This is a genomic window from Micromonospora sp. NPDC047793 (assembly GCF_040642635.1).
In the GTDB taxonomy this organism is placed as follows: domain Bacteria; phylum Actinomycetota; class Actinomycetes; order Mycobacteriales; family Micromonosporaceae; genus Micromonospora.
Map to the genome: position 1 here is coordinate 1 of NZ_JBEYSG010000009.1, position 115,343 is coordinate 115,343.

At 71.4% G+C, this 115,343-nt stretch carries 91 protein-coding genes and 1 riboswitch; of the genes, 46 read left to right on the forward strand and 45 right to left on the reverse strand.

The window, feature by feature from the left end:
* A partial coding sequence (locus ABZ738_RS18955) for an endo-1,4-beta-xylanase (protein ID WP_357214789.1) occupies positions 1-1,318 on the reverse strand: 1,318 nt, incomplete at its 3' end.
* Between the two features lie 453 nt (positions 1,319-1,771).
* On the opposite strand from ABZ738_RS18955, the gene ABZ738_RS18960 reads away from it, so the two are divergent.
* Positions 1,772-3,346: a mucoidy inhibitor MuiA family protein gene (locus ABZ738_RS18960; RefSeq protein ID WP_357214792.1), complete on the forward strand. Its 1,575-nt coding sequence runs from the start codon at positions 1,772-1,774 to the stop codon at positions 3,344-3,346.
* A gap of 57 nt (positions 3,347-3,403) precedes the next feature.
* On the opposite strand, the gene crcB is transcribed toward ABZ738_RS18960, so the two are convergent.
* The 3 genes from crcB to ABZ738_RS18975 form a co-directional block, all read right to left on the reverse strand.
* Positions 3,404-3,778, reverse strand: a complete 375-nt coding sequence (gene crcB / locus ABZ738_RS18965; protein WP_357214796.1) for a fluoride efflux transporter CrcB — start codon at positions 3,776-3,778, stop codon at positions 3,404-3,406.
* A complete protein-coding gene (locus tag ABZ738_RS18970) occupies positions 3,775-4,290 on the reverse strand; it encodes a CrcB family protein (RefSeq protein WP_357214799.1) in 516 nt (171 codons plus the stop codon). The genes crcB and ABZ738_RS18970 overlap by 4 nt, the downstream gene beginning before the upstream one ends.
* Before the next feature lie 227 nt (positions 4,291-4,517).
* Positions 4,518-5,339, reverse strand: a complete 822-nt coding sequence (locus ABZ738_RS18975; RefSeq protein WP_357214802.1) for a MaoC/PaaZ C-terminal domain-containing protein — start codon at positions 5,337-5,339, stop codon at positions 4,518-4,520.
* A 274-nt stretch (positions 5,340-5,613) separates the two neighbouring features.
* Here ABZ738_RS18975 and ABZ738_RS18980 point away from each other — a divergent pair, with 274 nt between their 5' ends.
* The 8 genes from ABZ738_RS18980 (at position 5,614) to ABZ738_RS19015 (ending at position 15,597) form a co-directional block, all read left to right on the forward strand.
* The gene (locus tag ABZ738_RS18980) at positions 5,614-6,570 is read left to right on the forward strand and encodes an ABC transporter substrate-binding protein (protein ID WP_131054823.1); all 957 of its coding nucleotides are present in this window, start codon (positions 5,614-5,616) and stop codon (positions 6,568-6,570) included.
* Between the two features lie 17 nt (positions 6,571-6,587).
* On the forward strand, positions 6,588-7,412 hold the full coding sequence (locus ABZ738_RS18985) for an ABC transporter ATP-binding protein (protein WP_236145888.1): 825 nt from the start codon (positions 6,588-6,590) through the stop codon (positions 7,410-7,412).
* Positions 7,409-8,239 carry an ABC transporter permease gene (locus ABZ738_RS18990; protein WP_131054825.1) on the forward strand — a complete coding sequence of 277 codons (831 nt, stop codon included), beginning with the start codon at positions 7,409-7,411 and terminating at the stop codon, positions 8,237-8,239. The genes ABZ738_RS18985 and ABZ738_RS18990 overlap by 4 nt, the downstream gene beginning before the upstream one ends.
* A gap of 73 nt (positions 8,240-8,312) precedes the next feature.
* Positions 8,313-10,322: a hydantoinase/oxoprolinase family protein gene (locus ABZ738_RS18995; RefSeq protein ID WP_131054826.1), complete on the forward strand. Its 2,010-nt coding sequence runs from the start codon at positions 8,313-8,315 to the stop codon at positions 10,320-10,322.
* Positions 10,323-10,326: 4 nt separating this feature from the next.
* A complete protein-coding gene (locus tag ABZ738_RS19000; RefSeq protein WP_357214807.1) occupies positions 10,327-11,877 on the forward strand; it encodes a class I adenylate-forming enzyme family protein in 1,551 nt (516 codons plus the stop codon).
* Complete coding sequence (gene purB, locus ABZ738_RS19005) at positions 11,877-13,235, forward strand: adenylosuccinate lyase (RefSeq protein WP_357214810.1); 1,359 nt, start codon at positions 11,877-11,879, stop codon at positions 13,233-13,235. Before ABZ738_RS19000 ends, purB begins: the two co-directional genes overlap by 1 nt.
* Positions 13,232-13,981: an enoyl-CoA hydratase/isomerase family protein gene (locus ABZ738_RS19010; protein WP_357214813.1), complete on the forward strand. Its 750-nt coding sequence runs from the start codon at positions 13,232-13,234 to the stop codon at positions 13,979-13,981. Before purB ends, ABZ738_RS19010 begins: the two co-directional genes overlap by 4 nt.
* On the forward strand, positions 13,978-15,597 hold the full coding sequence (locus ABZ738_RS19015; RefSeq protein ID WP_357214816.1) for a thiamine pyrophosphate-binding protein: 1,620 nt from the start codon (positions 13,978-13,980) through the stop codon (positions 15,595-15,597). The genes ABZ738_RS19010 and ABZ738_RS19015 overlap by 4 nt, the downstream gene beginning before the upstream one ends.
* Before the next feature lie 5 nt (positions 15,598-15,602).
* Here ABZ738_RS19015 and ABZ738_RS19020 read toward each other — a convergent pair whose 3' ends face one another.
* Positions 15,603-16,427 carry an IclR family transcriptional regulator gene (locus ABZ738_RS19020; RefSeq protein WP_236145837.1) on the reverse strand — a complete coding sequence of 275 codons (825 nt, stop codon included), beginning with the start codon at positions 16,425-16,427 and terminating at the stop codon, positions 15,603-15,605.
* A gap of 168 nt (positions 16,428-16,595) precedes the next feature.
* Between ABZ738_RS19020 and ABZ738_RS19025 the strand changes: the two genes are divergently transcribed.
* Genes ABZ738_RS19025 through ABZ738_RS19080 form a run of 12 tightly spaced genes read left to right on the forward strand, consistent with a single transcriptional unit; the run spans position 16,596 to position 26,794 of the window.
* On the forward strand, positions 16,596-18,614 hold the full coding sequence (locus ABZ738_RS19025) for a hydantoinase B/oxoprolinase family protein (protein ID WP_131054368.1): 2,019 nt from the start codon (positions 16,596-16,598) through the stop codon (positions 18,612-18,614).
* A complete protein-coding gene (locus ABZ738_RS19030; protein WP_131054367.1) occupies positions 18,611-19,591 on the forward strand; it encodes a tRNA U-34 5-methylaminomethyl-2-thiouridine biosynthesis protein in 981 nt (326 codons plus the stop codon). The genes ABZ738_RS19025 and ABZ738_RS19030 overlap by 4 nt, the downstream gene beginning before the upstream one ends.
* Positions 19,584-20,423, forward strand: coding sequence for a 2-amino-5-chlorophenol 1,6-dioxygenase subunit alpha (locus ABZ738_RS19035; protein WP_357214820.1), 840 nt, complete (start codon positions 19,584-19,586; stop codon positions 20,421-20,423). The genes ABZ738_RS19030 and ABZ738_RS19035 overlap by 8 nt, the downstream gene beginning before the upstream one ends.
* A gap of 10 nt (positions 20,424-20,433) precedes the next feature.
* Positions 20,434-20,724: a BMC domain-containing protein gene (locus tag ABZ738_RS19040; protein WP_117230022.1), complete on the forward strand. Its 291-nt coding sequence runs from the start codon at positions 20,434-20,436 to the stop codon at positions 20,722-20,724.
* A gap of 22 nt (positions 20,725-20,746) precedes the next feature.
* Complete coding sequence (locus tag ABZ738_RS19045; RefSeq protein WP_176093608.1) at positions 20,747-21,073, forward strand: BMC domain-containing protein; 327 nt, start codon at positions 20,747-20,749, stop codon at positions 21,071-21,073.
* On the forward strand, positions 21,073-21,348 hold the full coding sequence (locus ABZ738_RS19050) for a EutN/CcmL family microcompartment protein (protein ID WP_131053137.1): 276 nt from the start codon (positions 21,073-21,075) through the stop codon (positions 21,346-21,348). The genes ABZ738_RS19045 and ABZ738_RS19050 overlap by 1 nt, the downstream gene beginning before the upstream one ends.
* Before the next feature lie 18 nt (positions 21,349-21,366).
* Positions 21,367-22,878: a 2-hydroxymuconic semialdehyde dehydrogenase gene (locus ABZ738_RS19055; RefSeq protein WP_176093607.1), complete on the forward strand. Its 1,512-nt coding sequence runs from the start codon at positions 21,367-21,369 to the stop codon at positions 22,876-22,878.
* A complete protein-coding gene (locus ABZ738_RS19060; protein ID WP_357214826.1) occupies positions 22,875-23,669 on the forward strand; it encodes a fumarylacetoacetate hydrolase family protein in 795 nt (264 codons plus the stop codon). Before ABZ738_RS19055 ends, ABZ738_RS19060 begins: the two co-directional genes overlap by 4 nt.
* Positions 23,666-24,598 carry an acetaldehyde dehydrogenase (acetylating) gene (locus tag ABZ738_RS19065; RefSeq protein ID WP_357214829.1) on the forward strand — a complete coding sequence of 311 codons (933 nt, stop codon included), beginning with the start codon at positions 23,666-23,668 and terminating at the stop codon, positions 24,596-24,598. Before ABZ738_RS19060 ends, ABZ738_RS19065 begins: the two co-directional genes overlap by 4 nt.
* Complete coding sequence (gene dmpG / locus ABZ738_RS19070) at positions 24,595-25,632, forward strand: 4-hydroxy-2-oxovalerate aldolase (protein ID WP_131053141.1); 1,038 nt, start codon at positions 24,595-24,597, stop codon at positions 25,630-25,632. Before ABZ738_RS19065 ends, dmpG begins: the two co-directional genes overlap by 4 nt.
* Entirely contained in the window at positions 25,629-26,360 is a 732-nt protein-coding gene (locus ABZ738_RS19075; RefSeq protein WP_131053142.1) for a fumarylacetoacetate hydrolase family protein, read from the forward strand. Before dmpG ends, ABZ738_RS19075 begins: the two co-directional genes overlap by 4 nt.
* Positions 26,357-26,794, forward strand: a complete 438-nt coding sequence (locus ABZ738_RS19080; RefSeq protein WP_236145723.1) for a RidA family protein — start codon at positions 26,357-26,359, stop codon at positions 26,792-26,794. The genes ABZ738_RS19075 and ABZ738_RS19080 overlap by 4 nt, the downstream gene beginning before the upstream one ends.
* A gap of 72 nt (positions 26,795-26,866) precedes the next feature.
* Here the strand turns inward: ABZ738_RS19080 and ABZ738_RS19085 are convergent, their stop codons facing one another.
* Positions 26,867-27,757: an NmrA/HSCARG family protein gene (locus ABZ738_RS19085; RefSeq protein ID WP_131053143.1), complete on the reverse strand. Its 891-nt coding sequence runs from the start codon at positions 27,755-27,757 to the stop codon at positions 26,867-26,869.
* A gap of 87 nt (positions 27,758-27,844) precedes the next feature.
* Here ABZ738_RS19085 and ABZ738_RS19090 point away from each other — a divergent pair, with 87 nt between their 5' ends.
* On the forward strand, positions 27,845-28,381 hold the full coding sequence (locus ABZ738_RS19090) for a TetR/AcrR family transcriptional regulator (RefSeq protein ID WP_131053144.1): 537 nt from the start codon (positions 27,845-27,847) through the stop codon (positions 28,379-28,381).
* Between the two features lie 7 nt (positions 28,382-28,388).
* On the opposite strand, the gene ABZ738_RS19095 is transcribed toward ABZ738_RS19090, so the two are convergent.
* Entirely contained in the window at positions 28,389-28,868 is a 480-nt protein-coding gene (locus ABZ738_RS19095; protein ID WP_357214835.1) for a sigma-70 family RNA polymerase sigma factor, read from the reverse strand.
* A 119-nt stretch (positions 28,869-28,987) separates the two neighbouring features.
* Positions 28,988-31,735, reverse strand: a complete 2,748-nt coding sequence (locus tag ABZ738_RS19100) for an AAA family ATPase (RefSeq protein ID WP_357214838.1) — start codon at positions 31,733-31,735, stop codon at positions 28,988-28,990.
* An 86-nt stretch (positions 31,736-31,821) separates the two neighbouring features.
* On the opposite strand from ABZ738_RS19100, the gene ABZ738_RS19105 reads away from it, so the two are divergent.
* Entirely contained in the window at positions 31,822-34,686 is a 2,865-nt protein-coding gene (locus ABZ738_RS19105; RefSeq protein ID WP_131053147.1) for a BTAD domain-containing putative transcriptional regulator, read from the forward strand.
* 93 nt (positions 34,687-34,779) lie between these two features.
* Here ABZ738_RS19105 and ABZ738_RS19110 read toward each other — a convergent pair whose 3' ends face one another.
* A complete protein-coding gene (locus tag ABZ738_RS19110; RefSeq protein ID WP_131053148.1) occupies positions 34,780-35,118 on the reverse strand; it encodes a hypothetical protein in 339 nt (112 codons plus the stop codon).
* A gap of 423 nt (positions 35,119-35,541) precedes the next feature.
* On the opposite strand from ABZ738_RS19110, the gene ABZ738_RS19115 reads away from it, so the two are divergent.
* Both ABZ738_RS19115 and ABZ738_RS19120 read left to right on the forward strand, forming a co-directional pair.
* A complete protein-coding gene (locus tag ABZ738_RS19115) occupies positions 35,542-36,243 on the forward strand; it encodes an alpha/beta hydrolase (protein WP_131053149.1) in 702 nt (233 codons plus the stop codon).
* 62 nt (positions 36,244-36,305) lie between these two features.
* Positions 36,306-37,142, forward strand: a complete 837-nt coding sequence (locus ABZ738_RS19120) for an alpha/beta hydrolase (protein WP_131053150.1) — start codon at positions 36,306-36,308, stop codon at positions 37,140-37,142.
* A 104-nt stretch (positions 37,143-37,246) separates the two neighbouring features.
* Here the strand turns inward: ABZ738_RS19120 and ABZ738_RS19125 are convergent, their stop codons facing one another.
* The 6 genes from ABZ738_RS19125 to ABZ738_RS19150 all read right to left on the reverse strand — a co-directional run bounded on the left by ABZ738_RS19125 (position 37,247) and on the right by ABZ738_RS19150 (position 50,930).
* Entirely contained in the window at positions 37,247-39,082 is a 1,836-nt protein-coding gene (locus ABZ738_RS19125; RefSeq protein WP_131050898.1) for a hypothetical protein, read from the reverse strand.
* The gene (locus tag ABZ738_RS19130; protein ID WP_131050896.1) at positions 39,075-43,550 is read right to left on the reverse strand and encodes a DUF6603 domain-containing protein; all 4,476 of its coding nucleotides are present in this window, start codon (positions 43,548-43,550) and stop codon (positions 39,075-39,077) included. The genes ABZ738_RS19125 and ABZ738_RS19130 overlap by 8 nt, the downstream gene beginning before the upstream one ends.
* 2 nt (positions 43,551-43,552) lie before the next feature.
* Positions 43,553-44,827, reverse strand: a complete 1,275-nt coding sequence (locus tag ABZ738_RS19135) for an MBL fold metallo-hydrolase (RefSeq protein WP_357214845.1) — start codon at positions 44,825-44,827, stop codon at positions 43,553-43,555.
* Positions 44,828-44,860: 33 nt separating this feature from the next.
* Positions 44,861-47,104, reverse strand: coding sequence for a LamG domain-containing protein (locus ABZ738_RS19140; RefSeq protein ID WP_357214848.1), 2,244 nt, complete (start codon positions 47,102-47,104; stop codon positions 44,861-44,863).
* Entirely contained in the window at positions 47,101-47,286 is a 186-nt protein-coding gene (locus ABZ738_RS19145) for a hypothetical protein (RefSeq protein ID WP_131050892.1), read from the reverse strand. Before ABZ738_RS19145 ends, ABZ738_RS19140 begins: the two co-directional genes overlap by 4 nt.
* Before the next feature lie 65 nt (positions 47,287-47,351).
* Positions 47,352-50,930, reverse strand: a complete 3,579-nt coding sequence (locus ABZ738_RS19150; RefSeq protein ID WP_357214852.1) for a hypothetical protein — start codon at positions 50,928-50,930, stop codon at positions 47,352-47,354.
* A gap of 492 nt (positions 50,931-51,422) precedes the next feature.
* A riboswitch (SAM riboswitch) is annotated at positions 51,423-51,540 on the forward strand.
* Between the two features lie 52 nt (positions 51,541-51,592).
* Here ABZ738_RS19150 and ABZ738_RS19155 point away from each other — a divergent pair.
* The gene (locus ABZ738_RS19155; RefSeq protein WP_357215230.1) at positions 51,593-52,822 is read left to right on the forward strand and encodes an aminotransferase class V-fold PLP-dependent enzyme; all 1,230 of its coding nucleotides are present in this window, start codon (positions 51,593-51,595) and stop codon (positions 52,820-52,822) included.
* 4 nt (positions 52,823-52,826) lie between these two features.
* Here the strand turns inward: ABZ738_RS19155 and ABZ738_RS19160 are convergent, their stop codons facing one another.
* The 5 genes from ABZ738_RS19160 to ABZ738_RS19180 are packed head-to-tail and all read right to left on the reverse strand — an operon-like array spanning position 52,827 to position 58,410.
* The gene (locus ABZ738_RS19160) at positions 52,827-54,677 is read right to left on the reverse strand and encodes a GMC oxidoreductase (RefSeq protein ID WP_357214855.1); all 1,851 of its coding nucleotides are present in this window, start codon (positions 54,675-54,677) and stop codon (positions 52,827-52,829) included.
* Positions 54,674-55,750, reverse strand: coding sequence for a hypothetical protein (locus ABZ738_RS19165; RefSeq protein WP_357214858.1), 1,077 nt, complete (start codon positions 55,748-55,750; stop codon positions 54,674-54,676). The genes ABZ738_RS19160 and ABZ738_RS19165 overlap by 4 nt, the downstream gene beginning before the upstream one ends.
* A 16-nt stretch (positions 55,751-55,766) precedes the next feature.
* Positions 55,767-56,576 (reverse strand): ABC-2 family transporter protein, encoded by an 810-nt coding sequence (locus ABZ738_RS19170; protein ID WP_357214861.1) that lies wholly within the window; start codon positions 56,574-56,576, stop codon positions 55,767-55,769.
* Entirely contained in the window at positions 56,573-57,397 is an 825-nt protein-coding gene (locus ABZ738_RS19175) for an ABC-2 family transporter protein (protein ID WP_357214864.1), read from the reverse strand. The genes ABZ738_RS19170 and ABZ738_RS19175 overlap by 4 nt, the downstream gene beginning before the upstream one ends.
* Entirely contained in the window at positions 57,394-58,410 is a 1,017-nt protein-coding gene (locus ABZ738_RS19180; RefSeq protein ID WP_131050885.1) for an ATP-binding cassette domain-containing protein, read from the reverse strand. Before ABZ738_RS19180 ends, ABZ738_RS19175 begins: the two co-directional genes overlap by 4 nt.
* A gap of 173 nt (positions 58,411-58,583) precedes the next feature.
* Between ABZ738_RS19180 and ABZ738_RS19185 the strand changes: the two genes are divergently transcribed.
* Positions 58,584-59,477, forward strand: a complete 894-nt coding sequence (locus ABZ738_RS19185) for an aminoglycoside phosphotransferase family protein (protein ID WP_357214868.1) — start codon at positions 58,584-58,586, stop codon at positions 59,475-59,477.
* Here ABZ738_RS19185 and ABZ738_RS19190 read toward each other — a convergent pair.
* Both ABZ738_RS19190 and ABZ738_RS19195 read right to left on the reverse strand, forming a co-directional pair.
* Entirely contained in the window at positions 59,466-60,773 is a 1,308-nt protein-coding gene (locus ABZ738_RS19190) for an FAD-dependent oxidoreductase (protein ID WP_357214871.1), read from the reverse strand. The two genes, ABZ738_RS19185 and ABZ738_RS19190, sit on opposite strands and share 12 nt — an antisense overlap.
* 40 nt (positions 60,774-60,813) lie before the next feature.
* Positions 60,814-62,484, reverse strand: coding sequence for a thiamine pyrophosphate-binding protein (locus ABZ738_RS19195; RefSeq protein WP_357214874.1), 1,671 nt, complete (start codon positions 62,482-62,484; stop codon positions 60,814-60,816).
* A 134-nt stretch (positions 62,485-62,618) separates the two neighbouring features.
* On the opposite strand from ABZ738_RS19195, the gene ABZ738_RS19200 reads away from it, so the two are divergent.
* On the forward strand, positions 62,619-64,121 hold the full coding sequence (locus ABZ738_RS19200) for an AMP-binding protein (protein WP_161594866.1): 1,503 nt from the start codon (positions 62,619-62,621) through the stop codon (positions 64,119-64,121).
* On the opposite strand, the gene ABZ738_RS19205 is transcribed toward ABZ738_RS19200, so the two are convergent.
* The gene (locus ABZ738_RS19205; protein ID WP_131050880.1) at positions 64,074-64,973 is read right to left on the reverse strand and encodes a PHP domain-containing protein; all 900 of its coding nucleotides are present in this window, start codon (positions 64,971-64,973) and stop codon (positions 64,074-64,076) included. The genes ABZ738_RS19200 and ABZ738_RS19205 overlap by 48 nt on opposite strands.
* Positions 64,963-65,907 (reverse strand): NAD-dependent epimerase/dehydratase family protein, encoded by a 945-nt coding sequence (locus ABZ738_RS19210; RefSeq protein ID WP_357214878.1) that lies wholly within the window; start codon positions 65,905-65,907, stop codon positions 64,963-64,965. The genes ABZ738_RS19205 and ABZ738_RS19210 overlap by 11 nt, the downstream gene beginning before the upstream one ends.
* 119 nt (positions 65,908-66,026) lie before the next feature.
* Between ABZ738_RS19210 and ABZ738_RS19215 the strand changes: the two genes are divergently transcribed.
* Positions 66,027-67,448, forward strand: a complete 1,422-nt coding sequence (locus ABZ738_RS19215) for a sulfatase-like hydrolase/transferase (protein WP_131050878.1) — start codon at positions 66,027-66,029, stop codon at positions 67,446-67,448.
* Positions 67,449-67,479: 31 nt separating this feature from the next.
* Here ABZ738_RS19215 and ABZ738_RS19220 read toward each other — a convergent pair whose 3' ends face one another.
* Positions 67,480-69,111, reverse strand: coding sequence for a radical SAM protein (locus tag ABZ738_RS19220; RefSeq protein WP_357214882.1), 1,632 nt, complete (start codon positions 69,109-69,111; stop codon positions 67,480-67,482).
* Positions 69,112-69,172: 61 nt separating this feature from the next.
* Positions 69,173-69,928 carry a phytanoyl-CoA dioxygenase family protein gene (locus ABZ738_RS19225; RefSeq protein ID WP_161594865.1) on the reverse strand — a complete coding sequence of 252 codons (756 nt, stop codon included), beginning with the start codon at positions 69,926-69,928 and terminating at the stop codon, positions 69,173-69,175.
* Positions 69,929-70,140: 212 nt separating this feature from the next.
* Here ABZ738_RS19225 and ABZ738_RS19230 point away from each other — a divergent pair, with 212 nt between their 5' ends.
* Complete coding sequence (locus ABZ738_RS19230) at positions 70,141-71,334, forward strand: DUF455 family protein (RefSeq protein ID WP_357214886.1); 1,194 nt, start codon at positions 70,141-70,143, stop codon at positions 71,332-71,334.
* Here ABZ738_RS19230 and ABZ738_RS19235 read toward each other — a convergent pair.
* From ABZ738_RS19235 to ABZ738_RS19250, 4 genes are read right to left on the reverse strand one after another with little or no spacing between them, the layout of a single operon-like run.
* Positions 71,279-72,145, reverse strand: coding sequence for an HAD family hydrolase (locus ABZ738_RS19235; RefSeq protein ID WP_131050874.1), 867 nt, complete (start codon positions 72,143-72,145; stop codon positions 71,279-71,281). The genes ABZ738_RS19230 and ABZ738_RS19235 overlap by 56 nt on opposite strands.
* A gap of 49 nt (positions 72,146-72,194) precedes the next feature.
* The gene (locus tag ABZ738_RS19240) at positions 72,195-72,992 is read right to left on the reverse strand and encodes an energy-coupling factor transporter transmembrane component T (protein WP_131050873.1); all 798 of its coding nucleotides are present in this window, start codon (positions 72,990-72,992) and stop codon (positions 72,195-72,197) included.
* Positions 72,989-74,671, reverse strand: a complete 1,683-nt coding sequence (locus tag ABZ738_RS19245) for an energy-coupling factor transporter ATPase (RefSeq protein ID WP_131050872.1) — start codon at positions 74,669-74,671, stop codon at positions 72,989-72,991. The genes ABZ738_RS19240 and ABZ738_RS19245 overlap by 4 nt, the downstream gene beginning before the upstream one ends.
* Before the next feature lie 7 nt (positions 74,672-74,678).
* Positions 74,679-75,413, reverse strand: coding sequence for a QueT transporter family protein (locus ABZ738_RS19250; RefSeq protein ID WP_357214891.1), 735 nt, complete (start codon positions 75,411-75,413; stop codon positions 74,679-74,681).
* Between the two features lie 182 nt (positions 75,414-75,595).
* Here ABZ738_RS19250 and ABZ738_RS19255 point away from each other — a divergent pair, with 182 nt between their 5' ends.
* Complete coding sequence (locus ABZ738_RS19255; RefSeq protein WP_201272240.1) at positions 75,596-76,768, forward strand: sulfatase; 1,173 nt, start codon at positions 75,596-75,598, stop codon at positions 76,766-76,768.
* A 65-nt stretch (positions 76,769-76,833) separates the two neighbouring features.
* Here the strand turns inward: ABZ738_RS19255 and ABZ738_RS19260 are convergent, their stop codons facing one another.
* Positions 76,834-77,586, reverse strand: coding sequence for a methyltransferase domain-containing protein (locus ABZ738_RS19260; RefSeq protein ID WP_357214895.1), 753 nt, complete (start codon positions 77,584-77,586; stop codon positions 76,834-76,836).
* Positions 77,587-77,932: 346 nt separating this feature from the next.
* On the opposite strand from ABZ738_RS19260, the gene ABZ738_RS19265 reads away from it, so the two are divergent.
* The 7 genes from ABZ738_RS19265 (at position 77,933) to ABZ738_RS19295 (ending at position 86,026) form a co-directional block, all read left to right on the forward strand.
* Positions 77,933-78,388 (forward strand): rubrerythrin, encoded by a 456-nt coding sequence (locus ABZ738_RS19265; RefSeq protein ID WP_131050869.1) that lies wholly within the window; start codon positions 77,933-77,935, stop codon positions 78,386-78,388.
* Positions 78,385-80,421 (forward strand): methyltransferase domain-containing protein, encoded by a 2,037-nt coding sequence (locus ABZ738_RS19270; protein ID WP_217705989.1) that lies wholly within the window; start codon positions 78,385-78,387, stop codon positions 80,419-80,421. Before ABZ738_RS19265 ends, ABZ738_RS19270 begins: the two co-directional genes overlap by 4 nt.
* Complete coding sequence (locus ABZ738_RS19275) at positions 80,415-81,764, forward strand: sulfotransferase (RefSeq protein WP_131050868.1); 1,350 nt, start codon at positions 80,415-80,417, stop codon at positions 81,762-81,764. Before ABZ738_RS19270 ends, ABZ738_RS19275 begins: the two co-directional genes overlap by 7 nt.
* Positions 81,739-82,713, forward strand: coding sequence for an arginine deiminase family protein (locus ABZ738_RS19280; protein WP_131050867.1), 975 nt, complete (start codon positions 81,739-81,741; stop codon positions 82,711-82,713). The genes ABZ738_RS19275 and ABZ738_RS19280 overlap by 26 nt, the downstream gene beginning before the upstream one ends.
* 28 nt (positions 82,714-82,741) lie before the next feature.
* Positions 82,742-83,212 carry a DUF6027 family protein gene (locus ABZ738_RS19285; RefSeq protein WP_131050866.1) on the forward strand — a complete coding sequence of 157 codons (471 nt, stop codon included), beginning with the start codon at positions 82,742-82,744 and terminating at the stop codon, positions 83,210-83,212.
* Between the two features lie 64 nt (positions 83,213-83,276).
* The gene (locus ABZ738_RS19290) at positions 83,277-84,959 is read left to right on the forward strand and encodes a radical SAM protein (protein ID WP_131050865.1); all 1,683 of its coding nucleotides are present in this window, start codon (positions 83,277-83,279) and stop codon (positions 84,957-84,959) included.
* Positions 84,956-86,026, forward strand: a complete 1,071-nt coding sequence (locus ABZ738_RS19295; protein WP_131050864.1) for a sulfotransferase — start codon at positions 84,956-84,958, stop codon at positions 86,024-86,026. Before ABZ738_RS19290 ends, ABZ738_RS19295 begins: the two co-directional genes overlap by 4 nt.
* A 38-nt stretch (positions 86,027-86,064) precedes the next feature.
* Here the strand turns inward: ABZ738_RS19295 and ABZ738_RS19300 are convergent, their stop codons facing one another.
* From ABZ738_RS19300 to ABZ738_RS19315, 4 genes are all read right to left on the reverse strand, one after another.
* The gene (locus ABZ738_RS19300) at positions 86,065-87,168 is read right to left on the reverse strand and encodes a hypothetical protein (protein ID WP_357214903.1); all 1,104 of its coding nucleotides are present in this window, start codon (positions 87,166-87,168) and stop codon (positions 86,065-86,067) included.
* On the reverse strand, positions 87,165-88,250 hold the full coding sequence (locus ABZ738_RS19305) for an Ldh family oxidoreductase (protein ID WP_357214906.1): 1,086 nt from the start codon (positions 88,248-88,250) through the stop codon (positions 87,165-87,167). Before ABZ738_RS19305 ends, ABZ738_RS19300 begins: the two co-directional genes overlap by 4 nt.
* 114 nt (positions 88,251-88,364) lie before the next feature.
* Entirely contained in the window at positions 88,365-90,038 is a 1,674-nt protein-coding gene (lysS, locus tag ABZ738_RS19310) for a lysine--tRNA ligase (protein WP_357214910.1), read from the reverse strand.
* 120 nt (positions 90,039-90,158) lie between these two features.
* Positions 90,159-91,586 (reverse strand): condensation domain-containing protein, encoded by a 1,428-nt coding sequence (locus ABZ738_RS19315; protein ID WP_131050860.1) that lies wholly within the window; start codon positions 91,584-91,586, stop codon positions 90,159-90,161.
* A gap of 200 nt (positions 91,587-91,786) precedes the next feature.
* On the opposite strand from ABZ738_RS19315, the gene ABZ738_RS19320 reads away from it, so the two are divergent.
* A complete protein-coding gene (locus ABZ738_RS19320) occupies positions 91,787-92,053 on the forward strand; it encodes an acyl carrier protein (RefSeq protein WP_131050859.1) in 267 nt (88 codons plus the stop codon).
* On the opposite strand, the gene ABZ738_RS19325 is transcribed toward ABZ738_RS19320, so the two are convergent.
* Positions 92,032-93,852, reverse strand: a complete 1,821-nt coding sequence (locus tag ABZ738_RS19325; protein ID WP_357214915.1) for an ABC transporter ATP-binding protein — start codon at positions 93,850-93,852, stop codon at positions 92,032-92,034. The genes ABZ738_RS19320 and ABZ738_RS19325 overlap by 22 nt on opposite strands.
* Positions 93,849-95,723: an ATP-binding cassette domain-containing protein gene (locus ABZ738_RS19330; protein WP_357214918.1), complete on the reverse strand. Its 1,875-nt coding sequence runs from the start codon at positions 95,721-95,723 to the stop codon at positions 93,849-93,851. Before ABZ738_RS19330 ends, ABZ738_RS19325 begins: the two co-directional genes overlap by 4 nt.
* Before the next feature lie 169 nt (positions 95,724-95,892).
* Here ABZ738_RS19330 and ABZ738_RS19335 point away from each other — a divergent pair, with 169 nt between their 5' ends.
* From ABZ738_RS19335 to coaD, 3 genes are all read left to right on the forward strand, one after another.
* Positions 95,893-96,735, forward strand: a complete 843-nt coding sequence (locus tag ABZ738_RS19335) for an ATP-grasp domain-containing protein (RefSeq protein ID WP_357215233.1) — start codon at positions 95,893-95,895, stop codon at positions 96,733-96,735.
* 118 nt (positions 96,736-96,853) lie between these two features.
* The gene (locus tag ABZ738_RS19340; RefSeq protein ID WP_357214921.1) at positions 96,854-97,387 is read left to right on the forward strand and encodes a DUF6817 domain-containing protein; all 534 of its coding nucleotides are present in this window, start codon (positions 96,854-96,856) and stop codon (positions 97,385-97,387) included.
* Entirely contained in the window at positions 97,384-97,842 is a 459-nt protein-coding gene (gene coaD, locus ABZ738_RS19345; protein WP_357214924.1) for a pantetheine-phosphate adenylyltransferase, read from the forward strand. Before ABZ738_RS19340 ends, coaD begins: the two co-directional genes overlap by 4 nt.
* Here the strand turns inward: coaD and ABZ738_RS19350 are convergent.
* From ABZ738_RS19350 to ABZ738_RS19360, 3 genes are read right to left on the reverse strand one after another with little or no spacing between them, the layout of a single operon-like run.
* Positions 97,820-98,506, reverse strand: a complete 687-nt coding sequence (locus ABZ738_RS19350) for a GPP34 family phosphoprotein (protein WP_357214926.1) — start codon at positions 98,504-98,506, stop codon at positions 97,820-97,822. The two genes, coaD and ABZ738_RS19350, sit on opposite strands and share 23 nt — an antisense overlap.
* Positions 98,503-99,222 (reverse strand): ABC transporter permease, encoded by a 720-nt coding sequence (locus ABZ738_RS19355; protein WP_131050856.1) that lies wholly within the window; start codon positions 99,220-99,222, stop codon positions 98,503-98,505. The genes ABZ738_RS19350 and ABZ738_RS19355 overlap by 4 nt, the downstream gene beginning before the upstream one ends.
* A gap of 25 nt (positions 99,223-99,247) precedes the next feature.
* Entirely contained in the window at positions 99,248-100,129 is an 882-nt protein-coding gene (locus ABZ738_RS19360; protein ID WP_131050855.1) for an ABC transporter ATP-binding protein, read from the reverse strand.
* A 107-nt stretch (positions 100,130-100,236) separates the two neighbouring features.
* Here ABZ738_RS19360 and ABZ738_RS19365 point away from each other — a divergent pair, with 107 nt between their 5' ends.
* The 3 genes from ABZ738_RS19365 (at position 100,237) to ABZ738_RS19375 (ending at position 103,697) form a co-directional block, all read left to right on the forward strand.
* Positions 100,237-101,385 (forward strand): histidine kinase, encoded by a 1,149-nt coding sequence (locus ABZ738_RS19365; protein ID WP_357214930.1) that lies wholly within the window; start codon positions 100,237-100,239, stop codon positions 101,383-101,385.
* Positions 101,382-101,984 (forward strand): response regulator transcription factor, encoded by a 603-nt coding sequence (locus ABZ738_RS19370; RefSeq protein WP_131050853.1) that lies wholly within the window; start codon positions 101,382-101,384, stop codon positions 101,982-101,984. Before ABZ738_RS19365 ends, ABZ738_RS19370 begins: the two co-directional genes overlap by 4 nt.
* 216 nt (positions 101,985-102,200) lie before the next feature.
* A complete protein-coding gene (locus tag ABZ738_RS19375; RefSeq protein WP_357214934.1) occupies positions 102,201-103,697 on the forward strand; it encodes an alpha/beta hydrolase in 1,497 nt (498 codons plus the stop codon).
* Positions 103,698-103,966: 269 nt separating this feature from the next.
* On the opposite strand, the gene ABZ738_RS19380 is transcribed toward ABZ738_RS19375, so the two are convergent.
* From ABZ738_RS19380 to ABZ738_RS19390, 3 genes are all read right to left on the reverse strand, one after another.
* On the reverse strand, positions 103,967-105,208 hold the full coding sequence (locus tag ABZ738_RS19380) for a hypothetical protein (protein ID WP_357214937.1): 1,242 nt from the start codon (positions 105,206-105,208) through the stop codon (positions 103,967-103,969).
* Positions 105,205-105,558 (reverse strand): PadR family transcriptional regulator, encoded by a 354-nt coding sequence (locus ABZ738_RS19385; RefSeq protein WP_357214940.1) that lies wholly within the window; start codon positions 105,556-105,558, stop codon positions 105,205-105,207. The genes ABZ738_RS19380 and ABZ738_RS19385 overlap by 4 nt, the downstream gene beginning before the upstream one ends.
* Positions 105,559-105,718: 160 nt before the next feature.
* A complete protein-coding gene (locus tag ABZ738_RS19390) occupies positions 105,719-106,921 on the reverse strand; it encodes a helix-turn-helix domain-containing protein (protein ID WP_357214943.1) in 1,203 nt (400 codons plus the stop codon).
* Between the two features lie 428 nt (positions 106,922-107,349).
* Here ABZ738_RS19390 and ABZ738_RS19395 point away from each other — a divergent pair, with 428 nt between their 5' ends.
* Positions 107,350-107,916, forward strand: coding sequence for an XRE family transcriptional regulator (locus ABZ738_RS19395; RefSeq protein WP_357214946.1), 567 nt, complete (start codon positions 107,350-107,352; stop codon positions 107,914-107,916).
* Between the two features lie 133 nt (positions 107,917-108,049).
* Here the strand turns inward: ABZ738_RS19395 and ABZ738_RS19400 are convergent, their stop codons facing one another.
* Both ABZ738_RS19400 and ABZ738_RS19405 read right to left on the reverse strand, forming a co-directional pair.
* Positions 108,050-108,481 (reverse strand): hypothetical protein, encoded by a 432-nt coding sequence (locus tag ABZ738_RS19400; RefSeq protein ID WP_357214949.1) that lies wholly within the window; start codon positions 108,479-108,481, stop codon positions 108,050-108,052.
* A 159-nt stretch (positions 108,482-108,640) separates the two neighbouring features.
* A complete protein-coding gene (locus ABZ738_RS19405) occupies positions 108,641-115,111 on the reverse strand; it encodes a hypothetical protein (RefSeq protein WP_357214952.1) in 6,471 nt (2,156 codons plus the stop codon).
* Between the last annotated feature and the right edge of the window lie 232 nt (positions 115,112-115,343).

Genomic DNA, 115,343 nt, shown 5'->3' on the forward strand with positions numbered 1-115,343 from the left:
TCTGGCTGTGGCAGGCGTAGATCTGGACGGCGGCGCTGTTGCCGGTGCCGGCGGCGTCGAGGCACATGTCGCCGTAGACGCGGAGTTGCTTGGTGGAGCTGTCGTACGTCCATGCCTGGTTCGTCTGCTTGTTGCAGTCGTAGAGCTGGACCCGGGTGCCGTTGTCTCGCGAGGAGTTGGGCACGTCGACGCACCGGCCGGACTGCGAACCCACGATCTCGCTGGCGGAGCCGGACGGAGGGTTGGTGGGCCCCGGCGTGGTGGGCGTGGGGGTGGTTCCGGGACCGGCGCTGTTCAGCGCGTCCAGGGTGGCCGTGTACGCGGCCTTCTTGTTGCCGCTGCCGTCGAAGAGCAGCGGGGTGCCGCCGGAGCGCCACGAGTCGGTGTCCCGGATGCCCCACACCGTGATGCCGGTGCAGCGGGCGACCGCGAGACAGTCGTTGACCACACTGCGGTAGGTGTTGGCCTGCGTGGTGCCGGAGCCCTCGATGTCCAGCTCGGTGATCTGCACCTCGACGCCGAGCGCCGCGAAGCTGGACAGCGTGGTGCGGTAGTTGCTGTTGTACGCCGACTGGGCGTTGAAGTGCGACTGGAACCCGACGCAGTCGATCGGTACGCCCCGGTTCTTGAAGTCCTGGACCATCCGGTAGACGGCCTGGGTCTTGGCCCAGTTCCAGTTGTCGGTGTTGTAGTCGTTGTAGCAGAGCTTCGCGCCCGGGTCCGCCGTCCGGGCGGCGCGGAAGGCCGCCTCGATCCAGTCGTTTCCGGTGCGCTGCAGGTTGGAGTCGCGGCGGGCGCCGCTGTCGCCGTCGGCGAACGCCTCGTTCACCACGTCCCAGGAGTGGATCTTGCCCCGGTAGTAGGTCGCGACGCGCGTGACGTGGTTGAGCATGGCGTTACGCAACTGGGTGCCGGACATGTTCTGCATCCAGCCGGGCTGCTGCGAGTGCCAGGCCAGCGTGTGGCCACGCACCTTCCAGCCCCGATTGAGAGCGTGGTTGACGATCCGGTCCGCGTTGGTGAACGTGAAGTTGCCCTGCTGCGGCTCGGTCGCGTCGATCTTCATCTCGTTCTCGGGCGTGACGCTGTTGAACTCGCGGTTCAGGATCGTCGTGTACGCGCCGTCGCTGAGCTTGTTCGCCGCCACCGCCGCACCGAAGTACCGGCCGGACTGGTTCGCCGCCGCCGCGAGGGTGGTCTCGGCGGCGTGAGCGAGTGTGGGCAGCAGCGATGCGACGAAGACGGCGACCAGCGCGGCGGCTCCGGGAACGTAGAGCGCTCTGAGTCGACGCCTGGAGGGACGGGTCCGGGAGATCATGCTGATCCTCCACTGATGGGATGGGACGTATCTGTCACTGATCGGGTGCGCTCAGGTGGCGACCCGCAATGCGGTGTCCGCCGACCGGACCAGGGCTCACGCCCGGCATCCGCGCGGAGGTGAGTCGTCTCTGGCCGGCTGGCCGGCAGGTGAAGGGTGGCGGTGGTCGAGCCCGTCGCCCGCCGGGACGTGGTCGCGGGTGGTGGACTCGGATGTGGACGTGTCACCCGGTTGCTCGGGCCTGGTGACGGTGTGGGACACCTCCAGGGGCAGGAAGATCAATGTTAGCGATCTCATCGATCGATGCCTATCAGGCTGGCAGAATGTTCCAGGGTTTTCAACCGGTAGTTTCGGAAACATGGCGGAAGTGTTTCGGTGGCCGCTCGTCGTCGCCCCGACGCGGGCCACCAGTGCCGGAAGGAACGGTCGTAGCTGTCGACTACCCTCGCCGCCGTGGACACTGCGGAGATCGATGCCCCCGTCGTCGACGTCACCGTCTATCCCGACCGGGCCCGGGTCACCCGACGCGGCTGTCTCCGGTTGGCGGCCGGTCAGCACCGCGTACGCGTCGCGCCGCTGCCGCTCGGCCTGCGGCGGGACTCGGTCCGGGTCGGCGGTCGGGGTGCCGCCACCGTGCTCGGCGTGGACGTGAGCACGTGGCGGCAGGCCCGCAGCACCGACGCGCAGGTCGTCGCCCTGGAGCAGCGTCGTCGCGAGGTGACCGACGAGCTGGCCGAGCTCGACGACGCGGACGCCGTCGAGGAGCAGCGCGGGGAGTTCCTCACCCGGTTGGCCGAGCGGGCCGGTGGCACGTACGCCCGCGCGCTGGCCGTCGGCGACGCCGCGCCCGGCGACGTCGCCGCCTTCACCGATTCGGTGGTCGCTCAGCTCGCCGACTCGCGTGCCCGTCGGCGTGGGCTGACCCGTCGACGGACCGAGCTGAGGGAGGAACTGGCCGCGGTCGGGCGGGATCTCGACGCCGCGCAGGGGAAGCGGCAGCCGGATCGGCTGGCCGCCGAGGTGATCGTGGCGGTCGAGGCCGACGACACCGACGTCGAGCTGGAGTTGACCTACCTGGTGGAGGGTGCCCGGTGGCAACCCTCCTACGACCTGCGGCTGGTCGACGAGACCATGACCGTCACCTGGTTCGGGATGGTCAGCCAGAGCACCGGAGAGGACTGGCCGGAGTGCGACCTCCGCCTCTCCACCGCCCGACCGGCGGCGACGACGGGCGTACCCGAGTTGTCGCCCTGGTATCTCGACCGGTTCCGGCCGCCGCCGCGCGTGGCGCCGCCGGTCATGGCGGCCGGGATGCCGGCGTTCGGCGCGGCACCGGCCGCCAGCCTGGCGCGGGCCGCGCCACCGGTCCCGCAGGAGCTGCGGGAGAGCGTCGCCGAGGTCGAGCAGGGGGTCAGCGCGGCCACCTACCGGCCGGCCCGGCCGGTGGCGGTGCCCGCCGACGGCAGCGTCCACCGGGCCGTCATCGCCGTGCTGGAGCTACCGGCCCGGCTGGACCACGTCACCGCACCGGTCCGGGCCGCCGAGGCCCACCTGCGGGCCACGGTCCGTAACACCTCGGAGCACGCGCTGCTCGCGGGCCCGGCCTCGGTGTTCCACGATGCCGACTTCGTCGCCTCCACCCGGCTGCCGATGTGGGCGCCGGGTGAGGAGACCGAGGTGGCGCTCGGGGTGGACGACCGGATGCGGGTGGAGCGGAAGCTGCACCGACGCGCCGAGACCAAGGCCACGCTCGGGTCGACCCGGCGGCGCGAGGTGGAGTACCGCATCACCGTCGACAACCACACGTCCCGTCCGGCGACCGTCGAGGTGCGTGACCAGCTCCCGGTCTCGCGTGACGAGGCGGTGGTGGTACGCGAGACGACCGTGGTGCCGCCGCCGGTCGAGCGGACGGAGTTGGGTGAGGTGACCTGGCGGCTGTCGCTCGCGCCGGGCGAGAGCGGCGAGATCGCGTTGGGCTTCCGGGTGGACCTGGCCAAGGGGGTCGAGCTGACCGGCTGGCGGGAGTAGCAGCCGACCGGACCCGATCGTGGCGACATCCTCCGAGCGGTGCACGGGCCGTCGCACTCAGCTGAGGAGCGCGATGGCGAGGTGGCTGCTGAGGGAGAGAGCAGCCAGCCCGGCCAGGACGCTACCGAGGGCGTTGGCGACCGCCAGCAGCGTCGCGCCGTTCTCCGTCAGGCGGATCGTCTCGACGGAGAACGTCGAGTAGGTGCTCAGCGTCGCGCACAGGCCGGTCCCGATCAGGTGCTGCAGGGCAGCCGGCACGGTGGTCGCGGTGCTGAACCCGGCGAGGAGACCGAGGGCGACGCAGGCGAGCAGGTTGACGGTGAAGGTGCCCCACGGGAAGGCGGTGCCCAGCCGGGCCTGGACGGTGCGGTCGATCAGGTAGCGCAGGGGCGCGCCGACGAGGGCGCCGAGGATGACCATGAGCCAGTTCATCCGGCGGCTCCGTCCCGGGTGGGGCGGGTGGCGAGGAACAGTCGGGTGAGCGTCGCCGCGCCCCACCCGGCGGCCAGCGCCGCCACGAGGGTGCCGCCGAGGTAGAACAGTGCCGTGCCCGCCCGACCGCCACCGATCAGGTGCTGGCCGTCGAGGGCGTAGGTGGAGAACGTGGTGTAGCCGCCGAGGACGCCCGTGCCGAGGAAGGGCCGGACCAGTGGGTGCGCGGTGCTCCGTTCGGTGATCAGGACCAGGAGCGCACCCATCAGGGCGCAGCCGGTGATGTTGATCCAGAACGTCGTCCACGGGAACGCCGCGGGCGCGGTCGGGAACAGCACGACGGCACCGTAGCGGGCACAGGCGCCGAGGACGCCGCCGGCCGCGATCGCGGCGAGGATCTCGATCTGTCGCGGCACCCGACCGGGTGGCCCCGGTGGGACGACGATGTCGGGATCGACCGGTTCGCGCAGCGGGCTGCGGGCGGCTGGGTCGCGGTGTTCGTCACGCGGCACGTGCACGGGCTCCTACCTGGGCGGTCTCCACACCCGGTGCGGGCGTGCGCGAGGATCATCAGGTAGGGACCGTCGGTGACCGGGTGCGGCACGGTTCGGGTACGGCGGGCCCCACCGCCGTGCCGCCACCTCGAAAGGTGGCTGCCCGTCCAGGCTACCGCTCGGCACCGCCGGGAGGGGCTCCCCGTCCGTGGCGCGGACTCAGGCGTGCGGACGTCGCCTCGTGGTCATCCGTGCAGGTCCAGCGTGCCCTGGTCGAGGACCGGACGACCTCGGCCGTCGACGGCCTGGAAGAGTGCGCCACCCGGGCGGCGCCACACCAGCACGGTGAGGGTGTCGCCGGGGAAGAGTGGTGCGGTGAACCGGGCGCTGAGCCGTCGTACCCGGTCGTGGGCGTCGTCGGCGATCGTGCGCAGCAGGGTCCGGGTGGCGAAGCCGAACGTGCACAGGCCGTGCAGGACGGGGCCGGGTAGGCCGGCGGCGACGGCTACCGCCGGATCGGAGTGCAGTGGGTTGCGGTCGCCGTTGAGGCGGTAGAGCAGCGCCTGGTCAGGGCGGGTGTGGTGGGCAGTGGTGTGGTCGGGGTGCTCCGCCGGTCGCTGCCAGTGGGTGCGTGGTGCGCGTGGGCCGTCGAAGCCGCCCGCCCCGATGACGAACATGCTGCGCTCGACGGTGGCCAGGTGGACGCCGTCGGTGCCGTGGATCTCGGATCGGTGGTGGAGCAGAGCGCCGCTGGTCTGGTCGTTCACGCCGGTGACGGCGGCGGTGATGCGGGCCCGGCCGGCGGGTGGCAACGGTCGGTGCAGGGTCAGGGTCTCCCCGGCGTGCCGGACGACGGCCGGTTCGCCGAGGTACGGCGGGTCGGCGGCGAGCAGGGTGGCGAAGCTCGGGAGTACGGCGTGCGGGTGCCCGGCGGTGTTCTCCGTGGTGTAACGGAGTTCGTCGGCTCCGGCGCCGACACCGAGGGCGTAGAGGAGCGTGTCGGTCACGGTCCAGGCCCGCTCGATCGTCGTCGGCGTGTCCCCGCTGCGGGAGATGAGCCGATCCACGGCCGAGCTATCGACACTTTGCGTGACGGTCGCCTTGTCCGGCTCGCCCGCCCGAGATTTCGGACTCGTCGCACCAAGTGGGTTGTTCAGGTACTTCATGGTCGCTATCTCCTCCGTGTGCTGATGAGCGCGACGGGGCGTTCGGCGGTCTCTGGCTACTGTCTGTGGTGAGAGGCTTTCACTTGCGCCTCTTGACGTTGTCGAGCGCCTCACAGTAGCGTCCCATATTAAGAAACCAAGACCACAATATGAGCCGCTGAAGTCTGGGGTAGCCATGAGAATGCGCGTAACGGCTGCGGCCGCCGCCCTGCTGATGACCGTCGCCATGGCGGCGTGTTCCGAGAACCAGTCCTCCGGCGAGTCCGACGGCGACAGCGGCCCCAACCCCGCCGTCAACTTCGGCGTCGGCGTCGACCCGGCGTACTCGCCGATCTACCTCGCCGACCAGGAGAACCTCTTCAACCAGGCCGGGCTCGACGTGACCGTCACCCAGTACCAGGAGGGGACCGGCGGGCTCGACGCGATCCTGGCCAAGCAGGGCCAGGTCACCGCCAGCACCGAATCCAGCCTGCTCAACCGCGCGACCCGGGGCGACATCAAGGGACTCGCGGTCTTCTCGCAGTCGCCCAGCTTCATCAAGCTCGTCGCCCGCTCCGGCATCACCGACGTCGCCGGCATCAAGAAGTACGGCGTCGTGCCGGGCACCGTGAACGAGTACGCCACCAACAAGGTCCTCGACAGCCGCAACATCGCCCGTGACACCGTCGAGTTCGTCAACGCCTCACCCGCCGAGATGCCGGCGCTGCTGCAACGCGGCGACGTCGACGGCTACATCATGTGGGAGCCGTGGCCCTCGCGGGGCGTCGCCAACGGCGGCACCGTGCTGCTGACGAGCGGCGAGATCGGATACGTCTACAACCTCGTGATCGGCGTCGACGGCGCCTGGTACGAGGGCAACAAGGAGACGGCCAAGAAGGTCGTCGACACCATCGCCCAGGCCTGCGAGCAGCTCACCGCCGACCCGGCCAAGGCCGGCACCGTCACCGAGACCGCGATCAAGGTGCCCGCCGCCGAGGCCCAGTCCCTCCTCGAAGGCGTGCAGTGCCAGGTCCGTGACTTCACCGACGAGGACATCCAGCGCTACAACGAGATCGCCCAGTTCCAGCAGGACAGCAACATCGTCAGCCAGAAGGCCGACCCGGCGACCGTCATGATCAGGGGGGTGGCGTGAACCGTACGGGCTCCCCGGTGTCCGTGAGCGACGTCGACATCCGGTTCGGCGACTTCGTTGCGGTCCGCCAGGCGAACCTGGACATCGCCGCAGGGGAGTTCGTCTGCCTGCTCGGCCCCAGCGGCTGCGGCAAGTCGACACTGCTCAACGCGATCGCCGGCTTCGTCACACCCGTCGGTGGGGAGGTGACCTGCGCGGGCGCGCGGGTCACCGGCCCCGACGTCTCCCGGGGCGTGGTGTTCCAGAGCGCCGAAGCGCTCTTCCCGTGGCTGACGGTCCGACAGAACGTCGAGTTCGGCCCGCGCATGCGCGGGGTCGGCAAGGCCCAGCGGGCCGCCGACGTCGACCGCTACCTGGCGATGGTCGGGCTCAGCCACAGCGCCGACCGGTTCCCCGGCCAACTCTCCGGCGGCATGCGCCAACGCGCACAACTGGCCCGGGTGCTGGCCAACGAACCGTCGGTCGTGCTGATGGACGAACCCTTCGGCGCCCTGGACGCCCAGACCCGCCTGGTCATGCAGGTCGAACTCGACCGGATCTGGCGTGAGACCGGCGCCACCATCGTGTTCGTCACGCACGACATCGGCGAGGCGATCCTGCTCGGCGACCGGATCGTCACCATGACCGCCGGACCCTCGGCGGCCATCAAGACCGTCTACCCGTGCGACCTGCCCCGGCCCCGCGACCTGACCGACCCGGCCAGCGCCGCACTCTTCCGCGAACTCCGCGAGGACATCGGCGCCGAGGTGGCCCGCACCCTGCAGGCCCAGGGCCTCGACGACGGACACGACGGTCGACAGCGCCCGACAACCGACGGCGCCGACAGGAAGGCACGACGATGAGCGTGGACCTCCGCGCGGTGCCGGAGAAGACCAGCCGGGACACGGCCGGCCCGGCCCGCCGCCGCACCAGCCGACCCAGGCTGACCCGGATCGGCCTGTCGGCCCTGTCGGTGCTGCTCGGCGTCGTCATCTGGGACCTGGTCAGCCGCAACTACACCGCCTTCTTCCTGCCCTCGCCGCTGCTCACCTGGCGCGGTGCGGTCGAACTCATCCAGGACGGCACGCTGGCCAGCTCGATCAGCGCCTCGTCGACCCGGATCCTCACCGGCTGGGCGCTCGGTGTCGTCATCGGCGTACCGGTCGGGCTCCTGATGGGCTGCGTACCGTGGCTGCGGCTGATGTTGGACCCGTACATCCAGTTCTTCCGGTTCGTCCCGCCGATCGCCTTCGTCACCCTGGCGATCATCTGGCTCGGGCCGGGAGAGGCGTCGAAGATCGCGCTGATCTTCTACACCACCGTCTTCATCGTCGCGCTCAACACGCTGGCCGGCGTCCTGTCCGTCGACGAACTACGCCTGCGCGCCGCCCGCGCGCTCGGCGCCAACGCGGCACGCACCCTGGCCTCGGTGGTGCTGCCGTCGACCGTGCCGCACGTCGTGACCGGCGCCCGGCTGGCCATGGGCAACTCCTTCCTGACGATCGTCTCCGCCGAGATCGTCGCGGCACAGAGCGGCCTCGGATCGCTCATCTGGACCGCCCGCAACTACGCCAAGACCGAATGGGTCTTCGTCGGCATCATCACCCTGGGCCTGCTCGGCTACCTCTTCGACTGGATCCTGCGGACCGTCACCAGCAAGACCCTGCGCCGCTACGGCGTCACCTTCTGACCCGCCCGCCTCCGACGGCGCGCCGCTGCCGGCCGCCGGCCCCCGCGCGCCCACCACTATCGAAAGGCTCGCCATGCTGTGCATCGGCGTCGACATCGGTGGCACCTTCACCGACGTCATCGTGTACGAGCCGGCCACCGCCCGGCTCGCCGAGGCCAAGACCCTGTCCACGCCCGACGACCCGGCCGCGGCCATCTTCGAGGGCCTGGCCAAGCTCGGCGTACGCCTCGACGAGGTCGACCGCTTCGTCCACGGCACCACCCGGGTCACCAACGCACTGCTGGAAGGCTCCGGCGAGCCGGTCAGCGTGGTCGCCACCGAGGGCTTCCGCGACGTCCTGGAGATGGGGCTCGGGCACCGACCGCAGCTCTACAGCGTCAAGGAGGCGGGACGCCCCCCGCTGACCCCCCGTCGACTGCGGCACGTCCTGCCCGAGCGCATCGGCGCCGACGGCAGCGTCGTGCGGCCGCTGGACACCGCCGCCCTCGACAGCGTGCTGGACCGGGTGGCCGCCGCCGGGCCGAAGGCCGTGGCCGTCTGCCTGCTGCACTCCTACCGCAACCCGGCGCACGAGCGGGCCGCCGCCGCCCGTCTCGCCGAACGCTATCCCGACCTGGTCTGCACCATCTCCTCCGACGTGGTGCCGGAACAGGGCGAGTACGAGCGCTTCGCCACCACCGTGCTCAACGCCAGCGTCCGCTCCACCGTCTCCGACTACCTGCGCGGACTCGGCGACACCCTCGCCGAGGGCGGCTACGCCCACCCACTGTCGATCATGACCAGCAGCGGCGGGGTGGTGTCCACCGAGGAGGCCGGCCGGCTGCCGATCAACCTGGCCCTGTCCGGCCCGGCCGGCGGCGTCGCCGCCAGCGTCCACGTCGCCGGCCTGGCCGGCTACCCGAACGTGATCACCTGCGACATCGGCGGCACCAGCACCGACGTCTGCCTGATCAAGAACGGCACCCCGTTGATGACCAACGACGGGACGATCGCCGGCTACCCGAACCGCACCTTCCAGGTCGAGATCAACACCATCGGTGCCGGTGGCGGCTCGATCGCCTGGCGCGACCTCGGCGGCGAACTCCGCATCGGCCCCCGCAGCGCCGGCTCCACCCCCGGCCCCGCCGCCTACGGCCGGGGCGGCACCGAGCCGACGACCACCGACGCCCACCTGCTCGTCGGCCACCTCGACGCCGAGGAGAGCCTCGGCGGCGAGGTACGCCTCGACGTCGCCGCCGCCCGCACGGCCATGCACCGCCTGGCCACCGAGTTCGGCCTCGACGACCTGGAACTGGCACACGGCATCCTCACCATCGCCACCGCCAAGATGACCAGCGCGATCAAGGAGATCTCGGTCGCCTGCGGCCACGACCCCCGGGACTTCGTGCTGATGCCCTTCGGCGGCGCCGGCCCCATGCACGCCACCGTGCTCGCCGACGACCTGGGCATCCGCCGGGTCCTCGTGCCACCGGTGCCGGGCAACTTCTCCGCCCTCGGCTTCGTCACCGCCCAGGCCCGGCACGACTACGTCCGCACCGTGCTGGTGGCGGCCGACGAGAGCGGACTGCACGCCGTACGCGCCGTGGTGGCCGAACTGCGCGACACCGCACGGGCCCAGCTCAAGGCCGAGGACGGCGTCGAACCCGACCAGGTCACCTTCGGTCTGTCGGTGGGGATGCGGTTCCGGGGCCAGTCCTTCGACCTCGCCGTCCCCGTCGAGGACGTCCCGGCCACCGTCGAGGACCTGGTCGCGGCCTTCCACGCCGCCTACGCCGACCGGTACGCCTACGCCCGCTCCGGCCACCCGGTCGAGATCGTCAACTGCCGACTCACCGCCTACGGCCCTCGCCCCGACGTACGGTTCGCGCCCCCGTCCGGCACCACCCCCCAGCCCGAGCCGACCCGCGTCTACGGCGCACACGGCTGGGTCGACGCCACCGTCCACCGCCGCACCGACCTGGCCCCCGGCCGCACGGTGTCCGGTCCGGCCGTCATCCGGGAGAACGGCAGCACGACCGTGGTCGGCGCCGGGTGGACCGCGACCGTCGACGACCACGGAAACCTGCTGCTCGTCAAGGAGTGATCCGGTGATCCACGCCCTCGACGCCACCGTCCTGGAGCACGCCGCCCAGCATCCGGACCGCCCCCTGTACGCCTTCGACCTGGACCGAACGGTGTCGGCGGGGGAGTTCGCCGACCTCGCCGGCCGACGGGCGGCCACCCTGGCCGCGCTCGACGTCGGCCGGGGCGACCGGATCGCCGTGTGGGCCGAGAACAGCCTCGACTGGCTGGTCCTGCTGGCCGCCGCGGCGTGGCGGGGCGCCGCCCTGGTGACCCTGCATCCGGGGCTGAGCACCCCGGAGCTGACCACGGCACTGGCCCGCAGCCGTCCCCGCCGACTCTTCGTCGCCCGTCGCCTCCGCGACCGCGACGGCGCCGCCACCGCCGCGCAGGCGCTCGCCGTACTGCCCGGGTCCGCCCGCCCGTACGGCTGGCACGTCCTCGGCGACAACCTGGCCGGGATCGGCGACGGCACAGTGCCCGCTCCCGCCGGACACCCGGACGCCACCCTGAACATCCAGTTCACCTCCGGCTCGACCGGCCCGCCGAAGATGGTCGCGCTCAGCGCCCGCAACCTGATCGCCAACGCGCGGTGGACCGCCGACGCCGCCGGACTCGGCGCCACCGACCGGATCGCCTCACCGCTGCCCCTGGCCCACGCGGCCGGGCTCAGCAGCGGCGCCGTGCTAGCCCTGGTCACCGGGGCGCTGTGGGTGTCGGTGAGCCGCTTCCGCACCGAACCGGTGCTCACCCAGATCGCCCGGCACCGGTGCACCGTGCTCCAGGCCGTCCCGACGATGGCCACGATGCTCGCCGACACCGTGGAGGCCGCACCGGACCGCTTCGACCTGTCGTCGCTGCGGGTCGGCTTCCTCGGCGGCGCGCCCTGCGCACCGGCGCTGCTCGCCCGCACCCGCCGGGTACTCGGCCTGGACCGTATCGCCGTGATCTACGGGCAGACCGAGGCCGGCCCGACGATCAGCGTCGACCCCGGCGACGCGAGCTGCGGCAGCCCCGGCGACACCGTCGGACGGATCGTCGCGGACCTGGACGCCGTCGTCGTCACTCCCGGCACCCGCACCGAACTGCCCCCCGGCCACGCCGGTGAGCTGCTGGTCCGTGGCGAGTCGGTGACCGCCGGGTACGTCGACGACCCGACCGCCACCCAGGCCGCGATCACCTCGGACGGCTGGCTGCGTACCGGTGACCTGGGCGCGCTCGACACCGACCGGATCCTCACCCTCACCGGCCGGGTCAAGGAACTGATCATCCGAGGCGGCGAGAACATCAGCCCGGCCGAGGTGGAGGCGGCCCTGCTCGACGACGCGGCCGTGGCGCAGGTGTGCGTACTCGGCCTGCCGTCAGTGCGCTGGGGCGAAGAGGTCGCCGCCCTCGTCGTCGCCGCCCCGGGCACCACGCCCGACCCCGACCGGCTCGCCGGGGCGGCCGCCGCCCGACTGGCCCGACACAAGGTGCCGACGCTGATCCGTACCGTGCCGGACCTGCCGTTACTGCCGTCCGGCAAGGTCGACCGGCGCGCCGCGCTCGGCCTGCTCACCGGTGAGGAGCAACGCTGATGCAGCTCGGCTCGTGTTTCCTGGACTCGTTGACCGTCACCAGCTTCTTCGGCAACGCCGAGATGCGTGGCGTCTTCAACGACCGCCAGCTCATGCAGTCCTGGCTCGACGTCGAAGCGGCCCTGGCCCGTGCCCAGGCCGGCCTCGGCGTCATCCCGTCGGCCGCTGCCCAGGCGATCACCGACGCGGCCCGGCTCGACCGGCTGGACACCGCGGTGCTCGCCGCCGACGCCGCCGACACCGTGCACCCGCTCGTGCCGCTGGTCCGGGCGCTGACCGCCGCCTGCCAGGGCGACGCCGGACGCTACGTCCACCTCGGCGCCACCACCCAGGACGTGATGGACACCGGGTTCGTGTTGCGCGCCCGGGCCGGCCTGGACATCGTCTCCCGCCAGGTCGACGAACTGGTCCGCATCCTGCGCCGGCTTGCCCTGCGACACCGCACCACCCTGATGGCCGCCCGCACCCACGGCCAGCAGGCGCTGCCGACCACGTTCGGCCTGCGCTGCGCGGTGTGGCAGAGCGAACTGCAACGGCACCGCACCCGCCTGGTCCAGATGCGCGAACGCCTGCTGGTGACCAGCATGGGTGGCGCCGCCGGCACGATGGCCGGCTACGGCCCGCAGGCGTTCGCTCTGGAACGGGCCGTGGCCGACGAACTCGGCCTCGGCGTCGCCGACACCCCGTGGCACGCCACCTCGGACCGCTTCGCCGAGTGCCTGATGGTCCTCGGACTGGTCGCCTCCAGCGCCGAGAAACTGGCCCGCGAGATCTATTTCCTCGGCCGCACCGAGGTCGGCGAGGCCCACGAACCGCAGCGCGCCAACCAGGTCGGCAGCAGCACCATGCCGCACAAACGCAACCCGATCCGCTGCGAGGCGGTGATCGCCGCGGCCGGCACGCTGCGCGCCCAGGTGCCGCTGGCGATGCAGACCATGGTGGCGCAGGACGACCGCGACATGGGCGTCGGCATGACGCTGTGGAAACTGCTGCCGGAGTGCTTCATCCTCATCGGCGGTGCCCTGGACCGGCTGGTCGAGGTCTTCGGTGACCTCGGCGTCGATCCGGACCGGATGCGCGCCAACCTCGATCTCACCGGTGGGCTGGTGCTCTCCGAGGCGATCATGCTCCGCCTCGCCGAACCGCTCGGCCGGGAGCAGGCCCACCACCTGGTGATGCGGATCGTCCGGGACAGCCTGGAGCAGAACCGACCGTTCGTCGAGGTGCTGCGCGCCGACCCGCAGGTGGCCGCCGCCCTGCCCGGCCCGGAACTGGCCGGGCTGCTCGACCCGCTGTCGTACGTCGGCCACGCCGCCGCGCTCGTCGACCGCGCCCTCCTGACCTCGGAGTCACCATGACCACTGATCAGTCCGTCCTGCTGCACCGCTCCGGCCGGTTGGCCCGGGTGACCCTGCACCGACCGCGGCGGCGCAACAGCTTCGACCTCGACATGCTCGGCCGCTTCGAGGACGTGCTGCACGAACTCGGACGCGACCGCACGGTGGAGGTGGTGGTGCTCACCGGCGAGGGCACGGCGTTCTGCGCCGGGACCGACCTGCGTGAGCTGGCCGACCTCGATCCCGAGACCACCATGCACGTCCAGCGGCGCACCGCCGACCTGGTCGAACGCTGGTACCGGCTGGACCAGACCACGGTCGCCGCCTTCAACGGGCCGGCCATCGGCTCGGGCGCCGTCATCGGGCTCGCCAGCGACCTGCGGGTGGCTGCGGACAGCGCGTTCTTCACCTTCCCCGAGGTGACCTACGGCATCCCGCTGACCTGGAGCGGCATGGCGATCCTCGCCGACCTCGTCGGCGCCGACCTGGCCAAGCGGTGGCTGCTGCTCGGCGAGCGGGTGGAACCTGCGGAACTGCTCGACCTGCGCCTGGTCACCCGGGTGGTCGCCGCCGCCGACCTGCCCGCCGCCGTGGACGCGATCACCGACCGGCTGCTGTCCACCTCCGTGGTCGGCCGCACGATGACCAAACGTGCCGCCCGGCTGGCCGGTCCCCGCTTCGACGCGGCGGCCAACGACTCCTTCCTCGGCGCGCTGAGCGTGGCGTTGCGCCCGCCCGGCGGCTACCTCGACGGGGACGCGCGGTGAGGGTGTTCGAGGCGATCGCCGACGCCGTCGTGGCGCACGGCGTCGACACCGTCTTCGGTCTGCTCGGCGACGCCAACATGTATCTGGTCGCCGACCTGGTCGAGCGGCACGGCGTCCGGTTCGTCGCGGCCCGCAACGAGAACGCCGCGGTGATGATGGCCGACGGGTACGCCCGCACCACCGGCCGCTTCGGCGTCGCCACCGTCACCCAGGGGCCGGGACTGGCGGTCGCCGGGGCGGCGCTGACCATCGCGCGGCAGGCTCGAACCCCGCTGGTCCTGATCGCCGGCGACACTCCGCCCGGCGACCCGCTGCACGTGCAGCACTTCGACCAGCAGCCGTACGCGCTGGCCACGGCGGGCACGTTCGTCCCGGTGCACACCGCCGGCACCGCGATGCGCGACGTCGGGCTGGCGTTCCGGGCCGCCCGCGAGCTGACCGGCCCGGTGGTGCTGAACGTGCCGATCGACCTGGCCGACGCGCAGGTCCCGCAGCACCCGCCGGTCCCGGCGCCGATGGTGCCCCGCGCGCCACGACCACTCGCACCGGACCCCGCCGACGTCGACGCGCTCGCTCACCGGCTCCGCACGGCGCACCGCCCGGTGCTGCTCGCCGGCCGGGGCGCCGAACCGGCGGCGGCCGCGATCCGGGACCTCGCCGACCGCAGCGGAGCCCTGCTCGCCACCACGCTGATGGCCGCCGGTCTGTTCCGTGGGCACCCGTACGACCTCGGGGTGGCCGGCGGGCTGTCCCGGCCGCTGACCCGGCGGACCCTGGCCGGGGCGGACCTCGTGGTCACGTTCGGGGCCGGGCTCAACCGGTGGACCGCCGACCACGGTGCGCTCTTCCCGGACGCGGTGCTGGTCGCGGTGGACGTCGACCCGGCCGCGATCGGCGCCCGCTGGCCGGTGTCGGCCGGGGTGCTGGGCGACGCGGGGGAGACGGCGGAGGCGGTATCGGCGGTGCTGACACCGGTGCACCGACCGCGTTGGCGCAGCACGGACCTGGCCGCCGACCTGGCGGCCGCCGATCCGTTCGCGGGCCTGGACATCGAGTCCCGGCCGGGCCGGATCGATCCCCGGGCGTTCATCCGGATCTGCGCCGAACGCCTGCCGCGTGAGCGGACCACGGTGGTGGGCGTCGGTCACTTCGGCGGTTGGCCCAACCTGCTGCTGGACTCGGCCGCGACCGACCGGTCCTTCCTCGCGCCGTGGGAGTTCGGCAGCATCGGCGTCGGACTGCCGTTCGCGGTGGGCGCCGCCGTGGGCCGTCCCGAGCGGCCGGTGGTCGCCTTCGAGGGCGACGGCAGCCTGCTCACCGGTCTCGGTGAGCTGGACACCCTGGCCCGGGTCGGCGCACCGGTGCTGCTGGTGCTCCTCGACGACGCCGCGTACGGCGCGGAGGTCCGCAAACTCGCCCCGCGCGGGGTCGACCCGCAGCTGGCCCGCTTCCCCGAGCGGGACCTCGCCGCCGTGGCCCGCGCGCTCGGGGTGCCGGCGTGGACGGTCACCGACGAGGCGGGTGCCCGGGCGGCCTTCGACGAGGTGCTGCCGTTGGCCGGACCGGCCCTGCTCCACGTGCGGGTCCGCCCCGACGTCGTGCAGGAGAAGTTTTGACCGGGTCAGTCGCCCCACACGTCGCCGAAGCCGTACCCGAGTTGCCGGGACAGCTCGTCGGCGGTGCGGCGGGCCGCCGCGGCCAGCTGCGTCACCCGGGCCTCGTCGAGGCGGAAGATCGGGCCGGAGACGCTGATCGCGCCGGTGACCCGGCCGTGGCGGTCGCGCACCGGCGCGGCCACGACCCGCAGTCCCTCCTCGCTCTCCTGGTCGTTGAGCGCCCAGCCCTGCTCGCGGACGGTCGCCATCCGGGACACGAACGTCTCCAGGTCGGTGATCGTGTTCGCGGTCAGCGCGGTGAAGGGTGCGTCGGCCAGCGTCGCGCGCAGCGCGGCGTCGTCCTGGTCGATCAGCAGCGCCTTGCCGGCGGCGCTGCACCACAGCGGGATACGCCGGCCCAGCCGGGAGACGAGCTGCAGGTTGCGGGTGCCCTGCACGACGTGGATGGAGATCGCGTCGAGGTCCTCCAGGACCGACAGGTTGACGCTCTCGCCCTCCTCCTCGGCCAGCCGGTGCACCAGGGGACGGGCGAGGGTGTGCAGGTCCAGGCCGGCGAGGTAGCGCGCGCCGAGTTCGAAGACGGTGACCCCGAGCCGGTAGTTGCCGTTGTCCTCGTTGCGGTGCAGGAAACCGGCGTCGGCCAGCGCCCGGAACAGCCGGCTGGCGGTCGACTTGTGTAGGCCGAGCTCGCGGCTGACGTCGCTGACCTTGCGTTCGGCGTCGTTGCCACGGAAGGCGAGCAGCACGCTGAGGGCGCGGTCGAGTGCCTGTGTGCCGGACTCGCGGGGCGTCGGCGCGTCGTCCGGGCTGGTCTCAGTGGCGTACGACATCTTGCTTCCCACCTTCTCGGTTGCTAGGTTTCATAATATAACCCTAGGACCACAATATGGTCCAGCGCGTTATGGTCCACCCGAAGAGATGGCCCACCCACGGTGGCCCATCCCAGATGGTCCGTTCTCCCACCACCGGGATCGAGCCGGAACCAGTGAGGCATCCGCATGACTGTGAACCCGATCGACCTGGAAGTCGTCACCGAAGGTCTCATCTCGATCGTCCGGGAGATGCGACAAACGATCTTCCGTACCGCGCACTCGCCGGTGATCGCCGACGCGCAGGACTTCTCCTGCGCACTGTTCGACCCCGAGGGACAGATGGTCGCCCAGGGCCGGGACATGCCCGGCCACGTCATCGCCATGCCGGCCTCGGTCGCCGAGATCTTCGCCGACTTCGCCGACGAGATGCGCCCCGGTGACCTCTACATCGTCAACGACCCCTATCGCGGTGGCAGCCACCTCAACGACGTCACCCTGATCAGCCCGGTCTTCGTCGACGACCAGCTCTTCCTCTTCCCGTGCGTCCGCATGCACTGGGCCGACATCGGCGGCATGACCCCGGGCAGCGTCTCCGGCCAGGCCACCGAGATCCTCCAGGAGGGGCTGCGGATCCCCCCGATCAAGCTCATCGAGCAGGGGCGACCCAACCGGGCCGCGTTCGACATCGTCTTCGCCAACGTCCGGATGGCCGAGGAACGCCGGGGCGACCTGGAATCCAGCATCGCCGCCTGCCACACCGCCGAACGGCGCCTGCGCGAACTCGTCGCCCGGCACGGCACCGACCTGATCCTCGAATCCGTCGCCGCCAACATGGACCGCACCGAGCACCGCCTGCGCACCATGATCCAGGCGCTGCCCGACGGCACCTACCGCTACGAGGACTACCTCGACCTCTACACCGACGGACACTACGACGCCGCCATCGTGCGCTGCGCGCTCACCATCGACGGCGACGAGATCGAGGCCGACTTCCGCGGCTCGTCGACCCAGGTCGCCGCCGTGGTCAACTCCTCGCGGGCGATGACCGTCGCCGGTGTCTTCATCGCCGTCAAGTCCGCCCTGGACCCCGGCGGCCTGGTCAACCACGGCGCCTTCCGGCCCCTGCGGGTGCACACCGAACCCGGCACCGTCGTGCACGTCAGCTACCCGGCCCCGGCAAACGCCCACAGCGAGGTCCGCAAACGCGTCATCTCGGCCGTGATGGCCGCACTGAGCCAGGTGGCACCCGACCTCATCGCCGCCGACCAGTTCGGCACCACCTTCCAGAACCTCATCGGTGGCGTCGACGAACACACCGGCCGGCCCTACCTCTACTACGACTACCCGGCCGGCGGCAACGGCGGATTCCTCGAATCCGACGGGCCCAGCGCCATGAACCCCGTCGACCTCGGCGACATCTCCACCATCCAGTCCGTCGAACGACTGGAGACCGAGATCCCGATCCTCGTCGAGGCCTGCGAACTGCGCACCGGCTCCAGCGGCGACGGCGCACGCCGAGGCGGACTCGGCAGCCGCCGCGAGACCCGCCTGCTGGCCAGCGGCGGCGCGTACTCGGTGCAGACCGACCGCACCACCGTCCCGCCCTACGGCCTGCGGCACGGCGGCCCCGGCGCGCCCACCGTGACCCACATCCGGCGGGGCGACGGCGAACGCGTCGACTTCGCCACCCCCGGCAAGGTCGCCGGCTTCCCGATGCGCACCGGAGACCTGCTGGTCATGGAGTCCGCCGGCGGCGGAGGCTGGGGCGACCCGCTGGACCGGCTGCCCGAGCACGTCGCCGACGACGTCACCCAGGAGTACCTGACCGCAGCCGAAGCACGACAGCGCTACGGCGTCGAACTCGACGCCGACGGCCGGGTCGACCCCACCGCGACCGCCGCCACCCGGGAACGGCTCCGCGACCAGCGACGCTGGCTGCGGACCACCGTCACCACCCAGCCGGCCTACACCGGCCAGCGCGGCCAGCGACGCCTGGCCTACGTCGCCCCCGACAGCGGCCTGGCCGAGGACACCCTCGTCGAGGTCCACGGCGGACATCCCGCGCCGCTGCGGGCCTGGATCCGACACGACACCGCACTGGCCGCCGACGAACTCGCCCTCGACGACGACGGGCTGCAGATCCTCGGCACCGCCCCACACGACCGCTCCCACGTGCGGGTACTACGCGGGGAAGGACGCTCATGAGCAAGGTCTTCCGGGTGCCGGTCACACCGGCCCGTGGCGGTGCCACCACCGCCCCACGCACCCCGTCACCGACCACCACGGCACGACGGTGCGGCATCGTCGCCGGCTGCCTCAGCCCGCACCCGCCCCACCTGATCTACGCCGAGAACCCGCCACAGAACGAACCACGCTCCACCGGCGGCTGGGAGACGCTGCGCTGGGCGTACGAGCGCCTGCGCACACGGATCCGCGAGGTCCACAAACCCGACGTACTCATCGTGCACGCCCCGCACTGGATCACCATGGTCGGTCACCACGTCAACTGCGTGCCCAACCCGCGCGGCACCTCCGTCGAACCGATCTTCCCGCACCTGTTCCGCTACCACTACGACTTCCGCACCGACGTCGAACTCGGCGAGGCCATCGCCGAGGAGGCCAACGGACTCGGCCTGGTCACCCGCACCCTGCACGACCCCCGCGTCCGCGTCGACTACGCCACCATCGGCGCCCTGCACCTCGCGAACCCGGCCTGGGACATCCCCGTGGTCTCCCTCTCGGCCAACAACAACCCGTACTTCTACTCGGACGCCTCCCTGGAGGAGATGGAGGTCCTCGGCGAAGCCACCCGACGGGCCGTCGAAGCCACCGGCCGCCGCGCGGTCCTGCTCGCCTCCAACTCGTTGTCGCACCTGCACTGGCACGAGGAACCGGAGCTGCCCGAGGACATGGAACGGGAACACCCCTACAACAACCACCAGTACCGGTGGGACATGAAACTGCTCGAAGCGATCCGGCGCGGACCGACCGCACCGCTGCGCGAACTCATCCCCGAACACATCGAGGCCACCGCCAGCGAGACCAAGGCCGGCAGCCTCACCTGGATGCTCGCCGCGATGGGCTGGCCCAAGGTCGCCGGCGACGTACTCGGCTACGGCACGATCATCGGCACCGGCAACGCGGTCGTCGAGTGGGTGCCCGAGGGGAACCACCATGGCTGACCGGACCGGAATCGTCGCCGGCGCACTGCTGCCCGGCATGCCGCACCTGCTCGCCGGACACGCCGCACCGAGCTGGTCGGCACTGGCCGACGCCGCCCGCGACGTGGGCGCCCGGCTACGCCGACTCGAACCCGACGTGGTGCTGCTGCTCTCCACCCAGTGGTTCACCGTCCTGGGCCACCAGTTCCAGTGCGACCCCAACCCGCGCGGCCAGCACGTCGACGAGAACTGGTACGCCTACGACTACGGCCTGCTCGACTACGACCTCCGCTTCGACGTCGACTTCACGGAACGCTGGGCCGCCCGGGTCCAGTCCGACGGACTCCAGGCCCGACGGACCCGCTACGACGGATTCCCGATCGACACCGGCACCATCGTCACCTCCGCACTGCTCGACCCCGAGCGGAAGCTGCGGTGGGCGCAGGTCTCCTGCAACCTCTACGCCGACGCCGACACCCTTGCCGCCGTCGGACGCGCCGGCGCCACCGCCGCCCGTGACGCCGGACTGCGCGCCGCTGTCGTCGTGGTGACCGGGATGTCCTCCGGGCTCATCCAGGAGTGGATCGAACCCGACCAGGACCGCATCGGCGCACCCGCCCACGAGCAGTGGAACACCCGGATCCTCGACCTGCTCACCGCCGGCAAGATCGACGAAGCCCTCACCGTCCGCGAGGAGTTCGCCCGGCAGGCCCAGGCCGACAGCCAGTTCCGGGCCCTGGCCTTCGCCGCCGGCGCCGGGGCGAGCACCGGCCCGGCACACCTGCACTCCTACGGCCCCATCTGGGGCACCGGCGGCGCCGTCCTGTCCTGGAACCTGCCAGACCACCACTAGAGGAGAGAGCATGCGGAACACAGCCGTGGGCTTCGTCGAAGCCGAAGGCTTCACCCCCATCTTCGACGCCGTCGACGCGATGGTGAAGGCCACCGAGGTCGAGGTCACCAAGGTCGTCCGGCTCGGCGGCGGCATCATCGCCGTCGCCGTCCGCGGTGACCTCGCCACCGTCGAGGAGGCCGTCGACATCGGCGAGGAGACCGCCCGGGCCAAGAGCCGCTCGGTGCGCTCGATCGTCTTCGCCAGCCCCTGCGACGCCGTCAGCGCGCTGGCGGCCGACCCCCAACTCGTCGGCAACTGACAGCCGGTAAGGAGACCCAGACATGTCCTCCGACATCGCCATCGGCATCGTCGAGACCCGCGGCGTCGTCGCCCTCTCCGCGGGCATCGAAGCCATGATCAAGACCGCCGACGTCCGCTGCGTCGGCGTCGAACGAGTCACCAGCGGCTACCTCGCCGTCGCCGTACGCGGCACCCTCGCCGCCGTGCGGCAGGCGGTCGCCGCCGGCGAGGCCGCCATCCGCGCCCACGGCGACCTGCGCAGCTCGCAGGTCTACCCCAAACCGCACCCGACCACGGCGGCGCTGCTCGACAACCCCGAGACGGCCCGGATCCGCGAGGTCATGGCCAGCCTGCGCGGGGAAGCCTGATGGTGCTCGGCGAGGTCGTCGGCAAGGTGTGGGCGGACCGCATCCTGCCCTCGCTGCAGGGCCGACGCCTCGTCCTGGTCCGGGTCCGGCCCGACGGCTCCGAGCTGGTCGCCGTCGACCCGCTCAACGTCGGCGTCGGCACCACCGTGCTGGTCGTCACCGACGAGGCAGCCGCCTCGGTGACCGGCGAGTCCACCGTCGACGCCGCCGTGGTCGCCCTGGTGGCCGATCCCGGCACCGCCGAAGCCCCCGACCCCGCGCCCACCACGTCCTGACCGAAAGGCACGCCTGTGATGACCGACGGGCTCTGGTCCCCGAGTCTGCTCGCCGGCCGACCGGCCGGCGAGCCGACCGTCCTGCCGAACTTCGTCGACGGCGTATTCGACACCTCCGGCACGCGCTTCGCCAAGGTCTCCCCGGTGACCGGCGAGACCATCCGCTACGTCGCCGAGGCCGACCGGTCCACGGTGGACGCCGCGGTGGCCGCCGCCCGCTCGGCGCTACGGGGGCCCTGGGGCCGGATGGGGGAGCGGGAGCGGGCCGCGGTCCTCTACCGGGTCGCCGACGAGCTGGAACGCCGCTTCGACGACCTGGTGGCGGCGGAGGTCGGTGACACCGGCAAGTCCATCTCGCAGGCCCGCACCCTCGACATCCCCCGTGGCGCGGCGAACTTCCGCGCGTTCGCCGAGATCGTGTCGACCACCCCGACGGAGTCCTTCACGACCCCGACCCCCACCGGCGGACGCGCCCTGAACTACGCCGTACGCAAACCGGTCGGTGTGGTCGCGGTCATCGTGCCCTGGAACCTGCCGCTGCTGCTGCTGACCTGGAAGGTGGCCCCGGCCCTCGCCTGCGGCAACACCGTGGTGGTCAAACCCTCCGAGGAGACGCCGTCGTCGGCGACACTGCTGGCCGAGGTGATGGCGGCGGCCGGAGTGCCCGACGGTGTCTTCAACGTCGTGCACGGCTTCGGACCCGACTCGGCGGGGGAGTTCCTGACCCAGCATCCGGACGTCGACGCGATCACCTTCACCGGCGAGTCGGCCACCGGCCAGACGATCATGCGGGCGGCGGCCGACGGCGTGAAGGCGGTCTCCTTCGAACTGGGCGGCAAGAACGCCGGCCTGGTCTTCGCCGACGCCGACCTCGACGCCGCGATCGAGGGCTCGGTGCGCTCCTCGTTCACCAACGGCGGCCAGGTGTGTCTCTGCACCGAACGACTGCTCGTGCAGCGACCGGTGTTCGACGAGTTCGTGAGCCGGCTCGCCGCCCGCGCCGACGAGCTGACCTTCGGCTGGCCCGCCGACGAGGCGACGGCGAACATGCCGCTGATCTCCCACGCCCACCAGGACAAGGTGCTCGGCTACTACGACCTGGCCCGGACCGAGGGCGCCACGGTGCTCGCCGGCGGTGACATACCGACCTTCGCCGACGCCCGCGACGGCGGCGCCTACGTCCGTCCCACCGTCCTGACCGGCCTGGGGCCCGACGCCCGCGTCAACCGGGAGGAGGTCTTCGGCCCGGTCTGCCACGTGGCGCCGTTCGACGACGAGGACGAGGCGTTCGACCTGGCCAACGACAGCGACTACGGCCTGGCCGCCACCGTCTGGACCCGCGACGTGGGCCGCGCCCACCGGGCCGGCACGCGCCTGGAGACCGGCATCGTCTGGGTCAACACGTGGTTCCTTCGGGACCTGCGCACCCCGTTCGGCGGGGCCAAGGCCTCCGGTGTCGGCCGTGAGGGCGGCACCCACTCCCTGAACTTCTACTCCGAACTGACAAACGTCTGTGTGGATCTGTCATGAGTGATGTCGCCCGGTCCGCCCGACTGCTGCGGACCGCCTACGAGACGCATACCCCCGTCGCGCCGCTGCGCGGCGACCTGATCCCGGTCGGCGACGTCGACGCCGCATACCAGGTGCAGCAGGCACAGGTCGCCGAGTGGGAGGCGGCGGGTCGCCGCCGGGTCGGCGCGAAGATCGGCCTGACGTCCTCCGCCGTCCAGCAGGCCTTCGGCGTCTATCAGCCCGACTTCGGGGTGCTCTTCGCCGACATGGCGGTCCCGGACGGCACCGAGATCGACGTCGGTCGGCTGCTGCAACCCCGGGTGGAGGCCGAGGTCGCCTTCGTGCTCGGCGCCGACCTGCCGTTCACGCAGGTGACACCCGCCGACGTGATCCGGGCCACCGACCACGTCCTGCCCGCGATCGAGATCGTCGACTCCCGGATCACCGGCTGGGACATCTCCATCGTGGACACCGTCGCCGACAACGCCTCCTCCGGACTCTTCGTGCTCGGCAACCAGCCCCGCACGCTGGCGGACGTCGACCTCCGCCTGGCCGGGATGGTCCTCGAACACGCCGGCGAACCGGTCTCGGTCGGGGCGGGCGCCGCCTGCCTCGGCAACCCCGTCCACGCGGTGGCCTGGCTCGCACAGACCCTGGCCGGCGCGGGCACTCCGCTGGCCGCCGGGGACATCGTCCTGTCCGGCGCACTCGGACCGATGGTGCCGGTCACCGCCGGGGCGACGTACGAGGCGCGGATCTCCGGCCTGGGCTCGGTCCGGGCCTGCTTCAGCCCGGGGGAGGCGGCATGACCGGGGTGGCCGTGATCGGGCCGGGGAACATCGGCACCGACCTGATGATCAAGGTTCTGCGCCTGTCGGAGTCGCTGCGGATGACGGCGATGGTCGGCGTCGACCCGGCCTCCGACGGCCTCGCCAGAGCCCGCCGGCTCGGCGTGGCCACCACCGCCGACGGGATCGACGGGCTGCTGACGATGCCGGAGTTCGCCGACGTCGGGGTCGTGTTCGACGCCACGTCTGCCGGATCGCACCGCCGCCACGCCGCGCTGCTGCGCGAGCACGGCCGGCTGGTGGTGGACCTGACCCCGGCCGCCGTCGGCCCGTACGTGGTGCCGCCGGTCAACCTCGGCGAGCACCTCGACGAGCCCAACGTGAACATGGTGACCTGCGGCGGGCAGGCGACCGTCCCCGTCGTCGCCGCCGTCGGCCAGGTGACACCCGTGCACTACGCGGAGATCGTCGCGTCGATCGCCTCCCGGTCGGCGGGCCCCGGCACCCGGGCCAACATCGACGAGTTCACCGAGACGACGGCGCGGGCGATCGAGGTCGTCGGCGGCGCCCGCCGTGGCAAGGCGATCATCGTGTTGAACCCGGCGGAACCACCGATGATGATGCGCGACACCGTCTACTGCCTCTGCCCCGACCAGGACGTCGACCAGGACGCCGTCACCGCGTCGATCGAGACCATGGTCGCCACCGTCGCCGGATACGTGCCCGGCTACCGGCTGAAACAACGCGTGCAGTTCGACCACGTCGACACGTACGTGCCCGCGCTGGGCACCCGGTTCACCGGCGTACAGGTGTCGGTGTTCCTGGAGGTGTCCGGTGCCGGGCACTACCTGCCCGCGTACGCCGGCAACCTCGACATCATGACCTCCGCCGCACTGCGCACGGCGGAACGGATGGTCGAATTCCGCACCGATCGGAAGGTGCCGGCATGACCCGGCTCTATCTGCAGGACGTGACACTGCGCGACGGCATGCACGCCGTCCGGCACCAGTTCACCGTCGACCAGGTCCGTACGATCGCCGCCGCCCTCGACGCGGCCGGGGTCGCGGCGATCGAGGTCGCCCACGGCGACGGCCTGGCCGGCTCCAGCGTCAACTACGGGCACGGCGCCGCATCCGACGCGGACTGGATCGCCGCGGCGGCCGAGGCGGTCACCACCGCGAGACTGACCACCCTCCTGCTGCCCGGCATCGGCACCATCGCCGACCTGAAGGCCGCCCGCGACCTGGGCGTGACCAGCGTACGGATCGCCACGCACTGCACCGAGGCGGACATCTCGGCGCAGCACATCGGATGGGCGCGCGACAACGGCATGGACGTGTCCGGGTTCCTGATGATGGCGCACATGAACGACCCGGTGGCGCTGGCGACCCAGGCGAAGCTGATGGAGTCCTACGGCGCGCACTGCGTCTACGTCACCGATTCCGGCGGCCGGCTGCTGACCCGCGACGTCGCCGAGCGCGTCGACGCGTACCGCCAGGTCCTCGATCCGGCCACGCAGATCGGCATCCACGCGCACCACAACCTCTCCCTCGGCGTGGCCAACAGCGTCGCCGCCGTGGAGCACGGCACCACCCGGATCGACGCCTCCCTGGCCGGGCACGGCGCCGGCGCCGGCAACGCCCCCCTGGAGGTGTTCGCCGCCGTCGCCGAACTCCACGGCTGGGACCACGGCTGCGACGTGTTCGCGCTGATGGACGCCGCCGACGACCTGGTCCGGCCGGTGCAGGACCGGCCGGTCCGCGTCGACCGGGAGACGCTGAGCCTCGGCTACGCCGGGGTCTACTCCAGCTTCCTGCGCCACGCCGAGCGGGCCTCGCAGCGCTACGGGATCGACGTCCGCTCGATCCTCGTCGAGTTGGGTCGCCGCCGCATGGTCGGCGGACAGGAAGACATGATCGTCGACGTCGCCCTCGACCTGGTCGCTGCCACCGACCGGACCACCGCGACCGGAGGAAGCCGATGAGCACCACCGACCACCTCGCCCGACGCCTCGACGACGCGGCGACCAGCCGTACCGCGATCCCGCAGATCGGCACCGACGCCGAGCTGGACGTACCCACCGCCTACCGGGTGCAGCAGGCCGTGGTCGCCCACCGCCTCTCGCGCGGCGAGCGTCCCGTCGGCCTGAAGCTCGGGCTGACCAGCCGGGCCAAGATGGCACAGATGGGCGTCGACGAGGTCATCTGGGGCCGGCTCACCGACGCCATGCGCATCCCCGACGGCGGCACGCTCCGGCTCTCCGCGCACCTCCACCCCAAGGTCGAGCCGGAGGTCGCCTTCCTCGTCCACGGCGGCGCGATCACGGCGGTCGCGCCGGCCCTCGAGGTCATCGACTCCCGGTACGTCGACTTCCGCTTCACCCTGCCCGAGGTCATCGCCGACAACACCTCGGCCAGCGGTTTCGTCCTCGGTGCCTGGCAGCCGGTGCCGGACGGGATCGACAACCTCGGTGTGCTGATGGAGGTCGACGGGCGACCCGTCCAGATCGGATCCACCGCCGCGATCCTCGGCGATCCCCGCCGGGCACTCGCCGAGGCGGTCCGGCTCGCCGCCGCCAGCGGCGTGGAACTGGCCGACGGTGCGGTCCTGCTCGCCGGCGCGGCCACCGCCGCCGTGCCGCTGCGGGCCGGATCACACGTCCGGGTCACCGTCGACACGCTCGGCACCGCGTCCCTGCGGGTCGCGTCGTGACCCCGCCCCGAGAGAACGGCGCACGACACGACGGTGTGGTGCCCGGCAAGGCCACGCCGCGCGGCCGGTTCCCGCATGTCAAGGTCGCCGGTGACCTGATCTTCGTCTCGGGTACGTCCAGCCGCCGGCCGGACAACACGATCGTCGGTGCCGCGGCGGACCCGATGGGCGTCACGGACCTCGACATCCGCGCGCAGACCCGCGCCGTCATCGACAACATCCGCGACATCCTGCACTCCGTCGGGGCCGACCTCGACGACCTCGTCCAGCTCACCACCTACCTGGTGAGCATGAACGACTTCGGCGGCTACAACGAGGTCTACGCCGAGTACTTCGACGAGACCGGCCCCACCCGCACCACCGTCGCCGTGCACCAGCTTCCCCACCCGTACCTGCTCATCGAGATCCAGGCGGTGGCCCGACGGCGGTCCTGACCTCGACCGGGTGGGCGACCTCGTCGGGCTTGCCGGGCCGGCTGTCCCGCAGCCGGCCCGGCACCCGAGCGGTCAGGCGAAGGTGCGACGGGCCCAGGTGCGGAAGTCGGTGGTGGGCAGGCCGAGTGCCTGGGCGATCTCCGGTCGGGCGGGGGTGCCGTTCTCGTTGATCTGCTCGACAGTCCTGATCATGAATGGTGGCAGGCCGCGCGTCACCGCCTCCTGCGGGGTGAGGACCGGCGCGGTGACGGTCCGGCCGGTCACCTCGCTGAGGATCGCGGCGACCTCGGTCATGGTGCGCATGTCGCCGGCGAGTTCCACCTCCTTGCCGTCGAGCGTGCCCGGTCCGGTGAAGGCGGTCGCTGCGGCGGCACCGATGTCGTCGACGGCGATCCAGGCGATGCGAGTGTCCTCGGCGAAGCCGGTGACGATGGTGCCGCTGGACCAGTCGCCGAACAGGAAGGACTTCTCCAGCAGGTTCTCCATGAAGGTCGCGGGCTTGAGGACGGTCCAGCGGGCGAATCCGCCGGTGCGGACCAGTTCGTCGATCTCCGCCTTGCTCTCCCAGTAGTGCCGGTCCCAGCGGCCCTCGGCCCAGCCCGGCTGGTTGCGGTGGAAGTCACCGGCACCGGCGACGCTGCTGTGGACGAACTGCGGCACCCCGGCCCTGCGTGCGGCCTCGACGAGGTGCCGCCCCCGGCGCAGTTCGGCATCGCCCTGCAGATCGGTGAGATCCGGGAAGGGGATGGAGAAGACGCCGTCCACTCCGCGTGCTGCGGCGAGGAGCGAGGCGGGGTCGTCCAGGTCGCCCCGGACCAGTTCGGCGCCGCGTTCGCGGAGGGCGAGTGCGGTGGCGGCGGTGGTGTCGCGGACCAGGGCGCGTACCGCGACGCCCCGGTCGAGCAGGGCCCGGGCGGTGGCGCCGCCCTGCTTGCCGGTGGCACCGATGACAAGGACGGCCATGTCTCCTCCTCGGAACAAGTGGGGTGGCACCCCACTTCATGTCGGCTACGATATGGGGGCACACCCCACTTATCCAAACGGCAGGCGATGAGAGCTGACGCACAACGCAACCGCGCGCTGATCGTCACGGCGGCCAGCGAGGCGGTCGCCCGGGACGGCGCGTACGCGTCGCTGGAGGAGATCGCCCGAGCCGCCGGCGTGGGCTCGGCGACCCTGCACCGGCACTTCCCGTCCCGCTGGGCGCTGCTGGAGGCGGTCTTCCACGACCGCGTCGAGGCGCTCTGTGCCCGCGCCGGCGACCTGTCGACCGGGCCGGACGCCCGCGAGGCACTGACGACCTGGCTGTGCGAGCTGGCGGTCTACAGCACGACCACCCGCGGCCTGGTCACCTCCCTGCTCAGGGCGCCACAGGAGAGCGAGTCCTGCTCCGCGATGCTCGTGGCGGCCGGCGAACCGCTGCGGCGTCGCGCCGCCGAGGAGGGGACCGTGCGCGCGGACGTCGAGATGATCGACCTGGTGACCCTCGTCAAGGCGATCGCACTGGCAGCGGAATCCACAAGCGCGACCGAGGCGGAGCGGTTGGTGCGACTCGCCCTGGAAGGAATCAGCCCCTCCCGGCGGTGAACGACCCTCAGGTGTTCATCAGCGAATCGCGCAGATGTCGTACCGCATAATGGGCGCGCGATTTGACCGTACCGGCGGGAATGCCGAGCGCGGCGGCAGCCTCGTCGACGGAATGGCCATGCACGTACAGTTCCACCAGGACGGACCGGTGGGTGGCGCCGAGTTCGCCGACGGCGCGTCGCAACGTGAGTGACGCGATCGCCGTCTCCGCCGCGTTGACCGAGTGCGCGAGGTCCGCCTCGGCGATGCCGACCTCGACGGGCCGTCTCTGCCGTCTGCGGTACGCATCGATCGCGAGACGCCGCGCGACGGTGAACAGCCAGCGCCGTTGCGGCTCCGGGCCCGGCGGCATCTGGTCCAGACTGCGCCAGGCCCGGAGCATCGTCTCCTGCAGCAGGTCCTCGGCGGTGCAGAGGGACCCCGGTGGGGTCAGCCTCCGCAGGTAGTGCAGCAGCGCGCCACCGTTGTCGCGGTGCAGGTCCCGCATGAGATCCTCGGTGGCGGTGACTGTCGACATCGAATTCCCCGTCCAGTTCCAGCGCGTCGGGGAAAGCGTACGAGGTGCCTCTTAATTTCTACTTTATTGCCATTCAGTTGACCATTCCACTATTTCGGAAACTGCGCTGAAAGGGCGTCACGCAGTCCGGCACGCGCCGACACGCCGAGCTTCGGGAAGATGCGATAGAGATGGGCGCCGACCGTGCGGTGGGAGATATAGAGGCGCTCGGCGATCTGCTTGTTGGTGAGGCCGCTGGCGGCCAGTCCGGCGATCTCCAGCTCCTGACTGGTCAGACCGCCGAGACCGGTGGCCGGTTCCTCGGCGACGACCGGTCGGTAGCCGGTGGCGCGCAGCTCGGCTGCGGTACGGGCCAGCCACGGCTCGGCGCCCATCGCGGCGAAACCGTCGCGGGCCGCGAGGAGATGGTGGCGGGCTGCCGACGGATCCCGATGACGACGCAGTTTCTCGGCGTAGGCGAGCCGGATCCGCGACGCCTCGTACAGCCAGCGCTCGGAAGCCGGTTCGTCCAGGGTCTGCGCGAGCCGGGCGGCGGCGTCGTCGCCGTCGCTCACGAGCGCGTCGACGCCGTGCTGCAGCAGCCGCATGCGGGTCGACAGGGCGGCCACGTCCGCCTCGCGCATGGCCTTGGCGTGCGCCCGGGCCTCGGCGGTGCGCCCGGTCCGGACGGCGGCCTCCACCAGGTCGAACATCACGTACGTGCAGTTCGGCACGTACGGGGCGAGGACACCGGGAGGACTGGAAGCGGCGGCGTGCCGGTACGCGGACTCGAAGTCGCCCTGTGCGGCGGCGGCCAGCGCACGCGGGTGATGGGCGATGGCAGCCGCTCCCGCCACCCCGCGCGGTAGCGCCCAGTGGGTGATCTCGTCGGCCAGCTCGAAAGCCTCGCCGGACCGGCCCCGACCGGCCGCGACGATCGCGCGGTTGTACAGGAAGTACCACTTCAGGAACCCCAGACCGCTGTCACCGCAGACCTGCTGCGCCTCGACGGCCAACTCCTCGGTCTCGTCCCACCGGCCGGTGAGGAACCCGTCCAGACAGAGGTGCATCATCGCGGCCAACTGCCGCCGTGGTGCCCCGCCTTCGCGTCCCTGCCGCACGAGTCGCCACGAGTACTCGCGGTTCTCGCCCAACCGGTCCAGATAGACCGAGGCGGTGCCGATCCGCATGGCCCGGGTCAGATCCTCCTCCTCGGGCAACGACGCGATCAGCGCCTCCAGGTCTGCCACCGCCGCGGCACCGGTGCGCACCGGATCGGGGAAGGTCCTGCTCATCACCGAGAGGAGGTCGCTCGGACCCGGCGTGAACATCCCGAGAAGTCGATGGAAGACGGCCCAGTGGTCGGGACTGCCGGCATACCAGGACAGCAACAGCAGCGTGTGCATGGCCTCGTCGAGCGCCGGATCGTCCGCGCGCCAGCCGTGCTCGCCCGTCTCGATCGCGCCGGCGAGCAGACGGTGTGCGGTGTGCACGTCGCCGTCACCATTGATCATCAGCAGGGCCGCAGCGCCGGCGGCGTGCAGCGCACCGGCCGAGCCGACGCTCATCTCCCGCGACCGGGCGAGCAGGGTGGTCGCATCGCCGGAACCGCCGGCCTCCGCACCGATGTACGCCGCCTGCGCCAGTCGCCGTGCGGTGCTCTGCGGAGTGGCGCTCAGTTCGGCCGCACGCATCAGGGCGGCGATGGCAGCCAGCGAGTCGCCCCGCTGCATGACGCGATGGGATGCCTGCTCCAGTTCTGCCGCCACCGCCTCGTCCGGACCGGCGGTGGCGGCGGCCAGATGCCAGCTCCGACGTTCCGGATCGTCCGGCAACGCCTCGGCGATGGCCAGGTGAGCCCGGCACCGCTCCTCGTGCGTGGAGGACGCCACGATCGCCGACTGGATGAGGGGATGCCGGAAGGTGATGCGCCCGGTCGCGTCGTCGACCCGTACCAACTGGTGTCGTTCGGCCGGTGCCAGATGGGTCAGGTCGGTCATGCCGCGCAGGGTGCGGACGTCGCCGCTGCCCTCGAACGTGGCGAGCAACAGCAGCAGCCGGCTGGGCTCGGGCAGACCGGCGATGCGGTTGGCGAAGCCGGCCTGAAGCCGGTCGCTGAGCGGTACGACGTCGGCGAAGGCCGAGGGATGCGCCGCTCCGGCGAGGGTGGCCGGTAGCTCGACCAGGGCCAGCGGATTGCCCCGGGCGAGGTCGAGCAGGCGTCGCCGGGTGGGCGACGTCATGGTGGGGAAGTGCGAGTCCACCAGCCTGGCGGAGGCTTCGGTACTCAGCGGCTCGACAGTGACCTCGGTGAGGCCACGACGGTCGAGGAAGCTCTCGGTGCCGGTCCGGAAGGCGGCGATCACGCCGACCGGTGACCTCGCCACCCGCCGGGCGATGAAGCCGAGCGCGACGGCGCTGGACCGGTCGACCCACTGCACGTCGTCCACGATCAGCAGGACGGGCGCCTTCTTGGCGACGGTGGTGAGCAGAGACCGGGCGGCGTTGCAGACCAGCAGTGCCGCAGGCGTCGGGCCGGAGCCGAAACCGAGCGCGACGGTGAGCGCGTCGCGCAGTGCCGGGGGCAGCCGTCGAATCTCGGCGTACAGCGGTAGCAGTAGCTGGTTGAGCGAGGAGTAGCTGACGTCCGCCTCGAACTCCGAGCCGGACGCCCGCAACACCTGAAAGCCGGCGGCCTCGCCCAGGTCCGCCGCCGCGTCCAACAACGCCGACTTGCCGACACCGGGCTCGCCGCGCACCAACCGGACATCCCCGTCGCGCCGTACCGATTGCAGGAAGTGGCCGATGCACGCCAGCTCCACCTCGCGCCCGACCAACAGCTCATGCGATGACGTCACACCCGGAACGACGATCGCGGGCGGTCAGGGTTCAGTCGCCTTGCCGACGGACCTAAGCTGAGAGGCGTGATCATAGACCGCCCGCGATGCTGATGGGTGCCGGAAATCCGGACGACGGTCCACCCGTACGCTTCGCCGTGCTGGGCCCGGTGCAGGTGTGGCGCGGCGAACGCGAGGTCGACCCGGGATCACGCCAGCAGCGTCTGATCCTCGCGCTGCTCCTGGCCCGCGCCGGCCGGCCGGTCGGCATCACGGACTTCGTCACGCTGTTGTGGGACGAACGCCCACCCCGTAGCGCGGTGAACATCGTCCACCTTCACCTGGGCTCCCTGCGGCGGCTGTTCGAACCCGACCTGCGCCCTCGGACACCCGGACGGTGGCTGGCGAGCGACGCGGCCGGCTACCGCATGATGGTCGACGCGCACGGGCTGGACCTGCTGCGCTTCCGCGACCTGGTGCGTCGGGCGCGGGAAACCGACGACCCCGCTCAGGCGCTGACGACCTACGTACAGGCACTGGAACTCTCGCGCGGGCCGTGCGGCGGCGCTCCGGACCTGCTCAGTCGTCCGGTCGCCGACTTCGAGTCGGTGGACGACGAGTACGCCGACCTGGTGGGTGAGGCCACCGACCTGGCACTGCGTGCGGGAACGGCCCGGCTGGTGCTACCGATGCTGCGGCGCGTCGCCGCGCAGCGTCCGCTGGACGAAGCCGTCCAGGCCAGGTTGCTGCTTACGCTGTCCGCAGCCGGGCAGCAGGCCGAAGCGATCGCCCTGTACCAGGAACTCCGGAGCCGGCTCTCCGACGATCTCGGGATCCATCCGGGCCGCGAACTCCAGGAGGCGTACCGGACGGTCCTGCGGCACGGGGCCCCCGAGATGGCGCCGGGTCGGCGGCCCGACGAGAGCCCGTCAGCGGGCGGCTTCCTCGTCAGTCCGGCCCAGCTACCGCCGGACCTTCCCCACTTCACCGGACGCCAGGACAGCCTGCGCCGGGCGCTCGCGCTCATCCACGGCCGTACCGCCGCCGGGGCTCTGCGCATCGTCGTCATCGAGGGCATCCCCGGCGTCGGCAAGACCAGCCTGGCGACCCACCTCGGGTACCGGTTGGCCGACGAGTTCCCGGACGGTCAGCTCTACGCCGACCTCAGGGGCCTGGACCCGGACGCCGCGTTGCCCCCGGGAGAGGTGCTCCAGGCATTCCTGCACGCGCTCGGCGTCCGTGGCCCGGACATCCCGACCAGCGACCTGGCCCGGTCCGGGCTCTACCGCAGTGTCCTGGCGGAGCGTCGGGTGCTGATCGTGCTGGACAACGTCCGCGACGCCGACCAGGTCCGGCCTCTGCTCCCCGGTGCTCCGGGAAGCCTCGTCCTGGTCACCAGCCGCTACTGCCTGGCCGGTCTCGCCGCGACACACGGGGCGCACGTGCTCGCGCTCGACGTCCTGCCGGACGACGAGGCGCGTGAGCTCGTGGTCTCGCGGGTCGGGTCCACGCATGCCCTGGCGGACCGGAAGGCGTTGGACGAGATCGTCGACCGGTGTGCGGGGCTTCCACTGGCACTGGCCGTGGTGGCCGCCCGGGCTCTGGCCCATCCCGAACAGCGGCTGTCGGCCGTCGCGGCCGAACTGCGCGACGCCCAGGGCGGCCTCGACGCGTTCGGCATCGAGGATTCCGACAGCGACCTACGGGCCATCTTCTCCTGGTCCTACCGTGGCCTCAGCCCGTCCGCCGCACGCCTGTTCCGTCTGCTGGCCCTGCATCCGGGCCCGGACGTCACCCTGCCCGCCGCGGCGAGCCTCGCCGGCCTGGCCGTGCAGGATGCCGGCGACGTGGTCGAGGAACTGGCGCGGAGCAGACTCGTCACGGAACGCCGGTCCGGCCGGTACGGCGCCCACGATCTGATCGCCGCGTACGCGCGGGAACTGCTGGCCGGCGCCGGCTCCGACGCGGAGCGTGACGCGGCGGCGGATCGGCTGCTCCGCTACTACCGGCGTGCCGCCCACGCGGCCAACCGCCACATCAATCCCGAGATCGATGCCGAATCGCCCGCCGCGTACGACGGGGTCGTCGACGAGAACCCGACGGACGCCCGGGAGGCCGTCGAATGGTTCGCCGCCGAACGGGACGTGCTGAAAGCCGTCATGCGCCAGGCCAACGACAGCGGTCGGGTGTACGACGCCTGGCAGTTGGAGCTCACGGTGCAGGGCTTCTACCAGCGCGACGGGTGGTGGCAGGAGTGGGCGACCGTGGTGCGCGAATGCCTGGACGCGGCGGAAGGCGCCGGCGACTCGGCAGGTACGGCGAACATGCTGCGCAGCCTGGCCGGCGCCCGCTTCTACCTCGGCGACAGCGCCGCAGCCCTGACCCTGCTCGACCGTGCTCTGGCGATCTTCGTCGAGCTGGGTGACGCGTCCCGGGAGTCGCTGACACTGCGCAACCTCGGCGAGGTCAGTTTCGCGGTCGGTGACCACGATCGGTCCGTCACCTGTCTCCACCAGGCACTGCGTATCGCCGAATCGCTCGGCGAGCAGGTGGCCCAGGTGGACGTGTTGTCCCGTCTCGCCGACACGCAGTACGAACTCGGCGACCGCGCGGAGAGTTTCCAGACCATCGGCCGCGCCCTGGCCATGAGCGAGCAACTCGACCACGGTGTCCGCCGCGGCCAGTGCCACCTCCGGCGCGCGAACCTCTATCTGCGCGAGCGGCGGTACGCCGAGTCCCTGGCGGACTTCGCCGCAGCCGACGAACTGGCCGTGGCCGTCGGCGGCCGGGTGCTCAGGGTCCGGGCGAATCTGGGTCTGGGGGACATCGCCTATGCGATGGATGATCGGCCCGCCGCCCGGACGGCATGGCTGGTGGCGTTGAGCCTGGCCAACGACACGGACCGGGATCAGGAGGCCGCGATCCGGCGCCGCCTGGCGAAGCTGCGCGACGACGCGCCGCCGGACGTGTAAGGAGGGGTCCCCTGCTATACACGAGGCGTTAGCAGGGGACCCCTCCTTACACAACTCCAGCAGCGCTGCGGCGGGCAGCGCCTCAGCGAGCGGTCAGAACGAGTACGCCCGGAAGGACTGGTACTTGCCGGCGGTGAAGGTCCGGAACGTGCCGAGGTTCCACTGGAGGCCGGTGCAGTTGGGCCCGCTGAAGGCGCTGACCTGTTCGACGATGCGTTCCCCGGTGAGCGACGCCGCGGTCGGCGGCATGGCCAGGCAGGTGCCGTCGGGCTCGGCGACGTGCAGCAGCAGCGTGGCGAAGGTGCCCTCGAAGATGCTCAGCCCCGAGGGGGGTACCTCGACGGCGGCCTGCGCGGGCTGAGCGTGCAGAGCGACCGTGGCGGCGATGCCGGCCACGGTCAGGCCCGCGACAGTACGAATTCTCCGGCCCATGGTGGTGCCTCCCTGGATCGATGTCCGTGCGGTGTGGTGTGAGCGCGCCAGGTCAGCCTTTCGCGGGCTCATGGAGATCGGCAACGGTGTGGGTCGATGACTATGTAGACAGAAAATGACGACCCGTGGCGTGAACTTCGTTCGGCGGCATACGTAGCCCGGCGGCGGAGGGTGCCGGGGCATCGGTCGAATGACCTAACCGAGTCGTCCGCAGCCGTCGACCGCCCGACGAGGCGCGCCGGCCGACAGCGACCAGCAGGAGCGGACGATTCCGGCGAAAGGACTCGGCTTCCGGTCGTCCTCCGCGCCGCACCGTTGCTCACGGCAGGCGGATGACTGATTCGGTGAGCGGCCCGGGAGACGACCGTGGACCCATCGACGGCGCCGTTCGTGCCGTCACCGCCCACGTCGAGGAGACAGCCCATGAAGCCCACCATCGTCCTGGTCCACGGCGCCTTCGCCGAGTCCGGCAGTTGGAAGGCAGTGATCAGTCGGCTGCAGGCCGCGGGTCACCGCACCATCGCGGCCGGGAACCCGTTGCGGAGCCTCTCCGGGGACGCCGCCGTGGTGGCCGACCTGCTGGCCACGATCGAGGGTCCGATCGTGCTGGTCGGCCACTCCTACGGGGGTGCGGTCGTCTCCAACGCCGCGACCGGCAACGACAACGTCAAGGCCCTCGTGTACGTGGCCGCCCTGGCTCCGGAGAAGGGCGAGAACGTGCCGGACCTGACCGGCAAGTTCCCGGGCGCCACCCTCGGCGAACACCTCCACGAGGTGCCGCTGCGCGACGGCACCGCCGACGTCTATGTCCGTCCGGAGAGTTACCACGAGCACTTCGCTGCGGACCTCACGCCGGAGCAGGCGGCCCTGGACGCCGCCACCCAGCGGCCGTTCCACACCACCGCCCTCAACGAGGGCTCCGGCGAGCCGGCCTGGAAGACGATCCCGTCCTGGTTCATCTCCCCGGAGCGGGACCTCGCCATCCCGATCGCGGTGTTCCGCTTCATGGCCGAACGCGCCAACGCGCGGGAGGCCGTGGAGGTCGCCGGTGCCTCGCACGCGCTTCCGGTGTCGCAGCCGCAGGCGGTGGCCGACGTCATCCTCCGCGCCGCCGCTTCCGTCTGACCACTCCGTCCGTACCCGAGACCCGGCCCGCTCGGGCCGCTCCCGATCGAGAGGATCCACCCATGAAGATCAACCTTCCGTTCCTGTCCAGGCGCATCGCTCCGTGGACGGCCGTCGCCGCCGGTGTGGCGGTGGCCGCGCTGGTCGCCGGCTCCGCGCAGGCGGTGGCGGGGCACCGGCCCTGGGCCAAGCCCACGGTGGTGCTGGTCCACGGCGCGTTCGCCGACTCGTCGAGTTGGAACGGCGTCATCACGCACCTGAAACGGGACGGCTATCCGGTGGTCGCCGCCCCGAATCCGCTGCGCGGCCTGCACGCCGACGCCGAACACCTGCGCAGCGTGCTGGAGAGCGTGCGGGGCCCGATCGTGCTGGCCGGTCACTCCTACGGCGGATCGGTGATGAGCGAGGCCGCCGACGGCGACACCGACGTCAAGGCACTGGTCTACATCGCGAGCTTCGCCCCGGAGCAGGGGGAGAGCACCTCGGCTCTGGCCGCGAAGTTCCCGGGCGGACAACTGGGCCCGGCCCTGGACTCCGTGCCGGTGTCGATCCCCGGTGCCGGTACGGGCACCGACCTCTACATCAAGCAGGACCAGTTCCGGCGGGTGTTCGCGGCCGACGTCCCACGGAAGGTCACCGACCTGATGGCCGTCACCCAGCGACCGATCACCAGTGCCGCGCTCGACGACACCGCCACCCGGACGGCGTGGAAGTCCATCCGGTCCTGGTTCATGGTGACCACGCAGGACCTGGCCATCCCCGCCGACTCGATGCGGTTCATGGCCAGGCGTGCCGGGTCGCACACCGTCGAGATCACGGCCTCGCACGCGGTCACGGTCTCGCAGCCGAAGCCGGTGGCCGACCTGATCGACACGGCGGCCCGCGCCACCACGCGCTGACCGGCCCACGCTGTTCGCGATACCCGTGCAGTCCGGCGGCGCGCTGGGGTCAGCGCGCCGCCGGCCGCGTGCCGGGCCGCCCTGCCGACGTGGGGCCGCCCGGTTCACGTCAGGAAGGTCACCCGCTCGGCGGTCTCGGTGAGCTGCAGCGCCAGATCGCCCGAGCCGAGTTCGGTGGGGGCGACCCCGAGCGCGTCGGCGATCGCCGCACCCAACCCGGCCACCGGCACGGTCCGCAGCGCGCCCAGCGGCAGCGGACCGACCGGCGTCGGGGTGGCCGTCACGCCACCCGGGGCCCGCAGTGTCTTGCCGATGGTGCCGTCGCCGAGTTGCTCGACGGCGAGGTGCTGGCCTTCCGGCGGTTGGTGCAGGTCCAGCCGGGCAAGCTCCCCCTGGAAGAGGCAGAGCAGTATGTCCGGCGTCAGCCGCGCGGTGCGCCAGGGCGTCAACCGCCGGGTGCCGGCCGGGTCGGCGTACGCGTCGACGAGCAGCCCCGGGTAACCGGGCACGACCGCCGACCGGATCAACGCCCCGGTCACCGTCGGGAACTGCAGCGGCGGCGGATCGTCGGCGTCCCGCTGCGCGTCGGCCGGACCGAGCCGCCCGATGCTGGTCGCGCCGTCGACGAGGTGTCGGATCCAGCGTTGGTCGAGTCCGACGAAGCGGATGCTCTCCGCCGGGAGCAGCTTCTCGTCGGGCAGCAGGTAGGGCAGGGGCACACCGTCCAGTTGCGCGAGCGCGCGCAGCCAGGTGAGCAGACCCTCCGGCATGTCGGTGTCCGCCGCCGGCACGACCAGCGGGTAGTCGACCGGAACGGTCTGCTTGGCGGCGATGTCCCGGCGACGCCGCCAGGTGTAGAGGCTGCTGCTGATGTCGGTGCTGCGCAGCGCGAGCAGCCGACCGAGCTGCCACGCCGCGGCATGGCTGACGTCGAACATGCCGACGTCGGTGTGCAGCCTCAGCAAGGCGTCCGCGCTGCGGGCCGGGGTGACCGGCCCTCCGTCGGTCGCCCCGGTGCTCAACGGTCCCCGGTACCAGCCGATGCTGCGGCCACCCTGGCGCAGCCGGTGCCGCAGCGGCACCAGTCCCTGGGTCAGGAACCCGTTCGCGGTCGCGTTGCCCACGTCAGGCAACCGCAGGTCGCCGCCGTCGGAGGCCAGATCCCGCACCAGTCCGGGAAACGAGTGGTCGGCGCTGACGCAGGCGAACCGCCAACTGGCCAGGCTCACCAGCGGCACGGTGGAACCGCCGGTGCCACCCCGGCCCGGATGCGGCAGGTCGAGCCCGGGGGCACCGAGTCCGTCGGCCCGGAACCGGTGCTCCAGCGACACCAGGTGCACCGTGCTGGTCGTACCGGCGCCGGGCAGTCGGTTGCCGACGACCACCGCCGCGTCCGGGTCGGCATCCGGCCCGGTGCCACCCCGGACGTGGGCCAGCAGCCGCAGCTCGGCGTACGCGGGCATCAGGCTGGTCAGCAGAGCGGCGGGTACGTCGATCACGGTCACCGGGTCGTCGGCGGAGTCGTGTCGCTCCAGGGCGGTCGCCGGCTCGGGCAGTCTGCCCTCCCGGGTCAGCGCCCCCACCGTGGTGGTCCGTGGCTGCGGCTTCTCGTCCTCGTCGAAGAGCAGCAGCGCCAACCACGGCGGACGGTCGTCGCCGCCCCCGCCCGGATCGCGTTCCCAGGGCAGTGAGGGCCGGTCGAGCACCACGTGCGGCAGCACGTTGCCGTGGTCGCCCAGGCTGCCGTCGGGTGGGAAGACCGCGCGGATCGCGGTCGGTGGCAGGGCGAACCGGTCGCCGCCGACGCTGAACCGGCGGCTGGTGCCGAACGACTCCGTCGCGGAGCCGACCGCGACGGCCTGGGTCACGGTGATGGCGTAGTCGCCGGCCTCCAGTGCCGGGCGTCGGTGCGCGGCGAACGTGACGGTGTTGTCAGACATGAGCGGCCACCCGGGGGATCTCGTGGAACTGGCTGGTGTCGAAGCCGGTCAGGTCGACCGACGCGTCGGGCAGCAGGGCGGCCCACAGGTCGGCCCGGGCAGCGGTCACGGTGGGCGCCGCCATGCTGCCGACGATCAGCTTCGCGCGTTCGGCGTCGCTGCCGTCGAGATCCGCCACCGCCGCCGGGGCACGCAGCCGGATCGCGTCGGAGACCTCGAACAGGGCCGTGTCGGCCTGCACCGCGCTCCGGTCCAGCCACGCCGGCTCGGGCGTCACCGTCGGGCGGGGTGTGATGGTGTACCCGGTCAGCAGATCCGGCGTCAGTGCCGGATCGGTCGGTGACGGGGTGAGCCGGCCACCCCACAACGCGTTCGGCAGCCGCTTGACCACCGGCCGGTAGTCGAACTGGTCCTCGGCCGGGACGCCGTCACGGGTGATGGTGATCCGGTGGGTGGCGGTCGCGTTCCCGACGGCCACCCCCATCGGGCCGACCCCGAACCGGGTGCTGCCCGCGTCGGCCGGCAACGCCGCCTCGGCGGTGCCGGTGCCGCGCCTGCCCCTGCTGCTCGGGACGCTGCTGTCGGTGCTCAGCACCAGCGTGGTCGGGTCGACCACGCCCAGGTCGTCGTCTGCGGCGTCGGCCGCCGCCCGATGGCTGTCGCCGCGCAGCGTGACGCTGACCAGTTCGGCCGGGGCCGGCAGCAGCGTCGACCGGAAGCTGGTCCAGGACAACGGCGTCGGGCCACCGCCCCGGTCGGCGCCGAACGAGATGCGGATCGACGTGACGTGCAGGTCGATCGTCGCGGTGCCGCCGAAGTCCGGGCCCCACAGGTCGACGTCGGTGCCGACGTGCAGGTTGATCGTGTGCGTACCGAAGAAGTGGTACGTGTACGACGCCCCGATGCTGACGTGCAGCGACGCCTCGTAGTGGTACGGCTGCCACGAGATCAGGAAGTCCATGGCGGCGTCGAACCAGGCGCGCAGCGACCCGTCCTGGTAGACGGCACTGAGCCCGCCACCGGCCATCAGGGCCCCCGGGGTCAGCGCGTAGTACGCCGACCCGGACATGCTCAACTGTGGCGAGACCTGCCAGGAGAACCCGAGCCGGGGCACGGTCGGGTAGTGCGCCGGCACCGGGAAGTGCGGGTGATAGCCACCGGCGGTCAGCACGAAGTCCCCGGAGTGCTCGCCGGCGAACCAGGTCGAGAACGCGATACCGCCGACGAGGTGACAGGCCCGCGACAGCAGGTAGGAGTTGCGCGTCAACTGCGCCTGCACGCCCAGGAACCCGTCGTCGGGTACGAAGCTGGCCCGCAGCGCCAACTGCACCTCGGCGACCGGGGTGACCGCCTCGGTCCCCGGCGCGCGGGCCGGCAGGGTCAGCGTGGACAACCCGAGCACGTCCAGTTCGAAGCGGTGCCCGAACGTCGCCGCGACCAGCACGAACGAGTCGAGCATCTCGAACGAGCTGACGTGCACCCCGGCGGTGAGCAGGATGTCCCCGACCGACGGGGGCAGCCACGTGGCGAGGCTGCGCAGCTCGGCACCGAGGCTGGTGCCCGGCGTCGCGGCTCCGGTCGCCTCCGCCACCAGCGGGAACGACGCCACGTCGTCGACCGGCGGCAGGACCAGACGCCGGTGGTAGCCGAATCCGGCGGCGATGCCCCGGACGTGGAAGAACGGCGGCCCACCGACCGGGGTGTCCAGGTACGCGTAGACGAAGACCGACGGCCCCGCCGGCAGTTGCGCGTACGCCCCGATCGCGGCCAGCGACAGCGACTCGGTGCGCAGCTGCGCCATGCCGCCGTACGCGGGATAGCTGACCCCCTCGTACTCGATCTCCGACCGGAGGAACGCGCCGGTGATGCTGACCGGGCCGGCAGCGTAGGACAGGCCCATCCCGGACAGCCCGAACGACGGTACCGAGAGCGGGTCGGTCAGCGAGATCCCGACCTCGAGCCCGTCCAGGGAGAGGGTGAGGCCGGCGACGGCGACCGACGCGTCCAGCAGCAGCGCGAGGCGCGGATCCTGGCCGTCGTGCTGCCGGAAGGCGACGCCGACCCGGGCGAGCTGGACCGGACCGAAGGCGCGCTGCACCGGGAGCCAGGAGGTGTTGTCGCCGGTGACAGTCTGCTTCGGTGGCGCGGGTACCGGCCCGGCCGGCGGGTTCGCCGTCCCGTTCACCCCGCTGACCGGCACCGACACCGGCTCGCCGAACGGTCCCAGGCGCAGCGTCCCGTCGACGGTGAACCCGGCCGGCAGACCTGCTGCCGGCAGCGCGGGTATCTCCGCCGGCAGCAGCGCGTTCAGCGCGGTGACGTCGGCGGCACCGAGCGCGGCGGTGGCCGCCACGACCCGGAGCAGGTCCATCCCGATCGTCGTGTCGCCGGTGAGATGCTCGCCGACCACCGGCAGGTCGGCCAGGTCGACCGTGAGCGCGAGGTCGACCCCGAAGACGTACGCCGTCCCGGTCCCCTCGACCGGCCGGGTCAGGGCGAACAGCAGGTGCCGGGGGTCGACGACGATGCCGTGCGGCACATAGCCGGCGGCGGTCGGGGAGACCGCGCCGACGAGGGCACGCACGTCCGGCACCGGATCGCTGGAGGCGTGAGTGTACGAGGCGGCCAACCGACGGGCGGTGGCGTCACCGGCCAGGTGCAGGTCGAGCTGCGGGTGGAACGTGCTGCCGTCGCCGACCGGCACCGCGAGCGCGATCAGCCCGTCGAAGGAGCGCTGCGCGGTGTCGACCGTGACGGTGATCGCCACGTCGGTGTCGTCGACCGGGAACCGGGCCTGGCCGGTGACGAAGACCCGCTGGGTGCCGGTGGAGACGTCGACGCCGAGATTGTCGATGGTCAGGTCGGCCAGCGGCGCCGGCAGGGCGAGGCCGTCGAAGCGTTCGGCCAGGGACTCCACCGCCGGCCCGATCGGGATGAGCTGGCCGGGTCCGGTCTCGCCGGTGAACTCCCACTTCCGGTCGGGGGCCGGGTCGTAGTCGGCGGTCATCGTGACGGTGACGTCGTCGATGACGAAACCCGCCATCGCCTGCATCTGTGTACCGGTGGTGTCGTGGTCCAGATCGAAGGTGAGACTGGTCAGCTCGACCTGGTCGGTGAGGAACCAGTTGCCCGCCACCACGATCTCGCCGCCGAACGTGGTGCCGGTCGTGCCGACCGGCAGGTTCACGTCGGCCTGGAACCGGGTGATCGCCAGGTCGGGCAGGTGACCGGGATCGGCGCCGGTGAAGTGCTGGTAGACCTCGCGGATCCGCAGCGGCGCGTCGCCGTAGAGACCGCCGCCGAGGTGCCGTGACCTCGGGTCGGCGACGAGTTGCAGGGTGCCCTCGTCACCGATCCCGAGCAACCCGTTGACCAGGAACGACGGCGTCGCACTCGGGCCCGGTCGGTCGACCCGTACGGTCAGCTCCAGGGCCTGCAGTTCCAGCAGGTCGTCGACGATGACCCAGTCCGCCTCGGCGCGGACGGTCAGCGCGATGTGGTTGATCGACCAGGTGCCGCCGCTGTGGGCCAGGCAGACCACCACCTCGCCGAGACTGATTCCGGCGTCCGGGTCGATGTCGAACGGCAGGGTCAACCGGTCCAACCCGGCGAGGTCGGCGACGTCGTCGAGGGTGAGCGCGCCCAGTCCGCTGAAGTCGGCGGCCAGGATGATGTCGTTGTCCCAGCCGGCGACCTGGGCGGAGAGCAGCACCCGGTGGCTCTGCCCACCGGTGCGGACGTCGATCGCGCCGGTGAGGACCAGCACTGCGACGACCTCACTGTCGGCGGTGTGCAGGTTGAGGTCGGGGGTGCCGAAGATCTCGTACCGCAGGTCGGTGACGTCGAACAGGCCGAGGGGGAGGGGCTCCCCGTCGGCGCCGTAGAGGATGACGCTCGGCACCGTGGGGTGCGGCAGCGGGTAGCCGTCCGGTGCGAGGGTGACCATGGTGATGTCGCCGACGACCGGGTGTGTCGTGCCCGGGAACAGCAGCGCGATGGCGGCCATCTCGCTGGTGATCCGCAGGTCGCCGGTGAAACGCATCGCCGCGTCGGCCGGATCGGGCGTCGGGTCGTCGCCGGTCGGTGCCAGCACCGCCGTGTCCAGCGTCATCAACGGTCCGGTGAAGCGCAGCGTGGCCAGCAAGGTGCCGGCCAGCGCCGGGAAGGTGTCTGCGAGCGACCAGGTCGGCGCGCCGGTGGCGGTGACCCGTACCCCGGTGACCGTGTCCGCGGCGAGGGCGAAGCGGGCGGTGACCGCCAGCCCGGCGAACGGGCCGGGTGCGCCGGTGCCGTGGACCTCGACCGCGTCGGCCTGGTCGACGCGGACGCAGTCGGTCAGGGCCAGTCGGCCGGTGGGCAGGAAACGGCCGAGATAGGTGGCGTGGTCCGCGTCCAGGCTGGACAGCGGCAGGTCGAGCCGGCCGGTGGCGACCGTGGCCAGCAGCGTCTCCAGGGTGTGCCGATTCATGATCAGGCCGTCCAGGCGATGTCGAGGTTGCCGTGCGACCCGGTGATGTACACCGGGACCGGGATGTCCATCTGTTGGACCTTGTACCGGCTCACGTTCATGTCCCAGCACCATCCCTTGTGGGCGGTGGCAGGGACGCGGCCCGTGAAGTTGTCGATGTACTTCTCCACCGTGGGCCAGGCCGGCAGGTGGTGCGAGGTGCTGCCCTCCCGGGCCGCGCTGATGATCGCCTCCGTCTTGGGTTTCACCACGTCCAGCAGTTCCTTCGAGCCTGACGTGACCTTGCTGCCGTGGTGGGCGATGTGCATCACGTCGACCCCGGTGATCCGGGTCTTGGTCGGTGCGGCGTACTTGCCGGCTGCGATCAGGTAGTGCTCGGTGCTGGTGGTGGCGTCACCGCAGAGCAGCAGCTTCTTCCCGTGCGCCTCGATCAGCAGCACCAGGCTGGCGCGGTTCCTGGCCTTCTTGGTGTCCTTGTCGGTCTTGTAGTCGTGCGCGACCCCACCGGCGAGGATGGTGACGGTGCAGGTCGGCTCCGCGATGATCCGGATGCCGCCCTTGTCGTCGAGACGATCCACCTGGTCGCCGGCGGTGGCGGCGACCACCGCCGTGCCGTCGAGCGTGATCTCGCCGCGGACCACGCTCTGGTCGGACGGATCGACCTCCAGGTTGTGCACCACCTTGAAGATCTTCGTGGCGTCGGCCATGTGTTTTCGGAGCCAGTCGATGGCGCCGACGTAGTCCTCGCTCTCACCGCTGTGGTAGACCCGCCCCACCGTCATCTTCCGACCGGTGCGGTCCTCGTCGAGCACGGACGTCAGGTAGTTGTAGTGGTCCTCGTCCGGATGGGTGAAGACCATGACGTCGATCGTGCTGCTGCCCAGCAGATAGCGGGGCACGTTCAGGCTGTTCCAGATGTACTGCGCGTGCGCCTCACCGGTCGTGGTGTCCAGGGTGGTCGAGCCGCAGTCGACGAGCACCGTCTTGCCGCCGGGCGTCTTGAACACGATGCAGTCGCCCTGCCCCGACCGCAGGAACGTGGCGTAGAAGTTCGTGTCCGCGCGTGCCCCCACCACCGCCGGCGTCGATCGGGTGATCGGCTCCAGCGTCGTGGCCAGTTGCAGCAGCTCCACCGCGAGCTTCGCCGCGACGGCCGCCTTACGGTCGGCGTCGGTCATCGCCTTCTTGGCCTTGACGTCCTTGCGTTCGGTGTTCTTGGGTGCCTTGCTGGAGTCGGTGGTCTTGCTCGTGGTCCGCGTCCGTTTGCCGTTCGGCATCGTGCCGTGCTCCTCCGCTTCGCTACCGGTGACCTAGAACGGGAAGCGCCGTGCCAGATCGAGCAACCGGCGCAGGTCCGACTCACCGATGCCGGTGGATCCGAGACGCAGCGAGGTGAACGACGCGGTTCGGGCGAAGATGTCCCGCAAGTCGTCGGAGCCGGTGTTGCCGTCCTTGAACAGGAAGCCCTCGGGACGGCCCTCGATCCGGTGCCAGAACTTGTTCGCGTGATGGAACCTCAGGCTCGGAAAGGTTCCCTGATTCGCGGGGACATCCGCCTGGAACAACTCCAGGAACACCTGCTTACCGGCTGCCTGATCCCGCCGTTCCACCCGGAGATGACCCTCGCCCCCGCTGACCGCGACCTTGTCCACCCGCATCGACGTGAACACGCCCAGGCGGGCGAAGATGTCACTCAGGTCGTCGCTGGTCGGCGGTCCCCACTTGAACATGAACCCGTCGGGGCGGCCCTCGATCCGGTGCCAGAACTTGCCCGCGTGGTGGAACCGGATACTCGGATAGGTGGTCACGTTCGCCGAGGTCTCCGACTGGTACAGCTCCAGGTAGATCTGGTTGCCGCCGGTCTGACCCTCCCGGCGCAGCTGCAGGTGCTCGGTGGCGGCGCGCACGGTCAGCTTGAACGGCGCGGCGACACCGCCCACCGCGACGTTGGTGCCGCTGAACAGCAGCGGGCTCCGCTCCACGTCGACGCTGACGAACCCGTCCTGGAACCCGGGGACGTTGCGGTACGACAGCACCACCGGCGCGTGACCCGGCGTGGTCAGCCCGTGGACCGGCCCGATCCCCAGCTCCAACCACTCCTCGGCGGCGATGGTCGTGTCCTGCTTCGGGGTCAGCGTCCACATCGCCCGCTCGTCGTCGATCAGCTTGTCGACGTCCCACGCCACACCGGTGGCACCGGTCAACGCCACCTGCACCGCACCGACCTGACCGGCCGTGGTCAACGCCCAGTCCCGGGTCTCGTTCGCCAACTGCACGTCGAACGAGAGGACCAGCGCCGACGCCCGCTCCTTGCCGACGGTGGCGGAGCCGGCCAGTGCGATCGCCACCCGACGGGAGACGTTGGCCACCCGCAGCCGCAGCGAACTGGTGCCCGACCCGTCGCTGAGCACCCGGTTGCCGCCGACGAAGGCGACGTCCAGCGGGATGTCCGGTCGACCCCGGTGGTTCACCACCTCCAGCGACTGCTGCCGGGTGCCGACGATCTCGCTGGTCTCACCGGTGTAACCGAGCCGCTGATAGGCCAGTTCGACCCGGGTCACCCGGGTGCCGTCGGTGCCGTCCGCACGCAGCCCGGTCAACGGCAACTCGACCGACGCGGCGGCCGGGACGACCGCGTTCGCCGGACCGCGCAGATACAGCTCCGTACGGGCCTCGTTGGCGGCCAGCGCCCATCCGCTCGCGGCCAGCCCGACCGTACTCGCCGGGGCGATCGTGCCCGGCCGGAGGTTCAGCGTGAAGTGCCGGTTCGTCACCGACGGCGCGCCGCTCAGCGGCCAGAGCGTGATGTCGTGTCGGGACGAGTTGGTCACGCGCAACGTGAGCGTCTGGCTGGTGGCGGCGTCGTCGATGTACAACACCGGCTGCTGGTCGACGTTGGCCAACTCGAAGTCGAGCGGGTGGGTGCGGACGAACGACGTCACCGGCGACTCGTCCACCGCCATCAGCTCGGTGACCTCGGCAGCGCTCAGGGCCGTGCCGTACAGCCGTACCGCAGCCACCGACATCGGCTGGTACTGACTGGCGTTGCCGGGTGGCCGCCCGACCACGAAGCTGCTCTGCACCGTCGGCGGCGCCCCGACGCTCGCCTCCAGCACCACCACCCCGTCGAGGTGGATCCGAAGCAGCGTGGTGTCCCGGGTCACCGCCAGGTGGTGCCAGGTGTCGTAGGTGAACAGGCCGGCGCCGCTGGAGTACCGGACGTTGGTGCCCGGCAGGTCGGCCATGATGCGGCCGAGCACGTTGACGTGCACCCCGTAAAGGTCGCGGCCCATCAGGGTCTGCATGCCCGAAGTCTGGGTGGGCACCCGGAACCAGCCGCACATCGTGTAGGTCGTGTACGGCGGCAGGGGCGCGGGCGAGACCACGGCGTCGCCGACGCCGTCCAGGGTCACCACCGCACCGAACTGGTCGTCCGGCGACACGGTCGGGTTCCCTTCGAGCCGGCCGTCGAGCTGCCCCTTGCCGTAGTCGACGACGACGTTGCCCGGGGCGATGTCGTCGAGCTGCCAGAACAGCAGCGGCTCCGGGCTCATGCCGACCGCACCGGGGTGAGACGGGCCTGCTCGGCCTCGACGGACGGGCCCTGCACCTGCGCACCGGCCTGCCGGCCGATCGTCTCGATCAGTTCGTAGACCCGGACGTACGGCAGTTGGCCGAGCGCCTCCAGGACCATGTTCGTCTGTTCCAGGGACAGGTCGAGGGTGATCTGTGGCATCGGGGTCGCCTTCTCGGTCGAAATGTGGTGGACGTGCGGGAGAACAGGGGAGGCGCGCGGATCGGTCAGACGGTCGGGCGCTGACGCAGGCTGAGCCAGCCCTCGCGAGCGGTCAGCGCGGTGGGGAACGCCTCCGCGAGCTCCGGCGGCTCGGCGACCTCCACCCAGGAGGCGCCGTCGCGTTCGCGCCACGACCAGACCCGGTCCGGGTCGGCCGCCGGTGTAACCAGCGCCGGCGCGTCGGCCTCGGTCAGCACGGGCGCTGCCAGGAAGCCGACCTCCAGTCGGGCCAGCGCATCATGGTGGTGGGCGGGATCCAGCCGGCAGGAGACCGTCGGCAGCACCCCGGTGGTGGCGTGTACCGCCCCGGCCGGCTCCACCAGCGCGGTCAGTGTCAGCGTCGGCAGGTCGATCCCGACGGCGAGCGGCGGGTCGCCGTCCTGCTCGGCCAGCGTCACCACGTCGTGGTACCGCTCGCCCAGGGTGCCGTCCGGCTGCTCCCGCCAGAAGCCGAGCGTGCCGTCGCCCAGCCGCCCGTGCTCGCCCAGCCGCACCGGGAACCGGACGGACGGGTACGCGTTACTCTCCCGACCGACGCGGCGCAGATCCTGCCGGAAGACGTTCCAGTCCTGGTGGATCACGGGCAGCCCCGGCGCCTCCAGATCGAGCGCCAGCCGGACCACCGCCACCGGCCGACCGACCAGCACCGCCCGCGCCCGATGCTGCCCCGGGTCCTCGGGCTCGACCGCGTCCAGCGACTCGTCGAGCCGGGACACGAACTCGGCCAGCCCGTCGGCGCCCAGCCCACGCAGCCGCTGCACCACCGCGCGCAGCCGCACGTTGCCGATCGACCCGACCTCGGTGACCGGCCCCTGCGGGGAGGACTGCCACCACGCCTGCCGTGGGGCGGCCGGGTCGGCGGTCAGGTAGAGCGTGCCGAGCCAGTCCCCGTCCGCCGCGTACACCCGCAGCCCGTCGTCGAGCGGATCGGGCAGCAGCCACCCGCAGACCGGGGACGACTGCGGCAACCCGCTCAGCGCTCGCCCGGCGGCCTCGGCGTCGAGCAGGTCCAGCCGTACCCGCGCCGGCACTGCCAGCCGGGGCGGCATCGCCACCCAGGTCGGCCGGTTCGGCATGCTCAACCAGGTGGTGGTCCGGGGCTTGTCGGTGTCGACGTCGTACCCGATGCCGAAGCTGTCCACGATCCGCAAGCGCCGCACCCGCAGCGCCCCCGCCCGGACCGGGTTGAAGTCGCTCAGCGGCACCGGCGCGTGCCGCCCCTCACCCGCCACCGCCTGCTGCACGAGCGCCGCCAGCGACCGCCCGGCTGGAAAACCCAACGGGTCGGTGATCGGCAACTGACGCACCATCTGCAGCATCACCAGGGCGTCGTTGAAACCACCCAGGCTCTGCGCCAGGTTGCTTCCCTCGTGCGCGGCGAGATGCCGGTACGCCGTCGCGAGCGTGCCCAGCCGCGCGTCGTCCTGCTGCGCCGCGCACCAGTCCAGCAGCGGTCCCGGATCGTCGTCCAGTTGGTCGGCGGTCCACGGGTCGAGTCCCGCCGCCGTCCGCTCGTCGTTCGCCCGGGCCAGCGGTGTCCCGCGCAGGTACCGCATGATCCGGGTGGAGAGCACCGGCCGCGCCGACGCCGACAACACCGTGCTGCCGGTGTAGACGTTCGCCGCCGTGTCCAGCACGTCCTTCTCCGCCCGGGGGCGCAGTTCCCGGTCCCCGTCGGGCAGCTCGTAGTTCGTCGTGACGAACGCCGGGTCGAAGTCCCGCCCGGACGGGTCCAGGTTGTTGCCCGCCCGCGCCGGGAAGAACTCCACCTCCCAGTGCAGCAGCACCGGATGCCACGGCTGACCCGTCCACGACCGCAGCGCGGGATGCTCCGGTTGCCCGGTGGCGAGCTTGGTGGCCAGCGCCGCGAGCAGGTCACCGAGGCGGGTCACCCCGGTCGCGGCCCGCAGGTCGGCCTCGGAGACGGCCAGTTCCACCGCCACGCACGGCAGCAGTCCGTCCGGCTGGTCCGCGCCGTCGCGGCCGTACCGGTCCGACGGGGTGGCCGCCGCACCGGTGAGCAGCACCACCGGTTCGTTCGGCACCTGGTACGGCGTACCCGGGACCTGCTGCAACTCGAACCGGCTCCGCGCGGTGGCCACCGCCGTGGCGTTGACCGTGTCCAGCGCCGACTGCGCGGCCTGCCGGGCGGCCTGCAACCGGTGCGCCAGACTCGTGCCGGTGTCCACCGGCGGCCAACTTCCCAGCCTTGCCAACCGGGCGGACAACGCCGACACCTCCCGCCGCAGGTACCAGCCGACGAGATCCGGGTCCGGATAGTCGTCCCGGGCACCCGGTGGCGGGTACGCACAGACCAGGTACCGGGTCCAGTCCGCGAAGATCCGCCGACGTGCCCCGGTGACCTCGGCCGCCGCCGCGTCGTACGCCGACTGCGCCTCGTTCAGCGCGACCAGCAGGTCGCCGAAGCTCCCCGGCAGCGCCAACCGTTCCCGGGCCTGGCGCTGCGGCACCGTGACCGGCGAACCCTCGTCCCCGCCGTCCAGCGGGTCGTCCTGCCGACGGACCGTCCAGGCCACCCCGGAGGCGACCGTGCCGAACGACGCGGCATGCCGGGCCTGAGCCAGCCGGGCCGGCAGGTCCAACACGCCGCTCTCCAACTCGTCGGCGACGGTCAGCGCCTCCAGCAGCTCCTCGGTCTGCGTCTCGGTCACCCCGGGCAACACCGCGCCGAGGTGCGCGGCGAGCGCCTCGGTGGCGGTGTTCGCCACCCAGACCCCGCTCTCGGAGTCGGTCGTCGGGCCGGGCACCGGCGCCCGCTTCGCCGTCGCGGCGAAGGTCAGCCGACCGAAGCAGAGCATCCGCGCCGGAGCGTCGCCGCCGGTGTCGGCCGGCACCGACCAGTCCAGTTCGTCGGCGATGGTCTGCGGCCAGCTCCGCCCGGCCGCCGTCGCCACCACCGCCAGCAGTTCGTCGTCGGCCGTCTCGGCATACCAGCCGACCACGTCGTAGCGCAGGCCGTTCGGCGGCGGCACCGCCCCGTAGCCGTCGTCGTGCAACCCGAACACGCTCGACGAGTTCGGATAGAACGCGGCGAAGGTCGGCTCGCCGTAGCCGAGCGCGGTGAGCGCGGCCACCCGGTCGGTCGGCGCACCGGGCCACGCCGACAGCGGCAGCTTCCGGCCGAGATACCGCCACGGGCGTCCGGTGGTGCCGCGTGGATCGGCCGCCCGCAGCGGATAGGTCACCCCGCCCCGGTCGACGTCGCCCAGCGCGTCGCTCTCCACCATCCAGCGGTCCTGGGCGCCACCCGGCGCGGTCCGGGTGACCAGCCACCGGTTCGGCACCCGGGGCAGGTCGACGGCGGGCGCACCACCGCCGGTCGCGGCGCCGTGCGTCAACCGGGTCAGTGCGTCCGGCAGAGACCAGTGCAGGTGGATGCCGGCCGGCAACAGCAGGTCCTGCTGGAACGACCCGGGCAGGATCGCGTCGCTGAGGTTGCGCTCACCGAAGTCGGCGTCCCGGCCGGTGCTGGCGTCGACGTACGGCAGGCGGGTGAAGTCGGCGGTCGGTCCGGTCACGGTCCGGTCGGTGGCGAGCCACAGGGCGTCCACCCTGACGGGCACGGCGAGTATGCGCATGGTGATGCGTTCCCCAATGGTTGCGGCGTGGTCGCTGCGGTAACGCCGGTTCACCGTAGGGCAGATCAGAGCGCGAAAGTGTTTCGCAAAGCTGACAGTCGAACCGCTGGTCCGTCCATCATGGAGTGTGCTATCCCGCGTGGTGGAGACGCTTTCCGGACAGTGATCCGTCGAATCACCGACATGCCGCGCCGACCCGCGCTCCCATGGCCGACAGAACAGCGGCGAAGGGGCGCCGAGCCGATCGGCGGCAGGTGACTGTGGTCACTGTGCGTGGTGAAGCGCGCCCGCGCAATCGCGCACCCGGGGCGTCGGATTCACGTCTGCTCCCGAGCCGCCACCCGGACCGGCGCGACGGCGAGCCGACCGGTCAGGCGGGACGAATCAAGGGGCTGTCTCGTGTCGTACGAACAGGGACATGCCGGGTGCCCGACGGGCACTGGCGGGCGGGCTCGCCCGTGTGGCAGCATCGGCAGCGGTCAAGAGTGTCAGCGTCAAGGCCCCGGCCTGCTGACCGGCAACCCTCGTATATCCGCGGTGGGGTGCCTCCGGGTGAGACCAGGCCGTCGGCGATCGCCGGAGGCAAGCGCGGACCCGCACGGGTCCACTGTCACCTGAGGACGAGTGTGCCCACGATCGCTCCTGCCGTGCTCGGCGACGACCTTCCGGTCCGCCTCTCCGACGGCACCACCGTCGCGTACGCCAACCTCGACTACGCCGCCACCGCACCCTGCCTCGTCCCGGTCGCCGACGCGGTCACCGAACTGCTGCCCTGGTACGCCAGCGTGCACCGGGGCGCCGGCCTCGCGTCGCGCCGGTGCACGCTGGCCTACGAGCAGTCCCGTCAGACCGTCGCGGACTTCCTCGACGTCCGGCCGGACGACCACGTGATCTTCACCCGGAACACCACCGACGCGATGAACCTGCTCGCCCGGGCCCTGCCCCCGCACACCACCGTGGTGACCTGGGCCGGCGAACACCACGCGAACCTCCTCGCCTGGCCGAACGTGCACCGCCTGCCGGTGCCCGCCGACCTGCCCGAGGTGACCTCCGGGCTGACCCGGGCGCTGGCCGACCTGGGCGACGCGGGGCCGGTGCTGGTGGCGGTGACCGGCGCCTCCAACGTCACCGGCGAGGTCTGGCCGACGGCCGAGATCGCGGAGATCGCCCATCGGCACGGCGCGCGGATCGCCGTCGACGCCGCCCAACTGGCCCCGCACCGCCCGGTCTCCATGGCCTCCGCCGGTATCGACTACCTGGCGCTCTCCGGGCACAAGCTGTACGCGCCCTTCGGTGCGGGCGTCCTGGCCGGCCGCGCCGACTGGTTCGACGCCGCCGACCCGTACCTGTCCGGCGGTGGAGCCACCAGGCACGTCGGTGACGAACCCGCCGAGGTGCAGTGGCAGACCGGCCCGGCCCGACACGAGGCCGGCACGCCGAACCTGCTGGGAGCGGTGGCACTCGCCGCCGCCTGTGCCACCATCTCCGCCGCCGCACCGGACGTACTCGCTCACCACGAGCAGGAGCTGCTGGCCCGACTGCGCGACGGCCTCGGCGCCCTGCCGCAGGTGGCGGAACTGCGCACGTTCGACGCCGATCACGACCGGGTCGGCATCGTCAGCTTCACCGTCGCCGACCGGCGGGCAGCCGACATCACCCACCGGCTCTCCGCCGAGCACGGCATCGGCGTACGAGACGGCTTGTTCTGCGCCCACCCGCTCAGCCGGAAGCTGTTGGCCGACGCGGCCGTGCGGCTCGGCCGCCCCACCGACGGGTACGCGATCCGGGCCAGCATCGGCATCGGCACGACTGCCGAGCACGTCGACCGACTCCTGCACGGACTACGCCAGGTGATCAACACGCCCCGGGGGCGGTGAGTCGTCAGGTGCTGAGGTGGGCGGCGAGGCGCATGGCCAGCGCCGCCAACGTCAGCGTCGGGTTGGCCGCCGGTGAGTTCGGGAAGACGGACAGGTCGCAGACATAGAGGTTGCGGTGGCCGACGACACGCAGGTCCTCGTCGACCACCCCCGGCCGCTCCCGGCCCGGCGTGTCGCGACCCATCCGCATGGTGCCGACCTCGTGCGACACCCCGCCGAGCGGAGCCCAGAGCTGCTCGTACACCTCGCCTCCGAAGGCGGACACCACATCGGCGGTGATCGTGTCGAGGGCGTCCTGGACCTGGTGGGCGCGCGGGCTGGGATGGATGCGGATGGTGGGCAGCGCGGCGGGCTTCCCGCCCACCGGCCGGGTATCGGTCAGGGTGACGGCGTTCTGCTCGACCAGCGGCGCCTCGACCATGAACACGAGTTCGCCCGGCATCTTCCCGTCGACGGTGGCCAGGTTCGCGCCGGTGAACTCCAACGCGTTGACGAAGCGGAACTGGTTCAGGTTCGCGCCGAGGTCCAGCGTGACGCTGTACGGGTGGACGGGGTCGGTGTCGGCGGCGTCGGTGAGGTGCCGGGAGACGGTCTTGCTGGAGTCGAACCGGCTGTACCAGTCCCCGCCCTGCCGCATCCAGAACTTCACCACGTGGATGGGATGGTCGGTGATGCCGCGTCCGACCAGCGGGATGTCCTCGGCGAGGCCGGACGACTGCGCGACGGCGGCAGTGCCGACGGTGCCGGCGGCCAGCACCACCACGCCGTCGTCGGCCAGTCGGTAGGTGCGGTCCCGGCCGGCCAGGTGGTCGTACGTCACCACACCGGTGACCTCGCCCGCCGCCCGCTCGACACCGACCACCTCGTGGTTCAGGTGGACCCGCAGGTTGCCGAAGCGGCCGTCCTGCATCGCGCGGCTGAGCAGCAGTTCGGCAGCCGACCAGATACCCGCCGGCACCGCCCCGGGGACCGGACCGCAGTACTCGATCGCCATCGGGGGATCGAAGTGCCGGAACTCGGCCAACGCGGGCAACTCCCGCAGTTTCGCCTTGACCATCGTCTGGTACGACGACGGGACCAGGGGAGTGACACGGGTCAGCTGCTCCGCGCGGTCGTACCAGACGTCGTACAACTCGTCGCGGACCGCCTCCGGCCAGTCGCGGAACTCCCACCGGTGCATCCGGGGTGCCGAGGCTCCCCAGAACAGGGTCCGGCCGCCGAGGTTGAGGCCCTGCGCGATGCGTGCCTTGGCGCTCTCGGCGTCGGCGGCCCGCCAGCGCCGACGCCCGAACGCACCCCAGTGGTGAAAGATGTTGGGGTACACGTCGGGACCGACCGGTTGGTAGCGGGCCAGGTTGCCGGTGTGCGTCCCGAACAGGTAACTACCGGCCTCCAGCAGCAGGACACGCGGTGGCCGACCGCCCCGCCACGGAGTCTCGGCGAGCTGGTACGCCAGGGTGCCGCCACCGGCACCGGAGCCGACGACGATGACGTCGTAGCGCTGCGTGGACTCCGGATCGCCGGGGAAGAAGTGCCGGGCGACGTGCGACTCGCCGACGAGGACGTCCTGGTGCCGCGCGAAGTGGACCCGCCCGTCGATGCGGCAGGTCGGGGCGGCCAGTTCGGCGGTGCTCAGGTGCAGCGGCCCGTCGAGCTGGGGGTCGCCGTCGAGGACCACGACGACCTCGACACCGTCGGGATGTGCCGCCGGATCGAGCGTGGCGGTCCACTCGCCGGTGCGCTGGTCGTACCGGAAGTCCTGCGTGCCGGCGCCGACGATCCGTAACTGGAGGCGGTCGTCCGGGCGCAGGGCCGGCATCCGCAGGAGCACCGTGCACACCGCGTCCACACTCACGTCCCGCCACCCCGTCCCGCGTCCGTCGGCGTGCCCTGATGGCCAGGCCGGTGATCCGTGGCCGGCTCCTGCGTCGGATGACGCCGGATCTCCTCCACGGCCTGCCGCAGCACCCGCACCTCGGTGTCGAAGACGCGCTCCAGGCGCGGCATGGCCTCCTCGTCGAACCGGGAGGACCGCCCCTTCTGCTCGTGCCACAGCATCCCGTTGCGCAACGCCACCGCGTCGGTCTGCATCGCACGGCAGTCGTCCACCAGCGGTGCCAGTGCCGGGGCGAGTTCGGCCAGGCGGAGGAACCGCTCCGTCATCAGCCGCTTGTGCTCCCAGAGCACGTGCAGGTACCGGATGTCGTACGCGGCATCGCCGTTGAGGTAGTCGCGCAGGTAACCGCGCAGCGGCACGTAGGAGTCGACGCCGTAGGCCCGCTCCCACTCCTCCTGGAGCATGTCGACCCGGCGGCTCGGATTGGCACCGGACAGGTACTCCTCGAACGCGCCGCCCACCACGTGCAACCGCATCCGGTAGCTGGCATCCGGTCGCAACCGGTAGAAGTAGACCTGGAAGCAGTCGTTCTCCACCTCGTCCAGGCTCGCGTACGCGCGGGCGACGTCGTCCTGCCCGACGGTGGTGGTCCGCAGCGACCCGTTCGCCGTGTAGCCGTAGACGGTGAAGGTGCCCTCGTCGTCGTCGACGCCGCTGAGCAGCACGTCGTGGGTCTGGTGCCACTGCTGGTAGGGCGCCCGGCCCGGCAGGTGGTGCTCGTCCAGGTTGAGATAGGGGTAGTAGCCGGCGCCGATGGAGTCGCGGCAGAGCGCGACGATGTCCGCGCCGACGCACGCGACCCACTCACGGCTGGTCCGGACCACCTCCAGCCACGGACTGATCGCGTGGTCGTAGAGATAGAAGCCGAACGGCACCGGCGAGTCCGGTGCCTTCGGGTCGAAGGCGACGTGGATGTAGTTGCTCAGGATCCAGTCCCGGGCCCGTGCCTCGGTGGCCAGGATCGCCAACGGGAACGCATAGAACTGGTAGCCCCGCGCCAGCGGCTCACCGAGCGGCAGCTGTCTTCTCATACCGATGCCTCTCCTCTCAGCTACCGGTCATCTCGTACCGGCGGATGCCCATGCTCCAGATGCCGTAGCCGACGCACAGCGCGCCCGCCGCCACCAGCGGGGTGAGCCAGACCAGCCGGCCGTCGCCGCCGAGCAGGAACTCCACCGGGATGTACGCGGTGAACGCGAACGGCAGCACCCACGTCAGCACGGACCGCAGCACGCCCGGATAGATCTCCAGCGGGAACGCCGCGAACTCGGAGAGCTGGTTGGCGGCGTGCATCGCGGGTTGGCTGGTGATCGTCCAGAAGGCGATCGAGGCGAAGATGAGCTTGATCCCGGTGTAGATCAGCGTGCCGCAGACCACCAGACCGGCACCGACCAGGACCATCTCGGCGTCCACGTCCAGCCCCAGTCGCCGGCCCGCGTACCCGAGCAGCGCGAACCCGACCAGCAGCTCGCCGAGCGCGTCGGGCCAGAAGAACCGCTCCGACAGGACGCTGAACAGCGGGTTCACCGGACGGATCAGGTGCCGGTAGAAGTCGCCGCTGCGGATCAACTGCCAGGCGACCACCCACAGGTAGTCGGTGAAGAGCCGGTCCAGCCCGCGGGGCAGCAGCGCGAAGCCGAGCAGGAACAACACCTTGTCCAGGGACCAGCCGCCGACTGTGGGCACCAACTGGAAGATGCTGCCGATCAGCAGGACCTGGACGCCGACCCGGAGCAGGAAACCGACGCCACCGAGCAGGAAGTCGGTGCGGTACGCCACGAGTCGCCGGAGGCTGACCCCGCCGAGGAACCAGGTCAGCCGCAGGTAGCGCAGCGGCGTACGACCGGGGCGGGTCATCCGCCGAGCACCTGTACGCGTCGGACGAACACCCGCCACAGCACCGCGCACGCGCCGGCGAGCAGCACCGCCCAACCCACCTGCCCGGCCAGGACGACCGCCGCGTCGGGCGCGCCGTCGTACCGACCGGTCAGCAGACGGACCGGTGCGTACACCATGGACTGGAAGGGCAGGACCGAGGCGGCGGCGGCCAGCGGCGCCGGCATCAGGTCGAGTGGTACGAGCTGACCGGCGAAGAACACCACGACGCTCTCCTTGACGATGCGGATGCCCCAGATGTTGGTGGTGACGATGCCGCAGAGCCCGACCAGCATGTTGAGGCTGAACGCGATGACCACCGAGGACGGCACCGCGGCCAGGAACAGCAGCAGGTCCACCGGGGCCGGGGACTGTAGGGGGAAGAGCACCGCAAAGATCAACAACGTGGGCAGGCCCACCATCAGCAGATTCGTGATCAGCACCGGCAGGGCGGTGAAGATCCGCATCACCGGGTAGCTGACCGGACGGATCAGCGCGACAGCGATGTCCCCGCGCAGGATGTCCTGCCCGATCTCGCTGTCGACCTGGTTGGCGTGCAGCACACCGAGTACCTGGGCGGCGATCAGATAGGTGGTGATGCCTTCGATCCCGAAGCCGCCGGGGCCCGTGTCGGGGCTGGCCGCGTAGACCGCACGCCACAGGAAGACCACCACGGCGGTGCTGGTCGCCGTGGTGGCGAGGCTGACGAAGAAGCTCGCACGGTACTGCAGGGTCGCCTGCAGGCCGCTCACCGCGAACGGCAGGTAGCGGCGCAGACGCAGGGAGGGGACGCCGACCGTCATTCAGCCGTGCTCCGCGCCGGCTGGCGACCACCGTAGATCTCCCGCAGCACCGTCTGCAGGTCCGGCTCCGGCGCGAAACAGTCGGTCACGTCGAAGCGGTGCAACACCCAGGTGAGTACCTCCCGGGCGGTGAGCCGGTCGACGGGAAAGCTGATCGTCACCCGCCGCTGGTCGTCGACGGAGACGCTGGTGCCGGTCAGTGCCTCCTCGATCCGGGCCGCCACCTGTCCCGGCGACTCGTCCCCCCGGTGGTCGAAGTGCACCGCCCGATGGCGGGCCGTCCGCAGCAGCGCCGCGAGCGTGCCCTGGTGCACGATCCGGCCCTGGTCGACCACCAGTACCTGGTCGCAGATGGCGGAGATGTCGCTGATGTCGTGGCTGGTGAGGAAGATCGTCGTGCCGTGGTCCCGGTTGATCTGGTTGGCCAGGTCCCGGACGGCCTCCTTGAGCACCAGGTCCAAACCGATAGTGGGTTCGTCCCAGAAGACCACGGCGGGGGTGTGCAGCAGACTGGCCGCGATCTCCGCGCGCATCCGCTGCCCGAGGCTGAGTTCCCGGATCGGGGTGGTGCCCAGCGCGTCGATGTCGAGCACGTCCCGGAACAGCGACAGGTTGCGCCGGTAGACGGCCTCGTCGATGTCGTAGATGTGTTTGAGGATCCGGAACGAGTCCGGCACCGACAGGTCCCACCACAGTTGGCTGCGATGACCGAACACGACACCGATGTTTCCGCTGTTGCGGACCCGCTCGCGGTACGGCTCGATCCCGTCGACCGTGCACCGCCCGCTGGTCGGGGTCGTCACGCCGGTCAGCAGCTTGACCGTGGTGGACTTGCCGGCACCGTTCGCCCCGAGGTACGCCACCCGGGAGCCGGCCGCCACCTCGAAGGAGACCTCGTCCACCGCGGTCACCGTGGTGTGACGCCGGCTGAACAGGGTCCGGAGGCTACCCAGCACGCCCGGCTCACGTTCGTACCGCCGGAACGTCTTGGAGAGCCCCTCCGCCCTGATCACCGCGCGTCGACCCGGCCGTGAACATCCGTCGTGACAGCGGATCGGCCCGGTCGAGTCAGCATTGCCAGACGATATGGGGTGGCCGTCGAGCGGGCAATACCCATTGATCGTCGTTCCCGGTCATGGGTGACCGGCGTGAATTGGTTGATCACGCCCTCTGATATCGTGACTCGATGCAGGCGGACGCGGTGATCGCGATCGACGAGGCGGAACGGATCGCCCACTCGACCGGGCAGCGGGTGGTGGACGCGGTCCGCGTCCGGCGTGGATATTCGAACAACCGGCGGTGGCTCGCCCGGCTCGACGACGGCCGCACCGTCTTCGTCAAACACGCCGACGACGAGCCCGGAGCGATCTGGTTGCGCCGCGAGCACGCCGTCTACCAGCAGTTGCACGCGCCGTTCATGCCGGAGCTGCTCGGCTGGCACGACGACGGTGAGCTGCCCGTGCTCGTGCTGGAGGATCTCTCCGCCTCGACCTGGCCGCCGCCCTGGTCACCCGACCAACTCCGGGCGGTCCAGGACACGCTGCGCGACCTGGCGGCGCGCCCCGCCATCGACGGCCTGATCCCCGCCTCACAGACGCAGTACGGCCAGGGCGGCTGGCCCGAGATCGCCCGCGACCCGGCACAGTTCCTGGCGTTGCGGGTCTGTTCCCCGCAGTGGCTGGACAAGTGCCTGCCCACCATTCTCGACGCCGCGGACTTCGCCGGCATGGACGGCGACTCGGTCACCCACCTCGACGTCCGCAGTGACAACCTCTGCTTCCGTGGCACCCAGCCGGTGCTGTTCGACTGGAATCACGCCGCCCTCGGCAATCCGCAGTTCGACCTCGCGTTCTGGCTGCCCAGCCTCACCCTGGAAGGCGGACCGCAGCCGGCCGATCTGCTCACCGATCCCGACCCGAGGGTGGTCACCCTGGTCACCGGCTTCTTCGCCAGCCGGGCCGGTCTGCCGTTCCTGCCGAAGCTGCCGCTGGTCCGCGAGTTCCAGCTCCGTCAACTCCAGGTCGCGCTGCCATGGATGACCACCGTGCTGGGGCTGCCCCCGGCGGAGTCAGTCGACTGAGCCACCGGCCCGGTGCGCCAGGATCTCCTCGGCCCGGACCCGGCCGCGCAGCACCGCGTCGTCCGAGTTGATATAGAGCCACTCACCGAACCGGCCGGCACAGTGGATCCGCCGCCGCCGGAACTCCTCCAGCAGATGCCCGCGCGCCTCGACGGTCCCCGGCGTCTGCACCGGGTACGCCCGAGGCACGGTGACCACACTCGCGGCGCTCACCCGGTCGTCGGCCCCGGCGATCCCGATGCGGCGCAGCGCCGCCAACACCCGATCCGGCAGGCCCTCCGGGTCGACCCGCTTGTGCGCGGAGAAGCTCACCTCGGCCTGGATGCCGAAGCACGGGCGCGCGCGCAGCTCGGGGTTGGAGTTCGAGTTCAGCACCAGCTTGTGGAACGGGATGTCGGGATCGGCGCAGTAGACCCGCTGCATCTCGGTCATGGCCGGCCGGTCGAAGACCAGGTTCACCAGATGAAGACTGTTGTGCCGCAGCTCGGCGGCGGCGTCCCGGCAGCAGTCGTCGAGACCGTCGGTGCGTCGCACCAACTCGTCCAGCGGCATGGTGGAGACGAGATGGTCGTAGTCGATCGTGGCGCCACCCTCGACCCGCACCGTCGAACCACCGGGGCGGACCTCCACGACGTCGTGCCGCCGGATCCGGTCGCCGACCGTACGCAGAAAGCCCTGGTAGAGGTTGGCGAAGCCACCGGTGGCCGGATACCGCACGACGGCGTTCGGGAAGTCGGAGAATCGGTCGGGCCGCAACGCCCCACCGACGATCGCCGCCACGTCCGGGGTGACCACCCGGTTGCTGGTCCAGCCCGGCGCGATCTCGGTCAGCGGGAAGGCCCACAGCTTCTCGTTGTAGGGCAGCAGGAAACGGGCCGCGATGCCGGGCCCGAAGGTCAGCTCGATCCACTCCCGCAGGTTCGCCGGTGGCGCGGCGAGCGGCTGCCGGCGGGCGGCCTCGTAGAGGCCGACCAGGCACTCCTCCACCACCTCCGAGGGCAGACCGTGCAGATGACTCTGGAAGGGGTACCGGACGAAGGTGTCGTGACTGTGCACCCACGCCTCGCGGGGCTGCGCGTACACGCCCGGCTCGCAGAGCTGCTCGACCAGCTCCCGGACGTCGTCGTGCTTGGTGAAGAAGGCGTGCCCACCGAGGTCGAAGGTGGCACCCCCCAGGTCGAAGGAGCGGCAGAGGCCACCCGGCTCCGCCTCCGACTCCAGGACGGTGTACTCCTCGTCGCCGAGATGGTAGGCCGCCGACAGACCGGCCGGGCCGGCTCCGATGATGACGATCACGAGTGTCGTCCCTCCTGCCCGACCGCTGCCGGCCGGCGTCTCAGCATGGCTGCCACCGTGGCCGGCGCAGGTAGCCCTCGGGCGAGGCGATGGCGAGCTGGAACCAACCGGAGACCAGGGTCGGGTCGAGCCGGCAGTCCAGGACGTACGGCCCCTCCGGGCGGGCGATCCAGTCGCGGATCGCCACCAGGTCGGAGACGTCCCGGACCACCGTCCCGGCCGCCCCCAGCGCCCGGCCGACGGCGGCGAAGTCGGTGGTCGGGAACAACGCGTCGGTGATGGGCAGGCCGCGCATCTCCAGTTCCCGCGCCTCCGCGCCGTAGGCGCTGTCGTTGAGCACCAGCAGCAGGATCGGCAACCGGTGGCGGACCGCCGTCTCCAGCTCGCCGAGGGCCATCAGCGCGCCTCCGTCACCGACGGCGGCGACCGTCGGGGCGTCGGGGCGGCCCACGGCGGTGCCGACGGCGGTCGCCAGGCCCAACCCGATCGACTCGAAGTCGAACGTGCTGACCCGCGCCCGGGGTGCGGCGACCCGCAGGTGACCCACCGCGTTCCCGGCCGCGTGGCTGCTCTCCTGCACCACCGACCGGTGTGCCGGCAGCCACGCGTCCAGCGTGGACAGCAACTCGCTGAGGTCGACGAAGCCGGGTGCCGGTGTGCCGGTCGCGGACGCCGGGGACGGCGGCGGCGGATCCCACGGCCCGGTCCGGAAGCCGGTGGCCCGATGCCCGCCGCGCCGCAGTTCGGCGGCGAGGGACCGGGCGGTGGCCGTGGTGTCCCCGGTCAACCGGACGGTGACCGGGGCCGACGCGGCACGCCGGGGATCAAGCTCGCAGTGCACGATCTCCCGCACCTGCGGGAAGAGGTGCCCGCCCCGGGTGGTGTACCGGTCCATGCCGGTGCCGAACGCCAGGATCAGGTCCGCCGTCGCCATCAGATCGGCGGCGTACGCGGTGCAGTGCGCGCCGAGCAGCCCCACGTTCCACGGCTCACCGGCGAACAGCCCGTCGGCGTGCAGGGTCGTGCCGAGCACCGCACCGGCCCGCTCGGCCAGCTCGATCAGCGCCGCCCGGGCCGGGGGTGCGAGTGCGCCACGACCCGCCACCAGCACCGGTCGACGGCTCCGCCGGATCGCCTCCACCGCGGCGTCCAGAGCGGCGGCGTCCGGAAGCGGATGCGGTGCCGGTTCGGGCGGCCCGACCGGCTCGACCAACGCCTCGACCGGCTTGCGTTGCACGTCCAGCGGCACCGTCAACACCACCGGCCGACGATCGTGCACGGCACGCCGGGCCGCCTCGGCGATCTCCGGGCCGACCCGGTGCGGCTCGTCGAGGCGGCGGTGGGCGACCCCGACCGCGTCGAGCAGCGGCGCCTGGTCCAGGAACTGGCCGTAGTCGCCGTGCGTCGTGGCGGTGTCCCCGGCGAACAGCAACAGTGGTGTCTGGCCGCGCGCGCTCTCCAGGATGCCGGTGAGCGCGTTGCTGAACGCGGGACCGACACTGACCGTCGCGACCCCGAGCCGACCCGTGCTGCGCGCGTACGCGTCGGCCATGGTGACCGCGTTCGTCTCGTGCCGCGCCCCGATGTAGCCGATCCCGTGTCGGTGCACCATGTCGAGCAGGAATCCCATGTTGCCCCGGCCCATCAGACCGAAGACATGCCGTACGCCGAGCCGGTGGACCGAGGCCGCGATCGCTTCCTGCACCCGCATTCAGGCCTCCCTGACATCGAGGCGGACCGGCCGTGGGGCCGTGGACGCAGGCCGCCGTCCCAGATCGACCGCGGCTCGGCCCGGACCGGGCTCGGAGGTCTTCGCGAAAGACAGTTCTCGATATGATTGACCTTATGATCCATTCCGAGAAGCTGTCAACGACGGCCCCGACGATCCGCATCGGCGACCGGATCAGGGAGTTGGCCGCCCGGCATCCCGAGCGAACCGCGGTCATCGTGCCGGACGCCGTCGGGACCCCCACGCTGACCTGGGGCGAACTGGACCGCACCAGTGACGCGGCGGCCGGTCGACTGGCAGCCGCCGGAGTGGGCCCGGGCGTGCTCGTCGCAGTGCGCCTGCCGATGGGTCTGGACCACGTGGTGGCCACCCTGGCCGCCTGGAAGCTGAGCGCCACCGTGCTCCCCCTGGATCCCGAGTCGACCGAACGGGAGTTCGCCGTCCTGCTCGACACGGCCCACCCCGCCGTCGTGGTGGCCACCGCTCCGCACGACGCGGTGACCACCGTGCCGGCGGCAGAGCTGTGGACGGCACCGCAGGTCGACCCCGCGGCGTTCCCCGCCGGCACCCCACGCTCCGCACACGCCACCGGCGGCAGCACCGGACGCCCCCGGATCATCCTGCGCCGCCCCGACTGGGTGTACCCGGCCGACGACTTCCCGTCGACCGGCGACCGGGCGGTGGGCCTGGACGTCGGGCAGATTCAGCTCGCCATGATCCCGCTGCACCACGCGGGGTTCACGAAGCTCTACCACGGCCTGGCGCTCGGCCACACCGTGGTGCTGGTGCCGCAGGTGGTGCCGGCCCGCATCCCCGAGCTGATCGAACGGCACCGGGTCAACTACTTCATCATCGTGCCCAGCCTGATGCGCCGGCTGCTGGCCGTGCCGGCACTGCGCGAGGTCGACGTCTCCTCGGTGACCACCGTGCACCAGAGTTCGGCGGGTGCCCCGCCGGAGCTCAAGCGCGCCTGGATGGAGGTGTTCCCGCCGGAGACCCTCTACGAGGGCTACTCCAGCCAGGAGCGTATCGGCGCGTTGTGGATCCGGGGCGACGAGTGGTTGCGGCACCCGGGCAGCGTCGGACGACCGGTGGACTGCGAGGTGCGGGTGTACCGCGAGGACGGTGGCGTCGCGGCGGCGGGCGAGGTGGGGGAGGTGTTCCTGCGCTCCCGGTTCACCCGGCAGCCCAGCTACCTCGGCGACGGGCCGGCCCTGCCGGAGCGCGACGGCTTCATGAGCCTCGGCGACGCCGGCTTCCTCGACGAGGAGGGCTACCTGCACATCGTCGGCCGACGCGCCGAGATGATCAACGTCGGTGGGGTGAAGGTGTATCCGGCCGAGGTGGAGGAGGTGCTGCGCCAACACCCCGGCGTCGCGGACGTGGCCGTCGCCGCCCGCCCGCACGCCGTACTCGGGCAGGCCGTCCACGCGGTGGTGGTCCCGGCGGTCGCCGACGCGCCACCGGCGAAGGCGGACCTGCGGCGGCACTGCCAGCTCCTGCTCTCCACCGCGAAGATGCCGTTGACCTACGAGTTCCGGGAGACGATCCCGCACACCGACACCGGCAAGCTACGCCGCTCCACCCTGGTCGGCTCGCCCGCTGCCACCAGCGGCTGAGCGCGGCGACCGGACCGGATCCTCCGGCCGGACGATCCGGTCCGCCAGCCGCTCCAGGTAGCGCGGGTCCACCGGCACCGGCGGCGGCTGGTACCGCGGATAGCCGTGGTGATCCCGTCCGGTGCAGGCCGGGATGCCGGTCTCGGCGCAGAGCGCGGCCCACTCGGCGGTGGCGCGAGCGTCGTGCCGGGGGGTGTGCACCTCGATCGCGTCGAGCAGCGGTAGCACCGCCCGCATCCGCTCCGGGCTGCGGGAGCGCCCCGGGTGCGCCCACACCAGCAGCCCGCCCGCGTGGTGCACCACCTCGGCGATCTCCACCGGCTCCGGCATCCCCGCGTACGCCTCGGGGGGCTGTCGGGCCAACGCCGCGTCGATGACCTGCCATACCTGCGGGTGGGTCGCCCGACCGGTCCGGATCACGTCCCGCGCCACACTGTGCGGCATGACGAGGGCCTCGCTGTCGTCGTACGCGGCGCTCTCCGGCACCGTCACCCCGGCCTCGCGCAGCGCCGCCCGGGCGGCCAGCGCGTCCCGTCGCCAGATCCGCCGGTTGGTCGCCAGCAACGCGGCCAGGTCGGGGTCGTCGGCGCGTACGCCGTGCGCCAGCAGGTGGTTGTCGTGCCGGACCGGAGCCGCCGTGATCTCCACACCGACCACGTAGGACAGACCGAGCTCGGCGGCCCGGGCCGCCGCGGCGGCGGTGCCGGCCAGCGTGTCGTGGTCGGTCAACGACACCAGCTCCACGCCGGCGCGGGCCTGCACGGTCACCAGCTCGGCGGGACGGTTCCAGCCGTCCGACAGTCGGGAGTGCCCGTGCAGGTCGGCGACGACCCCGGCCGGCTCAGTCAACATGCAGGTGCCATTCCGCCTGGGCCCGGACCCCGTCGCGCAGCCCGACCCGGGGCGTCCAGCCCAACAGCTCCCGCGCCCGGTCGATGCACCCGCCGGTGCGGGACACGTCGCCCGGGGGCGCCCCGCCGTCGCGCACCCGTACGGGTCGGCCGGTCACCTCCTCGACGAGCCCGATCAGGTCGGTCAGGGAACGTGCCGACCCGCCGGCCACGTTCAACACGCAGCCGGGCGGCACCGGACGCGTCCCGGCGGCCATCGTCGCGGCCACCACGTCGTCGACGTAGGTGAAGTCGCGCACCTGCCCACCGCTGCCGTAGACCGGGAACTCCCGGCCGGTGGCCAGGGCGTCGAACATCCGGTGCAGCGCCATGTCCGGCCGCTGCCGGGGCCCGTAGACGGTGAAGTACCGCAGCACCACGGTGGGCACCCGGCGCAGGTCGGCGTAGACCCGGCACAGGTGTTCCGCGGCCAGCTTGGTGACGCCGTACGGGCTGACCGGACGTGCCGGGGCGTCCTCCGGCGTCGGCCACCGGTGCCCCTCGCCGTACACCGAGGAACTGGAGGCCATCACGACCCGGGGAGCCGGATCGGTCGCGGCGGCGGCCTCCAGCATCCGCTGGGTGACGAGCACATTGTGCGTCACGTAGTCGCCGAACCCGCTGCCCCAGGAGGTACGCACCCCGGGCTGACCGGCCAGGTGGAAGACCACCTCCACCCCGTCCAGCAGCGGGGCGGTCGGTGTACTGGCGAGGTCGACGGTCACCAGCTCGAAACGGGGGTGGTGGCGGACCGCGGCCAGGTTGGCCAGTTTCGTCGCGGGCGGATAGCCGGAGGTGAGGCAGTCGACGCCGCGCACCTCGTCGCCGCGCGCGAGCAGCCGCTCCACCAGATGGCTGCCGATGAAGCCGGCCGCTCCGGTCACCAGGACGCGCATCAACGTCCTCGACGCCGGTGTCGCCGACCGTTGTAGATCGAGATCATCGGCATGATAATAGTGGAATCGATCGATGCCGTCGACCAGTCCCGGCACGCCGGACCAAGGATCGGAGCACCGTGGGCGAGCAGCCGTACGACCACATCGTCTTCGTCTCAATCGACACCCTGCGCGGCGACGCGATCGCCGCCAACCCGTTGAACCTCTGGCGTCGGCGCTTCCCGGAACTGGCGGCACCACCCACCGCCGTCCTCGACGACCTCGTCGGCCGGGGTGCCTTCTTCCCGAACACGATCACCGCCGCCCCCTACACGGCCGCCGCACACGGCGCGCTGCTCACCGGGCGCTACCCCCTGCACAACGGCCTGCACGAGTTCTACAACGGCCGGCTGCGGGCACCGTCGATCTTCACCCACGGCAAGCGGGCCGGCAGACAGACCATCATGAAGGTCGACTTCCCGATCATCCTCGGCCCCGAACTCGGCTTCACCGGGGACGTCGACGTCTACCTCGACGAGGACGACGACGCCTTCGTCGACGCCGTCGCCGCCTCCGAGGGCTGTGTGGCACTGGCCCACTTCGGTGGCGTGCACACCCCGTACGGCTTCCACAACCTCCGCTTCGGCGGCCAGGCATTCCGCGACAAGGTCGACGAACTGGAGGCCATGCTGCCCACGGAGAAGCCGGCGTTCGTCGACCGGCTCGTGGAGAGCCACCGCGACCCGGAGGACGCCGAACTGCTGTTCCGCTACAAGCGGGCCGCCGGCCACCTCTACGAGACCGGCGCGTACGACCTGCTGATGCAGCTCTACCTGGACGGCGTCGCGCACTTCCTGACCACCCGGCTGGAGCCCTTCCTCGACCGGCTCACCCGCCGGGTCGCCGCCACCGGTCGGCGCATGCTGCTGGTCGTCTTCAGCGACCACGGCGAGGAGTTCGACGAGCACACCAACGGCCACTTCAACTCGATGGCCGAGGCGGTGCTGCGGGTACCCGTCGTCCTGGTCGGCGACGGTGTCGCCGCCGGTCTGCACCGGGACCGGATCCGCACCGTCGACATCGTGCCCACCGTGCTCGACCTCGCCGGTCTGCGGCCGGCGGCGGACGACGCCCTGGACGGTCGTAGCCTGGCCGACGCGGCCCGGGGCAGCGGTGGCCCACCTCCCGACGCGGAGGCCCTCGCCGAGGCGTACACCTCCGACCTCGGGGAGTTCATCGCCTTCCAGGAACGCCAGCGGGCCGGCGAGGCGCAGGGCCCACTGCGTCACGTCCTGGTCGGGCAGGCCGCCTACCAGGGCCGGCACCGCCTCGTCCGGGTCCCCCGCAGATACCGCAAGTCCTTCGCCGGCATCGACGAGGTGGAGACCGCCTGGGTCGAGCGGTTCGACGACGACCTGGTGCCACACGTCGATCCCACCGCCGACGACCGCGACCTCCGGGCGCTGCTGGACGCCTACACGCTGGCCCGGACCACCCCGGAGCCGGTACCCGCCACCGTCGACATCCGCGCCCAGCTCCGGTCCCTCGGGTACGCGATCTGACCGGTCGCGGTGCACAGGCACCGCGACCGGCTCACCCGGCCGGAGCCGGCTGCGCCGACACCCCCTCCCGCGCCAGCTCGTCGAGGATCCCCGCGATCCTCGGTCGGGCCCGGCGCGGGTCCGGCTCGGTCGTGGGCAGCATGGCCAGGCGCTCCACCAGCTTCTCCAGCCGGAAGTTCGTCCGGGCGTCACGCCAGGGGATCAGCGGTGTCTCGTAGTCCTTCTGCCAGAGCAGGTGCACGGCGGTGTCGCTGCCCCACCGCACCTCCTCCAGCGTCTGCCGCCACAGCTGCCGCGCCTGGTGGATGTCCATGCCGTGGTGCCGCCAGGAGTAGTCCGGTGCCTCCGGGTCGTCGACCTCGATACCGAGCTGCTCGGCGTCCTCCCAGACCGGCATCGTCTCGTCCTGGAGCGAGAAGATGCTCAGGGTGAAGTGGCCGGCGTACTCGTCCCGCAGGAAGGTGGACGTCTCGCCGAAGTCGTCGGGCGTCTCCCCGGGATAGCCGAGGATGAACGAGCACCGGTAGCCCAGGTCGCTGCGGGACAGCAACTGGAAGGCGCGGCGGTTGGCGGCGGCGGTCACCTGCTTCTTCATCAGCGTCAGCGTCCGGTCGCTCATCGACTCGAAGCCGATGGACAGCCACCGGCAGTGCGCGGCGAGCAGCCGGTCGACCGTCTCCGCGTCCCGGATGGCGTTGGCCCGGGCGAACGCCTCCCAGCCGATGCCCACCTCCGGCAGCAGGTCGAACAGTTCCCGCAGACGGGTCGGCGGCACCGTGAAGGTCGAGTCGGAAGCTCTGATGTGTCGGGCCCCGTTGACCTCGGCGTACCCGGCCCAGTCGGTGGCGATCTTCTTCGCCGACTTGTACCGCCACTTGGGCGAGGCGGCCGGGAACGAGCAGAACTTGCAGCTGAACGGGCACCCGCGCATCGACTCGTACGGCACGATCGGGCGGCGCCCCCGCATGGTGGGGGAGGGGTGCGCCTCGATGTCCACGTACCGGAAGTCGGTGTGCGCGATGCGACCGTCGTCGGTGCGTACCACCAGGTTCGGCACGTCGCGCCAGTCACCGCCGCCCGCGACGGCCCGCAGCAGCAGCGGCAACGCCTCCTCCGCGTCGCCACGCACCACGCAGGTGACCTCCGGGTGGGCCGCCATGATCTTCAGATACTTCAGGTTGCTGTACTGACCGCCCAGCACGATCGGCACCCCGGGGAAGCGGTCCACGGCCCACCGGATCGCCCGGGACATCGAGCGGTGGTCCCAGACGAAGGTGGTGGAGAGGAGCACCACGTGCACCTGGGCCGACGGGGTGACCGGCTCCCGGTCACCCTGCCAGACCCCGGACAGGTCGAACGCCTCGTAGTCGGTGTCGGCGGCGTCGAGAATGGACTCCAGCGTGGTCGTGGTCAGGTGCGGCACCGGCGCGGCGGTGAGCCCGTCGAGCCCGTCGATGCGCAGCGAGCTGGACCCCCGCCCGCGCGCCGGGCGCAGCAACGGGTGCCGACGACCCTCGCGCTCGAAGCCCAGGTCGGCCAGGGTCAGGTGGGGGTAGTAGTCGGTGCGGAGGCGGTCCACGCTGTCCGGGTCGAACAGCGTGCCGCGCAGCACCCCCTCGTTCATGAAGGCCGGGCCGAGCCCTGACAGCAGCAGTGCGGTCATCGCGTTCCTCTCGACGGTGGTGCGCCCGTCGGTGGGCGACGGGCGCGCCGGCAGCGGAGGGTCAGCGCACGAAGCGGTCGGTGGGGTCCTCGTGGTGCGGCAAGCAGTACGGCGGCTCCAACAACGCCTGCTGACGGGGACTCAGGGACTGCCGCAGCTCGGCCGCCCAATCCAGATAGACCTTGCTCCACGCGAGATGCCCCGGCGCGTACTTGAACATGACCGACCGGCGTTCGTGGTCGGCGTGCCAGGGGTGGGTGCCGTGCGCCATCGCCCCGTTGAAGACCAGCACGTCACCGGCGGCCATCGGCACATGGTGCACCGCCTCGGCCCGGTAGTCCCAGGACTTCGGCAGCGGGTGGTTGCTCTTGTGGCTGCCCGGGATGCACACGAAGCCGCCCTGACCGGCCAGCATGTCGGTGAGGGCCCAACTGACCGTGATCACGCCGTTGGCCATCCGGCCGTGGTGGAAGTGGTAGAACTCCGACTGGCCGTCTGCTTCGAGCGCCCCGCCGTGCAGGGGCAGGCCCGTGGTGCCGGCCCGCATCCGGATGCCGTAGTAGCGGTCCAGCCGGGGCCGTGGCAGCAGGGTGGTCACGACGGGGAAGACCCGCTCGTGGTCGAGCAGGTCGGTGAAGGCCGGCCCCCAGCTCAGGAAGCCGGAGAAGATCTGGTCGGCGAACGTGTCACCGGGCGGCGGAAGCTCCTGGCCGTCGATGATCCGGTTGACCTCACCCAGTTGCTCCGGGTCGAGCACCTCGCGGAGGACCACGAAGCCCCGCAGGTCGAACAGAAAGCGCTCCTCATCGGTGAGCACCTCGTCACATCCTCTCCCGAACCGCCATGACAAAGATCGATGGTAGACGAAGTCCGAACGCGACACGACAGTTACTCCCATGGATATGTTGCTCTTGCCTCGGCCCCTGCGACGCGCTGTAGGATCCGCGCTGAGAGGGATGCGGACGGCCCACGGCGTCGCGTAGCCGCACGGCCCGACCGGCAGGATCGAACGCTCGGGGAGGTTCCCGCTTGGATCCGGAGTTCGTGCCACAGGGACTCGACCTCACCCACAACCGGCGGGCGCTGGCGACGATCCGGGACGCCATGGAACAGACCATGGGGCTCGCCGCGAGCGTCCTGGTCAGGATCCCGGCTACCGATCAGAAGCTGGCGCTGTCGCGGGAGATCTGGGCGCTGGCCCAGGGTGCACAGCTCATCGACGAGCGGATCGGCACACTGCGCACCCGCACCTCCGACGGCGTCACCCCGGACACCGCCCAGGTGCGCCTGCTCAACCGTCTGACCCGGATGTCCGACCCGGGGCGGCAACGGACGGCGCTGGTCGGTGTCTGCTACCCCGACCTGCGGGACCAGGTCTTCCAGCACCGGTCCCGACTGTTGACCGCCGCCGACGAGACCACCGTCGCGTGCCTCACCGACGTGCTGCACCGCATCGACGTGCTGCCCTACGAGCCCACCCTCCGCCAGGACGTCCTGTCCCGACTGCCGACCGGACCCGTCGCGGACACCCCCTGCCCACCCCTTCCGGAGATCCCGGCACGACCCGGGCGCGAACCCGACCTGCGCGAGGGGCGGGCGGTGCCCCCGGACGGACCGGGCCGCTACGGCACGATCCTCTACGACATGGCGTACCGCATCGAGCTGTGCGCGACCGAGGTGTGCGCGGCGGTCCTGGCCCACCACCCCGAGGCGCCGTGGGGTCTGCGCTACGACCTCGCCAAGCAGATCCGGGACGAGGCCCGCCACTTCGAGCTGTTCATGCAGCGGGCCCACGAGTGCGGGCTGGCCCCCGGCGACCAACCGGTGCAGTACGAGGTGTGGGACAAGTTCGCCCTCGGCCGCGACCTCGCGGAACGGCTCATCATCGAACAGCGGATCGGTGAGGGCGCGGCGCTCGACAGTGCGGAGAACGTCCACCGTCGACTCAAGGCCGACGGCGAGGAGCACATCGCGATGGTGTTCGAGTACATCACCGCCGACGAGGTGACCCACGTCGCCAACGGCAACCGCTGGCTCCGGCACCTCCTGGGCAGCGAAGAGGCCGTCCAGGAGGCCGAGGAACGGGTGTACCGACTCCTGGAGGAGAACGACGCCGGAGCGCCCTACAAACACCCGATCAACACCGACGCCCGTCGGCTCTCCGGCTTCAGTCCCGCCGAGTTGGCGCGGCTGCGGCGGCGGACCGGGGACGGGGAGCACTGACCGCCGGTCGGGGCGGGCCGACCGGCCACCACCGCTCCAACACGCCGGCCACACCGTCCTCGCTGTTGGACCCGACCACCTCGTCCGCGATCGCCCGGACGTCGGGATGGGCGTTCTCGACCGCGTAGGACCGCCCGGCCCACTCCATCATCGGCAGGTCGTTCGGCATGTCACCGAAGGCGATCACCTCGGACCGGTCGATGCCGAGTTCCTCGGCGAGCGCGGCCAGCGCGGTGGCCTTGGTGACACCGAGCGCGGAGATCTCCATCCGGGCGTCACCCGAACCGTGGGTCACCACCGCGAGGTCGCCGACCGCCGGCCGGACGAGCGCGAACATCGCGTCCGCGTCGAGTTCGGCGTGCCGCACCAGGAGCTTGACCGCCGGGCGGGCGAGCACCACGGTCAGGTCCACGATGCTCACCTCGGGCAGATCGACGTCCCAGCGGGGCCGGTAACCGGGCTCGTGGACGAAGGCGTCACCGTACTCGGCCGCGAACGTCGCGTCCGGCAGGATCCGCCGGATGTTCTCGGCGACCGCCCGCAGACACTCCACCTCCATCGGGTACGACCGCAACACCCGCTGCGTCGGTACGTCGTAGAGCATCGCCCCGTTCGCGCAGACCACCGGCCCACGGTGCGCCGTCTCCGCCAGCACCGGACGCAGCCAACGCGGTGGACGGCCGGTGACCAGGGCCAACGGCGTACCCGAGCGGGCCACGGCGGCCAACGCGCGACCGGTGCGGGCGGAGACCGTCTCGTCCGGGCGCAGCAGGGTCCCGTCCACGTCGGTGGCGATCAGGCGAGGCGTCATCGTGCTCCCTTCCGGCCGAGCCCGCGACACCACGGTCCCGGCCCGGCCGTCACAGCCGTCCGGGCAGCACCACGCCGTAACCGGACAGTCGAAGGTGTATCGCACCGGCCAGGATGATCGCCAGCCCGCCCAGCACGGCGACGTCGCGGGCGGTCATCACCGGGGTGCGGTAGCTGGTCCGGTCGCCGCGCACGGTGAACCCCCGGGCCTCCATCGCCAGCGACATCATCGACCCGTGTCGCAGCGCGTAGACGATCAACGGCACCACGACGGGCAGGAGCTGGCGGACCCGGCGTACCGGATTGCGACTGTCCGCCACGAAGCCCCGCGCCGTCTGCGCCTCGATCACGGTGCCCGTCGCGGTGACGAACGCCGGCACCAGGCGCAACGTGGTGGAGACGACGAACGCCACGGTGTACGGCAGGCGCAGGTGCACCAGCCCGACGGTGACGTCCTCGGTGCTGGTGCAGGAGACGAAGAGCGTACCGACCATCAGCACGACCACGAACCGCAGCGCGGCGGCGATGCCGTACAGCAGCGCCTCCCGGGTGACGCTGACCGGACCCAGCACGAACAGCGTGGTGGCGCCGTCGATGGTGAACTGCCACAGCACGACGTTGACCACGAACACCAGCAGGTAGACGTTGCGGAAGCGGCGCAGATTGCCCAGGCACCCCGCGACGGCGGAGAGCCCCAGCACGATTAGCCCGACCACCGCCACGTACCGGGGGTCGTTGAAGGCGAAGGGCAGTCCGGCCAGCGCGAGCAGGCCCAGCAGCTTGGCCCGCGGATCGAGGGCGTGCACCGGTGACGCGCGGTGGAGGTAGAGGCTCTTGTACACGGTCACCGACCCACTCGGAGGACGGCGGCGAGTTCGTCGACCGTGAGCGCGTCCACCCGCAGCTCGTCGGCGAGGTCCACCACGGGCGGCGGCAGCACCGACGCGGCGGCGAGCACGTCGCGACGCCGGAACACCACCTCGGGCGGCCCGTCGAGGACGATGCGCCCGTCGGTCATCACGACGAGCCGGTCGGCGTACTCGGCGACCAGGTTCGCGTGGTGGGTGACCATGACCACGGTCAGGTCGGCCCGGTTGAGGCGGCGCAGCAGCCGCATGACCGCCTGCTGCTGTCGTTCGTCGAGACCGGTGGTCGGCTCGTCCAGCACGATCACCCGGGGGCTCATGGCCAGCACCGCCGCCACGGCCAGGCGCTGCCGGTCGCCCTTGCGCAGCAGGAACGGGTCGGTCCGGCGCAGCTCGGTCAGACCGACGTCGGCCAGCGCGGCGTCCACCCGGTCGCGTACCTCGTCGTCGGGGAGACCGAAGTTGCGCGGCCCGAAGGCGATCTCGTCCGCCACGGTCGCCGAGAAGAGCTGGTGGTCGGGGTTCTGGAACACGTAGCCCACGTGGCGGGCCAGGTCGGCGCGGGGCAGCCCTCGCAGGTCCCGGCCCAGCACGTCGACCTGCCCCGCATCGGGGACGAGCAACCCGCTGAGCACCTTGGCCAGGGTCGTCTTGCCGGACCCGTTCCGCCCCATGATGGCGGTGAACTGTCCCTCGTGGATGTCCACCGACACGTCGCGCAGGGCCTGCGCCCGACCGTCGGGGTACTCGTGGTCGAGGTGTCGCGCGCTGACCACCGCCGGTCCGGGTGCCCCCCGCGCGCGGGCGGGCCCGGCCGAGGGGCGCAGCGATCCGATCAGCGGCACCGCCTCAGCCACGGTGAGGGCGATCTCGGGCAGCCCGAGCCGGTCGCACACGTCGGCGACCTGCGGTGGCCGGACCCCGTGCCGACGCAGCAGGGCGGGGTCCCGCAGGACGGTGTCGGCCGGGCCGTCCACCGCCACCTGACCGGCCTCCAGCAGCACCACCCGGTCCGCACCGGGTCCGCCGGGTGGGCCGAGCACCGCCTCGGTGTCGTGTTCCACCAGCACGAGGGTCCGAGGCCGACCGCGCCACCACCGCGCCGCGCGGATCACCTCGACACGGCTGGCCGCGTCGAGGTCGGTGGTCGGCTCGTCCAGGATCAGGATCTCCGGTTCGAGCGCCAGGGCCGCCGCCAGTGCCAGCCGTTGCTTCTGACCGCCCGAGAGCGTGGCCGGTTCCCGGTCGCGCAGCTCGGTCAGCCGGAGCAGGCGCAGGTAGTCCTCGACCCGCTGGCGCATCTCGGTCGTCTCGACCGCCAGGTTCTCCAGCCCGAACGCGAGCTCGAGGGTGACGCTGGTGGCGAAGAGCTGACTCTCGAAGTCCTGGAAGACGATGCCGATGTGCTGTGCCACCTCGGCGGCGGCCAGCTCGGCGAGATCCCGGCCGTCGAGGTGCACGGTGCCCTCCCGGCGCCCCCGGACACTGCGGGGGATCAGGCCGGTCAGCGCCATGGCGAGGGTGGACTTCCCGGCGCCCGCCGCACCCAGCAACGCGGTGAACTGCTGGGGCGGCAGGCGCAGGTCCACCCCGGTCAGTGCCGCCGTGGAGGACCGCCGATAGGTGAAGCCCAGTTGCTGCGCGGTCAGCGAGGAGGACATCGTCCCGTCAGAGGAGGAGCGAGCCGAGGAGCACCGCCACGAAGCCGACGCCCACGACGGGGGTGAGCAGGTCGGAACCGCCGAGCTGGATTCCGACGAGCCAGCCGGCGATGCCGCCGACCGCCACGAGCGCGGTGCCCAGCAGCGCGCGGGGTCCTCGGCCCGGTGGCTCGTCGAGATCCATGATCTCGTCCCAGGTCACGCCCATCGCCCGGACCCTCCGGTGCAGGAGGAGGTACAGCAGACCGCCGACCCAGTTGCCGATCACGAAGTTGGCGGCCAGGGTGACCGCGACCACCCGGAACGGCACGAAGCCGAGCAGGTCGAGGCCCCAGGCGAGCACGACCGCGCTCGCCGCCGCCGCGACCACACCGATGGCCAGGTAGGTCAGCACCGGGCGGACCCGGTCACCGGCCGGGGCGTCCTCGACGTCGGCGTCGAACTGCGCCGGACGGGGGCCGAAGCGGGACCAGAGGGTGAAACCGAGGTAGCCGAGCAGGGCGTTCGACAGGAAGCCGAATACCGAGCCGAGTGCCAGACTGCCCGTGAACAGGTCACCGACAATGTTTCCGATGCCGAGGCCCCACGCGCCGGCCGGGCCGAACAGGATTCCGAAAACCATCGGGAAGATGGTGCGGATGGAGAAACTGAGGACGCCCGGCACCAGATCGATGCTGAACGGCGACAACGCGATGTACGCGGTCGCGTACAGAGCGGCAGTGACGGCCGTGAGGACCACCATCTGCGGGTATTTCCACATCAGGATGCACGACCGCATTGCGCCCCCCTAAGACGATCGCGACGAACATAACGCCAACGATGATCACCGTCAACGTGTCGACGTCGGGCCACTTCTGTGGTCGTCAATGAACGCATCGATAAGGTACGATCTCCCGACTGCCCGTAGCCAGCGAGGGGGTTCTCGTGGACCGGCCCAGTGTCCTTTTCGTCTCGCTCGACACCGTCCGCGCCGACGTCGCATATTCCGGGAAGTTCCCCGGCGTGGAGGGGCTCCGCCGCCGAGGTGTCACGTTCCGCCAGGCCGTGTCGTCCTGCCCGCTGACTCCGGTCAGCCACGCCACGGTCTTCACCGGCCTGCAACCACCGAACCACGGCGTCCGTCACCTGTTCCGTGAACAACTCCGCGCCGACGTGCCGACACTGGCCGAACGACTACGCGAGGTCGGCTACCGGACCGGCGCCGTCGTCTCCTGCCCGGGTCTCAACAAGTGGTACGGCATCGACCGCGGCTTCGACTTCTACGACGACGAGATCCCGCTGCTGCCCGACGGGCGGGACCCCCTCGCGGTCGGCGACGTGAAGCTGCGCGGGCTGGCCCTCAAGCGGGCGCCGATGGTCGCCGAGCGGGCCGGCGACTGGCTGGACGAACAGAACTCGCCCTTCTTCCTCTTCGCCCACTTCTTCGACGCGCACTGGCCGTACGAGCCGCCGGAGGACGTCGGCGTGGCCGTCGACAACCCCTACGAGGGCGAGGTCGCCTACAGCGACCACTACCTCGGAGTGCTGCTCGACCGGCTGGCCGCCGCCGGGCACGACATCGACTCGATGCTCGTCGTCTGCTTCTCCGACCACGGTGAGGACCTCGGCGGCTGGTATTCCAACGACCACGCGGGGGAGCGGGGGCACCCGTACGAGGAGGGGCACGGCTGCCTGCTGCACGACACCACCCAGCACGTGCCGATGATCTTCTCCGGACCGGGCGTGCCGGCCGGCCGCGAGTTCCACGAACAGGTGCGGCTGGTCGACATCATGCCCACCGTCCTGGACCTGCTGGGACTGCCGGAGACCCCCACCGACGGCGAGTCCATGACGTCGTTCTTCCGGGACCTGACCGGCACCTCCCGGCCCGCGTACTCGGAGACCTACTTCCCCGAGGAGAAGCGCGAGGCCAGTGACTACCGGGAACTGCGGGCGCTGGCGTCGATCCGCACCGACGGCCGCAGCAAGACGATCTGGCAGCCCGTGGAGGGCGGCGCCGTCGACTGGTACGACCTGACGACCGACCCGGACGAGTTCCACCCCGTCCCGTTGGTCTCCCCGACGGTCGCGCCGCCTGCCCCGCCGCTGGTGGACTGAGCACACCCGGCCTCCGGGACGGCGGGGGAGCAGCACCCGTCGCCGGCCCGGAGGTCGCCCTCGCGTCAGTCCCCGGCCGGGCGCCCCGCCGCGACCTCGAAGAGCATCCGGTCGATGATCCGCCCGTCGGTCTGCTCCACCGCGTGCAGCCGGCGGAACTCCGGTGACATCGACCGGTACACCTGGCGGATCGCCTCCCTGGCGTCCTCGTCGATGGCGCCGTTGTCCGACCAGACGTCGACGTCCTCGACCGAGACGTACCTGCGGGTCTCGACGTCTCCGCAGCCCGCCTCGCGCAGCAGGTCCCCGAGGTCGCCCGGCAGGAAGAAGTGCCGCCGCACCGGGTTACGCAGCCGCAGGATCTCGAAGTACTCGTCGCGGTCGTCTTTGCCGTAGGCGCAGAGGTTGATCAGGACGACCCGGCCGCCCGGCCGCGTCACCCGGGTCATCTCGGTGACCGCGGCCGGCAGCTCCATGAACTGGATGCCCTGCCGACAGACCGTGATGTCGAAGGAGTCGTCGGGGAAGGGCAGGTCCTCGGCGGGGGCGAGGACGAGGTCGTCCAGCGACGGCCGGGCCTGCTCCGCCATGGCCGCGGTCACGTCGACACCGACGAGTCGTGCCACCCGCCCGCTGAACAGCCGGGAGACCAGGCCGGTCCCGCAGGCCACGTCGAGCACCTCGTGCTCCGGCCGGGGCGAGGTCAGGTCGAGGACGAGACGGCCGAGCTCGGTGTCGGTGCACCAGGCGCTGGAGCGGTCGTAGCCCTGCGCCCGCGCGGTGAAGTGGTCGACGACGTCCTGATCGCTAATTGTCACTGCTCCCCCTGTCGTTTCCACAATTCGGGACCGGCCGCGACGGCGCGGGACCGCTGTGCGGTAGCGCGCGGCGGCGATGAGGAACCCCCGCAACGCTGCTGAGCGTGCCCTGCCGAAGGCTCACTGACATTGACGTTGGACTCTAGACGGGCGATGGTCGGCGCGTCTATAGTTCTGACCACCGGGCCTGGTGGGCCGGGCAGTGATGTGCCTGGTCAACGTTTGACGGAGATTCGGGGGCGACAATCCCGCACCCTTTCGTCCAATAGAATTCCGATACCGAATCCGGCGTTTCCCGCGCTGGTCGGCAAATGCTCCGAATTATTCGGGGGAGTGGAACGGTACAATGAGTGCCCTCACTGAGGAATTGTTCGACGAAATTCGCGCGGCGTTCATCGCCGAAGCATCGACCGTCCTGCGCTTCCAGTACTTCGCCCAGGTGTCCGAGATCGAGGGCTCGCTCGACTCCGCCCGGCTGTTCACCGAACTCGCCGAGAGCGCGGCCTGCGTGGCACACGGGCATCTCGACTTCCTGCAGGCCGTGGCCGACCCGGCCACCGGGCGGCCGCTGGGCGACACCGACCTCAACCTCGCCGCCGCGCTGAGCAGTGAGATGGAGGCCGCGACCGCCCGCTACCCGGCGCTGGTCCAGCAGGCACACGACGAGGGGCTGGCCGACGTCGCGAGCTGGCTGGAGACCCTGCGCGCCCTCAAGCACGCGCATCTGGCCAAGCTGAGCGCCGCCCACGAGGCGCTGCGCGGCGTACCCGCCGGGTCACTCGGCGAGCCGGTCGCCGGATGACCACCGGCCAGCAGACCGCCGACCAGGAAGTGAGCCAGCCGATGGAGTCCACGCAGGCCGCCCCGCCCCCGCCCCCGGCGCCCGCCGACACCAGGTACGACGCCAGCACGATCATGGTCCTCTCCGGCCTCGACGGAGTACGCCGGCACCCGTCGATGTACATCGGCTCGGTCGGTGTGGCCGGCTGGCACCACCTGGTCAGCGAGCTGGTCGACAACGCGGTGGACGAGGCGGAGGCGGGACACTGCCGCGACGTCGAGGTCGTCCTGCACCGCGACGGCTCCTGCTCGGTCGGCGACGACGGCCGGGGCATACCCGTCGACCCGCATCCGGAGCACCAGCGCCCGGCCGCCGAGGTGCTGCTGACCACCCTGCACTCCGGCGGCAAGTTCGAGGCCGGGTCCTACCGCACCTCGGCCGGGTTGCACGGCGTCGGACTCTCCTGCGTCAACGCCCTGTCCGAGCGGCTGGAGCTGGACGTGTGGCGCGACGGCGCCCACCACCGACAGATCTACACGCGAGGCGCGCCGGCCGGCGACCTCACGCGGGTCGGCGCATCGGACCGCACCGGCACCCGCATCCGTTTCCTCCCGGACGAGACGGTCCTGGAGACCGCGGAGTTCTCGGCCGCCCTGATCCGCAGCCGGCTGGAGGAGGTCGCCTTCCTGCACCCGACGCTGACCCTGCGGCTGCGCGACGAGCGCACCGGGGAGGACGTCCGGCTCAGCTACCAGTCCGGCGTGGGCGGATTCCTGCGACACCGGCACCGCGACGCGGTGTGGGTGCACCCGGACCCGCTCACCGTCCGGCACGAGACCGACGACCTGGCGCTCGACGCCGCCTTCTGCTGGACCGAGGGCTACACCGAGGACATCCAGAGCTTCGTCAACAGCGTCCGGACCGACCACCACGGCACCCACGTGGACGGGCTGCGGGCCGCGCTGGCCGAGGTGATCAACGCGTACGCGACCAGCCGCGGCCTGCTCGACACGACCGCCGGGGAACGGATCACCACGGTCGACATCCTCGAAGGGCTGGCCGCGGTCGTCGCGGTCCGGATGCGCAGCCCCCGCTTCGACGGACAGACCAAGAAGCGGTTGCAGAGCAGCGAGGTCGCCGGCTTCGTCCGCGCCGCCGTGTCGGCCGAGTTGACCCGGCAGTTGGCGCTCGACGACGACCTGGGGCAGCGCCTGGTCAAACGCACGCTCGACTCCGCGCGCGCCCGGCTCGCCGCCCGGCTGGCCAGCCGCACCGCACAGGTCCGGCGCCGCCAGATCGAGGTCGACTACGCCGTCTACCAGCGTCAGTTCGGCATCCGCTCGCGCAACTGGCACGACTCCTGCTCCTGGCTCACCGACGAGGGCCTGCTGGCCCAGCACGCGGCGCTCTGCGACGTCGCCCCGGACGCCCGGATGCTGGACGTCTGCTGCGGCAGCGGGGTGGTCGGCAACGCTTTCCGGGGCCGGGTCGGCGAGATGATCGGCCTGGACATCACCCCGGAGATGGTGTCGCTCGCCTCCACCCGGCTCGACAAGGTCCACCAGGGCACCGTCTACGACCTGCCGTTCCCCGACGCCAGCTTCGACCTGGTCGTCAACCGCGAGGTGCTGCACCTGCTGCCGAACCCGGAGAAGCCGGTGTCGGAGGTCTTCCGGGTCCTCAGACCGGGCGGGCAGTTCATCGTCGGCCAGATCGTCCCGTACGCCGACGAGGACGCGTACTGGATGTTCCGGATCTTCAAGAAGAAGCAGCCGCTGCTGTTCCAGATGTTCCGCGAGCCGGACTTCCGGCGGCTGTTGCTCGGCGCCGGCTTCACCGACCTGACGATGGAGGAGTACCTGCTCTGGGAGTCGATCGACAAGTGGATCGACACCCACGAGACGACCCCCGCCGCCCGCCAGGAGATCTACCGGCTCTTCTACGACGCCCCGGCCCAGGTACGGGCGGTGCACCCGTTCGAGGTCTCCGCCGACGGATCGGTCCGGGACCAGTGGCGCTGGTGCGTGTACTCGGTACGGAAACCGGTGTGTTGACCGGCACCGCGCCCGGGCTCGCCGGTCACGCCCACCTGGCGGACCGGCTGACCGAACTGCGCCGGCTGCGGCGACCCGTGGTGCGGGACTTCACCGGCCGGGTCCGGGACCTGGTGGTGCTCGCCTCCAGCTCCCGCAGTGGTTCCAGCATGCTCGCCGAGATGCTGCGCCGGACACCCGCGTTGCTGCACCTGCGCGCGGAGTTCAACCCGTACCTGCGGCTCGCCGGCCTGGTGCCGCCGGACAGCGGGACCGGCAGCGACCAGCTCGACGCCGCGCACCTGGCCGCCCTGCCGCCCGCCCGGCGCCGGGTGTTCGACGAGGAGCTGTCGCTGGACGTCGGTCGACCGGATCCGACGGTCGCACCGGAACAGTTCCTGCTGGACGCGGCCTGGCGGTTCACCATCCAGTGGCCGACGCTGGAGATCGACCTGGCGGCCTGGCTCGACACGGCCCGCCGGGTGCTGGACGAGCTCCGGTCGCAGCCCGACTTCGACCCGGCCTGCCTGTCGCAGGCGGCCCGGTTCCACGCCCGGCTGCACGCCGCCCTCGCCGTACGCGGCGTGCCGATCCGCACCGGCTACTACGACATGCCACCGCACCTCGCCGGACCGCCGTGGCGCCAGGACGTGCGGGGCGCGCCCGGCGACCTGCTGGTGGAGGAGCCGCCCTTCGTGCTCACCGTCGGCTGGCGTTACGCCACCGCGCACGACCTGGCGACCCGCCCGCTGGTGATCAAGACGCCCAGCAACGCCTACCGGCTGGGGTTCCTCCGGGCACTGTTCCCGAACGCCCGGATGCGCGTCCTGCACCTGACCCGCAACCCGGCCGGATCCATCAACGGCCTGTACGACGGCTGGCTCTATCACGGCTTCCACGCCCACAAGATGGACCGGCCCCTGAACATCACCGGCTACGGGCGGGACCGGCCCGAGGACCGCTGGTGGTGGAAGTTCGACCTGCCGCAGGGCTGGCAGGACTACACCCGGGCGACCCTGCCCGACGTCTGCGCCCTGCAGTGGCGCTCCTGTCACCGGGCGATCCTCGACGACGCCGCCACGCTGCGGCTGCCCTACCTGCGGGTGCGGTTCGAGGACCTGGTGCGCTCCGCGCAGAGCCGGGCGGGCGTGCTGACCCGGATCACCGACTGGCTCGGAGTGCCGATGGACGGACCGCTCCGCGCGATCGCGGCCGACGGGCTGCGGGACCCCGTGGTCGCGACCGCGCCGCCGCAACCCGGCCGATGGCGACGGCGGTCGGAGCTGGTACGCGCCGCCATCGGGGGTCCGGAGCGGCGACTGGCCGAGGAGCTGGGATATGACGACGACGAATCCTGGATCTGAGACCACCGCGCCGCCGCCGAGCACTCTGGGCGGTGCCGGGTGGTCGCCCCGGTCGACCAGCCACGAGCAGGAGGTGGCGGCCGGTCGGCTCTGGGCCCGCTGCGGCTACCGGTCGGAGTCCGCGCCGCTGCGGGCGGTGCTGCTCGGCTGGCCGCCGGAGAGCCTGGCACGGATCACCGATCCGGCCGCCGCACTGATGACCGCGCGGGTGGACCTCGGCGCCATGCGCGCGGAGACCGAGGCGGTCGCCGCGGCGTTCGCGGAGGCGGGCGTGGAGGTGGTGCTGGCCCGCCCGGCGGCGGACACGCCACCGAACTTCGTCTTCACCCGTGACCTGTTCGTCGCCACCCCGGCGGGAGTGGTGGTGGGCCGCACGGCCGCCGCGCAACGGGCCGGCGAGGAACGGTACGCCGCCGCCGCACTGGCCGCCGCCGGATACCCGGTGCTGGCCACGGTGGCGGGCAGCGCCACCCTTGAGGGCGCGGACGCGCTGTGGCTGGACCGCGACACGGTGATGGTCGGGGTGGGTTTCCGGACGAGCGCGGCCGGAGCGGAGTGTCTGCGGCGTGTCCTGGCGGACCAGGGCGTGCAGGTGGTCACCGTCCGACTCGGCCCGGGTGTCCAGCACCTCCTGGGCGCGGTGACCTTCCTCGACGAACGGTTGGCGGCGGTGCACGCCGCCGCGGCGACCGATGAGTTGCGGGCGCTGCTGCGCTCCCGGGACGTCCGTTCGGTGGAGTTCGCGCCGGACGACGAGTTGCTGCGGCGACGGGGGATGAACCTGGTGGCGCTGGGGCCCCGGCGGGCCCTGATGCCGGCCGGCGCGCCGGGCATCCGCCGTCGTCTGGAGGGTGTCGGTGTGACCGTGACCGAGGTCGGTGTCGACCAGCACGTCCGGGCCGCCGGGGCGCTGGGCTGCATGACGGGCATCCTGCACCGGGCGGAGTGAGCACGTAGACAGCGACGTGGGAGGCGAGATGACCACATCAGCGTCGGAGCAGAACGTGGGCGGGGATCCGGCCGAGGAGCCCCTCGTCCGCCTGGAACGCTGGCGCGCCACGTGGCCGGAGGACGACCCGCACGCCAACTTCCGTGACGAGGTCATGCGGTACGGCATGCTGGACCCGCTGGTGACCCTGCGTGGGATGTCGCGCAACCTGGGCATCCCGGTCGGGGTGCTGGCCCGCTACGTGCTGGCCCGCTGGGCGACCGGCGGCAGCGAGGGGCTGCTGGAGATCGGCCCGGTCATGGTGCGGCGACTGTGGAAGCCGATCGCCGAGGCGGAGGCCGCGGACGACGACGCCCGCCGGCTGGCCGCGTACCACCAGGTGCGTCAGATGATCTCCTGGCTGAAGGTCCCCCTCGACGACCCGAGCGTCTACCCGGTGGCCGGTGAGTCCGGCCCGTCCGACGACGACCGGCCTCTAGATCGACAACCCTCGATATAATCGTGCTCAATCGCCGGACGTCCCGACCGGACGCCCCGGCGGCGACGACAGGAAGGTCTCAGTCATGCCTCGTGTACTTTCCCTCGCTCCCGAGCTGTACGCCAACGCCACCAACTCCGTCGACCACCGCTACCAGGAACAGATGCGGGAGCAGGACCTGACGCCGGTGCCCACCGACCCGACACTGCCCCGCTTCACCCTGGTCGTCGGGCCGTCACCGTTCACCATGCCGCGTGGGTGGGAGTTCTTCCTGACGTCCCCCTACGAGGGGGCCTCCTACATCTCCACCGTCCTGCACAACGCCGGCTACCCGGTGCGGATCGTCGACGTCCGGTACACCCCGAACCCCCTCCAGGCCGCCTACGACCAGATCATCGGCCAGACCGACGTCCTGGGCATCTGCACCTTCGAGGACAACTTCCCGTTCTGCAACGAACTGATGGCCATGGTCCGGGACAACGCACCCGAGATCCCCATCATCTGCGGCGGTTCGCTGGTCACCTCGGTGCCCAACCTGTTCATGGAGCACACCGCCTGCGACATCGCGGTGATCAGCGAGGGTGAGATCACGATCCTCGACCTGATGGAGAGCTACGCCGCCGGCCGCTGGTCACAGGACCTGCCCACCATCCGCGGCATCGTCTACCGGACGCCGGAAGGCGTCGTCAAGCGCACCCCGCCGCGTGGACAGATGATGGACCTCGACGCGCTGCCCCGGATGCGCCTGGAACTGTGGCCGCAGGCGCAGAGCCCGATGGGCCTCCAGCCGCAGATCATCTCCTCCTACAGCCGTGGCTGCAAGATGGACTGCTCCTTCTGCTACCGGACCACCCCCCAGGTACGCGCCAAGTCACCCGAGAAGATGGACGCCGACCTGGCCTGGCTCAAGAGCCGCTACGGCATCGAGTTCAGCTTCTTCGTCGACCTCACGTTCAGCTCCCACCGCCGCCAGACCATCGAGATCTGCGACGTCATCAAGGACCACGACCTACGCTGGACCTGCCTGACCCGGTGCGCCGACATGGACAAGCCCAGGATCGACGCGATGCGCGACGCGGGCGCCGACATCATCCTCTACGGCGTCGAGTCCCTCGGCTCCGAAGTGCTGCGCGAGGCCCGCAAGGGCAACTCGGAGAACATCACCGTCCGGGCCATGCGGACCACGTTCGACGGCGGCGTACGGTTCGGCGCCCTGCTCATCGTCGGCCTGCCCAACGAGAGCGAGGAATCCCTCAACCACATGGTCGAGTTCGCCGAGACGTACAACCACGTGACCCGGGTCAAGTACCTCTCCGCGATGCCGGGCACCACCGTCTACCAGCAGGCGCTCCAGTCGGGCCTGATGCGCAGCGAACTGGACCACGTCAACTGGCTCTCCATCGAGCAGGCCCTGCACGAGGACGAGTTCCTCAACGTCAGCGGACTCTCCGAGCAGGCCTGCCGCGACGCCTACAAGCGCGTCTACGACGCCTACCAGCCCGGCCCGGTGATGGACTTCCAGCACTGGCCCGAGAACTTCACGCACTTCCACCCCAACCCCGACGACGGGCTCACGCGCTCCACCTCGTACGCCGGCTCGGGCTGGCGGGCCGAGGCCAGTTCCGCCGGCGCGCCGCTGGTGCCCGGCTCGGAGCGGTACACCCTGGACCAGGTGGCCTCGCCGGAGGTCGCCGCCGCCGGAAGCAGCCTGATGGCCTGCGGCGCGAAGAAGGTGACCGGAGGACTGGTCACCGCCGGCTCGGCGTGACGACGGACGGCACCGGGCGGAGCGGGCGCAGCCAGAGCCCGGTACTCATCATCGGCACCGAACGCTCCGGCTCGAACCTGCTCCGCCTGGTGCTGAACGCACACTCCCGCATCGCCGTCCCGCACCCGCCGCACTTCATGCGCTACCTGGCACCGGTGGCCGACTGCTATGGCGACCTCACCGACGAGGGCAACCGGCGGCGGCTCGTCGACGACGCCTGTCTCCTGCTCGACCGGCACATCTCCCCGTGGCCGCACCGCGTCGACCCCGACCTGGCGGTGGCCCGGGCCAGCCCCACCCTCTTCGGGGTGGTCGCCGAACTCTACGAGCAGTACCGCGAGGCGGAGGGGAAGGCCCGCTGGGGCTGCAAGAGCACCTTCATGGTCGACCACGTCACCGACGTCCTGGCCGAATACCCGGCGGCCCGGTTCGTCTGGCTGGTCCGCGACCCCCGGGACGTGGCCGCCTCCGCCCGCCGGGCGGTGTTCGGGCACTGCCACCCCTACCTCACCGGGCGACTCTGGGCGCGGCAGCAGACCTCGGCCGCCGCCGCGCTGGCCCGCCACGGCCCCGGCACCGTCCACCTGCTGCGCTACGAGGACCTGGTGCAGCAGCCACGGGACATGATCACGCAGCTCTGCGCCTGGCTGGGGGAGTCGCCGGAACCCGCGCTCTTCGCCCACGACCGCACCCCGACGGCCAGAGCGCTGGCCAGTCTCTCGGAGTCGTGGCGCAACGCCGGCCAGCCGGTGACCACCAGCAGCGTCGGCACCTGGCGCCGCCGCCTGGCCCCCACCGAGGTCGGCCTGGTGGAGGCCGCCGCCGGGCCGGTCATGGCCGAACTGGGCTACCCCGTCGACGCCGGACCGGCCGTACCGCCCCATCCGGCACTGCTGCGCCTGCGCGAGGGCGTCCTGCGGGCCGGAGTCGAGTACCGATCACTGCGGCAGGACCGCAACGCCGTCCGCCGGTGGCGGCGCGACGCCACCGTACGGTGGATCCACACCCGCGCCCGCCTCACCCGCCTCGGTGCAAGGAGGGGTCCCCTGCTAACGCCTACGGCATAGCAGGGGACCCCTCCTCACGCCGACGGCAGAGCCGCCGGTCAACGTCGCCCGGCGTAGCCCGCCAACACCTCCAGCAGCGCGTCCGCGTGCCGTTCGAACGTGTACTCCCCACGCCGGGCCAGCACGTCGGCGCCGAGCCGACCCAGCCGCGCCCGGTCGTGCAACACGTCGGCCAACTCGTCGTACCCGTCGAACAGGAAACCGATCCCCTCCTGCCGCACGATCCGCTCCATGGCCTCCTGGCCGCCGCGCTGCTGTGCCACCGGCAGCCCGGCGGCCAGGTACGGCACCAGCCGGTTCGGCCGGTTCATCCGCTGGAAACCCACCTCGTGGGTGCCCTGCGCCACCACGTGCATCAACCCGGCGTCGTACCGGGACCACTCGGCGACGAACCGTTCCGGCGGAATGTGGTCGTGCAGGTGCACGTAACCGCTCTCGGCGAGCCGCGCGTACGCGGCGCGGGCGTGCGCGTTGTCCACACTCCAGATCGACTGGGCGTTCGGACCGATGTACTTGCCGCCGTAGATGTGCACGTGGACCCGGCGACGACTCAACGCCGCACACAGCTCGCGGATGTCGGTACGGCCCCGGGTGCTGGACACCCCGCCGGCGACCAGCAGGTGCGGCTCCCCGTCCCGCTCGCGCAGCTTGCCGGCCAGGTCGTCGGTGAAGTACCGCGCCGGCAGGTAGTCCGGGTCCAGCAGGTGCGCCGATGCGTCACTGACCCCGTACGCCCCACGGAAGTAGTCCCACGACTCCTGGTTGATGTAGATCTGCCCGGCGGTCTCGGTCAACGCCCGCCGCTCCAGCTCGGCTGGCTCGCAGAAGTGCTCCTTGTGGTGGCGCACCACCGGACCCACCCCGGCATCGAGCAACTCGCCGAGCAACTGCAACGACCCGTCCCAGACGTTCTTCAGGCTGTAGACCACGTCGACGCGGTGCTCCGCCGCGATCCGGGTCAACTCCGCACCGGCCGGCCCCGCCGGCAGCCGGAACTGCGGCACACTCGACGGCAGCACGTCCGGCGTGGGCCGCTGTGCCGGTGCCGGCATCGTGACGTACGTCAACCGGTGCCCCCGCTCGGCCAACGTCATGATCCGCTCCGGGTACCGGCCGAGCCGTCCGGCCACCAGGATGTTCACGCCGTGCCCTCCGCCGGGATCGACTCCGCCCCGCCCGCAACCGAGGCGTCGGCCGCCGCCGGTGCGTCGATGCCCAGCCCGGCGGCCACCGTGCACAGGTCCCGCCACGTGGCGTCGGGCAGCACCACCCCGTCGGCCGCCGCCCGCGCGCGCTGCTCCGGCTCGCCCGGCACCAGCACCTCACCCGAGTCCGGATCGGCCGGCACCGCCTTGAGCCGCCGCACCGTCGCCTCGACGAAATCGTGCAACCGTTCCGGTGGCCCGAACCGGGCCGGGTCGACGGCGAGCACGAAGAGGCAACTCGACCGTTCCGCACCGGCGAACCGGTCACCGTCGCTGAGCCCGACGGCGAGCAACTCGGCGATCACCGCGAGCGCGAAACCCTTGTGGCCTCCGAACGGCAACAGGTACCCGCCGGTGAAGAAGTCCTCCAACCGGGTACTCGGCCTGCCCTGCGCGTCCAGCACCCACCCCGGGGGCACGCTCTGCGCCCCGGCGGCCCGCGCGATCTGCAACTTCCCGATGGAGACCATGCTGGTGGCGAAGTCCAGCACCACCGGGGGCTGGCCCGCCGCACGTGGGATGGCCCAGGTGACCGGGTTGGTGGCCAGCGCACCGTCCGTCCCACCGTGCGGCGCGACCTTCCACGGACCCTGACCCTCCCCGCCGGTCAACAACCCGATCAGGCCGGCGTCGGCGATGCGCTCGGACCAGCCGCCCAGCCGCCCGGTGTGGTGCGCGTGCGACATCACCACCGCCGCCAGTCCGCTGTGGGCGGCCTTCTCCACCACCAGGTCGACGGCGTACCGGGCGGCCAGGTGACCGAAACCGCCCGCGCCGTCGACGACGGCGGTCGCGGGCGCGTCGTCGACGACGAACGGACGCGCGGTCGGCTTCAACCGGCCCTGGGCGATGTCCCGCAGGTACGACGGCAGCTTGAGCACGCCGTGCGAGCCGTGCCCGGCCAGGTCGGCACCGATCAGCGAATCGGCGACGACCTCGGCGACGTCGTCCGGTGTGCCGGCCTGACCGAGCAGTGCGAGTACCAGTCGACGGAGGTCTGCGACGGCGATGAGGGCCATGGGCGTCCTGTCGGATGTCGGGTGTCGGAGGCAGACAGCCTTCTTAACCCATCACCGACCTACCCGGCAATCTATCCCCATGGATGACCGCGATCGACGTCGGTCGACTCCAGGTCACGCCCGGCCGGCGGTCGCGTCGGCCTGCTGCGGGGTGAGTAGCGCCCGGACCTGGTCGGCACCGAGCGCCAGCAACAGGGTCGGCAGTCGAGGGCCGGTGTCCCGGTGCACCAGGAGGCGGTACACGAGACCGAAGAACGCCCGCTGGGCGGCCCGCAGCTCGGGGCTGGGCGCGGTGTCCAGCGGAAGACCGAGCTGCTGCTTCGGCACCCCGTAGACCAGCGCGGTCAGCCCGTCCAGCGTCCAGTTCTCCACGAGCCCGTCGACGAGCAGCCGCAACCCCTCGCGCTGGACCGGATCGAGGGAGGCCAGCAACTCCCGATCCGGCTCGCTCCGCACCTGCGTACGCTCCGCCGGTGACACGTGCGTGGCCACCCAGTCCGCCGCGCGGTCGAGCCGGGGACGCACCTCGTCCAACGAGCCCACCGGATCCTGCGGCGTCATGTCCCGCAGGATCCGCAGCGTCTGCTCCTCGGTGCCGGCGGTGATGTCGTACACCGACGCCAGCGTGCGGAAGGACATCGGCCGCGCGGTCTGCGGCAACTCCACCTCCGCGGTACGCCACGAGCGGTCGAGCACCACTGCGTCGACCTCCGACGCGCTGCCCGCCCGCACCCGCCCCACCAGGGCGTCCCACTCGTCGTAGAGCCGGCTCACCTCCTGGTCGAACGCCACCGTGATCGACTGGTTCGGTCGACGCCGCACGTACAACCAGCGCACCAGGGCCGGCTCCAGGATCCGCAACGCGTCGTCCGGCGTCGGCGCGGCACCGGCGGAACCGCTGAGCTTCGCCGCCCCCTTGGTGCCGACGAACGAGTAGCCGCGATAGACCGGAGCCTTGCCGCCGTACACCCGGTCGACCACCTCGCCGCCGACCGTGTAGCTGGAGCCGGGGGAGGAGTGGTCCACCCCGGCGGCCTCGAACAGGACCTGCTCGTACGCCCACCGCATCGGCCAGTCGACCTTCCAGACCAGCTTGCCCGGGTCCTGCCGGTCCAGCCAGGCCCGGTCGGAGTGCCCACAGACGCAGGTGTACCGGATCTCGGTGGTCTCGTCGTCGAAGGACACGATCGTCGTGTCGTCGCGCCGGCAGACCGCACAGTAGACCTTGTACGGGTAGTAGGTGTCCTGGGCGGTCAGCCCCTCCTCGGACTCGCCCTGGTCGACCTTGGTGCGGTACCTGCCCAGCACCGACCCGATCAGCTCCCGGGCCCGCATGGCCGTGACGACCTGCTCGCGGTACCGGCCACCGGTGTACATGGCGGTCTGCGAGATCTCGTCGACGACCACACCGAGTTGCCGCAACGCCGCCCGGAACGGCGCCTTGAAGTGCTCGGCCCAGTTCTCGTGCTCCCCGCACGGGTCCGGCACCCCGGTCAGCGGGCGGCCGACGTACTCCGCGAAGGACGGGTCGACCCCGGCCGGGACCTTGCGCAGCCGGTCGTAGTCGTCCCAGGAGAGCAGGTGCCGGCTCGGCAACCCGCGCCGACTCACCTCGTCGGCGACGAAGTGCTGGACCATGATCTCGCGCAGGTTACCCAGGTGGATCGGCCCGGACGGACTGATCCCCGAGGCGCAGACGAGCACCGGTGTCCCGGGCCGGCGCTCCCACTCCGCCACCACGTCGTCGGCAACCCGTGCCACCCAGTCGCCGGCATCAACCTCAGCCACCGAACTCCCCTCCAGCCGTGTCGGCCCACCACCTTAGTGCCGGCACTCCGCCGTTGTCCGGACGCACCACGAACACGCTGAGTCGTCGGCGTGCCGGAGCGGCCGGACGGCCGCACGCGGTCAGTCGGACCCGGTCGGACCCGCCGCCGGACGGACGCCGAGGACCTGCCCCGCGTGGCGCATGTCGAGATCGCCGACCGCTGCGGCGACCAGCAACGACTCGATCCCGGCCAGGATCCGCCGGGCGTCCTCGACGCCGAGGTACGCGGTGTCCACCCGCAGTTGCAACGCGGCGGCACCCGACGCGTCCGAGACGCTCAGGAACACGGTCAGGTCCTGCTGCTCCCAACCGGTCACGTACTCGATCCGGGTGTCACGGCACAGCGCGGCGAGATCCTCGGCCAACTCCTGCGGGGCGGACCGCACCTGCGGCAGCCCCGACCACCGCTGCTGCTCCCGGGCGTCGTTGAAGAAGACGCCGACCTGCGGGACGAAACCCCGCCGTGTCGCCACCCGGCGCTGCGCCTCGGCCAGCTCGACGGTGTCGTGGTTGCCGTGCTGATAGGTCAGCAGGGCCTGCCGGTAGCAGCGGGTGACCAGATCCGTGAACGAACCCGTCCCGACGTCGACCCGGAACAGGCCGTTCTGCACCACCGGGCCGATCATCGTCTGCAGTCGGCGTTCCACCCGACCGCCGACGATCAGGGTCAGGAACGCCGGATCGGCACCGGTGTGATGGGAGACCACCGCTGCCTGGGCGGCCAGCAGGACCGCACTGGTGCTCACCCGTTGCCGGTCGGCGAGCAGCTCCGCGGCCACCGCGACGGCCGACGACTCGATGTCGACCTGCACGATCCGCGGTGTGTGCGGCGGCGCGGACGACGGCGGCACGAGCGACTCCGGCACCTCGCCGAGCAGGTCCTCGCGGAACCGCACCGCCCGCCGGCTACGCCTGCGTCCCGGCTCGCTCGCCTCGTACGCGGCCTGATCCAGCGGCTGCCACCGCGACTCGACCGGCTCGACCGGCACCCCCGCCAGAGCGTCGCGCAGCTCCGTCTTCAGCAGGGCCAACCCGATCGCGTCGACGGCCGCGTGCGAGACGTTCAGCACCAGCGCGGCGGGTGTCTCGTCCGCCAGGACCAGGGCGAACCGCACCGGCCACTGCTCGGCCAGGTCGAACACCGTCGCGGTCATCGCCGCGACCAGCTCCTTGGCGTCCTCGATCACCCGATCGGGCGCCGCCGACCAGACCGGCACCGTCAGGGTGCCGGACCCGTCCACCTCCTGCCGCAGACCCGTCGCGTCCATCACCAGCCGGGTGCGGAGCACGTCGACCCGCGCGACGACCTCCTCCAGCGCGCGCCCCACCCCGGCGACCGTGACACCCTCCGGAACCGGCACCATCTCGCGCATCGTGAAGCTCTGCGGCTGATCACCCAACCAGGAGATGACGCCCCAGATCTCCCGCTGCGCCCAGGAGGCCGCCGCCTGCGCCTGCCGTGCCCCCCGCACCGTCACCACGAGATCGTGGCCGGGCTTCCTCTCCATACCGGGATCCCCCGCTCCGGTCTGGGCGGCGGCACCACCTGTCCGGCGGTGCCGCTTATGGCCGGAAGGTAGCCTATGAAGCCACTTCGGCCACTGTCAATATCGTCGGACGTCACGGTGCCACACGGCGCCTCGGTCCATCGACGGCGGGCCATACTGGTTCCGCCCGCGATCGTGGGCGCCCCCGACTGGAGAGCGAGATGACTGAGCTGAGCCCCTCCGCCGCACCGACCGACACCGAACGCCGACTCGTCACCGAGGTGGTCGAGCCCCTTCTCGGATTCACCCCCGACGAGATGAGCCAGGACCTCATCGCGCTGGGCGCCGACAGCATGCAACTGGTCCACATGCTCGCCCAGGCAGAGGACCTCTTCGACGTCGAACTCTCCGCCGTCGAGCTGATGGACAACGTCAGCGTCGCCGGGCTCGCCGCGCTCATCGACCGTCAACGCGCCACCGGCGGCTGATCCTCACCGGACGGACCGTACGCGCGCGCCTGCATCAGGTACAGCTCCGCGTACAGCCCGCCGCTGGCCAGCAACTCGGCGTGTGACCCGGCCTCGCGCACCGTACCGTCCTGGAGCACCACGATCAGATCCACCATCTGCAACGTGGAGAAACGGTGGGAGACGAAGACGGTGATCCCGCCACGTCGCTGTGCCCGCTGGGCCGACTCGGCGTACCGGACGAAGATCGCATGCTCGGCGGCGGCGTCCAACGCCGCCGCCGGCTCGTCCAACGCCAGCAGGAGGGGCTCGATCCGCATCTGGGACCGGGCCAGACCCAACGACTGCCACTGCCCACCCGACAGCTCCTGCCCGTCGGTGAAGCCGGTGCCCAGGTAGCCGTCCAGTCCGCCCTCCACCGCGTCGACGACCCGCTGCGCCCCCGCCGAGTCGATCGCCCGCCGCACCGACTCCTCATCGTCGATCCGCTGCACCGCGCCGATCCCGACGTTCTCCCGCAGCGTCAACTCCAGCCGGGCGAAGTCCTGGAACATCGCCGACGTCCGCGACCGCCACTGCGCGGCATCCACCTCGTCCAGTGCCACGCCGTCGACGAGGATCCGGCCCTGCGTCGGTCGGTACAGGCCGTACAGCAGCTTCACCAGCGTGCTCTTGCCCGCACCGTTCTCACCGACGATCGCCACGGTCTTGCCCGCCGGCAACTCGAAGGTCACGTCCCGCAACACCGGCCGGGTGGCGCCCGGATAGCGGAAACCCACACCATCGAACCGGATGCCCTCGTCCAGCCGGGTCGGTGCCGTCGACCCGCTCGGCTCCGACACCCCGTCCGGCACCACGCTGGCCGCCCGCAGCCACTCCAGCCGGCGCACCGTCGTGCCGAAACCCTGGAGCGTGCCGAGCAGCCCCAGACCGTTGGCGACCTGCAGACTCACCTGCACCGCGAGCGTCACCGCCAACACCACGTCGCCGACGCTGCCCCGACCGTCGGCGACGTCCCGCACCACCAGCCAGAGCGCCGCCCCGTAGCTGAGGGCGAAGAACGCCTGCCCGGCCGCACGGACCGCCGCCCCGCTCGCCTGCGCCCGCCAGACCGTCGACGTCACCGCCGCCATCGTGGCCTGCTGGCGACGCACCAGGTCCGGGCCGGTGCCGAACAGCCGCAACTCCTTGACCGACGACGCCGAGGTGGCGACCTGCAACAGGTGCTGCGAGCGCCGGATCCCCTCCGCCGTGTCGTCCTTGGCCCGGTCCACCAACCGCTGCGCCCGCCGCGCCAACAGCACCGGCGGCACCGCCGCCAGCGGCAGCAGCGCCAACCACGGATTCAACAACCCCAAAAGTACGGTCGTGACCACGAGCTGACCGACCACACCCGCCAGTTGCAGCAGCCCCTCCACCGGAACCTGCATCGGTGAGATGTCGTCCCGCACCACCTGCAGTTCGTCGGCGAACCGGGAGTCGTCGAGCTGGGCCAGGTCCACGCTGCCGTTGGCCCGCTCGATCAACTCGCCGTGCAGCTTCAGCTCCATCAACTCGGCGAGCTCGAAATACTGCAGATGCGCGAAGTGCGCCATCATCAACTCGACGACCAGCACCACGGCCACCGCCGTCGCCAGCGTCACCGCCACGTCCGTCCGCGCCGCCAACGCCGCGTCGACCAGCCGACCGAGCAGCACCGCCACCATCGGCGAGGCCAGATAACCGGCCGCGATCATGACGGCGGCCAACCCCGCCCGCCGCCGGTCGGTCCGCAGCGCCAACACCACCAGGAACCGGGCCGCCCGCCCCAGACCGCTCATCGGCCCGCCTCCGCATCGACGAACCGGTCGGCCTGCAACCGGAACAACTCGGCGTAACTACCCCCGGCGGCCACCAACTCCTCGTGGGTGCCCTGTTCCCGCACCACCCCGTCGGCCACCACCACGATGTGGTCGGCCCGACGGACCGTCGAGAACCGGTGCGAGATGACCACCGTCGTCAACCCCCGGCTGATCTCCAGAAAACGGTCGAAGAAGTCCACTTCGGCGCGGACGTCGAGCTGGCTCGTGGGTTCGTCGAGCACGATCATCGACGCGCCCGCGGCGACCTTGCGCATCGCCCTGGCCAACGCCACCCGCTGCCACTGCCCACCGGAGAGGTCCTGCCCACCGGCGTACCGGTTCGACAGCGTCGTCCGCAGACCGGCGTCGAGCCCCTCGACCACCTCACGTGCCCCCGCCCGGTCCAGCGCCGCCCACAGGGGCGCCTCGTCGTCGGGGTCGGCACCCGCCGCCAGGTCGACGTTCTCCGCCGCGCTCAGCTCCAGCCGGACGAAGTCCTGGAACACCACCGCGATCCGGGACTGCCACTGCGCCACGTCGAACTCGCGCAGATCCCGCCCGTCCACCGTGATCCGGCCCGCCACCGGGTCGTACAACCGGGTCAACAACTTGACCAACGTGGTCTTGCCGGCGCCGTTGAGCCCGACGATCGCCGTCGACCGGCCCGCCGGCAACGTCAGATCCAACCCCCGCAGGACCTCCGCACCCTGCGGGGCGTACCGGAACCGCACCTGCTCGAACCGCACCTCCCGATCCGGGCGACCGGCCGCCGACTCACCGGCCACCGGCGCCGCCAACTCCGCCCGCGACCGGGCCGACCGCGCGAAGTCGGTCATCGCCTCGTACGACTGGAGGCCGTACTGCGTCGGTACGTCGCTCTCCGGGAAGTGCACCCCGAAGCGGATCGGGATCAGCGCCGCCTGCACCGCCAGCCCCAGTTCCAGCACGCTGAGCCGTCCACCGGCGGCGGCCTGCGCGATCAACACGAAGACGACCGTCGCCCCGACCAGGCCGACCGCCGCGTACCCGAGGAACGGCCGCAGGTTGATCCGCCGCCGTCCCGCCCAGAACTGCCGCAGGTAGCCCAGGTACTCCGAGCGGTGCCGCTCCCGGACCCAGCCGATCAGACCGAACACCCGGATCTCCTTGGCGAACGCCGCGCCCGCCGCCATCGACCGCACATAGGACGCGTGCCGCCACGTCGGGAAGAGACCCTTGAGGAACGTCCCGAACCGCCCCAGCGCCCCACGCTGACCGAAGCGCACCACGAGCGCCGTCACTCCGGCCACGACCGCCGCCCACGGCGACAACGCCACCCAGAGCACCACCACCGCCCCGACGAGTTGCCCGTACCGGGGCAGCAACGCCAACGCACCGGCGGCGGCGTCGCCCGGGGTCGGCATGGTCCGGCCGAACGCCTCCCGGGCCCGACTCAGCCGATCCAGTTCCGTCGCGTCCTCCAACGCCGAGATCGGCGCGTCCACCAACGCCGACGTCATCAGGCGGCGCGTGCACCACGCGTCCACCCGCCACGTCACCAGATGCCCCAACGCCGTCTGCGCCGGTGCGAGCACCTGCTGGAGGAAGAAGGCCAGCGCGGCGAGACCCAACGCGAGCACCGTCGCGCTCCACGCCTGCTCGTCGCCACCGATCGCCTCGGCGAGCCGTTGCACCATCACGCTCGTGGCCACGATGAACCCGATCGGCAGCAGACCGAGCAGGACGTTCACCGCGAGGGCCGCGCCCAGCGTCGGCACGCCCGCGTGCGGGAGGAGACGGGCGATGGACAGCCAGCGGTCGAGCCGTGACCGGGCACCACGCCACACCGCCGAGAACCGTGCCATCCGCATCCGAACCTCCGCAGGCGTCGATCGTCGGCCGATCATATCGACGGTCGTATCGATGTGTCGGTGTCGGCTTTGCCTAGCCGTTCGCCGCCCTGGTCACCGGTCGAACGCCTGGGATCGCCGGCGGGAAGGGCCGGTAGCTCCGGTGGGGCAGGATGTGTCCGTGATCCTGATGGTCCCCGCGAATCCGATGCGCCCACGCCAACCCGACGACCACTTCACGCCGGAGGCGCAGGCGGCACGTGCCCTCGGATTCACGGTGGCGGTGGTCGACCATGACGCGTTGGCCCGGGGCGGGGACGCACGTCGGGCGGTCGCCCCGGTCCAGGGCCCCGGCACGGCCGTGTACCGGGGCTGGATGCTGCGCAGCGAGCAGTACGCCACGCTCGCCGAGGCCCTTGCCGAGCGCGGCGTCATCCTGCGGACCGACGCTGCGCAGTACCGGCGGGCGCACGAGTTGCCCGGCTGGTACGCCGCACTCGCTCCGGTCACCCCGCCCTCGGTCTGGACCACGGGCGCGGAGCGGGCCGACTTCGACCGCGCCCGTGTCGCACTGGGCGCGGGACCGGCGGTGCTGCGGGACTACAGCAAGTCGATGAAGCACCACTGGGACGAGGCCGCGTACATTCCCGACCTCGCCGACGGCGCGGCGGCGTGGCGCGTCGCGCGCCGGTTCCTGGAGTTGCGCGACGACGACTTCGTCGGCGGATTCGTGCTGCGACGCTTCGAACACTTCACCTCCGCCGAAGTCCGCACCTGGTGGGTCGACGGCGAGTGCGTCCTCGTCGGACCGCACCCCGACAGCCCCGACGCTGCCGCGACGGCCGACGTCGACCTGGCCATGGTCGCACCGTTGATCGCCGGGCTCGACCTACCCTTCGTCACCGTGGACCTCGCGCTGCGCGCCGACGGCGTGTGGCGGGTCGTCGAACTCGGCGACGGCCAGGTCAGCGACCGCCCCTCCACCGTCGCACCGCAGGCGCTGATCGCGGCCCTGTCCACCCAGGACCGGTGACACTCGTCGACAATCACGCCGGCCGGCCGTACGTCCAGCGGACGCCTGCTATCCCGCTGTGACCAATTGCCCACGGCCAAGGCCGACGGATTCGACAGCCGGCATCTACGGTTGGGCCATGCGCACCGACGGCGGCATGCGGGACTGGCTCCGTGAGCGCGGAGCGGAGCGGATCGCCCATCCCGGCGGCACTCTGTACCCCCACCTGTGCCGAGTGGGTGAACGACTCGCCGCCCTCGGCTGCGGCAGTGACGTGGCGACCGCCGGCCTCACCCATGCCGTCTACGGCACCGACGGGTTCGACCTCAATCTGCTCGATCCGGCCGATCGCGCGGTGCTGCGCGACCTCGTCGGTGCCGACGCCGAGGAGATCGTCTACCTGTACGGTGCCTGCGACCGCAAGCGCACCTGGCCGAAGCTGGCAGAGACCGGCCAGGTGTTCGACCGCTTCACCGGGCAGGTGCTGACGCCGGACGGGGCGCGCCTCCGGGCGCTGGTGGACCTGAGCATCGTCAACGAACTGGACGTCGTCGAGCGCGATCCTGCGGTGGCGGACAGGTCCGGCTCCTATTTCCGGGACCTGTTCGCCTCCTGGGCGCCTCTCGCCTCGGCGCCGGTCATCAGCGACGTACAGCGGGTCCTGCGTCCGTGACGACCGCGCCGTCGACCGTCCGCGTACGCGTGCGAGCCCTCTATCCCGGCAGCTTCGATCCCTTCACCCCGGGGCACCTGAACGTGGTGAGCCGGGCACGTGACCTTTTCGACGAGGTGGTCGTGCTCGTCGCCGTCAACAGCGTCAAACATCCCGACACCGACGAGGGGCAGCGCGCCGCCGCCGTACGGGCCGCACTGCCGGTCGAGTGGACCTCCGTGACCGTGGCGGCCTGGAGCGGCCTCACCTCCACGTACTGCCGTGACCACGGGATCGGGGCGATCGTTCGGGGCGTACGCAACACCAGCGACCTGCAGGCCGAGTGCCGACTCGCGGCGATGAACCAGTCGTTGGGCGTACCCACCGTGTTCCTGCCCGCCCAGCCCGACCTCGCCGCAGTCTCCTCGACCGCGCTGCGCACGCTCGGCGGCCTCAGCTTCGGGGGAGCACGGTGATGGCCGCGACGGTGCTGTTGACGACGGTGGCCGTCACGGTGCGGGTCACGGCCTCCGCTGCGGCGGTGGCGCCCCAGTCCCCCTGTTCGAGCTCCTTCGCCCGGGTGATCACCGGCGACGTCCACGGGATCTCGCGATAGAACTGGGGAAGCGTTCCACTGGCAGAGAGCAGTGCCGCGAGCGCGGCGATCCGGGCCGACGGCTCCGCACCCTCCACGAGGACCTGCCGGACGCCGCCCAGCAGGCGTGCGCGCCGGTCGGTGCCGCCGTCCCTCAGGGTCGTGGAGCGGAACAGTCCGAGCACCTTGCGCTCCTCGTGACGGATGTCGCCACGCCGGACGAGCCTGTCCAGCACCGGCTGCCGCAGGCCGGGTCCCATCGCTGCCAGGACGGTCTGCGCACTGCGCGGCTTGTCCGCGAGGTAGTCCCAGGTCGCCCGCAGGACGTCGTCGGAGGGTACGTGCTCCGCGACGCTGCTGATCCGACCCTTCGCCGTGGTGGCCAGCTGACCGTCGAGCGCGAGGTCGGCGAGGACGGCTCCGGCGAGGACGTAGAAGAGGGTGTTCTCGCCGGCGATGGTGCCGGAACGGGGCTGGAACAGGAGCAGGAGAAGATCCTCGGTCAGGGTCGGCGGGTCCGAGGGCTTCCACGAGTCGATGGTCATCGGCGGGGCTCCCAGCGGAAGAGTCGGGTGGCGAGGGCGACGGCGACGGCGACCCAGCCCAGTGTGGGCGCCAGCAGGAGCAGCGAGTCGGCCACGGCGACGCCGCCGTTCCACGCGTTCACGGTCAGCTCGGTGGCCGCGCCGCCGGGCAGCAGCCGCTTGAGCCAGGCGAGGTCCGCCGTGCCGGTGATGCCCACCCAGCTTGCCACGGCGATCACGCCGAGGGTGACGGGAAGCGTGGTGACCTGGGCGTGCTCGGGGGAGTTCGTCAGTCCTGCGGTCGCCAGCGCCAGGCCGACCATCATGGCGAGGGTGGCGATGGTCGCCACCCCGAGCAGCAGGACGTCGGAGGGCTGACCGGCGACGACGGCCAGGGCGATCAGGATCGCGGTCACCTGGAGCACGGCGAGGACGACGACGGGCAGCAACAGACCGGCGAGGATGCCGGCGTCGCTCTCGGCGGTGGAGCGCAACCGCTTGAGGAACAGGTTCTGCCGCCGCGAGGCCAGGGTGGTGACGGCGGTGGCGTAGAGCCCGAACGCGGCCACGGTGAACATCACGATCGCCGCGATGTAGCCGAGGCTGCCGATGGCGGCGAAGGTCTCGTGCTGGCGGACGAAGAACACGCAGACCGCGACCGGGACGACGAGGCTGGTGATCAGGACCAGCCGGTTGCGGAAGATCTGGATCAGCTCGCTGGACGCGATGGCCAACATGGTGACACTCCTGTCGAAGGGGGGATCAGCTACCGAGGGCGCGGAACACGTCGTCGAGCCGGGTCGGCCCGGCCGTGAGGTCCCGCAGCTCCACGGCGTGTTCCTCGGCCCACCGCAGCAGCACGTGCAGGTCCTTCTGCAGGGCGAAGGTCTCGACCACGACCGTGCCGTCGGCGTCGACGACCGCTGCCAGCGGCAGCGCCGGCACCGCCGTGGGCAGGGTGAAGCGGATGACCGCGGGCAGGGTACGGGTCAGTTCGGTGACGCTGCCCTCGCGGTGCAGGCGACCCTGGTGCATCAACCCGATCCGGTCGGCGCGCTGCTGCGCCTCCTCCAGGTAGTGCGTGGTGAGCACGATCGTGGCACCGTTCTCCCGCATCCGGTCCACCGTCGCCCAGACGTCGTCGCGGGACTGGATGTCCAGGCCCGTCGTCGGCTCGTCCAGGAACATCAGCTCCGGGGTGCCGTAGGCGGCGGTGGCGAAGTCGAGTCGCCGTTTCTCACCGCCGGAGAGCTGGGACACCCGCCGACCGGCCCGATCGGTGAGGTCCACCAGGTCGAGCAGCCGGTCGACGTCGTCCGTACGCCGGGTGAGCCGGCCGACCAGCCCGACGGACTCGCGGACCGTGAGGTCCGGGGAGAATCCGCTCTCCTGGAGCATCACGCCCATTCGGGGACGTACCGCGCGGCGGTCCTGCGGGCTGTGCCCGAAGACGCGCACGGTGCCGGAGGTCGGCTTCCGGTGCCCCTCGACGACCTCCAGGGTCGAGGTCTTCCCGGCTCCGTTGGTGCCGAGCAGTGCGTAGAGTTCTCCGCGCCGCACCTGGAAGGAGAGGTCCCGCACGGCGTGGAAGTCGCCGTAGGTCAGGTTGAGGCGCTCGACGTCGATGACTGGTGTGCTGGACATGCCTCCATGACAGCGCGGATCGTCGGGACCCGTCAGTGCGCGCACGTCATGACCGGATGTGACGTGGTGTCACTGGTCAGGCCCGGTCACTGCCGGATACTGGGATGGTGACAGCAAGATCGGCGCGCTTCACCGAGTCGACGCGGGGACGGCTGCGCCGGATCAACCTCATCACCTCACTCCCGCCGGTGGTGTTCGCCGCGCTGCTCCTGCTGTACCTCGACTCGCGTACCTGGTGGCACGCTCTCGTCCTGGCCCCGGGGGTGGTGGCGGCCCTGGTCGCCTTCGAACGGTGGACCGCCGACGACCTCGCGCGGGTCGCCCTGCCGTGCCTGGTCGTCGCGGCAGCGGTGTGGCCGGTCGGTGCGTTGGTCACCGGCAGTCCGAACGCCTGGTGGGGGGTCTGCGCGGTGGGCTCCCTCGCCCTGCGCGAGGTGCGACGGCGCGTGCTGGCGGCGGTCGCGCTGCTGGCCTACGTCGCCGCCGTCGGTGCGACACGACTCCTGGTGGAGCGCGACGACGTCCGCCAGGTCCTGGTCGCCTACGTCCTCGTCCCGGCCGCCCTCACCGTCGTCGTGACGCTGATGACGGTGGTGGGGGAGCGGTTCTACGACCTGATCCGGGAACTCGAACAGACTCGGGAACGCGAGGCGGAGTTGGCGGTCGTGCGGGAACGGTTCCGCTTCGCCAGCGACCTGCACGACATCCAGGGCCACACCCTGCACGTGGTCAAACTGAAGATCGCGTTGGCGCAGAAGCTGCTGGTCCGCGACACCGTCCGGGCGGAGAAGGAACTGCGGGAGACGTACGCGCTGGTCAGCGACACCATCGCGCAGACCAAGGAACTCGCCCACGCGCAACGGCGGCTCAACCTCACCGCGGAGATCGAGAACGCGAAGAACCTCTTCGAGGCCGCCGGCATCCGGGTCCGGGTGACCCGGGAGGGCGAGGTCGACAACCGGGTCGGCGAGCTGCTCGGCCAGGTGTTGCGCGAGACGACCACCAACATCCTGCGGCACGCGCAGGCGACCCAGGTCCAGATCACCCTCTCCGCGTCGGGCATCACCATCGTCAACGACGGCGCGACCGGCGACGAACCCACCGAACTCAGCGGCCTCTCCGTCCTCGGTCAGCGGGTGGCGGACGACGGAGGCGAGTTGACCGTGCGACAGCAGGACGGGCGGTTCCGGACCGCCGCGACGTTCCCGACGGCTCACGCCGGCACCCCCTCGACCATGGGCAGGGATGACCGATGACCACCATCGTGCTCGCCGACGACGAGGTGCTGCTGCGGACGGCCCTGGCCGCACTGCTGCCGCTGGAGGGAGACATCACCGTCCTGGCCGAGGCGCACGACGGCCGGTCCGCCGTCGAGGCCACCCTGCGGCACCGGCCCGACGTCCTCGTCATCGACCTGGAGATGCCCGGCGTCGACGGCCTCGGCGCGGTCGCGGAGATCCGGCGTACGCTCCCGGACCAGGTGGTCCTCATGCTGACCCGGCACGCCCGTCCCGGCGTACTGCGCAAGGCGCTGCGGCTCGGCGTCCAGGGCTTCGTCAGCAAGTCCGCCGAACCGGCCCACATCACCTCGGTCGTGGCCACCCTGCACGCGGGCAAACGGTGGATCGACCCGGACGTGTCGGCACTGGCCATCACCGAGGACTGCCCCCTGACCGAACGCGAGGCCGACGTGCTGCGGGTCACCGGCGAGGGCTACTCGGTCGCCGACATCGCCGTCCGACTGCACCTGGCGCCCGGGACCGTCCGCAACTACCTCTCCAACGCGATGCGCAAGACCCAGACCCGGACCCGCCACGAGGCGGCCCGGTACGCCCGCGAACACGACTGGCTGTGAGCCGCGTCAGCTCGTAGCGGTACGCCCGCACTGACATCCCGACCCGAAAGCGGTGACGTGGCGTCACTGTCTGCGGCGGACGGGGCTTGTTGTCATCGAGGTAGGTCCATCGCGGCGGACGGCGAAGGAGCCCGACGCGTCTCCCGCCCGACCGTGCCCCACGGCACCGTGGCCGTACCCGGTGGACCACCCCCGACGACGACAGGAGACCTGGACGTGAGACGACAGCGTGGCATCGCCCTGATCGGGATGCTCGGCCTGGTCGGTGCCCTGGCAGCGGTCGTCCCGGCGACCGCCGGCGAATCGACGGGCGGCAGACCGCCGACCGGACCACAGTGGACGGCGTGCCCGGCGGACGTGGTGGTGCCGCCGACGGTGCAGACACAGGTGCAGTGCGCGACGGTGCCCGTCCCACTGGACTACGGCGACCCGGACGGCACGCGGATCGAGCTCATGATCTCGCGGATCGCGAGCACGAAGCCGGAGAAGCGGCGCGGCGTGCTGATGTTCAACCCGGGCGGGCCGGGTGGCACCGGCCTGGACCAGCCGGGGTTCCTCATCGGGCAGGGCCTGCCGGCCAGCGTCGTGGACGCCTACGACCTGATCGGAATGGACACCCGGGGCGTCGGGCACTCGACGCCGATGAGCTGCGGGTTCACCGCCACCGATGCCTACTGGGCGAACATCCCGCCGTACGCCGTCGACGATGCGGACGTCATCCGACAGGCGGCGATCGCCGAGGAGGTCGCCGCCCGCTGTGCGGCGAACGACCCCGAAGGGCGGCTGCGACATCTGACCACCGCCAACATGGCCCGCGACCTGGATCGGATCCGCGCCGCGCTCGGCGAGACGAAGGCCAGCTTCTACGGGGCGTCCTACGGCTCGGCGCTGGGTGCGGCGTACGCCTCGATGTTCCCGGCCACCACCGACCGGATCGTGCTGGACAGCAACATCGGCGACACCCACCTCGACCGGGACGGACTGCGCCGGTTCGCGCTCGGCATGGAGCAGACCTTCCCCGACTTCGCGACGTGGGCGGCGGCACGGCACGACTCCTACGGGCTGGGCCGCACGCCGCAACAGGTACGCAGGACCTACTTCGCCATCGCCGAACGGCTCGACCGGACGCCGTCACCCGACGGGCTCACCGGCCCCATCTTCCGCTACCTGACCTTCGCCCACCTCTACGGAAAGATGCAGTACGGCAACCTGGCCCGGACCTGGCAGGCGTACCTCGACCCGTCGCAGGTGCCGCAGCCGACGACGACGGAAACGCCCAGCCCGACCGACAACGCCTTCACCGTCTTCCTCGCCGTGACCTGCAACGACGTCGCGTGGCCCGAGGACGTGGACACCTACCGCCGCGCCGTGGCCGAGGACCGCAAGCAGTATCCGCTGTTCGGTGCCGCCAGTGCGAACATCACCCCCTGCGCCTACTGGACGCACGAGCCGTCCGAACCGCCCGTCGCGATCAGCACCGAGGGACCGCGCAACGTGCTGATCCTGCAGAACCGACAGGACCCGGTCACCCCGTTGGCGGGTGGCAAGCTGCTGCGCGAGAAGTTCGGGCAGCGTGCGCGACTGGTGACCGCCAACGAGAGCGGGCACGGCGTCTACGTGCTCAGCGGCAACGCCTGCGCCCTGAACCTGACCACGTCGTACCTGGTCCACGGCACGATGCCGACCACCGACAGAACCTGCCCGCGCGGCTGACCGCATGCAAGGAGGGGACCCCTGCTAACGCCTCGTGTATAGCAGGGGTCCCTTCCTAACATCCGGGTGAGTGAGTCGGAGCAGATTCTGCGCACCGAGAACGCCCTGTAACCCGTCAGAAGTCGTGAGCTTCCCGCGTGCCGATGCCGGCACCCGGGAAGCCCGTCAACCCGCATGTCAGAGCAGGTGGAGACTGCTGCTGGTCGTACCGAGGCAGCGCACCGTCTGCATCTGACGGTGATGTCGGCGGTCACCTACTCATTGGAACCTCAGGTGGTGAGACCCGGCCGGTCGTCCGTACCACCGGGTTGGGGATGCGGTGGTGCGGCGGACGGTCTGGTCCGCCCCAGGTGCACCGTCCACACGATCGCCATGAGCACCGCGATGACGACCAGTTCCCGGCCGAACCCTGTGCAGGCGACCGTACTGATCGCCACCAGCCCGAACGTCGCGAGCACGATTGGACTGCTGACGCGTGGGACCGGGGACGGGCGGGACGACGGTCCTGCGCGGTGCGGGCGGCACAGGGCCAGGATCACGACCGCGACGACAGCGGCGAGCATCGTCGGCGCGAGCAGGAGTTGGCCTTCGTCGCCGAGAACCGTCCACGACCAGATCGGTCCCTCGCTGACGGCGAAACCTCGGTCGACGACGGCGACGTAGTCCCGTACGGCTAGAAAGACCATGATCGCGGCGCTCCCGCCGGCCACGACGGCCAGCAGGGCGAGAACACCGCTGGCCGCCGGATGGTGCTCCGAGCGGCGGCTCGCCCAGCCGGCCAGCAGCCAGCCGATCGCGGTGCCGAGCAGCCCGCCGGCCGCGAATGCGGCGGGCAGCGAGGCCGGCTCGGCCCGGCGTACCGAGACCTCGAACCAACCACCGTCTGCCGGCTCCAGGGACCGGTGGTTGTTGGAGAAGGTCAGCACCCAGCCGTCCTTTGCGGCGGTCAGGGTCTCGGCGGTACGCAGATCGGTGTGACCCGCGACGGAGGTCGGCCCGAGCCGCCAGCCGGCGGCGGATAGTCGGTCGCCGACTTCGGCGTCATAGGTGCGCAGGTCAGGAATCGGAGTGACATGTTCGCTCTGGTAGCGGACCTGGCTGAATTGGGCCTCGCCGTTACCGTTGACGAAGACCCTGTCGTGCCGCTCCAGTGTGGGAGCCACGACCCCCGGGGTGACCAGGTCGGCGATGTCGGCCATCTCCGTCGTGGTGGGCAGTGACCGGTCGGCCTCGCCGACGAGGCGGGCGGCGAGCGACGCGGTCACGAAGCCGCTGAGCAGCGCGACGACGACAGCGACGAGGACCACCGCCCGGCTGCCCGGTCGTCCCAGCCGCGCTCGCGGCGCGTGCCGGAGCACGTCAAGGATCTCCCGGACGGCAGGTCTGCGGCGTCCTGCCTCCTCGGCGGCCAGGAGCATCGTGTCGAGCAGTTCGGCGCGGCGAGGCCCGGGCGGGTAGGCGCGCGCGAGAAGACGGTAGCGCCGGTGCGTCGCCGCTCTCGTCGTGTTCACCCGAACGTCACCGTCGCCGGCCCGGCGGGCGGACGCAGGGTGTCCAGCAGCCGGGTGGCGGTCTGCACGTTGCGACTGAGTCGTTGCGTCTCCACAGTCAACGCGGTGCCACCCTCCTCGGTCAGCCGGTAGTAGCGGCGGAGCCGTCCGTCCACGGCCTCCTCCCGGTCGACCTCCACCAGGCCCTCGGCGGCCAGCCGGTCCAGCGCTGCGTAGAGCGTGGCCGGCAGCAGCCGGGTCTCACCACCGGACAGCTTCGCTACCTGCTGGATCACGCCGTATCCGTGGCGGGGCTGCTCCACCAGGGCGGTCAGGATCCAGAACGTCGGTTCTCGCATCGGACGTGTCACGCGATGGGATATACAAATCATTTGACTATAAAGCCAGAGTGGATGAACGGCGTGCCGCCGCCCGACCGGAACGTCGACGGATGTAAGGAAGGGACCCGTACTAGCGCCTCGTGTATAGGAAGGGTCCCCTCCTTACATCGGGGGCGGCGAGCCGCGCAGGTCAGGGCTGTCGGGTCAGGCCGACGACGGCGGCCAGTCGCGCGACGTCGGCCGGTGCGGGCCCGCGCTGGATGATCTCGGCGAGGAGGGTACGCGCGACGGGGCGGCTGCGGACCTCGGCGGGCGCGATGCTGTCGGCGTCGAGCAGTACGTGTCCGGCTCGGCCGGGATCGCCGACGTCGAGGTGGGCGCGTGCGGCGTCGACCAGATGGGCGGCGCGATGCTCGGGGGGCAGTCGTGGCCAGTCGTCGCTGGCGAGGGCGCGTTCGTGTCGCCGGACGGCTTCGACGGTGTCGCCGAGGCGATGGGCGGCGAGGCAGCGTGCCACCTGGACGGCGACCGCCCCGAAGCCGGTGTGATACCCGTCGGTGTGGTCGAGGGGGCCTTCAGCGAGAACGGCGGCGTGGTCGAGCAGGTCGTGGGCGTTGCGACGGTCGCCGTCACCGGCGGCGGCGAGCCCGGCCTGGAGGAACAGGGTGCCGCGTACGGTGTCGTCGTCGGTGGTGTCCGCCGCCGTGAGTGCGGCGGTGAGCGCGAGTCGGTGGTGGCCGAGGGCGCGTAGCGCCTGGGCGACGCCGATGGTGGCGCTGGCGGCGAGGGTGGGGTCACCGGCGGCGGTGGCGACGGCCCGGTCGGCGGCGAGCCAGGCGAGGTCGGCGTGATCGAGTTTGACCAGTACGGCGGCGGTGATCCGGTAGGTCGACGCCAGCAGACTCCGAAGACCGTGGGTCGCGTCGAGCAGGCCGGGCAGGGTTCCCACGAGTTGCGGGTACCGGCCGTGCTGGTAACTCATCCAGGCGTGCGCGACCTGTCGACCGGCCTGCTGCGCCGTGACCGTGCGCTCCGGCTGGTGCTGGTAGCAGGCCAGAGCAGCCCGGATCGCGTCGACACCGTCCAGGCATAGTGTCGTGGGTGGCGGCCGGCGGGGGCCGAGGAGCATCTCCGGATCGAGGCGCAGCGCGTCGGCGATCTCCTGGATCACCGAGTACCGGTCGAGTTGACGTACGCCGCGTTCGACCTTGTCGACCCAACTCTTCGACTTGCCGAGCCGATCCGCGAACGCCTGCTGGGTCATGCCCCGGTGCGCCCGCAGCTCGGCCACCCGCCGCCCGAGGGGTACGGAGTTGTGGTCACGCCGGTGGCTCATCTGCTGCCGCCGGTCGGGGGCATGGCGTCGGTCGACTCCCCACAGCGCGGGCACCACCGCGACTTCACCCGAAACGCGAACAGCCCGAGCAGGAAACCCGGCACCAGCCCGCCGAAAATGACCGATATAGCCATGTGAGCCACGGTTCCCCTTGCATATCGAGTGTGCTGGGAGCAGGGAAGGTGCCGAGCCTCTACCCCTCAACCTGACGGCGAGCGCCGCCATATGCGAAAGGTTGCCGGTGCGTCACGGACGGTTGCACCGCAAGCGTGAGACTATGCGGGGACGTCTTCGAAAGGTCCCCTGCTGTGGCGCGGAACGATGAACTGAGGAGAGCGATGTCGGCGGCCGGATTTACGGCTGCTGACCTCGCTGAACGGTGCGATGTAGACGCAAAGACCGTGGAGCGGTGGGTGAGCCGGGGACGTGTGCCGCATCCTCGTTCGAGAGTGCGGGCAGCCGAGGTGTTGAGCGAAGATGTGAGCATGCTGTGGCCCGACATCATCCGGCGCGCTGCGAAGCTTGGGACTGACCGTGAACTGGTCGGCATGTATCCACGCCGGGCCGACCTACCCCGGTCGATCTTTCGCGAAGCGATCGCGCGTGCCGACTCCCGGTTGTGGTTCGGTGGCTACACCAGCTACTTCGTGTGGCTGGAAGTGCCCGATGGTGCCGCAGTCCTCGCAACCAAGGCCAAGGCCGGGGCTGACGTGCGATTCCTGCTCGGCGATCCGGACAGTCCGGTCACGGCTGAACGAGATCGGCTGGAAGCGACCCCGCTCACCCTGGCGACGCGCATTGCGATGACACGAGCTGAGATCAGCAAGGTCGACGCAGGGGTTCCGGTCCGGTTGTCCGATCGTCATGTCGCCATGTCCGTGTGGATCTTCGATGACGAGGCCATCGTCGCCACCCACATCGGTGCGGGGCTCGGGCAGGACTCTGTCACGCTGCACCTGCGGCGTGCGCAGGACGGCGGAGTGTTCGACCGGTACGTGGAGCACTTTGAGTCACTGTGGTCCGACGGAAGCCCCGCCGGCTCGCAGAGCTGAGGGAAGTCCACTTCTGCCAAGCAGGACGGACCGACGCTGGGCTGCATCAATGCGTGGGACCGCGAGCCGTCAGCCGTCTACGCATTGGGGTGCTACCGCACCGAAGGAGGATCGATCAGTCGGTGATCTTGCCTTACGGCAGGTGCTCGGCGGCGAGCTGCTCGGCCTCGGCCACGAACTCGTCCAGCTCGATCGGGGTCAGGTTCGACTCAAGGAGAATCTGTCCGAGGACGAAGATCTCGATTCCCAGCACGGTCTCGGGAGGGAGGTTGTCGATCAGTTCCGGCTCTCCCACAGCGGCCCGGATGACGCCTTCCACCTCAAGGGCGGGTGGGGTCGCACCCTGCCGGTACTGGAAACGAGCTGACGACACGAAGGCGGCAATGTCGGTCGGGGTGGCGTTGGCCCCGAGGTGCCGATGAACCGCAAGCGCGAAAGCAGCCTCGATCAGCCGTAGGCTGCCGGGTAGGCCGTGTTGCCTGATGTCGGCTGCCACGGCGTCGGCGGCATCCCAGTCGGCCCTGGCGAGAGCCCGAATCAGGTCGCTCAGCGGATTAACGTCCACGTCTTCTGAACCTCGCTATCCGTTCGCTGATCACCGCAGTGACCCTATGTGCCGCAACGCCCACCAGGATGCCGAGGACTGCGAGGTTACCGGCGGCCACCGCGGCGTCGATCTTCGGTCGTGACGAGATTGTTGAACTCGCGGCAGAACTCTTCGACGTCAGTAGCCGCAAGACGCGATCAGCGCGGCCAGGTGGTCGAGTCGGGCTCTCGTGGACGAGAGCCGGCCGTCGCCGTGCAGGCTGGCGGCCAGCGGCGTTCCGCTCCACCAGGCCGGGTCGGTCCGCGACACCCATTCCACCCGCAGCGTCGGGTCGATCAGGCACTGCACGCTCGTGATCACGTCGTCGATGCTGCGGAGCACCGCCTCGTCGTGGTCCTGGTCGGGGACCCGTCGGGACAGCTCCAGGACGACGGCGACCGCCGTGGCGATGACACCTTCCACCCGTTGGCTCGTGCTGGTGGCGCCCGCCAGGACCAGTGCGGCGTAGTCGTCGTACGACAGGTGGCGGTCGAACACCGCGCGAAGCAGGAAGCGGCCGGCGCGGGGATCCTGCCACTCCGGCTCGCCGCGCGTCAGGTAGGCGAAGATCTGCCGGGTCGACAGCCCGGCGACCGGAGGATGCGGGCTCCACGGGTCCGCGACGGCCGGGGCGGTCGCCGTCTCAGTCGGTGGTGCGGTGTCGTCACGGGCGGCCAGCTCATGCCGCAGGAGCACGGACATCGCGGCGAGTTCCCGGGCGGCGCGGCTCTCCGCCCACATCTCCTCCAGCACCCGGTTGGCGATCCCGCGCCGCGTGCTGCGGGAGTCGACCAGCCCGAGCTCGTCGCGCACGCCTTCCGAGTCGTGCCTGATCCGATCCGCCACCTGCCACGGGCCAACCTGGTCGAGCCAGGTCAGGACGCCTCCCGGGCGCCCCTCGGCGGTCGCGGTCTGTTCGAGCGCGTCGAGCATGTCAGGGCGTACGAGCCGCTCTCCCAGCTCGTCGAGAAGGGCCTGCCGCTGCGGCCAGGTGTCGGTGGAGAGCCACCGCGCCAGGTCCCGTGGCAGCGGTGGGCGTGCCACCGTCTGGCTCGCCTCGACTGCTGCGGTCACCAGGTCGGCGGTCGGTCGTTCCCGGAACAGCTCGCGCCGGCCTCCCGCGCCGCGCAGCTCCCATACCGTGTCCAGCGCCACCCGGTCCTTGTCGACCGGTGCCGGTACTCGTCGCACGGTCACCACCGCCGCACGGTCGAGCCACGCCTCCAGCAGCGCGTCGGCGCGCAGCACCGCGACGACCACACCACGCCCGTCCCACCAGGCGAGCCGGTCCACCGCCTGACGTATCGCCGCGACGACGGAGGCGTGCTGCGGCTGTAGCCGGGGCGTGTTGACGATCACCACGTGCCGCTCTGCCTCCGCCGCCCGCACTGCCTGCGTCAGGGAGGTCAGCGCCAGCTCGTCGCGGGGTCCCGGCGGGGCACCGGCGAACCAGACCCCGTCCACGGAGGTGATCTCCTCGGGCATCAGCGGGTCGTCCTCGACAGCTTCGGCGGCGACGACCACCGCCGGACCGCCGTCGGTGCGTACCGCCGACGCGACGGACGGTGGGGCCGCCGTGGACGGCAGGTCGGCCGGGGTCTGCTCCGCGATGGTCGGGGCGTGCGGTGGCGCGACGTCCCGGGCAGGGGAGTGTGTTTCCGGCGTGCCGGGCGTGATCACGTCGGCCGGTGCCGGGGCGGGTGGGGCCTCCGTGGTGCGCAGGTCGATGTTGCCGACGACCCACCGGGTGCCGTGGGGGCCGTCGACCCGGATCACGGCGACGGCGACGACCTGGTGTCCGGGTGTGCCGAGGCCGGCGGCCGACTCCGTCGGGGTGCCGAACCGGAGGATCTCGCGTCGCTGTGCCGAGCCGCCGACGCCCTGACCGTGTGCCGCGTCGACCCCGAGGACCGGCACGGTCGGCCCGCCGGTGTTGGTGACGTCCCGGGTCAGCGGGTGGGCGTCGCCGAAGGTCATCGTCGGCGTCGTCGCCCCGGTGACGGTCGTGGTGAAGCTGTCGGTGTTGGCGTTGATGCCGTCGATGGCCACGTTGCGACTGGAGCTCGCGGGTCGGGGCGCGTAGAGCGCGAACTGCAGTGACGTACCCGGTCTGCCCGCGCGGCCCAGCAACCGGCCCACCGCGGCGGGTTCCAGCATGGTGACCCGGCCCGAGCGGACGAGGCTGGACAGGCGGACGAAGATGCCCTCCGCCGACGTCGAGTTGTGCAGCTGGTCGTCGTCGGCCAGGGACGGGTCGACTGTCCGGATCGCGTGGGCGAGCTGCGAGACGGCGTCGAAGTCGTACACGGAGAACGGTCGGCTCAGCCGCCAGGACGGTCCGGTCACCAGGTCGCGAACCGCTGCCGGGATCTCCAGGTCGATGACGACCGCGTCGGTGGGCGGCGGTACGACGGCGGTCGGGGCGGACGTGAGCAGCAGCGGCGGGACCTGCCGGTGGTCGCCGGCCGGGAGGCGAGGCGTCTCCGCCTGGCTGAAACGCAACGTGACCAGGGCCGCGAAGGCATGGGACGACTCGCCGACCGCACTCGGCGTCGGCATGTTCGGCCAGGCCCGCCGGACGAGCCGGCCCGTGGTGAGGAGCCCGGTGATCGCGGCCCGGCCCACCCGGACGACGAGTGCGTCCTCCAACGGCATCGAGCGTACGGTCACGCCGAGTGTGTAGGGGACGCGGTCGAACTGGGTGGTGACGATGGTCCGTTCCCAGGTCCGGTACTCCCGCAGGGACGTCGCGGTCTGCACACGCTGGTGTTGGGCGCCGATCGAGAGGGTGGGCTGCGTCTGGTGGCCGTACTGCTTGACGGCCGGCGAGAAGGCCACACTGTTGGCGACGACCCGGGTGACGCTCAGCTTGCTCGCACCCGGGGTCGGCAGCGAGCCGCCCTCGCCGGAGGAGTGGGCCAGGATGGTGTCCAGGCCCGCGCTGGACGAGGTCTGCCGGCCTCGCCGTGCCGCGAGCTGCGCGGCGTCCTCGACCGGCTCTGCGCGGAACTCGACCTCCACGACCCGTGGGCCGAGCCACGACCGGTGTACGAAGTGGAACGAGGCGCGGCCCTCGGGGCCGACGTTGATCAGGGTCCGCAGCCCCAGGGTGGACGTGTGGTCGGCGATCCGCGATCGGACACCGGGCAGGTATGCGGCGTTGCCGGGGCTGGTCACGCCCGGTGCCTGGGCCTCGACCAGTGCGCGGACATGGGTACGTAGCTGCGGACGTGCGCCCCGGGGGACCACTGCGGTGGCGACGCCGAACCCGAGCCTCCCGCGACCGTGCACGAACCAGGAGGGCAACGTGCGGTCGGCGATCGCGAGGGTCTGTTCCGGGTCGACCTGCGGAACGCCGGGGATCTGCCGCAGCTCCGGGTGGTTGATCAGGTCGTTCTCGACGAGCAGGAACTCCACGGCCTCGGGCAGTTCGACCGCGACCTGCCACTCGACGTACGGTCGGCCGGCGAGCGTCCCGGCCACCACGTTGCGGAGGCCCTTGGTGACCGTGACGAGATAGACGGCCGTCGCCGAGAAGCGGAACACCGAGACGTCGTTCTCCGTGGTGACCCGGAACGCCATCGTGTTGTCGCTGAACGTCGTGCGGGTGTCCGTCCGCTGGAGATGGGTGTACGTCCCGGCCGGTACGAACTGCGTGACGCTGCCGTACGTGCCGGTGAGTGTCGCCGGCAGTTCGTACCCGACGCTCTGCTCCGCCGTCTGCGACGAGCCGTCGAAGGACTGCAGCCAGCTCTCCATGTCCATGATCCCGGGCGATGGCAGGAGTCTCACGTCGGTGAGGTAGCCCTCGACCGTCACCGAGACGTCGGTGCCCGACACCATGCCGTGCCCGCCGATGTTCTCGGTCACGTACTGGTTGTTGAAGACCTGCAGGGCGTTGGCCGTCAGATGGTGGGGCGACAGTGCCGCGTGGGCCACCTCCTGCGCCATGCTCTCCGGTCGGTCCAGCGGATCGCCGATCGTCCGTCGTCGCCACCACGCCCACCCGGACCTCGCCGCCTCGCCGAGCCATCGCGCCGTGCGGGCGCCCCACGGCCAGACGGTCCCGCCCTCGGCAGCCGGGGCGTCGTCGCCGGTGGCCTCCGCCGGGGCGGGTGCCTCTGGCACCGCCACGTCGTCCCCGGGGTACGCGCCGGGCATCCGGGGGAGTACGGCGGTGGGCCGGTCGGCGGCGACCGCGTGGTGTCCGGCGCCGATCAGGGCCTTGACCAGCGCACGGATCACCCGGCTGCCCTCCACCCGGTCCACGTGCGCCAGGCTGGGCAGCCGTAGCACCCCGTCGCGGTACATCAGCTCGTCCGGTGGGTTCAGGCCGGCACGATCCTGGTCGGTGACACTCCGCGTGGCGGGATCCCGGTACGGGCGGATCTCCGCTGGTTCGGCGAGCGTGCGGTAGGTGGGTACCGCCAACGTGAACATCCCGTCCGCCTCGGTCGGCGGAGGTGTGTCACCGTGGCTCCACGAGATCTCCAGGCGCATCCGTACCGGCACCTGGAACGCGTGCGAGCCCTCGCCGGTCGGGTTGAGCGCGTACGACTCCTGCCCGAACCCGATCGTGGTGTCGGTGATGGTGGCGGGCCGGGAGAAGCGGTTGACGCCGCCGGAGAAGCCCTGCACCGGACGATCCGTCCCGGTCGTCCCGGCCGGGTTGCTGGAGGACCCGGCGACACCACCGTTCCAGCCGAACGGCGAACGGCTGCGCCCCTCACTGGCGGGCAGCGTCGAACCGGTCCAGTTCAGCGTCTGGACGTCGGGCAGGAACAGGAAGTGGACGGCTCCTGCCTGGGGCCCGTCGGTGAAACGACGCTCGGCGGACACGCGTACCTCGGCACGCTGGATCTCACCGCGGACCGGGAGTTCGAAGACGATCGGGTAGCCACCCTCGATCATCTCGTCCACGGCGCCGCGCAGTCCCACACCCGAGCGGGTCACGTCGAGCTTGCGGACGTTCACCAGGCGCTGCACCCTGGTGGCCTCGTCGGTCAGCCGGTCCAGCGTCGACTCGCCCTCGGGCGGCAGGAAGCCGTGCGCGGCGAGCCAGGTCTCGGCCGTGGCGAACAACGGCTCGGCACCGGTGACCCGTAACGGCGTGGTGGAGACGCCGATCGACCGGAGCTGCGCGATCTCGGGTGGCAGGTAGCGCGGTGTGGTGGGACGCCGGATGATCAGGTCCGCAGGTGGTACCCGCAGGATCGCCCGGTGCGCCGCGCCGGAGCCCAGCGGCGTCACCGGTTCGGGGCGGGCCGCGGCACCGGTCGCGCGGACCAGTTCGACATCGAGGACCACATCGACGCCCTGGGGGATCAGCGGCTTGCGCACCCGCAGCGAGTGCGAGGTACGCGCGCCACCACCCGATCCCAGCGTGTGTGATACCTGGTGCCGCGCTCCGATCTGCCCCCGGACGGCTCCGCCGGTCGGCTCGACACCGGGCTCAGCCGGCGTCGCCGACATGCCGAGGTTCACGAACCCGTCGACGCCGACCGCGTTGGTGACCTCGGCGGAACCGTCGACCCGCAGGATCCGCAGCACGTGCGACTCCAGCACGGCGTCCTGCGTGGCCGGACCGGTGACCTCCCGCGCGACCAGCTCGGTGCGCATCCGGAGATATCCGATCACGGCCCCGTCGTCGTCGAACAACAGCGGCGACGGGTGGCTGCCCGTCCACGCCAACGGGATGTTCGCGCGGAGGCTGTACTCGCCGAAGAACTCCCACAGGTCCCGTCTCGACGCCGACGACAACGCCGCGAGGTGCGGCCGGAACGACGCCATGACGTCGCGGAAGATCAGGTCGGCGTTCAGCACCGACTGCACGCCGAAGAGCGGCAGGTCGGTACGGAGGAGTTCCAGCGGTGCCGGTTGGGGCTGCTCCGCGTCCGGGCTTGGCGCCTCCACCAGGTGTTTCGGGAACCACACCGTCAACCGCTCGGGCGGCGGACTCTCCAGGTCGGTCCACGGCCGGTTCACGTCGTCGCCCATGCGGAGCTGCCACCGCATCCGGTAGCGGTACGGCCACGAGCGTTCGCGACTGCGCAACAGCGTCAACGCCTGCACCGCGCCGGTGACCGTCGCCGAGGTCGACGTCTGGTTGTACGTCATCGTCGGCTGCACCGTCAGCGCCACCCGCCGCAGCACGCTGTCGCTGTCAGCCGGCAACGGGTGCGAGTAGGTGAACGGCAGGCGTACGGTCCGCAGGTCGCTGGCGCTGCCGCTCTCCGCCACCTCCCACCCGCCGAACGCCCAGCGCTGGAGGGTGACGGGTGGCCCGTCGGGCATCTGTTCGATGTCGGGGTCCGCCTCCACCGGGTCGCGCAGCGACACCCGTAGCCACGGGGTCGGGCCGCCATCGGCAGCGCTCGACAGCGGCAGCCCGGTCTCGCTGCGGATCCGGGGCCACTCGGTGAGCAGGTAGTCCGAGGTGAGACGCCGTTCGAGATCCGCGCCGAAGGCGGCGTGCGTACCGCGCGTACCGGCCGCCGCCTTCACCTGCGCGAGCAGCCACCCGACGACGACCTCGGGCACCGGCGCGATGTGCTCGAGTCCCTGCATGCCGTCGAACCGCGACCCGTACCGCCGTACCGCCTCGGTCATGTCCCCGCGCGTGGCGGCGGGTCTCGACTGCTCTCCGGAACCGTCCTGTGGCGAAGTCAACCGCTGGTCCCCTTTCTAATCCGGCGGTCGGCGCGACGATTCACCGCCGGACGGCACGACCGTTCGGCCCGGCACAGCGAGGCGATCGAGGAATGATTCGTCCGCGCACGACAAATGCAGGATTCGCTGCCGAAAGAGGAGCGCGCCGTGATGTCGATGCCGCGGACGGCAG

Excerpts from the sequence above, each read along its gene's own strand:
- ABZ738_RS19235 (WP_131050874.1), bottom strand. The coding sequence starts at position 72,145 with ATGACGCCTCGCCTGATCGCCACCGACGTGGACGGGACCCTGCTGCGC.
- dmpG (WP_131053141.1), top strand. The coding sequence starts at position 24,595 with ATGACCCGGCTCTATCTGCAGGACGTGACACTGCGCGACGGCATGCAC.
- ABZ738_RS19135 (WP_357214845.1), bottom strand. The coding sequence starts at position 44,827 with ATGCCGAACGGCAAACGGACGCGGACCACGAGCAAGACCACCGACTCC.
- ABZ738_RS19210 (WP_357214878.1), bottom strand. The coding sequence starts at position 65,907 with ATGCGCGTCCTGGTGACCGGAGCGGCCGGCTTCATCGGCAGCCATCTG.
- ABZ738_RS19325 (WP_357214915.1), bottom strand. The coding sequence starts at position 93,852 with ATGAGCGGTCTGGGGCGGGCGGCCCGGTTCCTGGTGGTGTTGGCGCTG.
- ABZ738_RS19105 (WP_131053147.1), top strand. The coding sequence starts at position 31,822 with ATGCTGATGGGTGCCGGAAATCCGGACGACGGTCCACCCGTACGCTTC.
- ABZ738_RS19130 (WP_131050896.1), bottom strand. The coding sequence starts at position 43,550 with ATGAATCGGCACACCCTGGAGACGCTGCTGGCCACGGTCGCCACCGGC.
- ABZ738_RS19220 (WP_357214882.1), bottom strand. The coding sequence starts at position 69,111 with ATGACCGCACTGCTGCTGTCAGGGCTCGGCCCGGCCTTCATGAACGAG.
- ABZ738_RS19205 (WP_131050880.1), bottom strand. The coding sequence starts at position 64,973 with ATGTTGACTGAGCCGGCCGGGGTCGTCGCCGACCTGCACGGGCACTCC.
- crcB (WP_357214796.1), bottom strand. The coding sequence starts at position 3,778 with ATGAACTGGCTCATGGTCATCCTCGGCGCCCTCGTCGGCGCGCCCCTG.
- ABZ738_RS19165 (WP_357214858.1), bottom strand. The coding sequence starts at position 55,750 with ATGAGAAGACAGCTGCCGCTCGGTGAGCCGCTGGCGCGGGGCTACCAG.
- ABZ738_RS19045 (WP_176093608.1), top strand. The coding sequence starts at position 20,747 with ATGTCCTCCGACATCGCCATCGGCATCGTCGAGACCCGCGGCGTCGTC.
- ABZ738_RS19185 (WP_357214868.1), top strand. The coding sequence starts at position 58,584 with ATGCAGGCGGACGCGGTGATCGCGATCGACGAGGCGGAACGGATCGCC.
- ABZ738_RS19025 (WP_131054368.1), top strand. The coding sequence starts at position 16,596 with ATGACTGTGAACCCGATCGACCTGGAAGTCGTCACCGAAGGTCTCATC.
- ABZ738_RS19355 (WP_131050856.1), bottom strand. The coding sequence starts at position 99,222 with ATGTTGGCCATCGCGTCCAGCGAGCTGATCCAGATCTTCCGCAACCGG.
- ABZ738_RS19125 (WP_131050898.1), bottom strand. The coding sequence starts at position 39,082 with ATGTCTGACAACACCGTCACGTTCGCCGCGCACCGACGCCCGGCACTG.
- ABZ738_RS19060 (WP_357214826.1), top strand. The coding sequence starts at position 22,875 with ATGAGTGATGTCGCCCGGTCCGCCCGACTGCTGCGGACCGCCTACGAG.
- ABZ738_RS19360 (WP_131050855.1), bottom strand. The coding sequence starts at position 100,129 with ATGTCCAGCACACCAGTCATCGACGTCGAGCGCCTCAACCTGACCTAC.
- ABZ738_RS19175 (WP_357214864.1), bottom strand. The coding sequence starts at position 57,397 with ATGACGGTCGGCGTCCCCTCCCTGCGTCTGCGCCGCTACCTGCCGTTC.
- ABZ738_RS19095 (WP_357214835.1), bottom strand. The coding sequence starts at position 28,868 with ATGCGGGACCTGCACCGCGACAACGGTGGCGCGCTGCTGCACTACCTG.
- ABZ738_RS19075 (WP_131053142.1), top strand. The coding sequence starts at position 25,629 with ATGAGCACCACCGACCACCTCGCCCGACGCCTCGACGACGCGGCGACC.
- ABZ738_RS19110 (WP_131053148.1), bottom strand. The coding sequence starts at position 35,118 with ATGGGCCGGAGAATTCGTACTGTCGCGGGCCTGACCGTGGCCGGCATC.
- ABZ738_RS18980 (WP_131054823.1), top strand. The coding sequence starts at position 5,614 with ATGAGAATGCGCGTAACGGCTGCGGCCGCCGCCCTGCTGATGACCGTC.
- ABZ738_RS19120 (WP_131053150.1), top strand. The coding sequence starts at position 36,306 with ATGAAGATCAACCTTCCGTTCCTGTCCAGGCGCATCGCTCCGTGGACG.
- ABZ738_RS19270 (WP_217705989.1), top strand. The coding sequence starts at position 78,385 with ATGACCACCGGCCAGCAGACCGCCGACCAGGAAGTGAGCCAGCCGATG.
- ABZ738_RS19285 (WP_131050866.1), top strand. The coding sequence starts at position 82,742 with ATGACCACATCAGCGTCGGAGCAGAACGTGGGCGGGGATCCGGCCGAG.
- ABZ738_RS19170 (WP_357214861.1), bottom strand. The coding sequence starts at position 56,576 with ATGACCCGCCCCGGTCGTACGCCGCTGCGCTACCTGCGGCTGACCTGG.
- ABZ738_RS19055 (WP_176093607.1), top strand. The coding sequence starts at position 21,367 with ATGACCGACGGGCTCTGGTCCCCGAGTCTGCTCGCCGGCCGACCGGCC.
- ABZ738_RS19065 (WP_357214829.1), top strand. The coding sequence starts at position 23,666 with ATGACCGGGGTGGCCGTGATCGGGCCGGGGAACATCGGCACCGACCTG.
- ABZ738_RS19245 (WP_131050872.1), bottom strand. The coding sequence starts at position 74,671 with ATGTCCTCCTCGCTGACCGCGCAGCAACTGGGCTTCACCTATCGGCGG.
- ABZ738_RS19290 (WP_131050865.1), top strand. The coding sequence starts at position 83,277 with ATGCCTCGTGTACTTTCCCTCGCTCCCGAGCTGTACGCCAACGCCACC.
- ABZ738_RS19115 (WP_131053149.1), top strand. The coding sequence starts at position 35,542 with ATGAAGCCCACCATCGTCCTGGTCCACGGCGCCTTCGCCGAGTCCGGC.
- ABZ738_RS19370 (WP_131050853.1), top strand. The coding sequence starts at position 101,382 with ATGACCACCATCGTGCTCGCCGACGACGAGGTGCTGCTGCGGACGGCC.
- ABZ738_RS19340 (WP_357214921.1), top strand. The coding sequence starts at position 96,854 with ATGCGCACCGACGGCGGCATGCGGGACTGGCTCCGTGAGCGCGGAGCG.
- ABZ738_RS19315 (WP_131050860.1), bottom strand. The coding sequence starts at position 91,586 with ATGGAGAGGAAGCCCGGCCACGATCTCGTGGTGACGGTGCGGGGGGCA.
- ABZ738_RS19405 (WP_357214952.1), bottom strand. The coding sequence starts at position 115,111 with ATGACCGAGGCGGTACGGCGGTACGGGTCGCGGTTCGACGGCATGCAG.
- ABZ738_RS19305 (WP_357214906.1), bottom strand. The coding sequence starts at position 88,250 with ATGGCCCTCATCGCCGTCGCAGACCTCCGTCGACTGGTACTCGCACTG.
- ABZ738_RS19330 (WP_357214918.1), bottom strand. The coding sequence starts at position 95,723 with ATGCGGATGGCACGGTTCTCGGCGGTGTGGCGTGGTGCCCGGTCACGG.
- ABZ738_RS19200 (WP_161594866.1), top strand. The coding sequence starts at position 62,619 with ATGATCCATTCCGAGAAGCTGTCAACGACGGCCCCGACGATCCGCATC.
- ABZ738_RS19250 (WP_357214891.1), bottom strand. The coding sequence starts at position 75,413 with ATGGTGGTCCTCACGGCCGTCACTGCCGCTCTGTACGCGACCGCGTAC.
- ABZ738_RS19040 (WP_117230022.1), top strand. The coding sequence starts at position 20,434 with ATGCGGAACACAGCCGTGGGCTTCGTCGAAGCCGAAGGCTTCACCCCC.
- ABZ738_RS19140 (WP_357214848.1), bottom strand. The coding sequence starts at position 47,104 with ATGAGCCCGGAGCCGCTGCTGTTCTGGCAGCTCGACGACATCGCCCCG.
- ABZ738_RS19010 (WP_357214813.1), top strand. The coding sequence starts at position 13,232 with ATGACCACTGATCAGTCCGTCCTGCTGCACCGCTCCGGCCGGTTGGCC.
- ABZ738_RS19350 (WP_357214926.1), bottom strand. The coding sequence starts at position 98,506 with ATGACCATCGACTCGTGGAAGCCCTCGGACCCGCCGACCCTGACCGAG.
- ABZ738_RS19050 (WP_131053137.1), top strand. The coding sequence starts at position 21,073 with ATGGTGCTCGGCGAGGTCGTCGGCAAGGTGTGGGCGGACCGCATCCTG.
- ABZ738_RS19195 (WP_357214874.1), bottom strand. The coding sequence starts at position 62,484 with ATGCGGGTGCAGGAAGCGATCGCGGCCTCGGTCCACCGGCTCGGCGTA.
- ABZ738_RS18995 (WP_131054826.1), top strand. The coding sequence starts at position 8,313 with ATGCTGTGCATCGGCGTCGACATCGGTGGCACCTTCACCGACGTCATC.
- ABZ738_RS19335 (WP_357215233.1), top strand. The coding sequence starts at position 95,893 with ATGGTCCCCGCGAATCCGATGCGCCCACGCCAACCCGACGACCACTTC.
- ABZ738_RS19030 (WP_131054367.1), top strand. The coding sequence starts at position 18,611 with ATGAGCAAGGTCTTCCGGGTGCCGGTCACACCGGCCCGTGGCGGTGCC.
- ABZ738_RS19320 (WP_131050859.1), top strand. The coding sequence starts at position 91,787 with ATGACTGAGCTGAGCCCCTCCGCCGCACCGACCGACACCGAACGCCGA.
- ABZ738_RS19090 (WP_131053144.1), top strand. The coding sequence starts at position 27,845 with ATGAGAGCTGACGCACAACGCAACCGCGCGCTGATCGTCACGGCGGCC.
- purB (WP_357214810.1), top strand. The coding sequence starts at position 11,877 with ATGCAGCTCGGCTCGTGTTTCCTGGACTCGTTGACCGTCACCAGCTTC.
- ABZ738_RS19395 (WP_357214946.1), top strand. The coding sequence starts at position 107,350 with ATGCTGTGGCCCGACATCATCCGGCGCGCTGCGAAGCTTGGGACTGAC.
- ABZ738_RS18990 (WP_131054825.1), top strand. The coding sequence starts at position 7,409 with ATGAGCGTGGACCTCCGCGCGGTGCCGGAGAAGACCAGCCGGGACACG.
- ABZ738_RS19020 (WP_236145837.1), bottom strand. The coding sequence starts at position 16,427 with ATGTCGTACGCCACTGAGACCAGCCCGGACGACGCGCCGACGCCCCGC.
- ABZ738_RS19035 (WP_357214820.1), top strand. The coding sequence starts at position 19,584 with ATGGCTGACCGGACCGGAATCGTCGCCGGCGCACTGCTGCCCGGCATG.
- ABZ738_RS19085 (WP_131053143.1), bottom strand. The coding sequence starts at position 27,757 with ATGGCCGTCCTTGTCATCGGTGCCACCGGCAAGCAGGGCGGCGCCACC.
- ABZ738_RS19145 (WP_131050892.1), bottom strand. The coding sequence starts at position 47,286 with ATGCCACAGATCACCCTCGACCTGTCCCTGGAACAGACGAACATGGTC.
- ABZ738_RS19280 (WP_131050867.1), top strand. The coding sequence starts at position 81,739 with ATGACGACGACGAATCCTGGATCTGAGACCACCGCGCCGCCGCCGAGC.
- ABZ738_RS19265 (WP_131050869.1), top strand. The coding sequence starts at position 77,933 with ATGAGTGCCCTCACTGAGGAATTGTTCGACGAAATTCGCGCGGCGTTC.